General features: G+C 60.4%; 97 protein-coding genes and 2 tRNA genes (1 of these 99 cut by a window edge). 56 read left to right on the forward strand and 43 right to left on the reverse strand.

From position 1 onward, the window contains the following. The first annotated feature begins 214 nt into the window (after window positions 1-214). A complete protein-coding gene (locus tag ACW5XC_RS04470) occupies window positions 215-463 on the forward strand; it encodes a TIGR02647 family protein (protein ID WP_005334209.1) in 249 nt (82 codons plus the stop codon). Here ACW5XC_RS04470 and ACW5XC_RS04475 read toward each other — a convergent pair. The 11 genes from ACW5XC_RS04475 to ACW5XC_RS04525 form a co-directional block, all read right to left on the reverse strand. Next, entirely contained in the window at window positions 450-755 is a 306-nt protein-coding gene (locus ACW5XC_RS04475; RefSeq protein WP_042052720.1) for a hypothetical protein, read from the reverse strand. The genes ACW5XC_RS04470 and ACW5XC_RS04475 overlap by 14 nt on opposite strands. A 90-nt stretch (window positions 756-845) precedes the next feature. After that, complete coding sequence (locus ACW5XC_RS04480) at window positions 846-1,055, reverse strand: cold-shock protein (protein ID WP_005302803.1); 210 nt, start codon at window positions 1,053-1,055, stop codon at window positions 846-848. A gap of 208 nt (window positions 1,056-1,263) precedes the next feature. Then, on the reverse strand, window positions 1,264-2,364 hold the full coding sequence (locus ACW5XC_RS04485; RefSeq protein ID WP_042052719.1) for a dihydrolipoamide acetyltransferase family protein: 1,101 nt from the start codon (window positions 2,362-2,364) through the stop codon (window positions 1,264-1,266). Then, window positions 2,361-3,347, reverse strand: coding sequence for an alpha-ketoacid dehydrogenase subunit beta (locus tag ACW5XC_RS04490; RefSeq protein WP_021231077.1), 987 nt, complete (start codon window positions 3,345-3,347; stop codon window positions 2,361-2,363). Before ACW5XC_RS04490 ends, ACW5XC_RS04485 begins: the two co-directional genes overlap by 4 nt. After that, a complete protein-coding gene (gene pdhA / locus ACW5XC_RS04495; RefSeq protein WP_042052718.1) occupies window positions 3,340-4,428 on the reverse strand; it encodes a pyruvate dehydrogenase (acetyl-transferring) E1 component subunit alpha in 1,089 nt (362 codons plus the stop codon). The genes ACW5XC_RS04490 and pdhA overlap by 8 nt, the downstream gene beginning before the upstream one ends. A gap of 301 nt (window positions 4,429-4,729) precedes the next feature. Beyond that, complete coding sequence (locus ACW5XC_RS04500) at window positions 4,730-5,599, reverse strand: hypothetical protein (protein ID WP_042052717.1); 870 nt, start codon at window positions 5,597-5,599, stop codon at window positions 4,730-4,732. Further along, window positions 5,596-9,585 (reverse strand): non-ribosomal peptide synthetase, encoded by a 3,990-nt coding sequence (locus tag ACW5XC_RS04505; protein WP_042052716.1) that lies wholly within the window; start codon window positions 9,583-9,585, stop codon window positions 5,596-5,598. Before ACW5XC_RS04505 ends, ACW5XC_RS04500 begins: the two co-directional genes overlap by 4 nt. A gap of 125 nt (window positions 9,586-9,710) precedes the next feature. Beyond that, on the reverse strand, window positions 9,711-10,478 hold the full coding sequence (dhbA, locus tag ACW5XC_RS04510) for a 2,3-dihydro-2,3-dihydroxybenzoate dehydrogenase (RefSeq protein ID WP_042052715.1): 768 nt from the start codon (window positions 10,476-10,478) through the stop codon (window positions 9,711-9,713). After that, the gene (locus ACW5XC_RS04515; protein WP_042052713.1) at window positions 10,475-11,407 is read right to left on the reverse strand and encodes an isochorismatase family protein; all 933 of its coding nucleotides are present in this window, start codon (window positions 11,405-11,407) and stop codon (window positions 10,475-10,477) included. Before ACW5XC_RS04515 ends, dhbA begins: the two co-directional genes overlap by 4 nt. After that, a complete protein-coding gene (locus ACW5XC_RS04520) occupies window positions 11,404-13,050 on the reverse strand; it encodes a (2,3-dihydroxybenzoyl)adenylate synthase (protein ID WP_042052712.1) in 1,647 nt (548 codons plus the stop codon). Before ACW5XC_RS04520 ends, ACW5XC_RS04515 begins: the two co-directional genes overlap by 4 nt. Then, window positions 13,047-14,195: an isochorismate synthase gene (locus ACW5XC_RS04525; RefSeq protein WP_042052711.1), complete on the reverse strand. Its 1,149-nt coding sequence runs from the start codon at window positions 14,193-14,195 to the stop codon at window positions 13,047-13,049. The genes ACW5XC_RS04520 and ACW5XC_RS04525 overlap by 4 nt, the downstream gene beginning before the upstream one ends. 266 nt (window positions 14,196-14,461) lie before the next feature. Here ACW5XC_RS04525 and ACW5XC_RS04530 point away from each other — a divergent pair, with 266 nt between their 5' ends. Continuing rightward, window positions 14,462-16,414: a TonB-dependent receptor domain-containing protein gene (locus tag ACW5XC_RS04530; protein WP_042052709.1), complete on the forward strand. Its 1,953-nt coding sequence runs from the start codon at window positions 14,462-14,464 to the stop codon at window positions 16,412-16,414. A gap of 126 nt (window positions 16,415-16,540) precedes the next feature. Beyond that, window positions 16,541-17,605 (forward strand): 3-deoxy-7-phosphoheptulonate synthase, encoded by a 1,065-nt coding sequence (locus ACW5XC_RS04535; protein ID WP_042052708.1) that lies wholly within the window; start codon window positions 16,541-16,543, stop codon window positions 17,603-17,605. A 77-nt stretch (window positions 17,606-17,682) separates the two neighbouring features. Here the strand turns inward: ACW5XC_RS04535 and ACW5XC_RS04540 are convergent, their stop codons facing one another. The 3 genes from ACW5XC_RS04540 to ACW5XC_RS04550 form a co-directional block, all read right to left on the reverse strand. After that, complete coding sequence (locus ACW5XC_RS04540) at window positions 17,683-18,681, reverse strand: LacI family DNA-binding transcriptional regulator (protein WP_042052705.1); 999 nt, start codon at window positions 18,679-18,681, stop codon at window positions 17,683-17,685. A gap of 177 nt (window positions 18,682-18,858) precedes the next feature. Continuing rightward, window positions 18,859-20,760 (reverse strand): transglycosylase SLT domain-containing protein, encoded by a 1,902-nt coding sequence (locus tag ACW5XC_RS04545; RefSeq protein WP_040066126.1) that lies wholly within the window; start codon window positions 20,758-20,760, stop codon window positions 18,859-18,861. A 99-nt stretch (window positions 20,761-20,859) separates the two neighbouring features. Then, window positions 20,860-23,364 (reverse strand): putative bifunctional diguanylate cyclase/phosphodiesterase, encoded by a 2,505-nt coding sequence (locus ACW5XC_RS04550; RefSeq protein WP_042052703.1) that lies wholly within the window; start codon window positions 23,362-23,364, stop codon window positions 20,860-20,862. 368 nt (window positions 23,365-23,732) lie between these two features. Between ACW5XC_RS04550 and hpf the strand changes: the two genes are divergently transcribed. Further along, the gene (gene hpf, locus ACW5XC_RS04555) at window positions 23,733-24,071 is read left to right on the forward strand and encodes a ribosome hibernation-promoting factor, HPF/YfiA family (RefSeq protein ID WP_005334257.1); all 339 of its coding nucleotides are present in this window, start codon (window positions 23,733-23,735) and stop codon (window positions 24,069-24,071) included. A gap of 111 nt (window positions 24,072-24,182) precedes the next feature. Here hpf and ACW5XC_RS04560 read toward each other — a convergent pair whose 3' ends face one another. Continuing rightward, window positions 24,183-24,692 (reverse strand): VC2046/SO_2500 family protein, encoded by a 510-nt coding sequence (locus ACW5XC_RS04560; RefSeq protein ID WP_042052724.1) that lies wholly within the window; start codon window positions 24,690-24,692, stop codon window positions 24,183-24,185. 124 nt (window positions 24,693-24,816) lie between these two features. Here ACW5XC_RS04560 and ACW5XC_RS04565 point away from each other — a divergent pair. Together ACW5XC_RS04565 and ACW5XC_RS04570 are read left to right on the forward strand one after the other, a co-directional pair. Then, window positions 24,817-24,901 (forward strand) — tRNA-Tyr (locus ACW5XC_RS04565). Window positions 24,902-24,945: 44 nt separating this feature from the next. Then, window positions 24,946-25,030 (forward strand) — tRNA-Tyr (locus tag ACW5XC_RS04570). A gap of 176 nt (window positions 25,031-25,206) precedes the next feature. On the opposite strand, the gene tamB is transcribed toward ACW5XC_RS04570, so the two are convergent. Beyond that, window positions 25,207-29,007 (reverse strand): autotransporter assembly complex protein TamB, encoded by a 3,801-nt coding sequence (gene tamB, locus ACW5XC_RS04575; protein WP_042052701.1) that lies wholly within the window; start codon window positions 29,005-29,007, stop codon window positions 25,207-25,209. A 61-nt stretch (window positions 29,008-29,068) separates the two neighbouring features. Continuing rightward, window positions 29,069-30,844: an autotransporter assembly complex protein TamA gene (gene tamA, locus ACW5XC_RS04580; RefSeq protein ID WP_005334265.1), complete on the reverse strand. Its 1,776-nt coding sequence runs from the start codon at window positions 30,842-30,844 to the stop codon at window positions 29,069-29,071. Window positions 30,845-31,358: 514 nt separating this feature from the next. Between tamA and ACW5XC_RS04585 the strand changes: the two genes are divergently transcribed. The 10 genes from ACW5XC_RS04585 to mltB all read left to right on the forward strand — a co-directional run bounded on the left by ACW5XC_RS04585 (window position 31,359) and on the right by mltB (window position 41,202). Further along, a complete protein-coding gene (locus ACW5XC_RS04585) occupies window positions 31,359-31,733 on the forward strand; it encodes a hypothetical protein (RefSeq protein ID WP_042052698.1) in 375 nt (124 codons plus the stop codon). Window positions 31,734-31,866: 133 nt separating this feature from the next. Continuing rightward, entirely contained in the window at window positions 31,867-32,145 is a 279-nt protein-coding gene (locus ACW5XC_RS04590) for a peptidylprolyl isomerase (protein ID WP_040066119.1), read from the forward strand. Window positions 32,146-32,324: 179 nt separating this feature from the next. Then, on the forward strand, window positions 32,325-32,999 hold the full coding sequence (locus ACW5XC_RS04595; protein ID WP_042052697.1) for a DUF1499 domain-containing protein: 675 nt from the start codon (window positions 32,325-32,327) through the stop codon (window positions 32,997-32,999). A 25-nt stretch (window positions 33,000-33,024) separates the two neighbouring features. Continuing rightward, a complete protein-coding gene (locus tag ACW5XC_RS04600; RefSeq protein WP_042052696.1) occupies window positions 33,025-33,606 on the forward strand; it encodes a carboxymuconolactone decarboxylase family protein in 582 nt (193 codons plus the stop codon). Beyond that, complete coding sequence (locus tag ACW5XC_RS04605) at window positions 33,606-35,759, forward strand: FAD-dependent oxidoreductase (RefSeq protein ID WP_042052693.1); 2,154 nt, start codon at window positions 33,606-33,608, stop codon at window positions 35,757-35,759. The genes ACW5XC_RS04600 and ACW5XC_RS04605 overlap by 1 nt, the downstream gene beginning before the upstream one ends. 17 nt (window positions 35,760-35,776) lie before the next feature. Then, window positions 35,777-36,973, forward strand: a complete 1,197-nt coding sequence (locus tag ACW5XC_RS04610) for an ABC transporter substrate-binding protein (RefSeq protein ID WP_042052692.1) — start codon at window positions 35,777-35,779, stop codon at window positions 36,971-36,973. A 77-nt stretch (window positions 36,974-37,050) separates the two neighbouring features. Beyond that, complete coding sequence (locus ACW5XC_RS04615) at window positions 37,051-38,682, forward strand: ABC transporter permease family protein (RefSeq protein ID WP_042052691.1); 1,632 nt, start codon at window positions 37,051-37,053, stop codon at window positions 38,680-38,682. Window positions 38,683-38,705: 23 nt separating this feature from the next. Next, a complete protein-coding gene (locus tag ACW5XC_RS04620) occupies window positions 38,706-39,356 on the forward strand; it encodes an ATP-binding cassette domain-containing protein (protein ID WP_074042682.1) in 651 nt (216 codons plus the stop codon). Window positions 39,357-39,372: 16 nt separating this feature from the next. After that, window positions 39,373-40,014 (forward strand): CDP-alcohol phosphatidyltransferase family protein, encoded by a 642-nt coding sequence (locus tag ACW5XC_RS04625; RefSeq protein WP_074042681.1) that lies wholly within the window; start codon window positions 39,373-39,375, stop codon window positions 40,012-40,014. 105 nt (window positions 40,015-40,119) lie between these two features. Continuing rightward, window positions 40,120-41,202 (forward strand): lytic murein transglycosylase B, encoded by a 1,083-nt coding sequence (gene mltB / locus ACW5XC_RS04630; protein ID WP_042055587.1) that lies wholly within the window; start codon window positions 40,120-40,122, stop codon window positions 41,200-41,202. Window positions 41,203-41,304: 102 nt separating this feature from the next. Here mltB and pgm read toward each other — a convergent pair whose 3' ends face one another. Both pgm and seqA read right to left on the reverse strand, forming a co-directional pair. Next, window positions 41,305-42,954 carry a phosphoglucomutase (alpha-D-glucose-1,6-bisphosphate-dependent) gene (pgm, locus tag ACW5XC_RS04635; RefSeq protein WP_042055537.1) on the reverse strand — a complete coding sequence of 550 codons (1,650 nt, stop codon included), beginning with the start codon at window positions 42,952-42,954 and terminating at the stop codon, window positions 41,305-41,307. 58 nt (window positions 42,955-43,012) lie between these two features. Further along, on the reverse strand, window positions 43,013-43,522 hold the full coding sequence (gene seqA / locus ACW5XC_RS04640; RefSeq protein ID WP_042055540.1) for a replication initiation negative regulator SeqA: 510 nt from the start codon (window positions 43,520-43,522) through the stop codon (window positions 43,013-43,015). 292 nt (window positions 43,523-43,814) lie between these two features. Between seqA and ACW5XC_RS04645 the strand changes: the two genes are divergently transcribed. From ACW5XC_RS04645 to fldA, 4 genes are read left to right on the forward strand one after another with little or no spacing between them, the layout of a single operon-like run. Beyond that, window positions 43,815-44,579, forward strand: a complete 765-nt coding sequence (locus ACW5XC_RS04645) for an alpha/beta fold hydrolase (RefSeq protein WP_042055588.1) — start codon at window positions 43,815-43,817, stop codon at window positions 44,577-44,579. 55 nt (window positions 44,580-44,634) lie between these two features. Then, entirely contained in the window at window positions 44,635-44,856 is a 222-nt protein-coding gene (locus ACW5XC_RS04650) for a DUF2788 domain-containing protein (RefSeq protein WP_005334296.1), read from the forward strand. Between the two features lie 20 nt (window positions 44,857-44,876). After that, window positions 44,877-45,173, forward strand: coding sequence for a LexA regulated protein (gene ybfE / locus ACW5XC_RS04655; protein WP_005334297.1), 297 nt, complete (start codon window positions 44,877-44,879; stop codon window positions 45,171-45,173). A 39-nt stretch (window positions 45,174-45,212) separates the two neighbouring features. Then, window positions 45,213-45,737, forward strand: coding sequence for a flavodoxin FldA (fldA, locus tag ACW5XC_RS04660; protein WP_005334298.1), 525 nt, complete (start codon window positions 45,213-45,215; stop codon window positions 45,735-45,737). 89 nt (window positions 45,738-45,826) lie between these two features. Here the strand turns inward: fldA and ACW5XC_RS04665 are convergent, their stop codons facing one another. After that, window positions 45,827-46,300 (reverse strand): DUF4442 domain-containing protein, encoded by a 474-nt coding sequence (locus tag ACW5XC_RS04665; RefSeq protein ID WP_040066107.1) that lies wholly within the window; start codon window positions 46,298-46,300, stop codon window positions 45,827-45,829. Between the two features lie 241 nt (window positions 46,301-46,541). Between ACW5XC_RS04665 and fur the strand changes: the two genes are divergently transcribed. Further along, window positions 46,542-46,970 (forward strand): ferric iron uptake transcriptional regulator, encoded by a 429-nt coding sequence (gene fur / locus ACW5XC_RS04670; RefSeq protein ID WP_005334301.1) that lies wholly within the window; start codon window positions 46,542-46,544, stop codon window positions 46,968-46,970. Window positions 46,971-47,086: 116 nt separating this feature from the next. Here fur and glnS read toward each other — a convergent pair whose 3' ends face one another. The 3 genes from glnS to nagE all read right to left on the reverse strand — a co-directional run bounded on the left by glnS (window position 47,087) and on the right by nagE (window position 53,367). Further along, a complete protein-coding gene (glnS, locus tag ACW5XC_RS04675; RefSeq protein WP_042055542.1) occupies window positions 47,087-48,748 on the reverse strand; it encodes a glutamine--tRNA ligase in 1,662 nt (553 codons plus the stop codon). A gap of 355 nt (window positions 48,749-49,103) precedes the next feature. Further along, window positions 49,104-51,767, reverse strand: coding sequence for a beta-N-acetylhexosaminidase (locus tag ACW5XC_RS04680; RefSeq protein ID WP_042055544.1), 2,664 nt, complete (start codon window positions 51,765-51,767; stop codon window positions 49,104-49,106). A 121-nt stretch (window positions 51,768-51,888) separates the two neighbouring features. Further along, window positions 51,889-53,367 carry an N-acetylglucosamine-specific PTS transporter subunit IIBC gene (gene nagE / locus ACW5XC_RS04685; RefSeq protein ID WP_021231106.1) on the reverse strand — a complete coding sequence of 493 codons (1,479 nt, stop codon included), beginning with the start codon at window positions 53,365-53,367 and terminating at the stop codon, window positions 51,889-51,891. 273 nt (window positions 53,368-53,640) lie between these two features. Between nagE and nagB the strand changes: the two genes are divergently transcribed. From nagB to nagC, 3 genes are read left to right on the forward strand one after another with little or no spacing between them, the layout of a single operon-like run. Beyond that, window positions 53,641-54,441, forward strand: a complete 801-nt coding sequence (gene nagB, locus ACW5XC_RS04690) for a glucosamine-6-phosphate deaminase (protein ID WP_005334308.1) — start codon at window positions 53,641-53,643, stop codon at window positions 54,439-54,441. Window positions 54,442-54,450: 9 nt separating this feature from the next. Further along, window positions 54,451-55,596: an N-acetylglucosamine-6-phosphate deacetylase gene (gene nagA, locus ACW5XC_RS04695; protein ID WP_021231107.1), complete on the forward strand. Its 1,146-nt coding sequence runs from the start codon at window positions 54,451-54,453 to the stop codon at window positions 55,594-55,596. Between the two features lie 4 nt (window positions 55,597-55,600). Beyond that, window positions 55,601-56,815 (forward strand): DNA-binding transcriptional regulator NagC, encoded by a 1,215-nt coding sequence (gene nagC / locus ACW5XC_RS04700; RefSeq protein ID WP_042055547.1) that lies wholly within the window; start codon window positions 55,601-55,603, stop codon window positions 56,813-56,815. Window positions 56,816-56,886: 71 nt separating this feature from the next. Here the strand turns inward: nagC and ACW5XC_RS04705 are convergent, their stop codons facing one another. Further along, window positions 56,887-58,503, reverse strand: coding sequence for a phosphoethanolamine transferase (locus tag ACW5XC_RS04705; protein WP_042055550.1), 1,617 nt, complete (start codon window positions 58,501-58,503; stop codon window positions 56,887-56,889). Between the two features lie 230 nt (window positions 58,504-58,733). Between ACW5XC_RS04705 and ACW5XC_RS04710 the strand changes: the two genes are divergently transcribed. The 9 genes from ACW5XC_RS04710 (at window position 58,734) to ACW5XC_RS04750 (ending at window position 69,676) form a co-directional block, all read left to right on the forward strand. Continuing rightward, window positions 58,734-59,969 carry an HD-GYP domain-containing protein gene (locus tag ACW5XC_RS04710; RefSeq protein ID WP_042055553.1) on the forward strand — a complete coding sequence of 412 codons (1,236 nt, stop codon included), beginning with the start codon at window positions 58,734-58,736 and terminating at the stop codon, window positions 59,967-59,969. Between the two features lie 353 nt (window positions 59,970-60,322). Then, window positions 60,323-61,993, forward strand: a complete 1,671-nt coding sequence (locus ACW5XC_RS04715) for a sensor histidine kinase (RefSeq protein ID WP_042055555.1) — start codon at window positions 60,323-60,325, stop codon at window positions 61,991-61,993. Continuing rightward, a complete protein-coding gene (btsR, locus tag ACW5XC_RS04720) occupies window positions 61,990-62,694 on the forward strand; it encodes a two-component system response regulator BtsR (protein ID WP_005350523.1) in 705 nt (234 codons plus the stop codon). Before ACW5XC_RS04715 ends, btsR begins: the two co-directional genes overlap by 4 nt. A gap of 140 nt (window positions 62,695-62,834) precedes the next feature. Continuing rightward, complete coding sequence (locus tag ACW5XC_RS04725; protein ID WP_005350521.1) at window positions 62,835-64,256, forward strand: carbon starvation CstA family protein; 1,422 nt, start codon at window positions 62,835-62,837, stop codon at window positions 64,254-64,256. 222 nt (window positions 64,257-64,478) lie between these two features. Further along, entirely contained in the window at window positions 64,479-64,817 is a 339-nt protein-coding gene (locus ACW5XC_RS04730) for a DUF3302 domain-containing protein (RefSeq protein ID WP_005337862.1), read from the forward strand. A gap of 3 nt (window positions 64,818-64,820) precedes the next feature. Then, window positions 64,821-65,858: an HlyD family secretion protein gene (locus tag ACW5XC_RS04735; RefSeq protein WP_042055557.1), complete on the forward strand. Its 1,038-nt coding sequence runs from the start codon at window positions 64,821-64,823 to the stop codon at window positions 65,856-65,858. 114 nt (window positions 65,859-65,972) lie between these two features. After that, a complete protein-coding gene (locus ACW5XC_RS04740; RefSeq protein WP_042055590.1) occupies window positions 65,973-67,733 on the forward strand; it encodes a DEAD/DEAH box helicase in 1,761 nt (586 codons plus the stop codon). A 112-nt stretch (window positions 67,734-67,845) separates the two neighbouring features. After that, window positions 67,846-69,285 (forward strand): D-alanyl-D-alanine carboxypeptidase/D-alanyl-D-alanine endopeptidase, encoded by a 1,440-nt coding sequence (dacB, locus tag ACW5XC_RS04745; protein WP_005350510.1) that lies wholly within the window; start codon window positions 67,846-67,848, stop codon window positions 69,283-69,285. A 94-nt stretch (window positions 69,286-69,379) separates the two neighbouring features. Beyond that, complete coding sequence (locus tag ACW5XC_RS04750; protein ID WP_224970215.1) at window positions 69,380-69,676, forward strand: GrxA family glutaredoxin; 297 nt, start codon at window positions 69,380-69,382, stop codon at window positions 69,674-69,676. Window positions 69,677-69,779: 103 nt separating this feature from the next. On the opposite strand, the gene ACW5XC_RS04755 is transcribed toward ACW5XC_RS04750, so the two are convergent. Then, on the reverse strand, window positions 69,780-70,625 hold the full coding sequence (locus ACW5XC_RS04755; protein WP_042055558.1) for an endonuclease/exonuclease/phosphatase family protein: 846 nt from the start codon (window positions 70,623-70,625) through the stop codon (window positions 69,780-69,782). Between the two features lie 107 nt (window positions 70,626-70,732). Here ACW5XC_RS04755 and ACW5XC_RS04760 point away from each other — a divergent pair, with 107 nt between their 5' ends. Beyond that, entirely contained in the window at window positions 70,733-70,957 is a 225-nt protein-coding gene (locus tag ACW5XC_RS04760; RefSeq protein ID WP_005337874.1) for a hypothetical protein, read from the forward strand. Here ACW5XC_RS04760 and yciA read toward each other — a convergent pair whose 3' ends face one another. The 6 genes from yciA to ACW5XC_RS04790 all read right to left on the reverse strand — a co-directional run bounded on the left by yciA (window position 70,958) and on the right by ACW5XC_RS04790 (window position 79,554). Next, window positions 70,958-71,362 (reverse strand): acyl-CoA thioester hydrolase YciA, encoded by a 405-nt coding sequence (yciA, locus tag ACW5XC_RS04765; protein ID WP_005337875.1) that lies wholly within the window; start codon window positions 71,360-71,362, stop codon window positions 70,958-70,960. 59 nt (window positions 71,363-71,421) lie between these two features. Further along, window positions 71,422-72,240: an SDR family oxidoreductase gene (locus ACW5XC_RS04770; RefSeq protein WP_042055561.1), complete on the reverse strand. Its 819-nt coding sequence runs from the start codon at window positions 72,238-72,240 to the stop codon at window positions 71,422-71,424. 409 nt (window positions 72,241-72,649) lie between these two features. Beyond that, window positions 72,650-73,195 carry a hypothetical protein gene (locus tag ACW5XC_RS04775; RefSeq protein WP_236727590.1) on the reverse strand — a complete coding sequence of 182 codons (546 nt, stop codon included), beginning with the start codon at window positions 73,193-73,195 and terminating at the stop codon, window positions 72,650-72,652. Window positions 73,196-73,406: 211 nt separating this feature from the next. Beyond that, window positions 73,407-76,982 (reverse strand): pyruvate:ferredoxin (flavodoxin) oxidoreductase, encoded by a 3,576-nt coding sequence (nifJ, locus tag ACW5XC_RS04780; protein ID WP_074042680.1) that lies wholly within the window; start codon window positions 76,980-76,982, stop codon window positions 73,407-73,409. Next, the gene (locus ACW5XC_RS04785) at window positions 76,979-78,625 is read right to left on the reverse strand and encodes an NAD(P)-binding protein (RefSeq protein WP_042055566.1); all 1,647 of its coding nucleotides are present in this window, start codon (window positions 78,623-78,625) and stop codon (window positions 76,979-76,981) included. The genes nifJ and ACW5XC_RS04785 overlap by 4 nt, the downstream gene beginning before the upstream one ends. A 176-nt stretch (window positions 78,626-78,801) precedes the next feature. After that, entirely contained in the window at window positions 78,802-79,554 is a 753-nt protein-coding gene (locus ACW5XC_RS04790) for a substrate-binding periplasmic protein (protein WP_042055568.1), read from the reverse strand. 77 nt (window positions 79,555-79,631) lie between these two features. Between ACW5XC_RS04790 and ACW5XC_RS04795 the strand changes: the two genes are divergently transcribed. Beyond that, window positions 79,632-81,482, forward strand: coding sequence for a hybrid-cluster NAD(P)-dependent oxidoreductase (locus tag ACW5XC_RS04795; RefSeq protein ID WP_178378375.1), 1,851 nt, complete (start codon window positions 79,632-79,634; stop codon window positions 81,480-81,482). 222 nt (window positions 81,483-81,704) lie between these two features. Beyond that, window positions 81,705-83,417 (forward strand): methyl-accepting chemotaxis protein, encoded by a 1,713-nt coding sequence (locus ACW5XC_RS04800; protein WP_042055570.1) that lies wholly within the window; start codon window positions 81,705-81,707, stop codon window positions 83,415-83,417. A 77-nt stretch (window positions 83,418-83,494) separates the two neighbouring features. Here ACW5XC_RS04800 and htpX read toward each other — a convergent pair whose 3' ends face one another. The 5 genes from htpX to bioB all read right to left on the reverse strand — a co-directional run bounded on the left by htpX (window position 83,495) and on the right by bioB (window position 88,307). Beyond that, a complete protein-coding gene (gene htpX, locus ACW5XC_RS04805; protein ID WP_005337890.1) occupies window positions 83,495-84,367 on the reverse strand; it encodes a protease HtpX in 873 nt (290 codons plus the stop codon). 113 nt (window positions 84,368-84,480) lie between these two features. Beyond that, the gene (bioD, locus tag ACW5XC_RS04810) at window positions 84,481-85,158 is read right to left on the reverse strand and encodes a dethiobiotin synthase (protein WP_042055573.1); all 678 of its coding nucleotides are present in this window, start codon (window positions 85,156-85,158) and stop codon (window positions 84,481-84,483) included. Between the two features lie 59 nt (window positions 85,159-85,217). Then, window positions 85,218-86,033: a malonyl-ACP O-methyltransferase BioC gene (gene bioC, locus ACW5XC_RS04815; protein ID WP_042055576.1), complete on the reverse strand. Its 816-nt coding sequence runs from the start codon at window positions 86,031-86,033 to the stop codon at window positions 85,218-85,220. Further along, window positions 86,026-87,222 (reverse strand): 8-amino-7-oxononanoate synthase, encoded by a 1,197-nt coding sequence (bioF, locus tag ACW5XC_RS04820; RefSeq protein ID WP_042055577.1) that lies wholly within the window; start codon window positions 87,220-87,222, stop codon window positions 86,026-86,028. The genes bioC and bioF overlap by 8 nt, the downstream gene beginning before the upstream one ends. Continuing rightward, window positions 87,219-88,307, reverse strand: a complete 1,089-nt coding sequence (gene bioB, locus ACW5XC_RS04825) for a biotin synthase BioB (RefSeq protein ID WP_042055580.1) — start codon at window positions 88,305-88,307, stop codon at window positions 87,219-87,221. Before bioB ends, bioF begins: the two co-directional genes overlap by 4 nt. A gap of 193 nt (window positions 88,308-88,500) precedes the next feature. Here bioB and bioA point away from each other — a divergent pair, with 193 nt between their 5' ends. Continuing rightward, the gene (gene bioA, locus ACW5XC_RS04830; protein WP_042055582.1) at window positions 88,501-89,775 is read left to right on the forward strand and encodes an adenosylmethionine--8-amino-7-oxononanoate transaminase; all 1,275 of its coding nucleotides are present in this window, start codon (window positions 88,501-88,503) and stop codon (window positions 89,773-89,775) included. 176 nt (window positions 89,776-89,951) lie between these two features. After that, window positions 89,952-90,764, forward strand: a complete 813-nt coding sequence (locus ACW5XC_RS04835; protein ID WP_005350472.1) for a HAMP domain-containing protein — start codon at window positions 89,952-89,954, stop codon at window positions 90,762-90,764. Between the two features lie 9 nt (window positions 90,765-90,773). Here ACW5XC_RS04835 and ACW5XC_RS04840 read toward each other — a convergent pair whose 3' ends face one another. Next, window positions 90,774-91,118: a hypothetical protein gene (locus ACW5XC_RS04840; protein ID WP_005359354.1), complete on the reverse strand. Its 345-nt coding sequence runs from the start codon at window positions 91,116-91,118 to the stop codon at window positions 90,774-90,776. 200 nt (window positions 91,119-91,318) lie between these two features. Here ACW5XC_RS04840 and asnS point away from each other — a divergent pair, with 200 nt between their 5' ends. The 5 genes from asnS (at window position 91,319) to ACW5XC_RS04865 (ending at window position 97,457) form a co-directional block, all read left to right on the forward strand. Further along, window positions 91,319-92,719 (forward strand): asparagine--tRNA ligase, encoded by a 1,401-nt coding sequence (gene asnS, locus ACW5XC_RS04845; protein ID WP_042055583.1) that lies wholly within the window; start codon window positions 91,319-91,321, stop codon window positions 92,717-92,719. A 114-nt stretch (window positions 92,720-92,833) separates the two neighbouring features. Continuing rightward, window positions 92,834-94,053 (forward strand): IS3 family transposase gene (locus ACW5XC_RS04850; RefSeq protein ID WP_456516095.1). Its coding sequence is split into 2 segments (ribosomal slippage): window positions 92,834-93,182 and window positions 93,182-94,053, totalling 1,221 coding nucleotides; the frame shifts between segments, so codons are not numbered across the junction. Between the two features lie 100 nt (window positions 94,054-94,153). Beyond that, complete coding sequence (locus ACW5XC_RS04855; RefSeq protein WP_042053957.1) at window positions 94,154-94,909, forward strand: substrate-binding periplasmic protein; 756 nt, start codon at window positions 94,154-94,156, stop codon at window positions 94,907-94,909. 374 nt (window positions 94,910-95,283) lie between these two features. Continuing rightward, window positions 95,284-96,627, forward strand: a complete 1,344-nt coding sequence (locus tag ACW5XC_RS04860; protein ID WP_005337916.1) for an anaerobic C4-dicarboxylate transporter — start codon at window positions 95,284-95,286, stop codon at window positions 96,625-96,627. A 173-nt stretch (window positions 96,628-96,800) separates the two neighbouring features. Next, window positions 96,801-97,457, forward strand: coding sequence for a Dph6-related ATP pyrophosphatase (locus tag ACW5XC_RS04865; RefSeq protein WP_042053958.1), 657 nt, complete (start codon window positions 96,801-96,803; stop codon window positions 97,455-97,457). Window positions 97,458-97,595: 138 nt separating this feature from the next. Here ACW5XC_RS04865 and ACW5XC_RS04870 read toward each other — a convergent pair whose 3' ends face one another. Both ACW5XC_RS04870 and dcuC read right to left on the reverse strand, forming a co-directional pair. After that, on the reverse strand, window positions 97,596-98,735 hold the full coding sequence (locus tag ACW5XC_RS04870; RefSeq protein ID WP_042053960.1) for a M20 family metallopeptidase: 1,140 nt from the start codon (window positions 98,733-98,735) through the stop codon (window positions 97,596-97,598). A gap of 134 nt (window positions 98,736-98,869) precedes the next feature. Beyond that, window positions 98,870-100,246 carry a C4-dicarboxylate transporter DcuC gene (gene dcuC / locus ACW5XC_RS04875; protein ID WP_042053962.1) on the reverse strand — a complete coding sequence of 459 codons (1,377 nt, stop codon included), beginning with the start codon at window positions 100,244-100,246 and terminating at the stop codon, window positions 98,870-98,872. A 285-nt stretch (window positions 100,247-100,531) separates the two neighbouring features. On the opposite strand from dcuC, the gene ACW5XC_RS04880 reads away from it, so the two are divergent. The 8 genes from ACW5XC_RS04880 (at window position 100,532) to ACW5XC_RS04915 (ending at window position 107,886) form a co-directional block, all read left to right on the forward strand. Continuing rightward, window positions 100,532-100,846: a hypothetical protein gene (locus tag ACW5XC_RS04880; RefSeq protein ID WP_005337929.1), complete on the forward strand. Its 315-nt coding sequence runs from the start codon at window positions 100,532-100,534 to the stop codon at window positions 100,844-100,846. A 319-nt stretch (window positions 100,847-101,165) separates the two neighbouring features. After that, a complete protein-coding gene (locus ACW5XC_RS04885) occupies window positions 101,166-101,516 on the forward strand; it encodes an ArsC family reductase (RefSeq protein ID WP_005337930.1) in 351 nt (116 codons plus the stop codon). Window positions 101,517-101,535: 19 nt separating this feature from the next. Then, window positions 101,536-102,663 (forward strand): succinyl-diaminopimelate desuccinylase, encoded by a 1,128-nt coding sequence (gene dapE, locus ACW5XC_RS04890; protein WP_042053963.1) that lies wholly within the window; start codon window positions 101,536-101,538, stop codon window positions 102,661-102,663. Then, a complete protein-coding gene (locus tag ACW5XC_RS04895; RefSeq protein ID WP_042053964.1) occupies window positions 102,660-103,349 on the forward strand; it encodes a M15 family metallopeptidase in 690 nt (229 codons plus the stop codon). The genes dapE and ACW5XC_RS04895 overlap by 4 nt, the downstream gene beginning before the upstream one ends. After that, complete coding sequence (locus ACW5XC_RS04900; RefSeq protein ID WP_005337933.1) at window positions 103,346-103,492, forward strand: hypothetical protein; 147 nt, start codon at window positions 103,346-103,348, stop codon at window positions 103,490-103,492. The genes ACW5XC_RS04895 and ACW5XC_RS04900 overlap by 4 nt, the downstream gene beginning before the upstream one ends. Before the next feature lie 280 nt (window positions 103,493-103,772). After that, on the forward strand, window positions 103,773-105,500 hold the full coding sequence (locus ACW5XC_RS04905; protein WP_042053965.1) for a potassium/proton antiporter: 1,728 nt from the start codon (window positions 103,773-103,775) through the stop codon (window positions 105,498-105,500). 43 nt (window positions 105,501-105,543) lie between these two features. Continuing rightward, the gene (locus ACW5XC_RS04910; protein ID WP_042053967.1) at window positions 105,544-106,647 is read left to right on the forward strand and encodes a beta-N-acetylglucosaminidase domain-containing protein; all 1,104 of its coding nucleotides are present in this window, start codon (window positions 105,544-105,546) and stop codon (window positions 106,645-106,647) included. Window positions 106,648-106,677: 30 nt separating this feature from the next. Next, window positions 106,678-107,886, forward strand: a complete 1,209-nt coding sequence (locus ACW5XC_RS04915; RefSeq protein ID WP_042053968.1) for a cation:proton antiporter — start codon at window positions 106,678-106,680, stop codon at window positions 107,884-107,886. 73 nt (window positions 107,887-107,959) lie between these two features. On the opposite strand, the gene ACW5XC_RS04920 is transcribed toward ACW5XC_RS04915, so the two are convergent. Then, window positions 107,960-108,592, reverse strand: coding sequence for a LysE family translocator (locus tag ACW5XC_RS04920; RefSeq protein ID WP_042053970.1), 633 nt, complete (start codon window positions 108,590-108,592; stop codon window positions 107,960-107,962). A 232-nt stretch (window positions 108,593-108,824) separates the two neighbouring features. Here ACW5XC_RS04920 and ACW5XC_RS04925 point away from each other — a divergent pair, with 232 nt between their 5' ends. The 3 genes from ACW5XC_RS04925 to ACW5XC_RS04935 all read left to right on the forward strand — a co-directional run bounded on the left by ACW5XC_RS04925 (window position 108,825) and on the right by ACW5XC_RS04935 (window position 111,446). Next, window positions 108,825-110,447, forward strand: a complete 1,623-nt coding sequence (locus ACW5XC_RS04925; RefSeq protein ID WP_042053971.1) for a methyl-accepting chemotaxis protein — start codon at window positions 108,825-108,827, stop codon at window positions 110,445-110,447. Window positions 110,448-110,622: 175 nt separating this feature from the next. Then, the gene (locus ACW5XC_RS04930; RefSeq protein WP_042053974.1) at window positions 110,623-111,153 is read left to right on the forward strand and encodes a DUF1523 family protein; all 531 of its coding nucleotides are present in this window, start codon (window positions 110,623-110,625) and stop codon (window positions 111,151-111,153) included. After that, window positions 111,150-111,446, forward strand: coding sequence for a winged helix-turn-helix domain-containing protein (locus tag ACW5XC_RS04935; RefSeq protein ID WP_042053975.1), 297 nt, complete (start codon window positions 111,150-111,152; stop codon window positions 111,444-111,446). The genes ACW5XC_RS04930 and ACW5XC_RS04935 overlap by 4 nt, the downstream gene beginning before the upstream one ends. 85 nt (window positions 111,447-111,531) lie before the next feature. Here the strand turns inward: ACW5XC_RS04935 and ACW5XC_RS04940 are convergent, their stop codons facing one another. Then, entirely contained in the window at window positions 111,532-112,002 is a 471-nt protein-coding gene (locus ACW5XC_RS04940) for a hypothetical protein (protein WP_042053976.1), read from the reverse strand. Between the two features lie 34 nt (window positions 112,003-112,036). Continuing rightward, entirely contained in the window at window positions 112,037-112,972 is a 936-nt protein-coding gene (rihA, locus tag ACW5XC_RS04945) for a pyrimidine-specific ribonucleoside hydrolase RihA (RefSeq protein ID WP_042053978.1), read from the reverse strand. 239 nt (window positions 112,973-113,211) lie between these two features. On the opposite strand from rihA, the gene ACW5XC_RS04950 reads away from it, so the two are divergent. After that, window positions 113,212-113,907 (forward strand): RluA family pseudouridine synthase, encoded by a 696-nt coding sequence (locus tag ACW5XC_RS04950; protein WP_042053979.1) that lies wholly within the window; start codon window positions 113,212-113,214, stop codon window positions 113,905-113,907. Between the two features lie 153 nt (window positions 113,908-114,060). Here the strand turns inward: ACW5XC_RS04950 and udp are convergent, their stop codons facing one another. After that, window positions 114,061-114,816, reverse strand: a complete 756-nt coding sequence (gene udp / locus ACW5XC_RS04955) for a uridine phosphorylase (RefSeq protein ID WP_005337975.1) — start codon at window positions 114,814-114,816, stop codon at window positions 114,061-114,063. A 382-nt stretch (window positions 114,817-115,198) separates the two neighbouring features. Here udp and yiaY point away from each other — a divergent pair, with 382 nt between their 5' ends. Further along, window positions 115,199-115,343, forward strand: partial view of an L-threonine dehydrogenase gene (yiaY, locus tag ACW5XC_RS04960; protein WP_005359322.1) — the 5' portion only. Its footprint extends 1,007 nt past the window's final position; the window shows 145 of its 1,152 coding nt (coding positions 1-145); its start codon is at window positions 115,199-115,201; its stop codon lies beyond the right edge, outside the window.

A 115,343-nucleotide genomic window follows, 5' to 3' on the forward strand; every position in this document is an offset into this window, starting at 1 on the left:
CAATAGACCGTCCGATATAAAGAAGAGCCCTATCCTACCACGTTTGGTCCGGCTCGGTCCTTGGCGAAGCTGTCAGCCAACCATCTGATTACGCCGAAAAAAACAGCATTTGAAACGCAGCATCCAGTCAAAGATCAATAATTTGAGCCAGCGCCCACTAAAGTGGATCTGGGGATGCTAGTTTGCATACATCTTTAGCGTAAGGAGTAAATCCATGATTGGGATCGACCAGGTTTCTAACGAATTCGTGAACGATTTGAAAATACTGGCATGCTTTGATCCGGCCAACATGAGCCTGGGGATTAAATTACGCAGCGATATGTCTGAAGAGTTGTGCCAAGCGGCAGCCCGTCTGCATCAACAGGGGCTCATCAGCGCAGAAGATGGCGGCTATCTCACCCCGTTTGGCATGACCATGGTTGAACACCTGCAACATCTGCTGGTCGCACTCAAACCGCTTTGACCGGCTGTGGTGCCCAGAGTGAAAAGTTGAGTAGCTCCCAGCGCTCCCCTTGGTGAAGATGACAGGCAAACAGCAAAGGACCTTCGGGTCCTTTTACTTTGCCATCCACCAGCCACTCCCCCTCCCTTTCAGGCACCAGTCGCGCATTCACCTCATCAGGTTGCAGCGCAGCGCCTATTCGGACCTGGACAAATTGCTGGCAGATCACCTGCGCTTCCATCGCCGATTGAACCGGTACCGGCGCATCGGACGTCGGAGTCAAGGTGGCAGCAAGCAGGAACGATAGCAGCATGATTCAGCACATGGGAGTCAGTAGCAAAAGCCAGATAAACAAAAAGCCGTGGCACCAGAGGTACCACGGCTTTCTTAAATTCTGTAAGAATTACAGAGCGGTTACGTTCTCAGCCTGCGGGCCTTTCTGACCTTGGGTCACAGAGAACTGTACGCGCTGACCTTCAGCCAGGGTACGGAAACCGTTACCTTGAATGGCGCTGAAGTGAACGAAAACGTCCGGGCCGTTTTCTTGCTGGATGAAGCCAAAACCTTTGGTTTCGTTGAAAAACTTAACGGTACCGGTGATCATGTTAGACATATCTTTTAAACCTGTATTCAAAATAATTACTTATGCTTTTCAGCGGGTAAAGCTCAAAAAACGGGATTAACTTATGAACAACAGGACAAGATGTGAAACATCGTATTCATTGACATAACTATCGCCCTTTCAAGCTGGTTTGGATTATACGTGGCTTTGTAGATTACGCAAACAAATTTGTGCCCTGCCAATGACAGGGCACAAACCGTTATAAGGTGGCCGCTTCCAACGCTTCGACCAGCGCTCTGAGAAAACGAGCCGCCTCCCCGCCAGTACAGGCTCTGTGGTCAAATGTCATCGACAGCGGCAATGCCCTGACGGGGCGAGCCTCCCCATGGATGAACACCACTTTTTCGAACAGTTTGCCTGCCCCTATGATGGCCACCTGCGGCGGCGTGACGATGGGGCTGGCATAACGGCCTGCGATGGCGCCGAAGTTGGTGAGCGTAATGGTCGCCCCCTGCAACATCTCGCGCGGCACGGCGCGCGCCTTCACATCGGCGATCATCCGATCCAGCCCCTGCCGGATATCCGCCCCCTCCCGCTCGGCCACGTTCTCCATCACCGGCACATAGAGGCCATGTTTTGAATCCACCGCGATGGCTACATTGACCTCTTTAAACAGACGCCGTGACAGGGTGTCGCCATCGAACCAGGCGTTCATCGAGGGCTCGGCGCAGCACGCCACGCCAATGGCCTTGATAAGGCGCACCGTCACATCCTCATCAGGCCGCCAGTGACGCAAATCCACCTCGTCGGTGATGCTGACCGGCACCACAGTCTGATGAGAGAGCTCCATCGCCTTGGCCATGGCCCTCCGCGACCCTTTGAGGAATTCGTTGCCACTGCTCTGCTGGCCCTCGAATGCCTGCTGCACATCCAGCTCGGTCACCATGCCGCCGCTGCCACTCCCCTTGATCCGCTCGATATCCAGACCCAGTTTTTGTGCCAGCAGGCGCACGGCAGGCATGGCTTGCACCAGCGATCCCCCCGGGGCAATGGCCCCCACCACGAAGTGATCCTCGATATGTTGCTGATGGGCGCTCACCTTGCCCACCACGGTGCCATCATCTTCGCCCCCCTCGAACTCCACCAGCGGCGCACCGATATGGAGGATATCCCCCTCGGCGCCACAGAGACGGGCAATCACCCCGGCCACCGGAGAGGGCACATCCACCAGCGCCTTGGCCGTTTCCACCGACAAAAGCACCTGATCGACCGCAACGGTATCACCGGTACTCACCTTCCACTCGACGATCTCGGCTTCGGCCAACCCTTCACCCAGATCCGGTAATTTGAAAAATTTCATAGCCACTGGTTCTCCATCAGCTGGTGAGCGGCATCGGCGATATCCTGCTCGGTGATGAGGTAATACGCCTCGTTGCGATAGTAGGGGACGGCGGCATCCACCCCGGTCAACCGTTTGGGTGGCGCCTTGAGGCTGGGAAGTGCCTGCTCGGTCACCCGCGCCACAATTTCGGCCCCGACCCCGAAGCTGCCACACGCCTCGTGTACCACCAGTAAACGGCCGGTCTTGCGTACCGAGGTGAGGATGGTCTCCATATCCAGCGGCTTGATGGTGGCCAGATCCAGCACCTCGCACTGGATATCCTGCTCGGCCAACAGGTTCGCCGCCCGCATCACCTCCTGAATGCAGGCTCCCCAGGCCACTACCGTGATATCCCGGCCCGGGCGCAGGGTAAAGCAGACATCCAGCGGCAGGCCGACACCGTCATCCACCACCTCGGATTTCATCGAGCGATAAATGCGGTCCGGTTCGAAAAACATCACGGGATCCGGATCGCGGATGGCCGAGAGCAGCAGGCCATAGGCGCGTCTCGGGCTGGAGGGGATCACAACTCGCAGCCCTGGAATATGAGCAAACAGCGCCTCGACACTTTCGCTGTGATGCTCCGGCGAATGGATGCCCGCGCCATACGGGGAGCGATAGACAAGGGGACAGGAGAGGCGGCCACGGGTACGGTTTCGCATCCGCGCCGCCTGACAGATGATCTGCTCCATACCGGGGAAAATGAAACCCTGAAACTGGAACTCAGCCACCGGCTTGAGCCCCTGAGTGGCCATACCGACCGCCACCCCGGCGATCAGCCCCTCGGCCAGCGGCGTGTCGATCACCCGCTTAAAACCGAACTTGTCGCGCAGGCCAACGGTGGCGCGAAACACCCCGCCGTTGACCCCCACATCCTCGCCCAGTACCACCACATCCGGGTCGTGTTCCATCTCGTAGTGAAGGGCCATGTTGACCGCTTCCAGCAGACTGATCTCACTCATGGCCAACCTCCTGCTTCATCCCCTTGGCAATCACTCGCTCGCGCTGGGGCATGAGTTCGGCGGGCAGGCTGGCGTAGTGATAATCGAGCATCGCCTCCGGCGGCTGGGGCGCCATCGCCTCATAACGGGCGACCGCCTGTTCTACCTCTCGGGTAGCCTCCGCCAGCAGGCTCTGCTCCTGCTCTTCATCCCACCAGCCTTTGCTATGCATAAACTGGCGCAGCCGCTTGACCGGCTCTTTCGCCCAGGCGGCCTCGACCTCGGCCCCATCTCGATAGCGAGTGGCATCGTCGGCCGTGGTGTGATCGCCGAGGCGATAACTGACCGCTTCTATCAGGGTCGGCCCCTTGCCGCTGCGGGCCCGCTCGACGGCACTGCGGGCGGCATCGTAGACCGCAACCACATCGTTGCCATCCACCTGCAGGCTGCGCACCCCTGCACCAATCCCCTTTTGGGCCAGCGTAGGAGCGCTCGATTGCAGCTTGCGCGGCACCGAGATGGCCCACTGGTTGTTGTTGACGATGATCACCATCGGCAGGTGCCAGACACCGGCGCAGTTGAGCCCCTCCAGAAAATCCCCCTTGGAGGTGCCGCCGTCACCGATGGTGACCACGGCAACCCGCGGTTGATTACGCAGTTTGAAAGCCGAGGCAATACCGCAGGCGTGGGTGATCTGGGTGGCGATGGGAACGCAGATGGGGAGATCTTCAGAGGGAGTCCCATCGGGTTTGAGAAAATAACTGCCCCGCTCGTCACCGCCCCAATATTGCAGGTTCTTCTCCATCGGCACGCCCCGCACATAGAGGGTGGGCATGTCCCGATAGTAGGGAACGTAGACATCCTGCGGCTGCATGGCGAGCCCAATGCCAATCCCCACGGCTTCTGCGCCGAGATGGGAGGGAAAAGTACCGAGTTTGCCGGTTCGTTGCAGCGCAATCGCTTTTTTGTCATAGCTGCGCACCATCACCATATTGCGGTAGAAGGTGTGCAGTATCGCCTTGTCCAGCCAGGTCGGTAAGGTGGCGACCGGGCACCCTTCCGCATCGAGGTAACGAAGGAAAGGGATGTCGACATGGGTCATAACTGGCTCCTTGCCGTTGTGAGCGTCACCGATGCTGGTGACACCTAGATGTAAATACCTTGTTAAATAAAAAGCAAAGGGATTTACTCAGGTAAGACCAGTAGAAACTTCTTTAAAGTAACGAAGGAGCTGAATTTTCGGCGATGAGTGGCAAGGTATGCCGTAAATGGTGCAACTTTGCAGCACTGAACGCAGGATGCCAAATGTGAAAAAGGGGAGCCTTGCTCCCCCATTGAGTTACTCAAGTCAGCAGTTACTTCAGTTAGCTGTTACTTCGGTCCGCCGTTACTCCAACCAGCAGTTACGCCAGCCACTGTTGCAGCTGGCGGGCCATGCCAGCTGGCAGCAAGTGAGCGCGACTCAGCAAGCGGCTGCGCCAGGGCTCGGCCAGCAAGGTGGGGCAAATTCGCATCTCCCGCCCCCGGTCAGCCACGCGCACCAACCTGTCGATAAGAGTCTCCAGCGGCGGATGCTCTGGCCAGTGGGGATAGAGGTCGGCAGTTGTGATATCGGCCAGCTCGCACACTCGCTCCTCTTCCTCATCTCCCTTTCCATCAGCCATTGGCCAAGGGTGAAGCACCTGCAGCCAACCCGGCCGTGCGGCCTCCAGCAACTGGCCCAGCGTCGGCTGCGCAAAGTGGGGATCCCCAGCGACTTTGAGCAGATGACGCGCCCCCGCCAGCACCACCACGCCGCGGGCGGGAAGTGCAAGAAGATAGTCGGCCAGCGCCAGATCCCGCCCACTGTTGTGTTGCTGCCATAGCTCCGGGCTCATCTCCTGCCACTCGAATAAGGGCTCGCAGAGATGCACCCGCAGCCGCACATGTTCGGGGCGCGCCAGATTGCTCTGGCGCAGAGCGGAAAAGAGAGCCGGAAACTCGGGGGCCATCCAGGCGGGAAAGGCGCAGGAGTCAAGCCAGACCGGATAGAGCCGTGCCAGCGTCAGCGGCTCACCCTGCCAGCTCTCCTGCCCCGTCAGCCAGGCATCGAGCAAGCCCTGATGGCGGCGGTTGCCGCACTCCAGCACCAGATCGGTCATGACTCCCCAGAGCGCCGGATCGCACAGCCAGGCGTGCTGGCGCCGGATATAATCTGGGTGCCAATGCGGTTCCCCCAGCCCCACCAGTTTGCCCGCCAACAAAGCTTCCCGGATGGCGGCAACAGGGGTCATGCGTCCCCCTCCTGCCGGATGTGCGGTTGTTGCCCGACCCCATAGACCCGCTCACAAATAAGGGCGCCGATCTTCGCCAGCCAGTCGGGATGCACCATCTCCTGATGCAGACAGGGGAAGCGCTCATAGCGGATCTCCCCTTTTGTCAGCGACTCCCAACCGCGTCCATCCAGCCAGGGCTGGCGGGAGGCTGACGCCTCGATAAAGATCACCTCCCCGTGGTAGCAGTAGTCGACCGGCTGACGGATTAGCCGGTTGTTGTGGCCCACCAGCTCAATCATCGCGCTCACCATCTGCTCGTCGAGCATGGCCAACGCACTCCCCTCTGCCCCCAGCCGGGCCACCACCTCGTCACGAGTAAGGGAATCGAGCGCATCGTCCGCAACCGCAATGCCTCCCATCCGCAGCAGCGCATCGAGCATCCGCTGCTCGTCGGGCAACGGCTGGGTCTGCCACTGCTGACAGGGGTAGGCATCGAGCAGCAGCACCATGGCCACCTCTTGTCCCTGCTCTTGCAGCATGGCGGCCATCCGGTGCACCAGCATGCCCCCGAGGGACCAGCCGAGCAGCCAGTAGGGCCCCTCGCTCTGCTGACGGCGCAGCTCGGTCACATAGTCGAGTGCCAACTCGTCGAAGCTGGCGGGCAGCGGCGCATCCGGCTGACAGAGCACCCGCGCCTGCAGGGCATAGACGGCCATGTCGGCCGGCAGATGGGGCACCAGTGGCGCATAACACCAGCCGAGCCCCCCTGCGGGGTGGACGCAAAAGAGGGTGGGGCACGATGTGCCAGACTGCGCACCGGGCGCCCGCAAGGGCAACAGCATGGGCATGGCCTCCCGCTCGCCGCCAAGACGACGCGCCAGCTGGGCGGGGCTCGGCGCTTCGAACAGGCTAGCCAGAGTGAGACCCTGTCCTATTGATTCCTCAATACGCACCACCAACTGCGCCGCCAGCAGGGAGTGGCCGCCGAGGGCAAAGAAGTTATCGTCGGCGCCGACCCGCGCCAGCCCCAGTATCTCGGCGAAGAGGCGACAGAGCCGCTCCTCCAGCAGGTTTTTCGGCAATGTCTGACCGACCACTGACGCCATATCGGGCAGCGGCAACCCCTTGCGATCCAGCTTGCCATTGGGGGTAAGCGGCAGCTTGGCCAGGTTTACCAGGAGCCCCGGTACCATGTAGTCGGGCAACGCCGCGCCAAGGGCGGGTGCCAGCTCGGCCAGCGTCAGCTCTCTGCTATCTGCGGTCACCACATAGGCCACCAGACGGCGATCGCCGGGGGCAAATTCAGGGGCCAGCACCACCGCCTGCGCCACCCGGGGATGGCACAGCAGCACCTGCTCGATCTCCTCCAGTTCGATGCGCTGGCCACGGATCTTCACCTGAAAATCGAGGCGCCCCAGATACTCGATGGCGCCATCCTCGCGCCAGGCGGCCAGATCGCCGCTGCGATAGAGCCGTCCCGCTCCGAAGGGGTTGGCAATAAAGCGCTCGGCGGTGAGCTCGGGCTGGCCAAAGTAGCCCTCCGCCACCTGTACGCCGCCGATCCAGAGCTCCCCCGCCACACCGGGGGGCACCGGCTGCAACCAGGGGTCGAGAATGTGGATGCTGGTATTCCAGACCGGATAGCCGATGGGCACGCTGGTCACCGCCTCGTCTGCCCGACAGGGATACCAGGTGACATCCACCGCCGCCTCGGTCGGGCCATAGAGGTTGTGCAGGGGGGCTGAAAATGTTCCATACCAGCGCTGCACCAGATCCGCGGGCAGCGCCTCGCCGGAGCAAAATACCTGCCGCAGGGCGCGGCAACGCGCAGGCTCGGCCTGAGTGACAAAGATCTGCAGCATGGAGGGAACAAAGTGCAAGGTGGTGATCCCGGCCTGCTCAATCAGCTCGGCAAGGTAGGCGGGATCCTTGTGGCCGCCCGGTTTGGCGAGCACCAGCCGCGCCCCGGTCATAAAGGGCCAGAAAAACTCCCAGATGGAGACATCGAAACCGGCCGGGGTCTTTTGCAGCACCCGATCCGCCGGGCCGATGGGATACATGTGCTGCATCCAGAGCAGCCGGTTGACGATGGCACCATGGCTCACCACCACCCCTTTGGGCCGACCGGTCGAGCCGGAGGTGTAGATGATGTAGGCCGCATCTTCCGGTTTGGGGGCTGGCAGCTCACAAGGTACTGTCGTAGCCAACTCTACCGCCGCCAGCTGCTCTGCCACACCGGGAGCATCGAGGCAGACAAGTGGCGCCGCCACGTCGAGCGGCATCTGAAGCGTATGGCTGGTCAACACCAGCGCAGGATCGCTGCTGGCGAGAATGTAGCCGATCCGCTCCGCCGGGTAGTCCGGGTCAACGGGTACATAGACGGCCCCCACCGCCATGATGGCCTGCTGGGCGAGAATAAGCTCGGGAGCGCGCGGGATCACCACCGCCACCCGACAACCGGGGCCCACGCCCCTCCCCGCCAGATAGCTGGCCAACTGGCGGGTTCGCTGGCGCAGCTCGGCCACATTCCAGCGCTCGGCGCCACACTCCAGCGCGATGGCGCTCTGATCCGCCGCCGCCAACCCCTCGGCCAGCAGTGCGCTCAGGGTAGTGGTCGGCAGCGGATGGTCGGTCTGGTTCCAGCGCGCCAGCTCAGCCTGCTCGCAGGGCAGCAGCAGCGGCAAACGCACCGCCAGGGCCTCGTCACCCGCCTCACTCCAGGCCGCCAGATAGGCGACCAGCCGGGCCAGATGACGCTCGCTCTCCTGATGGCTGAAGCGCCCCTGACGGGTTTCGAGGGTCAGGGTCATAGCGCCTGCCTCCTCGGCAAAGTAGAAGGCGCACTCCTCCACCGGCCCCGCCGCCAGCACCTGCACCTCACCACGAACCTGGTTGTGTCCTTCACCAAAGCTGAGGGTGCGGGCAAAGGGCATCAAATTGACCTGAGGGCCAAACAGCGGCTGGCCCGGCTGACGCTGTTGCAACCACTCCTGACGGCAGCCCTGATGACGGCGCAAGGCGGCAAATTGCCGCTCGACCTGTGCCAGCAACTCCCCTACCCGGCTGGTGCCGCTCAGCTCGATGCGCAGGGGCACCACATTGACCTTCATGCAGGGGGTATCGGCCGCCGCTGAGCCCAGCCGCCCCATCAGCGGAATACCCAGCACCACCTCGCCAGCGCCGCTCATCCGCTGCACATAGCTGGCCACCGCCGCCAGCAGCAGGCTGTAGGGGTGACAGGCCGTGCGACTCGCTCGCTCTACCAGTGCCTGCCATTGGCGGCCAGCAAGCCGCTGCTCAAGACGATATGTGGGGCCCGGCCCTTGCACCGGACGGCGGGAGAGCGACGCCGGGTTCTCCACCCCGGCCAACTGCTGCACGAAGAAATCGCGATCCCGCGCGGCACGTGGCGAATCCTGATAGGCCGCCTCTTCAGCCAGCAACTCCTGCTGGGTCGCATAACGACAGGGGGCAGGCTGCTCGCCGGCACAGAGCGCCTCATACCAATTTGTCACCCGCTGGCAGAGCAGGCTCAGGCCAAAGCCGTCGATGGCGATATGGTGCACGGCGATAAACCAGGCCCACCGCCCCTCGCCAAGGCGATAGAGCGTAGTGGCAAACAGCGGCCCCCCGGCCAGATTGAAGGGGACGGCCAACTGCGCACGCATCTCGGCCTGCGCGGCCGCAAGCGGGTCGGCTTCGCTACGCAGATCCCGCTCTGCCAGCTGCCAGCAAGCGGGGTTGGCCACCATCTGCGGGCCATCGGCAGTAGCCACAAATGCGCAGTGCAGACCGGGGATCTCGTCGATAGTCTGGCGCACCGCGCGGGTGAAGTGATGGGGAGCCAGCGCCCCCTCCAGCAGCCAGTACTCGCCGGTATTGCAGGCGGGGCTCTGCGGATATTTTTGCTGGGCAAACCAGATGCCCGCCTGAGCGGTGGTAAGCGACCAGCGCGGCTGCTCCCCACGCTGGTGGATGGCACGCATCGCCATTGTCTGTTCCATGGGAATGTCCTTGCGCAAACATCGGGCGGGCAGCGGCTTGCCCCTGCCCGCATGGCTGAAAAGCGAGGAGGCCAGGCCTCCTCCATAAAGAGAGTGTCGTACCCACTACACCGGCAGGCCGAAGATCAGCCCCCCAAGGTGGCACCGCCATCGACCACCAGATCCTGCAGGGTGACATGGCTGGCCGCATCGGAGGCGAGAAACAGCACGCAGGCAGCCACCTCGTCGGGGGTCCCAAGTTTGCCAAGGGGGATCCCCAGCTTGAACTGCCCGGGCAGGCCGGCGATGGTGCGCAGCTCCCCTTCCCGCTGCGCCGCCTCCCCCTCCTGCCACATGCCGTACAGCATCTGGGTACGGGTTGAGCCCGGCGACACCAGATTGCAGCGCACACCGTAGGGAGCCAGCTCCAACCCCGCCGTTCGGGTGAGGCTGGTCAGCGCCGCCTTGGAGGCGCCATAGATGCCCATCCCCACTCGCGGTACTCGACCGGCATTGGAGGAAACATTGACAATGGCGCCCCTGCGCCGCCCCTTAAACCAGGGGGTCAGGGCCCGCATCAGGTAGAAGGGGGCGAAGGTGTTGATGGCGAAGGTGCGCTGCAAGAGGGCGTCATCCACCTCATCGAGCCTGCCGGTCGCCAGTACGCCGGCGACATTGACCAGCACATCGGGCCCCAACCCCTCATCCAGCAGCTGTTCGCAGCCGCGGGTCACGGCTTCGCTGTCGCTCACGTCGAGAGTCACCTCCCTCACGTTGCCGGGCAGCGCCTCGGCCAGTTGCCGATCGAACGCCACCACGCTGGCCCCCGCCTCGGCAAAGGTGCGTGCCACCGCATGGCCAATTCCCTGCGCTGCGCCGGTCACCCAGACGGTTCTGCCTTGCCACTCACTCATAGGGTGCACTCCGGTTCGCTGACGTGCTCTTCGTTGGCCTGATAAGCCGTGGCCTGACTGACGTGAAGCTGACGGGAGAGGAGCGCCCACCAGTGAGCCAGGGTCGGCGTGCGGGCCAGCTCGGCCAGCTCCACCACCAGCCCCTGCTGACGCCACTCTTCCACCAGCCCCATCACAGCCAGCGAGTCGAGACCGTAGTCGAGCAGGTTGTCATCCTCGGTGGGCTGCTCCTGCTGCATCTCGGCGGGCAGCCGCGCCAGCACCTGAGCACGCAGCGACTCCCGGGTCAGAGGGCGTTTGCTGACCGCCATCACCTCGGCCACGGTGATCACCCGACCGGCATTGCGGCTGACATAGGAGAGCGCCAGCAGATGATCCTCGCGGGAAAAGTCGGCGATGGCATCAGCCACCAGGAAGGGGCGGATATCACGCATAAAGGCATCGACCGCCGTCTGCATCACCCCGATATGACCGTAGATGCCACAGATCACCAGCTGATCCCGCCCCCATCCGGCCATCAGCTCCGCCAGCGGTGAGCGACAAAAAGCGCTGTAGCGCCACTTGGTCAGCACCGTATCCTGCGGCTCGGGTGCCAGCGCCGGAACAATCGGCTGACGCTCCGGCGCCCGGGTCAGTCCCGGCCCCCACATGTCGTTAAGTAGCGCCCGATCGGCCAGGCTCTGCTCGGCGGGCTGGGCGGTATAGACCACCGGCATGCCAAGAGCTCGCGCCTGACGGATCAGGGTGGCGATATGGTCGATGACCTGATTGATCAGCGGATTGTCCGGCCCGTAGAAATCGACGAAATAGTGCTGCATATCGTGGACCAGCAAGGCGGCGCGGCCCGGTTCGAAGGGCCAGTTCACCCGCCCGGTTGGCAGCTCCTCAGCGGTAGGCAGCGGGTAGGCGGCGAGGGATTGAATGGTCATGCACACTCCTTGGCGAGCTGCTCGCGCAGCGTCTGTTTGTCTATCTTGCCGACCGGGGTGTGGGGCAGTTGCTCCACCAGCACCAGGCGATCGGGCAGTTTGTAATCGGCCACCCCCTGCTCGCGCAGGAAACGGCGCAAGCGGGGCAGATTGAGGGGCTCGCGGCACATCAAAAAGGCGCAGCTGCGCTCCCCGAGCATGGGATCCGGCATGGCGACCAGCGCCGCCTGCCGCACTTCCGGGTGGGTCAGCAACAGCTCTTCAATCTCGAGGGCGTCGATCTTCTCTCCGCCCCGGTTGATCTGATCCTTGTTGCGTCCCACCACCATCAGATGGCCACCGGGCAAGCGGCAGACCTGATCGCCGGTGCAGTAGAAACCGTCCCGGTCGAAGGCACGCTGATTGTGGGCATCAGCCTTGAAGTAGCCGCGAAAGGTGTAGGGGCCGCGCGTCCAGAGCTCGCCGCACTCGCCATCGGGCAAGGGGCGCCCGTCGCTGTCTCGCACCTCCACCTCGTCGCCCGGGCTCATCGGACAACCCTGGGTATTGACGATGTGCCACTGGTCATCCTCGGTGCGGGTGTAGTTGACCAGCCCCTCGGCCATGCCGAACACCTGCTGCAAGCGGCAACCAAGGCGGCTCGCCACCGCCTCGGCATGAGCCGGGCTGAGGCGCGCACCTCCCACCTGCGCACACTCCAGAGAGGTCTGCGGATAGTGGCTGGCCGCCTCCAGCCAGAGCGCCAGAGCCGGTGGCACCAGCGCCGCCCAGTTGACCCGATGGCGCTGCACCAGCGGCAGACAGGTTGCTGCAGAGGGATCCTTTGCCAGCACCACGCAGCCACCGGCATAAAACACTCCGAGTGCGCCGGGGGAGCTCAGGGGAAAGTTGTGGGGCGCTGGCAGAGCGCATAGATAGATCACCCGCTCATCCCAACCGCACACCGCTACGCTCTGGCGCACGCTGTAGCCATAGTCATCGTGGGTACGGGGGATCAGTTTGGGGGTGCCGGTGCTGCCGCCGGAGAGCTGGAAAAAAGCGACTTGATCGGCCGGGGTAGGAGTTGGCGCGATAGCCGTCAGCGGCGAACCATCAGCACGGGCTATCGGGTCAGGCTGACACCATGCAAATCCTGACTGAAGATCGCCCACTTCTACCTGCTCGAACAGCAGTGTCTGGCAGGAGGGAGATACCCGCTCATCAAGGGCTGCCAGGCTCCCCGCTTCACCGGCAAAGCCGGGATGGGAGGGGCTGAGTACCAGCAAGGCGGGCTCAATCTGGCGAGCAAAGGCCACCAGCTCGCGCCGCTGATGGCTGTAGAGGGCATGCACCGCCACTACGCCGCAGCGGATCAGGGCAAACCAGCAGATATAGAACTCGGCGCAGTTGGGCAACTGCACCAGAGCAGTATCGCCATGACCCAACCCGCACGCGGCCAGCCGCGCCGCCAGCGCATCGACCTCACGCTTTAACTGGCCATAACTGAGGGTTCGCTCGCCGCAGATCAGGGCCGTGCGCTCGGGATAACGTTCGGCAGATTCATCGAGCAGGGCGGTGAGCGCTTGCCCGCGCCACCACCCTTGTGCCCGGTAGTGGGCTGCCAGCTCGGCGGGCCAGGGGGTAAAGGGCACCAGTGGCTTCATGTTGTCACCTCCGGCTCCCGGCTTTCGAGGCCGAAGGCGCGCAGCATGGTGCCGAGCTTGGCGGCGGTCTCCTGCCACTCCGCTTCCGGCGAAGAGCCCACCACCACCCCGGCGCCGGCATAGAGCCGCAGTTGCCTGCCGGCCAGCACGCCACAGCGGATGGTGACCACCCACTCGCCATTGCCGTCGGCATCCATCCAGCCGACGGCGCCGCAGTAGAAGCGGCGATCGTACCCCTCGAGCCGGGCGATGGCCTGACGCGCAGCCGAGAGCGGCGTGCCGCATACCGCCGGCGTCGGGTGCAGCGCCAGCGCCAGTGCCAGCACGGGAGAGGGTTCATGGAGCCGCCCAGCGATGCGGGTCGAGAGGTGCCACATGGTAGGAGTGGCGATCACCTGCGGCTCTAAGGGGACATCCAGCTCGCGGCAGAAGGGAGCGAGGGCCGCAGCGACCGTATCGGCCACCAGCGCATGTTCATAGCGATCCTTCTGGGCCCCCAGCAGCTCGGCACTGGCTGCCTGTTGATCAGGAAAAGCGTGGCGCGGACGGGAGCCCGCCAGTGGATTGCTCACCACCGCCATCTCGCTGCGCGATACCAGCAGCTCGGGGCTGGCGCCAAGCAGGGTCTCTCCCTCCGGCAGCGGGATCTGGAACACATAGGCGCCCGGATTCTGGGCCAGCAGAGAGCCAAAGGCGTGTGCGGGGGAGGTCTGCTCTGCGCTCCGCACGTCGATGGCGCGTGACAGCACCACCTTCTCAAGCTGGCCCTCACTGAACTGCTGCAGTGCCGCCCGCACCGCCCCCTGATAGTGGGCAGAGCCGGTCACTTCACTCACCTCGCCACGAAGCTGACAACAGCGGGCTGGCAACAGAGCATCCCTTGCGACCCACTGCGATTGCGCCGGGATCACCAGATGCCAGGGGGATTGGGTATCAAAAGGGATGGCGCCGATGGCGATGGGATTGACCATCCCCTGCTGGCGCAACTGACGCAGATGGGCGAGCAGCTTCTCCGGCGGGATGCCGGTAAAACTGTCGTGGATACCGGAGGCGACCAGTACCCTGTCACCGCTGGCAAAACAGCACACTTTATCCAGCCCGACCGCTGTGGCGGGCCACTCTCCTTCCAGTGCATGGTCACACATGACGGTGCTACTCCTTGGAATGAATCACTGCCTGATACGACTTAATGTGAGTCATTTGAATCACCAGATATCAGGGTGAACGGCATCCTAACAAGGAGCGAAAAAACGATCAACACAAATGAGAATCAATTTCATTAACTTCTTTTTAGTCAAAAGAGGGTGACGAACGAAACTGAACTTCGCCGATAAAAAAGAGTTGCGATCGGAGCAAATTCAACTTGATAATGATAACGCTTATCATTTGTATATTATGGAAGATGTAAATAATGAAATCCTCAACCTCCCGTTTTATTGCTCCCAGCCTGCTGGCCACCACCATCGTCACTCTGCTGACCCAGCAAGCCATCGCCGCCAGCAACGCGCCTCAAGCCGATGAAGTGATCACCGTCACCACCACGGCGCACAATACCCGCTCGGCACCGGCCTCTATCTCTGTCATCACGGCCGAACAGATCGCCGCCGCGCCCGTCAATGATCTTGCCGACCTGCTGCGCCACGAAGTGGGCATTCAGGCTGAAGCTGACACCAATGGCCGTAGCGATATCGGCATTCGCGGTATGTCCGGCAAGTACACGCTGGTACTGGTGGATGGCAAACGCCTCTCCTCCTCCAATGCCCTGTGGCGCGGCGGCAACTTCGACAACACCCCGGTCCCCCTTGGCATGATCCAGCGGGTCGAGGTGATCCGTGGTCCCATGTCAGCACTTTATGGCTCCGATGCCATCGGTGGTGTCATCAATATCATCACCAAACAGCCGGGCAAAACCTGGCAAGGGGCGGCTGATGCCGACTTCAAGGCCATCGAGGGCAAGGATGGCGGCGATCAGCACAGGACCAACCTGGGCTTTACCGGCCCCCTGACCGACAACCTGCTGATCCGGATGAACGGCGAGGTGTATGACCGTCAAGCCTGGACCCCCACCGAAGCTGCTGACGGCATCCCCCTTATCGAAGCCAAACAGACCCGCAACTTCGCCTCCACCCTGAGCTGGCTGGTGGATGAGCAGCAGCGCTTCGAGCTGGATTACCTCTACAACCAGGATGAGCGGCCTCTCGATATCTTCCGCAAAACCGGAAACAAGGTGCACAGCCGCCAGCAGCAAAACGATCGCAACCTGTTTGGTCTGACCCACAAGGGGAACTGGAGCTGGGGTGACACCACCGTCATGGCCAACTATGAAAGCTCCCAGATCGATGATTTCAATACCAGCTACTCGGCCCCGCAGCAGCGCGAACTGGAAGAGAACACCCTGACCCTCAAGGGCTACACCAACCTGGCGCTGGCCAACCACTACCTGACCCTGGGTGGTGAATATCTGGATCGGGAGCTGGTGGATGCGGTGAGCTACAAGGATATCGGCGGCAAGGAGAGTCACTCTCAGGAGGCGCTGTTCGCTCAGGACGAAATTGGCCTGACCGACAGCCTGACCTTCACGCTGGGCGGCCGTTACGATCACCACGAGATCTACGGCAGCCACTTCACCCCGCGCGGCTATCTGGTCTATGAGATGAACGATGTGGTGACAGTGAAAGGCGGTGTCAGCCAGGCCTTCAAGGCACCGGCGCCGCACCAGTACTCCAACGGCTATAGCATCGAGAGCTGCGGCGGCAGCTGCCGCATCTATGGCAGCGACAAGGTCAAGCCGGAAACCAGCACCAACTACGAGCTGGGCGTCATCGCAGGGCAAGGGATCTGGGAGACCAGCGCCACCCTCTTCTACTCCGATATCGACGACATGCTCACCTTCAAACAGCTGCCGAACTCCACTGACCGCACCTGGTACAACCTGGAGAAAGCCACCACCAAGGGGCTGGAGCTGACCGGCAAGCTCGACCTGACCGACAATATCAACCTCGGCGCCAACTACACCTACCTCAAGGCGGAAGGCGATCAGGGCCAAGCTCTGCCCGAGCGGCCTGAGCACAAGGCCAACGCCAAGATCACCTGGCAGGCTACCGAGCGGGTCAATGCCTTTGTCGGCACCACCTACACCGGCACCCAGTTTGCCGAGCAGACCGTCAACAAGGTTGTCGTACTGCACAAGCTGCCCAGCTATCAGACCTTCGATCTCGGCACCGGCTTCAAGGTCACCGAGAACTTTGACCTGCGACTGGGGATCAACAACCTGACCGACGTGCGCCTGCAAGAGAAAGACACCGTCTTCCAGAACGTCGAACCGGGTCGCAGCTACTACGTCAGCGGCTCAGCCCGCTTCTAAGGTAGCCAAGGCCGATATAACAGAGCGCGGGCCCATGCCCGCGCTCTGTTAACCAAGAGAATAAGGGGAAGATCCCCACTGGACAGCAAAGAGCATGCAGATTTCCATTTGTCATCAGGATCGCTCATGTTCACCTCACTTCTGAATGCTTCACCCCTTGCCACCCTGCCCACCCCTGACGAGATGTTAAAGGCAAGACCCTGTCCGGCACGGCTCGTTCGCCAGATTGCACGCAGCCGACAGCAAGCCCGCCATATTCTGCAAGGAGAGGATGATCGCCTGCTGCTGGTGATCGGCCCCTGCTCCATTCACGATCCGGCAGCCGCCCGCGACTATGGTGGCCGGCTCTCTGAACTGCAGGGCCAATACGGGGAGCAGCTGCAACTGGTGATGCGCACCTATTTCGAAAAGCCGCGCACGACGCTCGGCTGGAAAGGATTTATCTTCGATCCCGACCTCGATGGCAGCGATCAACTGGAAAAGGGACTAACCCAGGCCCGCGAGTTACTGTTGGCCCTTGGACAGGAAGGGCTCGCCTGTGCCACCGAATTTCTCGATCTCACCAGCATGCTCTATCTGGGGGATCTCATCAGCTGGGGCGCCATCGGTGCCCGCACCACCGAATCCCAGCTCCACCGCCAACTAGCCTCCGCCCTCCCCTGCCCCATCGGTTTTAAAAACGGCACCGACGGCAATATCCGGATCGCAGTCGAGGCAATCCTCGCCAGCCGGGCGGCCCACCTCTATACCCAACCTTCCGGTGATGGCCAGCTGGCACTGGTGCGCAGCCATGGCAACCCCGACTGCCACCTGATCCTGCGCGGTGGCCGCCAACCCAACTATCAGAGCAATCATGTTACAGAGGCTGGCGAGCAGCTGCTCCAGCATCATCTCTCCCCTCGCCTGATGATCGATTGCAGCCACGGCAACAGCCAGAAGCAGCATGCCCGCCAGCTGCTGGTTGCCCGTGACATTGCCGACCAGCTGGGTGCTGGTAGCCATGCCATCGCCGCCATCATGGTGGAAAGTTTTATCTGCGAAGGGCGTCAGGATATCGGCAGCAAACCGCTGCGCTACGGCCAGTCGATCACCGATAGCTGTATCGGCTGGGAACAGACAAGGCAGCTGCTCGATATGGTGGCAGAAGGGGTGGAGGTGCGCCGCCAGCAGCGGATCGCCCTGGCGGGATAAATAGCGGATTAGAGAGATAACGCAGAAAAGAGTGTGGCCCCGATGGGGCCACCTTGTTGTTCACTGTTTGACGCACGTCAGGCGACTGACTCACGCTCCACCAGCTGGGCTTCAAACTTGAGCGCCAAGCCGTCCACCGGCTTGTGATCGAGCAGACGCAGCGCCAGCTCGGCAGCGCGGCTGCCCATCTCCTCGATGGGGTAGCGCACCGTGGTGAGCTTGGGATAGATGTAGCGGGCGTAGGGGATATCGTCGAACCCCACCACCGACACCTGCTGCGGGATCTTGTAACCCCGCTCCAGCAGGCAAGAGATCGCCCCCGCCACCATACCGTCGTTAAAACCGAGCACGGCCGTGAACTCGACACCACGGGCCAGCAGTTCACTCATCGCCACATAGCCGCCATTTTCGTCGGCATAGGCGCGGCTGACGAGTGCAGGATCAAAGGCGATCCCGGCTCTGGCCAGGGTCTGGGTGTAACCGGCCATCCGCTGCTGACCATCGACAAACTCTTCATCATCGGAGGTGATAAAGGCGATATTGCGATGACCGGCATCCAGCAAGTGCTGGCACGCGGTGGTGATCCCCGCCTGGTTATCGAGCCAGACGCAGCGATCTTCCGAGCCCGGCACCTGACGGTTGATAAACACGATGGGGGTAGAGCCTGCCGCCAGCTCGCTCAGCTCCTCGTCTGGGAGCGCCTTGCTGTGGAGGATCAGCGCATCGCACTGGCGCTGCAGCAGCGCCTGAATGGCGTGACGCTCGCGCGCGATATCGTGGTTGCCAGACATGACGATGGTGAACTTGTTGGCCTGATCGACCATAGTTTCGATGCCACGCATCATCTGGGCAAAGAAGGGGCCGCCGCAGAGGTCGCCAACCAGCACGCCAATGCAGTTGGAACGCTTGCTGACCAGTGCCTGGGCAAAACTGTTGGGTCGAAAATTCAGTTCCTTCATGGCCGCCAGTACGGCCTCACGCTTTTCCGGTGCTACCTGTGCCGTGTTGTTGATAACCCGCGACACGGTGGAGATAGACACATTTGCCAGCTGAGAAACGTCTTTAATCGTTGCCACTATCCATTCCTTTATTGTGGGGGAACCTGTCGGTGCCGACGCCCGAGTATACCCTGCGGCCTGATGCAATTCCCGGAGCCAGGTCACCAGGCATGTTTCCTTTGGTAACAAAACCTTACCCGATGATACCCGGCTGCAGGGAAATTTGAAAACAGGGGCCGGCTGGCGGCCCCCGACTCAATAGGCGTGATTGAGCTCCCGCTCCGACATGAAGCGCAGCGGCTGCTGCAGCTTGTGCTGATAGATGAGATCGAACGACAACACGTTTTGCACGTAGTTGCGGGTCTCCTTGTAGGGGATGCTCTCGACCCACACGTCCATCGGCTTGTTGTCACTCTGCTCTCGCCAGCGTTTTACCCGTCCCGGCCCGGCGTTGTAGGCGGCCGCCGCCAGGATCCGGTTGCCGTCATAGACATCCAGCAAGCGCTTGAGATAGGCGCTCCCCAGACGAATATTCATCGTCGGATCAAACAGTTGCTGCTCGTTGCGATAGGGCACCCCCAGCTTGCCGGCAGTCTCTTTGGCAGTAGCAGGCATCAGCTGCATCAGACCGCGCGCCCCCACCGGCGACTGGGCCAGCGGATAGAGGGCACTCTCCTGACGGGAGATGGCATAGAGCAAACTGGTGTTCATGGTGCGCTCTTGCGCCATCTGGGAGAAGGTGCGTTTGAGCGGCAGCGGGAAGCGCAGGTCGAGGGCATCCCACGCTTCGGCGCGAATGCTGGCGAGAATGGCCAGCTCGTGCCAGCCCTGATTGAGGGCGATATGACCAAACTCGATGCGCTGGGCCACCGGATTGCGATCCATGTTGTGGATCCACTCCGAGCGGGCCGCCGCAATCTCGTTCATCGACAGCAGCTCACGCACCCGCAACAGGAAGGGCCAGCGCTGACTGGCCGTGCGCCAGTCCGGAACATGCTTGACGCTCTGGTTCTTGATGCGATAGGGCACACCGGTGCGCTGGGCGGCCATAAAGCCGTAGAAACCACGCAGGTTGGCAGTCTCCAGATAGAGATCCCGCGCCGGTTTTTGCTGCCCCTGCACCTCAAGGGAGCGCGCCATCCAGTAGCGCCAGCGATCCTCTTTCTGACGGGCCATCGGCATCATCTTCACCCAGCCGGAGAGGCCACGCCAATCCTGCTCCCAGATGGCCAGTCGCGCCCGCAGCTCGGTAATGTCGGGATCCGCCAGCTTTTTCACCGTGCTGTCGACCCAGCTGCGCTGGGCTATGGAGCGATCCAGCAGCAGGCGGCGGGCAATCGCACGCTCTACCGGTTTCACCTCGGCCTGGGTCAGGCCGAAACGGCTGCGAAACAGCGCAAGCTGACGCAGCACCGACTCCGGCTCCTGATTGGCATAGCGGGTCAAACCGAGGGAGAGCAGCTTGCGGGAATAGGGGTTGCTGCTGAAATAGGCCGGGTTCATCGCCTTGGCGGGCTGCTCGAACAGGGTCACCATCTGATCGCCATAGCTTTGCAAGCCGCTACCCAGGGTTGCGCCAAGGTGGCGGATCAGATTGGGGTTTTCCGCCTCGAACGCCAGCGTCATCCGCTGCCAGATCTTCTCCTGGGTTCGCTGACCGGATGCCTGCCACAGCTGGAACAGCGGGGAGCAGGCATCGGGGCGAGATTGACCGCTCATCCAGATCTTGCCCGCCCCCTGCAACGCCTCTTTCGGCTTGCCGGTGTAATAGAGCGCCTGATAGTGCATGCAGAGCAGATCGGTGGAGCTCGGCTTGGCCGGATAGAAGCGCAGGAACTGCGACCACTGCTGGCTCTGGGCCAGATAGGTCAGATAGCTGCGCTCCAGCCTGTTGGACTGGGGGGTATCTCCATGCTGGCGGATAAAGCGGGTCACATCGTTGTAATCGGCTGCCCCCGGACGAAAGGCGAGCTGATAGTAATCGAGGTAAGGGAGCAGGGGGTAATGGGTCAAACGGGCACGAATTTGCTGGAAACGGGCCTGATCATTGGCCCGTACGGCGTCATACGCCTGACGGTAGAGCGTCTGGTCGGCAGTCTGCGCCATCAGGGTCGGCACAAACAGCGCCGACAAAACAATTCCCCATACAGCTTTCACTGAACATCTCCATTGAAGGCAATACACCGCCCGGTGGCGGTGGGTCTACTGCCTCTCATTCTACCCGTTGCCGAGCAGCGCTACAGCGGGGAGCAGGGACTATTTTTCTGACTCGCTCAGTTGCATTTCACGCAGTTGCTCCGGTCTGGTCAGCCGCTGTACATATTTCTCCAGATAGGGCACCGGCAGCGGCTTGGAGGCGAGATAGCCCTGATAGAAACTGCACCCCTGCGCCTTGAGAAACTCCAGTTGCTGACGGGATTCCACCCCTTCCGCCGTGACGTTAAAGCCCATATGTCGCGCCATGGCGATCACCGCCTCGACGATGGCCATGTTGTCGCCATCTTTCGGGATGTCCTGAATGAAGGAGCGGTCGATCTTGAGCTCATCGGCAGGCAGCCGCTTGAGGTAGCTCAGGGAGGAGTAACCGGCGCCAAAATCGTCGATGGCAAAGCTGATGCCGAGCTCCTTGAGCTCGGTCATCTTGCTGATGGTGTCCTCGGCATGGCCCAGCACCACGGATTCGGTGATCTCCAGATTGAGGCATGCCGGATCCATGCCGGTTTGTGCCAACACATCGTGGATCCGCTCGACAAAATCGGTGGCATGGAACTGTTTGGCACTGACGTTGACCGAGATCTGCGGAATATGGATGCCGTTCTCCTCCCACAGCACATACTGGGCGCACGCCTCGTGCAGCACCCAGTTGCCGATATCGACAATCAGATCGGTCTCCTCGGCAATGGGAATAAATTCTGCCGGCGAGACCAGCGAGCGACCGGCCGGCTGCCAGCGAATGAGCGCCTCGACACCAATGATATCGCCGCCATCGACCATATGCTGGGGCTGATAGTAGAGGGTCAGCTCTTGCTGGCTGAGGGCGTTGCGCAATTCGTTGTGAATGAGCAGACGGCGATCCGCCTGCTGCTGCATCGAGGCATCGAAGAAGCGACGGGTCTTGCGGCCAGCGGACTTGGCCTGATACATGGCGGTATCCGCCTGCTTGAGCAGATCATCGACCCCCTGCTCCCGATCCGGAAACAGGGTAATGCCGACACTGGCGCCGATGTGCAGCACTTGCCCCACATAGGTATAAGGAGCGGCAATCTCGGTGATGAGCCGCTCGGCAATGATATCTGCCTGCATCTCCGCCTGGGGCGGGCTGGCCGAGAGCGATGGCAGCAGCAACACAAACTCGTCACCGCCGAGGCGGGCCAGGCAATCTCCTTGCCGCACCAACCGTTTGAGACGGGCGGCGACCTCCTCGAGCAGCCAGTCACCGGTGGCGTGGCCGAGGGAGTCGTTGATGGTCTTGAAGTGATCGAGATCGATAAAGAGCAGGGCGCCAATCAGACCGTCGCGGGTCGCCTCGTTGAAGGTCTGCACCAGAGTCTCGTGGAGCTGACGGCGATTGGGCAATCCGGTCAGCTCGTCGTAATAAGCGAGATCCTGAATACGTCGCTCAGCCGCCTTGCGCTCGGAGATATCCTCGAAGCAGATGACAAAGTGGCTGATCACCCCTTTTTCATCCTGCACCGGCGTCACTATCTCCCACTGGGGGTAGGTGTGACCATCGGCATGACGACGCAGAGTTTCTCCCTGCCAGCGGTTGAGAGGGTTGAGCTCGTAGCCCAGCCCTCCAAGATTGGGCCAGAGATCCTCTTCCAGCTGCAGACCCAGTACGGAGTGGCTGTCAAAACCGGTGATCTGGCTGAAGGCGTTGTTGACCCGCAAGATCTTGAACCCCGGATCCGTGATGATGATCCCTTCGTGGGTCTCGAATGCAACGGCAGAGAGGCGCATCTGGGCATCGGATTGCAGTCGCTCCAGCTCGGCTACCATCCGTACCGAGAAGGTATTGAGCACCGAGGTGAGGTTGCTGGTATCTGCCGGGGCCGAATAGAGCAGCGCCAGATGGCCCAGAAGTTGGCTTCTGGCATCAAATAGCGGCTGACCATAATAAGTCTGCCCGGCCGCCAGCCAGGGTTGATACTCCTGCGACTCGTCAATCACCTCGAAACAGATGGCCCCTTGCTTGTAGAGCTCCTGACAGGGGGAGCCCGCCAGCGGGTAGTCTTTAAGCGTCAGCCCGTCGGCAGCCAGCACTTTGACCCGGTCGGCACCGCACAACTCCCCCACCCAGACCGCATCCACCTTGAGGATATGGGCCAGCTGACTGACCAGGGTATTGAAGAAATCGAGCCCGGTGCGGGCAGAGAGCGCCTGCGCCAACTGGGTTAGCAGGGTGGTTTGCAGCAACGGCAAAGAGAGGTTGAGAGAGGAGACCGCACTGTTGGCGGTATCAAGAGGGGTCAGCCAGCCACAGCAGATCTGCTGGGTGGGCACAAACTGGCCGCTCCAGAGCACATGGTTGAGCTGCCCCCGATCATCTTTCAGATGACCGATGAACTGTTCAGGCAGATGTGATTCATGAAGCCGGACAAGAAAATCGGCAAAGCCTGCCTCATCTTCCGGTAACAGGCGAGCGGCCCAGGGATGATTGCCCTCCCCTTGCCACTGCTGGTAGGCCCCCTGATCAGAGAGACTCCACTGATCATGTTGCCGATCGAAAAACCACATGACTTGCGTGGCCTGCTGCTTCATTTACCACTCCAACACAACAACCAACCACGTTTGATGTCCAATCAGGCATAGCAACGCCCCCTGCATCCGCTCATCAGATCAGAGGTTGCGAGGGAAGAGTACAAACATGCGATATCAAGCAGTGGAAACCGGACATGAGGTCGACACGAAGTGCTGCCAAGAAGGGACAGAAACGATCCTATTCCCGTCATACTGCCTGCCAGTTTCATGGAGCTCAAGCTGTTTTTGGCACGAAACCGGAAAAGATCACAATTTATAAGTTGCTGAATAGCCAAGGGAAGGTTATGTGACATGAATCACATTTCAATCTTTACCAATGAGTAATCTGAAGGTGAAGACACAAGCAAGACGACCCGAAGGGGGCCAATATGAAAATCGAAATTACCAGCAAAATCATCGACATCACCCCGGCTATCCGCGAGCGCATCGAATCCCGTTTTGAAAAGCTCGAACGTCTTCAGGTGCCTCTCATCACACCCCATGTGATTGTTTCCAAAGAGCGTCTGATGTTCACTGTCGAAGCCAGTGCTGGCATCCCCAACGGCAAACTGTTTGCCCAGGCAGAGCATGAGGATCTCTACGCCGCCATCAACGAACTGGGGCAAAAACTGGAGCGCCAACTCAACCGTCACACCGAAAAGCCGATTGCCCGTCGTGCCAACGCCGCGCTCAAAGAGCAGCCGCAACCGGATGAAGCTGACGCTTGATAGCATGCCGCAAGGCTAAAAATTCTAAAGAGCATAAAGGCGGGGTTACCCGCCTTTTTGTTGCCTGTGATTTGCCGACAAGCATCGCGTTACACCAGTGAACAGGCGCCATCAACTGAGCCAGTGCAACCGGGTATCCACCCCCTCTTGCAAACGATCGAGGATCGGCAGCAATACCAGCGGATCCTCCTGGCGTGGCATATCGGCCAGCTTTCCTTGCAACCGCTCCCGCGCCAGCGGTGACAGGTTGTCGTAGACAGCCTCATCGAGCAGTGGCTGTTTGACCGCCAGCGGCGGTGTTTGCAGCGCCAGCCAGAGCCGCACATCCACCATGCTTCCCCCCTGCTGCAGCCGCTCATTGATGACACTGCAGTCACTCCCAGCCCCTTCAGCCACCAGCACCTCTGCCGGTCTCAGGTCAAAGTGCAGACGCCAGTCACGGCTCTGGGAAGTGGCCGCCGGTTTGGCATCAAACCAGGGCTGCTCCTCCACCGCGTCGGTCAGCAGGGCCAGATGCAACCGGAAATCCGCCCGATCGCCATGTTGCAGGTCACGGTTGAGGCGCTGCCCCAACTGGCCCTCATCGACGAGCAGGTGATTACGGATTGAACTGGGCAGCATGAGATAACTCTCGAAAATGGCGATTTCACTGGTTATCGGCCACAAATCCAATTCTTTTAATGGAAAAATCCTGCTTGGGGGTTCACAAAACCGGAAGATCTGTTAGTATGCGCCTCGCACTTGTGGAGGGGTTCCCGAGCGGCCAAAGGGATCAGACTGTAAATCTGACGGCTCTGCCTTCGAAGGTTCGAATCCTTCTCCCTCCACCATTTCCCTGATTGCAATAGCTGAATACAATTTGCTTTGCCCCTGTGGAGGGGTTCCCGAGCGGCCAAAGGGATCAGACTGTAAATCTGACGGCTCTGCCTTCGAAGGTTCGAATCCTTCTCCCTCCACCATCATTCAGAAAACCCGGCCTAGTGCCGGGTTTTCGCATTTTTGGCCCATCGCAATTCATTCTCCCTCTGCACTGCCAACCTTTATCACGGCTTGCCCGCGGCCGATCGAGCAATACAAAACGGGAGGCCTGCGCCTCCCGTTTAGATTCATATCAGCCCTGTTACGGGATGAAGCGTTACAGAGTAAAGCGATAGAAGATATCGACCGCCTGAGCCACCCCGCTCATCGCCTGCAGATAGAGCCGTGGCAATACCTCGTAGCGCAGCTTGAACTCGGCGATGGGGCTGAAGACCCCGACCCCGTACTGGAACTGCAGGCCCGGCAGCAGATATGCAGACAGAGTCACCTGGGTGTTGTCACCACTGCCCGCCGTATCGAGGGAGACATCGCTCATCCCCAGCGACTCGCCGATGCTCGACACCACGCCGTTGGCCTGACTCACCGCGCCGGCTACCAGCAGGCCGTTGAAACCGCCATCCTCACCGCCGGTCTGCAACCCTTTGCCGCGCAGCAGATAGGAGAGCTGTTCCGACTGCGCCATCTGCGGTTCGGAGTAGACAGTGATCTCCGGCTTGCTGGCAGGGCCAGTCACCCGCACCCCGACCGTCACCTGACCCTCGATGGTATCGGGATCCCGGTTGGCCTCGATGTTGAGGAAGGGCCGATCCAGCGGACCGGAGAAGAGGATCCGCCCCTCCTTGATGATGAGGTTCTGACCATAGGCCTTGAAGCGGCCATTGGTCAGCACCAGCTGGCCGTTGCCTGCCAGCGGTTTCTCGGGATCCTGACGGATATTGAGGCCACCGGAGACATCGGTCTTCAACCCCATGGCATCGAGCTTCACATCGTTGCCAAGGCGGATCGCCACCTTCATCGCCAGCGGCAGACTTGCCTGCTTGGGAGCCGGGGGCAGATCGTCATAGACCACGGTCACATCATCGGAGACCGCAACCGCCGAATCCGGCAAGCTCTTGACCAGAATGCGCGCCCAGGGAATATCCACCTGACCGGTAATCCGGGTCTCCTCCCCCAGCGACACCGCGATATCGGGAGAGACTCTGACCCGGCCCATGCCCGGATATTGCGCCTCCAGATCCTTGCCCTGAATGGTGAGGCTGCCGCTGACCGGCATCTTGGCCCAGCTGAGCCAGCCGCCCAACGCCAGCGGCCCCTTGCCCACCAGCATGGAGCCATCGAGCTCGGCGCGGTTGCCTTCGATCTTGAGGCGGGTCACCAGCTTGGTCAGGGTCACCATGTCGGAGTGAGTCTGCACTTCACCGTCACGCAGGTTGAGCTGGCCAAACAGCAGGGGCGCCGCCAGGGTGCCGTCGAAGCGGGCATCGGCGGAGATGATCCCTTGCAGGGAGCGCACCTCAGGGATGAGCGGCGCAAAGGTATTGAGCTTGAGATCGTCAAACTTGAGCTGACCACCTAGCAAACCGCGACCGGCAGGCTCCTTGATCAGCAGATCGGTATCGATATTGCCGATCTGCTTGGAGGCAAAATCGAGGCGAATGGCCGCCTGCTGCCGCTCGAAATCCAGGGCTAGGGCCAGCTGCTGATAATCAGTCTTGAGACCATCAGCCACAAAAGTGCCCGGCGTGGTGCGCACCACCGCATGCAGGGTCGGCTGATTGCCACGCCAGCTGGCGCGGCCATCGGCGGAGAGCATCGCCTGCCAGCGGAAGTTGTCCGGCAACCAGGGGCGCAGCCGCTTGAGATCAAACTCGCTCAGGGCAAACTCCAGAGTCCCCTGGGCAGCGGAAACCTGACTCCCCTTGACGCAGAGGCTGGCCCCCTGGGAGCCGAGGCAGAGATCCCCCATCGCCAGACGCTGACGCGGCAGATCGAGATCCAGTGCCCACGGGGAGCTCAAGTCCCAACGGCGCAGCGGGGTTTTCAGCCGCAACTCGGAGAGCGCCCCGCGCCAGTGATCCCCCCGCACGCCGCCACCCAGTTTGAGGTTGGCCGCAACAGGGTCACCCTTCATGGTCAGGGTCAACAGATGTTGACTGATATCGCCGCTGAGGTTCAGGGCAAGCTGGCTGAGCTTGGTTTCGCCCTGTTTCAACTGCGCCACCAACAACGCGAGATCACCGGCCGGTTTGGCGCCGATCGCCGCATTGCCCTTGAGGCTAATACCCTTCATGTCGGTGCCGGCATAGTAGAGCCGCTCGGAGGCGAGATCCGCATCGATTTTTGGCGTCTGCTGATTGCCACTGACCTTCACCTGTCCCTTGATATCCCCTTTCAGGCCGGGATAGATGCCCCCCAGCTGGGGAGCCAGCAGGTTGGCATCGAGCTTCCACTGGGCGCTGCTGATACTGCCCTTGGCCTGCAACTGGTTAGGGCCACTTTGCAGCGAGAGCGCCGGGATCAGCCACTCCATCTTGTCGTTGCCGCTAAGCTCCCCCTTGAGGGCCAGCGGGTACTGGTTGAGTTTGCCATCCACCTTGAGCTTGGGCAGTTTCAGCTCCCAGTGGCCCGCTTCGTTCATCACGAAACGGCTCTCCAGCTCACCGGCCAGCGTCCCTTTCAGCTCAGGCAACAGCTCGGCCGGATTGATCCCCTTGAACAGGGTGGTCCCCTGCCACTCGATCCCCTTGTTCCAGGCGAGTTTGCCATCGAGTTTGAGCTCCCCCTTGAGGGCGTTGAGCTGCAAGGCGATCTTGCTGAGCCGCTCCAGATCCCCCTTCCCGTCCAGCGCAAGCTTGAAGGGGGGGACATCGGTCCCCTTGCCGGAGGTATTGAGGGCAAACTGGTAGCCGGAGAGCTTGCCCTTGGCAGTCAGGCTCCCTTTATCCAGCAGATAGCTCGGCTCATCTTTGGCAGGCTTGTGAAGAGGCCAACCGAGGCTCTTCCAGTCGAGGGTCAAATCAAAAGGGAGATCCGGGTCGAGGGCGGCCAGAGAACCCTTGAGATTGGCTGCAATCGGCCCCTTGGCCGACAACGCCAGCCCCAGCTTGCCAACCGAACCGTTCAGCGCCAGCGTGGCCTGCTCACCCTGCAGCTCGCCATCCAGCAGCCCCTTGCGGGCCTTGGCATCCAGGGTCACCGCCAGCGGGTAGTCGTCACTGAGCTGGATATGGCCCTTAAGCGCCAGATCGGCCATGGCGTGGCGCAGCGAGAGCTCGCGCACCTCGATGCGATCGTCGGCAGCAGTGGCCGACAGCAGCAGCTTGTCGAGCCCTTCGATCAACTCGCCCTGCTTATATTGCACCCGGGTCGCGCTGACCCCTTCCAGCTGGATGGGGAAAGGAAGATGAATGGCGGGCAGGACAATGGGGGCTGCCTTTACCGTGTTCGCAGCTGGCGCCCCTTTGCCCTGTTTGGCTATCTCGGCGCTGGCCTTGTCGGTACGAGCAACCGCAGCACCGGCTTGCTTCTCGTTAGCAGTCGGCTGCTTGGCGGATTTGGCTGCGCTGGCGGGTGCCGCGTCATCCAGCGTCACTGTCAGGTTATCGAGCACCGGGCCGCGTACAATCAGCCCCTTGCGGTTGAGGGTGGCGCCGATATCGAGGGACCCCAGGGTCACGGCCACGCCGGGCACCGCCAGATCGAGATCAGCCACCTTGAGGCTATCGACCTGGATCTTGAGTGGCAGCGGGTGCCAGACAAAGGGTTCGGAAGGCTCTTCCGGCGCAGGCTCGGAGTCGGCTACCTTGACCACCGGATGGGTCACCACCAGGGATTTTATCCAGAGCTTGCCCTGCAGCAACTTGCCGAGATCCCAGTCGAGCACGGCGCGATCCACAGTGACATCCACCAGCTCATCCTGCCAACCCGCCCCTTCCAGAGTCCAGCCATAGCCAAGCTGGCCCGCCACCAGCTCCCCCTTGAGGGAGGGCAGCGCCCCTTTGGCCTGTTGCCACAGCCACTTGTTGCCCTGATGGGTAAAGCCCAGCAGGCTGACACCGATGAGCAGCAGGAACACCAGCCCCATCAGCCAGAGAAAAATGCGTTTTAGCCAGATCACAATGCAGACCCCCGCGCAAGATACAGCCGCAGCGGCCAAAGAAAAAAGCGTTTAGACAACATCATAATTCAGGCCCCAATGCGAAATGCAGCCGCAAGGGCTTGTCCTCCTCCGATACCCCGACCGCCAGATCCAGCCTGACCTGACCGATAGGGGTGACCCAGCGCACACCAACGCCGGTACCTATTTTCCAAGGCTCGCTGTAATCGGTGGTGGAGGTGCCGCCATCCACAAACATGGCCCCCAGCCACTTCTCGCTGAAGCGGTAGTTGTATTCCAGACTGGCCACGCTGGTGTAGCGGCCACCGGTCAGCTTGCCATCCGGCCCGGTGGGGGAGATGCTCTCATAACCAAAGCCGCGCACTGTCTGATCGCCACCGGTAAAGAAGCGCAAGGACGGCGGCACCAGCGAGAAGCTGTCACCTATAATGGCCCCCTGCTCGGCCCGCATCAGGAATCTGTGGTTATCGCCAAGAGTTCGCAGCCACTTGCTGCGTCCCCACACCCGCATAAAGCTGATGTCGGAGCCCCATCTGGGATCGGAGAACTCCAGCGTCAGCTGCTGGCGATCCCCCCAATCGGGCACCAGAGTGCCGCGCACCCGCAGTCGGGACCAGGAGACCCCGGGGATCAGCAGCAAGCTGTTCCCCTCGTCGGCGCCCTGGGTATAGATCTCGTTCTCCAGCCGGATAAAGACGTCCCGATCCCAGCTCTCCGGCCGTCGCGTCCAGCGGTGCACACCGATGGTAGTGAGATCGGAGCGGGTATCGTTGTTGTCCTTGTACTGGTAGCCGGTCTGGATGGAGTAGTAGTCCCGCAGCGGGTTACCCACCGGGATCTGGTAGTCGAAGCTGAGCTCTGCCTCCGGCGCCGACACCTTGGCGGTGGCAAACAGACGGTGGCCATAGCGGTTGACCCAGGGCTTCTCCCAGGTGGCACTCATCCGCGGCCCTACGTCGGTGGCGTAACCGATACCTGTCTCGATTTCGTGATCGACCCGGTTATCCAGCGTCACCGCGATGGGTACCCGATAGTTGCTCGCCTCGCTCAATACCGGCTTGATATCGACCTGACGGAACAGCTTGGTGGAGGAGACATCCTGCGACATCTCGGCCAGACGGATGGCGAGATAGGGATCGCCGCTCTTGATGTTGATAAGCGGGCGAATAAGGTGAAGCGCTTCGGGAGTGGCATCGTAGCGGATCTCGCCAAAACGGTAGCGATGGCCCGATTCGAACAGAATAAAGATCTCCGCCGTCCCCTTGTCCGGGAACACCTTGACCTGACTCTTGCTCAGCTTGGCATCAAAGTAACCACGGGCCAGCCCGAGGCTGCCCAGATCCGCCTTGATGGATTCATATTTGGCGTGATTGAGGGGCTCCCCCTCTTTGAGGGGCAACTTGTCCAGCAGGGCGCTGTAAAGCTCGTCGCTGCCCGCATCCCCCTCCAGCAGAATATCGAGGCGGGAGACGATGACCGGCTCCCCCTTGTCCACCTCAATCACCACTTTGGACGGGGTTTTCTTGTCGCGACTCAGGGTGATTTTCGGCTGGTAGTAGCCATAAACCTGCAGCGCCTTTTGCACGCTCTCGGTAATTTTTGCACGGGCCGGGCGGTATTGCCGCTCCTGATAGACCGGCAGGGCATTGAGGTAGGCTTCAACGTTATCCTTGTTCTCCCCTTTCAACCCCTTGACCTGATAGGTGAGCTTGGCGGCAAACGCGGGCGAAGCCAGCAGCGACAGCAACAGGCCCACACCCAGTACCCGCAGGCCGCGGCGAAACGCAGGGCCGGACAGTGAACGCCCTGCCAGCAGGGATGAAATGCATCCTGTCAAAGGTCAATATTCCTGAATCTGTGGTGAAGGAAACCAGCGCCCTTTCGGGCCAACCCCGAATGCGGCGCAGCACGCCATGCCGTGCATGGCCGTGACACAAAAATGCGCGCCAGAAAAATGGCGAACCTTATCCTAACATAGGCATCGGCCAGCGACAGCGCGGCGCCATTGGCAAATTCACCATATCTTTTAAGAGGTTGACCACAAATCACACATTTTGCTGACAATGACGACGCCCGCTTTCCCGATGGAAGCGAATTGACCTGCCCTGAACAAGGTTCACTTCGTCGTCAGGCACCATTTGTCGCCTCTCCCCCTCTCATTACCACCAGAAACCCACCACGACAGAGTTTGTCGGCATCACCCCACCATCACCGTTTAACAGTCCCGGCACACCCTAAAGCCCGCCGTAGCGGGTGATTAAGAATTGCTCGTTCAGCGCAATCGAATTATCCCGCTGCCTTTGCAAGCGCCCCTCCCTCACACTTGAACCATCAACTGAAGGAGACACATCATGCATGCACGTAGCGAACAGATGGCTGACTATATTGCCGATCGTCTCGAGTTCATCACCTTCCTCGCCTGTTGCAGCGCCCTGCTGGCCCTGCTGACCGGCATGAGTGGCCAGCAGGCGCTGGCCTTTACCGCCCTGAACCTGCCGTTTGGCCTCGGCATTTTGCTGGCGATGGCGCTGCTGGCCCCCCTGCCCGTCCACTTGCGGCTGCCGGGCATCACCTTGCTGCTGGCAGGTTGCGCCCTGATGACCCTGCAACTGGGGGGTGAATGGCTCAATCCGCTGGCCATCTGGAGCCTCTACGCCCTGCTCGGGCTGGAGATCATCTGGCAAGCGCGCCCCCGCGCCATGCTGGCCACCCGCGCTCGCCAATAACAGGGCTGACGAGCGCCGGTAAATGGCGGGCTGTGATGGCTGACGCCGGTGGCAAATTGGGGTACTCTTGCGCCCCGATTTGCTACCACCCTTGGCGTTAACAACCTTCGCCATCACTCCCAGGAGCGCCCCGATGAAAAAAGCCTGTGCCCAGCACATTCTGGTCAAGACCGAAAAACAGTGTCTGGAGATCAAGGAGAAGATCGAGAAAGGAGCCGACTTCGGCCAGATGGCCAAGCGCTTCTCTACCTGTCCCTCAGGCAAGCGTTTTGGCGATTTGGGAGAATTTTCCAAGGGAGATATGGTGAAAGCATTTGACGATGCCGTCTTCAAGGGTGAACTGCTCAAGGTGCTGGGGCCGGTGCGCACCAAGTTCGGCTTTCATCTGATCAAAGTGCTCTATCGCAACTAAGTCATCGCAACTGACCATCTTCTCGGTGAAGCTCACCTCAGGCGGGCTTCACCGACCTCTGCATCTCCCTCGCAAAACTGACCAAAACCACGCCAAACTCTCATCAATTTACTAACGTTATCAGGTAATTAAGTTTATCCTTCTCGGCATTGTCCACATTCGACGATGGATCCCGTGCTATGCCCCGCTCTTGCTTGTGGCCCCTGCTGGCCTGGTTACTCCCGCTCGCTGGCGCCCTCGGCAGCCGCTTTCATCTCTGGCCCTGGTGGATCGGTTTTGCGATCTGTCTCGTCGGAGCCCTTGTCTCCCTGATCTTGCTGGTGCGCCTGCCCTGGAGCCGCAACCGCTTCGCCAGCGGCCTTGGCGTCTTGCCACTGCTGCTGCCGCTGACATTTGTGGCACAGGCGCTGCGCATGCCGCTGATCAACGATGTGAGCACAGATCCCTACAATCCCCCCCAGCTACGCTGGGCGGCAGAGCTCAGAACAGCGCAGGAGCTGCCAATTAATAACGCCCCGCTGAAAGCATTTGAAAGAAATCCCGGTCCTCTCTTTACCCATACCGCCCCCGAAGAGGTGGTCATCGAGGCTGAGGAGCTGATGCAGGAGCTGGGCTGGCAGGTACGACCCAGCCCGGATGGCCTGGATGCAGTGGTCACCACCGGCTGGTTCGGCTTTCAGGATGATGTGGCGCTGCGGGTCTTTGCCGGCCCCAAAGAGACTCGCATCGATATGCGATCAGCCTCCCGTCAGGGACAAAGCGATCTGGGCACCAACCGGGAGCGGATCGAGGATTTCCTGACCCGCCTGAACGAGCGGTTGGGCCAAGCCTACAAACCCAATTTGAAACCGTAAGTGTGAAACAACAAGAAGGTAACTGATGCGCGTTGAGGTCAAACCCGACCGGGAATATGCCTGGTTTATCCGCCCCTTTTTCTGGCTGCAAAAGCGCAACTATGGTCAGGTGCTTATTCCGGGCAAGTGCTGGGGCCGTTCGCCGCGCCTCTTTGCCGCCGTCGCCACCCTCTATGGCGTCATCAACCGCAAGCGCTCCCCCATCGATCCCGTGCTGCGCTCGCTGGTGACGGTGCGGGTCTCCCAGCTCAACTGGTGTCGTTTTTGCGTCGACATCAACGCCATGACCCTGGTAAAGAGAGCAGGTTCAAGCGAGAAGGTGGAGGCGCTAGCCAAGTGGCGCGAAAGCCCCTTGTTCGACGAGCGGGAGAAAGCAGTGCTCGACTACACCGAAGCGATGACTGGCCTCGATGGGGTGAGCGATGAACAGGCAGCCCGCCTCAAGCCCTGGTTCGATGACGATGCCATGGTGGAACTGACCGGCCTTATCGCCTTCCAGAACATGTCGGCCAAGTTCAACGCCGCCCTCGATATCGCGCCGCAGGGCTTCTGCCAGCTGCCGGTGCAGCCGGAACGCCCCGCCAAGCCCGACAGCAAGGACGCCTGATGAACCGGACCCGCCTGCTGCTTGCACTGGTGATGGGGGGCCTTATCGGCGCCTTTTTTGCCCTCGATCTCGGCCGTTACCTCACTCTGGACGCCTTGCAGGCCCAGCAGGCGGCAGTGGCGCAATGGGTCGACAGCCACTTTGTCTCGGCCAGCCTGCTGTTCGTGCTTATCTATGTGCTGAGCACAGCCCTCTCCCTGCCCGGCGCCAGCTTGCTCACCCTGGGTGGCAGCGCTGTGTTCGGCGTCGCCTGGGGGCTGCTGCTGGTCTCCTTCGCCAGCACCCTAGGCGCAACCCTGGCCTTTCTCAGCGCCCGTTTTCTGCTGCGCGACTGGGTCACCGCCCGCTTTGGCGACAAGCTGGCCACCTTTCAGTCCGGCATGGCGAAGGAGGGGGCCTTCTATCTGCTGAGCCTGCGCCTCATCCCCATCTTTCCCTTCTTTCTGGTCAATCTACTGATGGGGCTCACCCCCATCAGAGTCAGCACCTACTACTGGGTCAGCCAGCTTGGCATGCTGCCTGGCACCTTCGTCTATGTGCTGGCGGGCAGCGAGCTTGGCCAGTTAACCAGCACCGGAAATATCCTCTCCCCCGGCCTGATGGTCGCGTTGACCCTGCTGGGGCTGATGCCCTGGCTGGTCAAAAAATTGACCACACACCTCGCCCAACGGCGCCTGCTCGTCCCTTACCGTAAACCCGCTCGCTATGACTACAACCTGCTGGTGATCGGTGCCGGTGCCGGTGGGCTGGTTACCAGCTATATCGCGGCAGCGGTGAAGGCCAAGGTGGCGCTCATCGAGAAGCACAAGATGGGGGGCGATTGCCTCAACAGCGGCTGCGTCCCCTCCAAGGCGCTGATCCGCAGCGCCCGCTTTGCCGCAGAGCAGCGTAAAGCCGACGAGCTGGGCTTTAGCCCAAGCCACTCCCGCGCCGATTTTGCCGCCGTGATGGAGCGGGTGGCTGAGGTTATCAAGGAGGTCGAGCCACACGACTCCATCGAACGCTATCAGGGGCTTGGAGTGGAATGCATCGAAGGGGAGGCGCGGCTGGTCTCCCCCTGGGAGGTAGAAGTGAACGGCCAGCGCCTTGCCAGCCGCCATATCGTTATCGCCACCGGCGCCCGGCCGCTGGTGCCCAAGCTGCCGGGGCTGGATCAGGTGCCTTACCTCACCTCGGATAGCCTCTGGCAGCTGCGCACCCCGCCGCGCCGCCTGCTGGTGCTGGGCGGTGGCCCCATCGGCTGCGAGCTGGCCCAGAGCTTCGCCCTGCTCGGCATTCCCGTGACCTTGGTGGAACTCTCGGAGCAACTGCTACCCCGCGAAGAGAGAGAGGTAGCCGACGCGCTGGCCGGGCAGATGAGCCGCGATGGCGTGCAGCTACTCACCGGCTGGTGCGCCGAACGAGCCGACTATCTGCCCGCAGCCGAGGGGGATCTCCCCATCCGGCTGCAACTGCGCCGAGGCGATGAGACACAAGTGGTGGAAGGGGATCAACTGCTGCTGGCACTGGGTCGGGTCGCCAACGTCAGCGGCTTCGGGCTCGAAGCGTTGGGGGTCGAGCTTGCCCCCCGCGGCACCCTAGCGGTCGATGGCTTTCTTGCCACTAACTTCCCCAGCATACTGGCGGTGGGAGACGTAGCGGGCCCTTACCAGTTCACCCACTTTGCCGCCCATCAGGCCTGGTATGCGGCAGTAAATGCCCTGTTTGGCCAGTTCAAGCGCTTTCAGGCCGACTATCGGGTCATTCCGGCGGCCACCTACACCACGCCGGAGATTGCCCGGGTCGGGCTCAATCGCAAGGAAGCCGAAGCGCAGAGGATCCCCTTCGAGGCGACCCGCTTTGAGCTGGCTGAGCTGGACAGAGCCATCGCCGATGGGGAGCGCCACGGTTTTGTCGAGGTGCTGACCGTGCCGGGCAAGGATACTATCCTTGGCGCCACCATAGTGGGCACTCACGCCGGTGAACGGATCGCCGAGTTCGTGCTCGCCATGCGTCACCGCCTCGGCCTTGGCAAGATCCTCGGCACCATTCACGCCTATCCCACCCTGATGGAGGGGAACAAATATGTGGCAGGTGAATGGAAACGGGCCCACCAGCCCACCCGGGTGCTGGCGTTGCTGGCCCGTTATCACCGCTGGCGCCGTGGCGCCTGACAATCAGGGAAACATTTATGCTCAAGTCATTCTCACAACTCAACTCACAGCTCAAACAGCGGCTAAACGCCCTGCTGTGCGCCCTGCCCCTGCTGGCCAGCGGCCCGCTGTTAGCCACTCCTGATGACAACTGGCAACGGACCCTTGAGGAGGCGAAGGGACAGACCGTCTACTTCAACGCCTGGGGCGGCAGCCCGGAGATCAACGCCTATCTGGTGTGGGCCGGGCAGGAGCTGGCGCGCGACTATCAGGTCAAACTGGTGCAGGTGAAGGTGGATGACATTGCCCAGAGCGTCAGCCAGTTGCTGGCCAACAAGCAGGCGGGCAAGCAAGCTGGCGGCCCCATCGATCTGCTCTGGGTCAACGGCGAGAACTTCAAGGCGCTCAAGGAGCAGGGGCTGCTCGGCGCTCCCTTTACCGCCGAGCTACCCAACATGGCGCTGGTAGACAGCACCCTGCCGGTGAGTGAGGACTTCACCCTGCCGGTGGAAGGGCTGGAAGCCCCCTGGGGCATCGGCCAGCTCAATCTGATGGTCGACACCGAAGAGGTCGCCAGAGCGCCCACCTCGGCAGCAGCCCTGCTGGCGTGGGCCAAGGCCCATCCCGGTCGCTTCACCTACCCCAAGCCGCCCCAGTTCCATGGCTCCAGCTTTCTCAAGCAGATCCTGCTGGAGTTGACGCCAGACCCCGCCCCCCTCTATCGGGAGGCGACCGATACCGAGTTTACCCAACTCACCGCCCCGCTCTGGGCCTGGCTCGATGAGCTGCATCCGGCACTCTGGCGCAAGGGCAAACTGTTCCCCACCAGCGCCGCCGAAACCCGCCAGTTACTCGATGATGGCGAACTGGCCATGGCCATCAGCTTCAATCCGCAGGAGGCGCAGAGCGCCGCCCAGATTGGCGCCCTGCCCCCCAGCGTGGAAGCGGTAGCCATGGAGAAAGGGGCGCTCACCAACAGCCATTTTCTCGCCATCCCCTTTAACGCCAGTGCCCGTGCGGGTGCCAAGGTGGTGGCCAACTTCCTGCTGAGCCCGGCGGCGCAGGCGCGCAAGGCCAATCCGGCCTTCTGGGGTGATCCCAGCGTGCTGCGGGCCGATGCCCTGCCTGACCCCGCCAAGGGGCAACCGGCACTGCGCTTCAAAGCGGTGGCCGAGCCTCACCCCAACTGGCAGCTCAAGCTGGAAGCGGCCTGGGCCGAGCGTTACGGTCACTGATGAGTGCCGCTGGTCACCCGCTTTCCCGCTCCCGACCGTGGCGCCAGTTGACACGCCACCCCACTATGAGTACGGGGATGGCGGTCATTTATCTGGCACTCTTCGTCATCCCATTGCTGGCGGGGCTGTGGCAACTGCTGGCGGAGGGGATGGCCGCCTCTCATCTCGCCTTGCTGCTGGCCCAGCCAGGCCTGTGGCACTCCGCTGCGCTGAGCCTGTGGATTGGCGCCGCCTCGACCCTTGGCAGCCTGCTGTTGACCTCCTTGCTGCTGGCCCACAGCGACAGCCGGGCTTTCGGGCTGCTCCGCCGCCTGCTCTCGCCCATGCTGGCCATGCCCCACGTCGCCTTTGCCATCGGTTTTGCCTTTTTGCTCGCCCCCTCCGGTTGGCTGCTGCGGCTCATCTCGCCAGCTCTGACGGGGTTTGATCTCCCCCCCGATTGGCAGACCATCCGCGACCCTTGGGGGCTCGGGCTGATTGCACTGCTCGTTTTCAAGGAGACCCCCTTTTTGCTGCTGATGGCGATGGCCGCACAACAGCCCATCTTGCTGGCACGCCAGCAGTGGCTGGGGGCAAGCCTCGGTTTCAGTGCCCCCCAGATCTGGTGGCGCCTGCTGCTGCCCGCCCTCTGGCCTGCCCTGCGCCTGCCCATCTATGCGGTGGCAGCCTATGGAGTGGCGGTGGTGGATCTCGCCCAGCTGCTCGGGCCCGATGCCCCCGCCCCGCTGGCGGTGCGGTTGTGGCTCTGGTATCAGGACCCGGACCTGCTCTGGCGCGGCGCCACCGCCAGCGGCGCCCTGCTGCTGCTCGCCATCACGGCGCTGCTGATCGCCCTGCTCAGATTACTGGAGTGGCTTCATAAAGAGGTGGGCAAAGGCTGCTGGCTCAATGGCAAACGGGCGGCGCCCCACTTCTTTGCCAACCGGCTCGCAGCAGGCTTTGCATTGACCCTGATCACCCTCAATCTGGTGGTGCTGGCGGCCCTGCTACTCTGGTCACTGGCGCGCCGATGGCCCTTTCCCGCCCTCTGGCCCAGCCAATGGAGCGGTCACTACTGGCTGGATCTGCTGCCAACCCTGCTGCCGCTGCTGACAACCAGCGCGCTGCTGGCGCTGGCGAGCGGCTTGCTGGCACTGGGAATGGCGGTGTGCAGTCTGGAGGCACAAGCCGGCCGCCGCCCCTGGCCGCTCTGGCTTATCTGCCTGCCGCTGTTGCTGCCACAGGCGAGCCTGCTGTTTGGTATACGGCTCGGGGTGGACTGGCTTGCACATGACTCGATAAGCAGCATTGGCTGGGGCTGGGTGCTCTGGAGCCAGCTGCTGTTTGTCTTTCCCTATGTCTATTTGTGCCTGCACGGCCCCTATCGCCAGTTCGATCCGCGGATCACCCAGAGCGCCCTGCTGCTGGGGGCAACGCCATGGCGAGCCTGGTGGCAAGTGAAAGCGCCGCTGCTGGCGCGCCCGCTGCTGTTTGCCTTTGCGGTGGGGGCTGCGGTGAGCCTGGCCCAATACCTGCCGACCCTGCTCTTTGGCGCAGGCCGGGTCGCCACCATCACCACCGAAGCGGTGGCCATCGGCAGCGGCCTCAACCGGCGACTGGCGGGGCTATACGGTCTGCTGCAACTGCTGCTGCCGCTCGTTATCTATCTGCTGGCGCTCTGGCTGCCGGCGCGGATCAATCCGGCGCTCAAGGGGGGCGGCTCACGATGAACTCTCATGATGGAAACAGCCATATGCTGAGCACCACGCCTCTTCGGCTTTACCTTGATGAAAATCTGCTGCTCTCGCTGCCCGCCCTGCAAGTGGCCCCCGGCGAGGTATTGACCCTGATGGGGCCAAGCGGCTGCGGTAAAAGCTCCCTGCTGGCGGGGCTGGCCGGGGTACTGCCCGGCGCGCAGACAGATAGCGGCCCGATCCGGCTTGAGGGGGAGGTAAGGCTCGGCGAGCGGCCACTCAACACCTTGCCTGCGCAAGCGCGGCGCATCGGCATGCTGTTTCAGGATGACCTGCTGTTCGACCATCTGACGGTGGCGGAGAACCTGATGTTCGGTATGCCTGCGACCATCAAGGGAAAATACGCTCGGCGGGAAAAGGCACTGACAGCGTTAACGCAGGTCGCGCTGGTGGATCAGGCTGACAAGCTGCCGCAGCTGCTGTCAGGGGGTCAGCGAGCGCGGGTCAGTCTGCTGCGGGCACTGTTGGCCGAACCCGACACCCTGCTGCTGGACGAGCCCTTCTCCCGCCTCGACAAGCCGCTGCGGGCCGCCTTTCGCGAACTGGTGTTCGCCCAGATCAAGGCGCTGGCCATCCCCGCCATCCTGGTGACCCACGATGCGGAAGACGCGCCGGGCACCATACTCAACCTCACCGAATGCCACTGTTAACCGAGGAGTGTTCACCTTGTTTGATCGCCATCTGATCCCCGTGATCCGCAGCCCTCTCACCCAGCTTGCCAAACCGCTCTGCCGTGCCGGGATCAGTGCCAATCAGGTGAGCCTCACCGGCTTTGCCATCGGCATGCTGGCGCTGCCGCTGCTGGCCTTTGGCTGTTATTCATGGGCGCTTGTGGCCATCCTGCTCAACCGGCTGCTGGACGGGCTCGATGGCGCCGTGGCGCGGGAAACCGGCATCACCGACTGCGGCGGCTTTCTCGACATCACCCTCGACTTTATTTTCTACGCCGCCGTGGTGCTGGGCTTTGCCCTCGCCGCCCCCGCCAATGCGCTGCCCGCCGCCACCCTGCTATTTGCCTTTATGGGTACCGGCTCGAGCTTCCTGGCGTTTGCCATCATGGCGGGCAAGCGGGGCATCGACAATCCGGTCTACCACCACAAGTCTCTCTACTATCTGGGCGGTCTCACCGAGGGGAGCGAGACCATCGCCCTGTTCGTGCTGATGTGCCTGTGGCCCGCCGCCTTCGCCCCGCTCGCCTACGGCTTTGCCCTGCTCTGCGCCATCACCACCCTGACCCGGCTCTGGAGCGGTTACCACACCCTGCGTCCCCCCCAGCGCGAAACAGCACAGCACTCACAGAAGGGCTAATCCATCGCACGATGAATTGGCGGCAAACAAGGCGCACGGAACACTTGCACGGGGATGACAATGTTTTACCATTGCGACACTTTTATCAGTCTCTTTGAGAACCCTATGCGTCGCCTTGCCTCTCTTCTCACTCTGTCGTTATTCCCCCTGCTCGGTGGCTGCAGCAGCGCCCCAGCGCCAAAGCCCGTGGTCGTCCCCCAGCCCAAGAGCGCCTTTATCAATCAGGCGCCATCGAGCAAACCCGTTTATACACAAGGGGTTAGCAAGGGGGACTTCGCCAATCGCCCCAACGTGGACCGGTTCGTCCAGAAGATGGTCGAGAAGCACGGTTTTGACAACGCCCAGCTGCATCAGGTGCTGGCACAGGCAGAGCGTTACGACTGGATCATCCGCCTGATGGATGCCCAGGCGCCGACCACCGCCAAGCCCACCGGCCCGACCGGTGCCTGGAACCGCTATCGCGCCAAGTTCATCACCCCCGACAACGTACAAAACGGCGTCAACTTCTGGCGTGAATACGCAAGCGAGCTGAACCGGGCGGAGCAGGTCTACGGGGTGCCGCCGGAGATCATCGTCGGCATTATCGGGGTGGAGACCCGCTGGGGCCGGGTGATGGGCAAGACCCGCATTCTGGATGCGCTGGCCACCCTGGCATTTGATTATCCGCGCCGCGCCGAATTCTTCACGAGCGAATTGGAAGCCTTCCTGGTGATGACCCGCGACGAGGGGATGGATCCCACCGAACCAAAGGGCTCCTATGCAGGCGCCATGGGCTATGGCCAGTTTATGCCCTCCAGCTTCCAGCGCTATGCGGTGGACTTTGACGGCAACGGCCACACCAACCTGTGGGATCCGGTGGATGCCATCGGCAGCGTCGCCAACTACTTCAAGGCCCATGGCTGGGAGAAAGGGCAACCGGTGGCGGTGCGTGGTCAGGGCCAACTGCCCGGCTATGAGCATGGCTTCCAGACCCGCTACCCGGTCGCCACCCTGCGCCGCGCAGGGCTGACCCCCACCAGCAGCCTGGGCAACCACAGCGAGTCGAGCCTGCTGCGCCTCGATGTGGGCACCGGCTACCAATACTGGTACGGTCTGCCCAACTTCTACACCATCACCCGCTATAACCACAGCACCCACTACGCCATGGCGGTATGGCAGTTGGGGCTGGCGGTGAAGGCGGCGCGCTGACAACTCGCTGGCATAAAACAGACAATGAAAAAGGAGCCATCATGGCTCCTTTTTTATATCCAACGTTCAACCCCATCAGGGGCTCAAGGATGACTACCTGATTTAGACGCCTGCCTTGGCCAGCGCAGCAGAGACGATCTGCTGGGCCTCCTGCTGGATGAGGTCGAGGTGCGTGTCGCCCTTGAAGCTCTCCATGTAGATCTTGTAGATAGACTCGGTGCCGGAGGGGCGCGCCGCGAACCAGCCGTTCTCGGTCACCACCTTGAGGCCGCCGATGGCGGCATCGTTGCCCGGCGCCTTGGTCAGCTTGGCGATGATGGGCTCACCGGCAAGCGTTGAGGCTTCTACCAGTGCAGGATCCAGCTTGGAGAGCACCGCTTTCTGGGCGCTGTTGGCCGGGGCGTCGATACGGCGATAGCTGGAGCGGCCAAACTTGGCTTCCAGTGCGTCGTAGTGAGCCTGCGGATCCTTGCCGGTCACCGCCAGAATTTCCGCCGCCAGCAGCGCCAGAATGAAGCCATCCTTGTCGGTGGTCCAAACGGTGCCATCTTTGCGCAGGAAGGAGGCGCCCGCACTCTCTTCGCCGCCAAAACCGAACTCGCCGCTGTAGAGGCCATCCACGAACCACTTGAAGCCGACCGGCACCTCTTTGAGGGTACGGCCAATCTCGCCGGCCACCCGGTCGATCATGGACGAGGAGACCAGCGTCTTGCCGACGGCCGCATCAGCAGCCCAGCCGGTGCGATGGGTAAACAGATACTGGATTGCCACCGCCAGATAGTGGTTCGGGTTCATCAGGCCAGACTTGGTAACGATACCGTGACGGTCGTAGTCAGGGTCGTTGCCAAGGGCGATGTCGAACTTGTCTTTGAGGGCAATCAGGCTCGCCATGGCGAACGGGCTGGAGCAGTCCATCCGGATCTTGCCATCTTTATCCAGGGTCATGAAGGAGAAGGTCGGGTCGACCTTGTAGTTCACCACTTCGATGTTCAGGCCATAGGTCTTGGCGATAACGTCCCAGTAGGCAACGCCGGAGCCACCCAGCGGATCGACACCGATCTTGATGCCCGCGTTCTTGATGGCATCCATGTCCAGCACGTTCTTCAGATCATCCACATAAGGGGTGACATAGTCGTGCTCGACCACGAACGGGCTCTTGAGCGCCTCGGCGAACGGCATCCGTTTCACGCCAGCCAGACCCGCTTCCAGAATAGCGTTGGCACGGTCTTCCACCCACTTGGTGATCTCCCCTTCAGCGGGGCCACCATGGGGCGGGTTGTACTTGAAGCCACCATCTTCCGGCGGGTTGTGAGACGGAGTGATCACCACGCCGTCGGCACGCGCGGCAGGCTTGCCCGCGTTATGGCGCAGGATGGCGTGAGAGATGACCGGGGTCGGGGTAAAGCCGAGGCCAGCCTGAATGCGGGTTTCAACACCGTTGGCGGCCAGCACTTCGACGGCGCTGGCAAAGGCGGATTCGGACAGGGCGTGGGTATCCATGCCGACAAACAGCGGGCCAGTGATACCGGCCTGCTGGCGATACTCCACCAGGGCCTGGGTCACCGCCAGAATATGGGATTCGGTAAAGGCGCTGTGCAAGGCACTGCCACGGTGGCCGGAGGTACCGAAGGCCACCCGCTGCTCGGGGCGGCTCATGTCCGGCTTGTTAAGGTAGTAGGCGCTGACCAGACGGGGAATATTGGTCAGGTCGCTTAAACGGGCCGGCTGACCGGCGTGGGAATGCTGAGCCATGGCGTTTTCCTTGCGTAATGGCGGCCTTGCCGGGCAAGGCCTGAGTCTTGAAGAATCGTTAAATTGCGCCACACACCTGCGCGATCACCTCTTCGCCATAGCCCATGCTGGCCATCAGCTGGGCCACCATGTTCTGCTTGCGGCTGGTGTTGGTGTTGGTGATCACCCAGAACGGGGTCTCCGGTACCGGCTTGGGCTTGGTGGTGCTGCCACTGGCACGCAGAGCCTCGGGATCCTGCGAGAAATAGACGCGCTTGCGCCCCTTGATTTCGGTGGCCTGGGTAAAGCCTTCCGGGTTATCCCGGTAGAGGGTACTCAGCACCTGCATAAAGCGGTTGATGGACTTCTCTTCTTTTTGCAGCTCACCGGAATCGAGCAGGGCTTGCAGCCCTTGTTGGGTGGCTACCGTACTGGGCTGCGCGACGGCAACGGGCTCGGCAACCGGCACACCTTGGTGAGCAGGCTGTTCCAGCAGACGGCGCAGGATATCGGAGGCACTTTCACCAATGTGCCGGGTCTGGCTGGCGATATAGAAGTAGAGATCGTCATCAAGCTCGATGGTTTTCATATGGATGCGCTGGACTCGTCGAAATTCGGATGCGGCGATTATACATAGGCAAACCCGACAGCCCAAGCAAGGGGCTGGCAGATGTACATGAATCTCATCGAGAATACGGCATAATAGCGGGCCAAGTGTGTGATCAGCCGCACTGATAGCCGATCCAGACGGGATTTTTTAGAAAAAAAACCACATAAAATCCCAATCCATTGGACGAAATCCTTTTCTTTCCAGTGCGTTAAATAAAACAGCGATACGCACCCACGACCGACAAGGTGTCATTTTGCAACAAAACAGCATATTGAACTTCAAGGAGCAGGGTCAGGGCCCGGCCGTTATTCTGATCCACGGCCTGTTTGGCAGCCTCGATAACCTCGGCCTGCTGGCCCGTGCCCTCTGCGAACAGTACCGGGTCATCAGCGTCGATCTGCGCAACCACGGCGCCTCCTTTCATAGCAGCGAAATGAGCTATCCGGCCCAGGCAGCCGATATCCTGGCCCTGATGGATCGGCTGGAGATTGCCGAAGCGACCCTGATTGGCCACTCGATGGGTGGCAAGGTGGCGATGCAGGTCACCAAGCTGGCGCCAGCGCGGGTAAGCCGTCTGGTCGTCGCCGACATGGCGCCGGTCGCCTATCCCCACTCCCGCCACCAGAATGTGTTCGCCGGACTCAACGCCACTCTGGCGGCACAGCCCCAGAGCCGCAGCGATGCAGAGCGCATTCTGGCCGAACATATCGAGATCGCCGGAGTGCGCCAGTTTCTGCTCAAATCCTTCGCCAGAGGCGAGCATGGCTGGGGTTGGCGCTTCAATGTGCCTGCTCTTGAGGAGAACTACGCCAACATCATGGGCTGGCCAGCGGATGAGCATCGCTTCGAGGGGCCAGTGCTCTTTATCAAGGGGGGGGATTCCGATTACATGCAGCCCCAATACAGCGAGACGGCACTGGCCCAATTCCCGGCGGCAAAGGTGCGTGTCATCGCGGGTACCGGCCACTGGTTGCACGCGGAAAAACCGGCTCTGTTCAACAAATTGGTTGTGGATTTCCTGTCGACAGGCGGTTAACAGTTTCAAATCCTTTGTGATATAGTGCGCCCGTCATAAGGAGTGTGCGCAATCCATGCTAAGTGAACATATCGACCTGATCGAAAGTTTGGGCCTCAAGTTATTCTTTGTGGCCATTTTCATATTGATTGGCCTGGCCATTCAGGACGTGCTCAAACGCGGCAACGTGCCCCGTTTCGGTCGTTTTATCGTCTGGTTGGTACTGTTTCTGGGTTGTGCGGGTTTTGTCGCCAAGGGGCTGATCGAACTGGGCTGGGAAGGCTCAGGACTCGGCTAACTTATTTTCATCTGTGATGTATGGCCAAACAGCAAACTGATCGAACAACACTGGATCTGTTCGCAAATGAGAAGCGCCCCGGCAGGCCAAAGACCAATCCACTCCCCCGCGAGACCCAGCTCAAGATCAACAAGCGTAACCAGCTTAAGCGCGATCGGGAAAATGGGCTGAAGCGGGTAGAGTTAAAGGTGGAGGCCGAGTTGCTGGAGCGCCTGAACCAACTTGCGTTACAACAGAACATCAGCCGAGCCGAGCTGATCCAATCTATCCTGAAACAACAGATTGAGTCCGCCTTTGCGGTGGACATTGCAGTCTGAGCGTTGAGCATTAACACCAAATACGGGTAACTAAACACTATGGCAAGTGTAGGTCTGTTTTTTGGCAGCGATACCGGTAACACCGAAGCTGTCGCCAAGATGATCCAGAAAGAGCTGGGCAAAAACCTGATTGAAGTCCGTGACATCGCCAAGAGCAGCAAGGCCGACATCGAGAGCTTTGATCTGCTGATGTTCGGCATCCCGACTTGGTACTACGGCGAAGCCCAGGCCGACTGGGACGACTTCTTCCCCGATCTGGGCGAAATCGACTTCACCAACAAGCTGGTCGCCATCTTCGGTTGCGGTGATCAGGAAGACTATTCCGAGTACTTCCTCGACGCCATGGGCACCCTGCGTGACATCGTCGAAGCCAAAGGCGCCATCATCATCGGTCACTGGCCGACTGCCGGCTACGAGTTCGAAGCCTCCAAGGCGCTGGTCGATGACAAGCACTTTGTCGGTCTGGGTATCGATGAAGATCGCCAGCCGGAGCTGACTGCCGAGCGCGTCAAGGGCTGGTGCAAGCAGCTGCACGAAGAGATGTGCCTGGGCGAGCTGGAGTAATCCGCGTCCTCTCATACCTCTGACAACAAGGGCCCTGACGGGCCCTTGTTGTATCTGCAAGTGGCGATGCCTGCCTTCATTCTCCCCTGCTATTCACCTCTGTGCTCCGGTTTGGCTCGCACATAGAGGGTGCGCTTGACCTGCGCCACCAGTTCGCCGCTCTTGTCCTGCACCGTCACCTCGAATTCGGGGAAGTGCTTGTTGCCACCTTCAGTCGCCGCCACGATTTCGGCCAGCTTGCCCTCGGTCAGGTTGAACTCGGCCACCAGCTTGCCCTTGCCGGGCTTGATATAGTTGATGCTGCCCGCCTTGTCCCAGACGTAGTAGCGATTCTTGAAGTAGCCCATCAGCATCAGTGGATAGATGGGGTCCGTCATGGCAAACATGCTGCCGCCAAACTGGGTGCGGTTGGCGTTCTTGTTCCACCAGCGGGATTTCAGGGTCACCCGGCAGTAGCGAAAGTCATCGCTCAGGGTCTCTATCGTGATACCGGCACCCCAGAAAGGGGGCCAGGCGTTGAGTGCGCGGCGCACCCAGGCCGCCTTGTCAAAAAGCCAATCCATGGATCTCATCCGACCAGAATATGAAAGTTACATCTTATCAACATCTGCCATGCCAGCAAGTCGGACGACACGATTGATTATTTCAATCCAACCGGCCATTTATGGCTAAACCCCTTGAATTGCTGGGTTTATTTTTAGGGAGGCTACGACCTATAATGACAGGCCAAGCGAGTTCAAGGTTGCCATTCCTGCGGCAGTCCATCAGAATAACCCCACCTTCGAGAATGCGAATAAGTAGAATATGGCAGACAACAACCAAGCGTTAAAAAAGGCCGGGCTCAAGATCACCTTGCCCCGGGTCAAAATCCTGGAAATCCTGCAACAGCCGGACTGCCAGCACACCAGCGCCGAAGATCTCTATAAACGACTGATCGACCTGGGTGAAGAGATTGGTCTCGCTACCGTCTATCGCGTTCTCAACCAGTTTGATGATGCCGGTATCGTTACCCGTCACCACTTCGAAGGTGGCAAGTCGGTATTCGAGCTGGCCACTCAGGAGCACCACGACCACCTGGTTTGCCTCGACTGCGGCAAGGTGATCGAGTTCTCCGACGAGGTGATCGAACAGCGTCAGCGCGAGATCGCCAAGAAATTCAATATCCGTCTCACCAATCACAGCCTCTACCTCTACGGTCACTGTGCTACCGGTGAGTGCAAGCACGACGAATAAGTCAGCCGCGACTTGCAGATAACGGACAATAAAAAAGCCAGCATCAGCTGGCTTTTTTATTGTCCGGCGCAGGCCTTTGGCATCGCACAGGGCAGGGTTTCCCCTGCCCCATCGGCTTAGCCTTCGACTTTGCCCCAGGAGTCGCGCAGGGCAACGGTGCGGTTGAACACCAGATGCTCCGGGCTGGAGAGCTTGTTGTCGGCGCAGAAGTAACCTTCACGCTCGAACTGGTAAGCCTGCTCCGGCTTGGCGTTCTTCAGGGAAGCCTCGACACGGGCACCCTCGATGATCACCAGGGATTCCGGGTTCAACGCGGCTTCGAAGTCATCCTCGGCGCCCGGGTTCGGCACCTTGAACAGACGGTCGTAAAGACGCACTTCCGCTGGCAGGGAGTGAGTGGCGCTGACCCAGTGGATCACCCCTTTCACCTTGCGGCCATCGGCCGGATCCTTGCCCAGAGTCTCGGGGTCGTAGGAGCAGTAGATGCAGGTGACCTTGCCATCGGCATCTTTCTCGATGCGCTCGGCCTTGATCACATAGGCATTGCGCAGACGCACTTCCTTGCCCAGCACCAGACGCTTGAACTGCTTGTTCGCCTCTTCTTTGAAGTCCGCTTCATCGATGAAGATCTCGCGGGTGAAGTTCAGCTCGCGGGTACCCATCTCGGCATTGCTCGGGTGGGCCGGGGCAGTCAGCACTTCGTCGGCAGCCAGGTTCTCGATGACCACTTTCACCGGATGCAGCACGGCCATGGCGCGCGGTGCATGCTCGTTGAGGTCTTCACGGATACAGGCTTCCAGCATGCTCATCTCGACGATGTTGTCCTGCTTGGTGACGCCGATGCGCTTGCAGAACTCGCGGATGGAGGCCGGGGTGTAACCACGACGACGCAGACCGGAGACGGTCAGCATGCGTGGGTCATCCCAACCATCGACGTGCTTCTCGGTCACCAGCAGGTTCAGCTTACGCTTGGACATGACGGTGTATTCGAGGTTCAGACGAGAGAACTCGTACTGACGCGGATGGCAGTCGATGGTGATGTTGTCCAGCACCCAGTCGTACAGACGACGGTTGTCCTGGAACTCCAGAGTACAGATGGAGTGGGTGATCCCTTCCAGCGCGTCCGAGATGCAGTGGGTGAAGTCGTACATCGGGTAGATGCACCACTTGTCACCGGTCTGGTGGTGGTGGGCAAACTTGATGCGGTAGATAACCGGATCACGCATCACCATGAAGGGGGATGCCATATCGATCTTGGCGCGCAGGCAGGCGGTGCCTTCGGCGAACTCGCCGTTCTTCATCTTGGCAAACAGCGCCAGGTTCTCTTCCACGCTGCGATCGCGGAACGGGCTGTTCTTGCCTGCTTCAGTCAGGGTGCCACGGTACTCGCGCATCTGCTCGGGCGTCAGCTCGTCCACATAGGCCAGACCCTTTTCAATCAGCTCGATGGCGTAGCCGTGCAGCTCGTCGAAATAGTCGGAGGAGTAGCAGATCTCGCCGTTCCACTGGAAGCCGAGCCACTGTACGTCCTGCTTGATGGACTCTACGTACTCGATATCTTCCTTCACCGGGTTGGTGTCATCGAAACGCAGGTTGCACTGGCCCTGATAGTCGCGGGCGATGCCGAAGTTCAGGCAGATGGATTTGGCGTGGCCGATATGGAGATAACCGTTCGGCTCGGGCGGAAAACGGGTATGCACGCTGCTGTGCTTACCGCTGGCCAGATCTTCATCAATGATCTGACGAATAAAGTTAGTTGGGCTGTTCGCCTGACTCATGGCTCACCTCAAAAAAGCGTCACTGGCGGAAGTTGTGCCGGCTGGCACCCTCATCCCCCCGCCGTCAAGCCGGGTATGATCCCTTATTACGGGCGCTGTCTCAACCTGAATTTGGCACTTCCGGGCCATTTCCCGACCATTGCACCGCTAAAAGCGGCGTGGCTTGGCACATTGCACACTAAATGCATAAAAAAGCCCCGCACTAGGCGGGGCTGAAAGTGATGAAAAACACAAAACAGACAATTACACACAACAAAGGCTCACACGCACAGTCAACCTTTCCCAAACCCGATGCGCCATCGCCCTTGGGAAAGGCGGGTCTTTCGACCCACCTCATGTTAACGGTTGACTGCTATCAGTTCAGTTCGGTGACACGGCTGGTGCGCTTGCCATCGAAGCTGGTGGTACGCAGGTAGACCTTGCCATTCACGCTCGGCTTGGCCGCGGCGTCATAGGCACTCCAGTTGGTACCGTCCAGGCTGTACTGGATGGGCAGACCCGGCAGATCCACGTTCGCTTCCAGCACACCGTTCACTACCTTGGCACCCGGTACGGAGAGACGGTATTCAACACCGGCCTGATCCAGTTTCGGCAGCACGCGCTGACCCAGTACGTTGGCAAACTGGTTCCACTCTTTGTTGAGGGTGGCCTTGTTGACGAACTTGGTCTCGCCGGAGAACTCACGGTTCTTCACGTAATCCAGCTCGAAGCCACCTTTGTGCCAGGCACGCTCGGCCACGGAGAAGATACGCGGGTAGACCATGTACTCGTACTGAGCATCGGTACGCACGGTTTCACTCCACTGCTGACCGGAGATCCCCTTGAACTTGACCGGATCCTGGTCACCCTTGGCCACGAAGGCATTGCCGTCGCGGTCAACCGAAGTCTCGGCGTTCTGCGGCAGGTTTTCCGGGGCGAAGGCGAACACCTTGCGTGTGTCGTTGAAACGGGTTGCCCAGTAGTAGCCACGCTCGGCCGGGTGTACCTCGTTCGGGAAGTCGAAGTAGAGGTAATCCGGGTTGGAGAGCACCACTTGGTAACCCTTGTGCGCCCACTTCATCGCTTCGTTGAAGCCACCCCAGTAGAGGGTTTCCCAGAAGTTGACACGGGTGTTGTCGGTGGCGAAGTCCTTGGCACCGCTGGCGTACTTCAGACCGTCTTCCCACGCCTGCAGGGTAGAGAAGCCGCGGTCTTTGACCATCTGGCCCACTTCCTTGGCGAAGTAAACCGGCAGCTCGCCCACTTCCTTGATCTTGCCTTCGTCGATCATCTTCTGGCACATCGGAGACTTGCCAAACGGCTTGTCCTGCTTGCTGGAGTCGACGTTGCCTTTCCAGGCGACCAGCTCTTCTTTCTTGGTGACGGCCGGATCCTGATAGCCACCGCCCTGCATGATGTTCTTCGCCTCATCACCACCGTAGTGCCATGCGGTCAGCGGCTGACCGGCGGCCTGGTGCATCTGGGCAACTTCATCCATGACCTTGGCCACGAAGGTGGCAGCCCCCGGCTGGCAAGGGTTGATGAAGGACATCTTGTCGTAGAACTGGACCGAGGTGACGTTGGAGGTGTCAGCCGGGTCAGTCAGACGGAACTGGTTGGCTTCCGCTTCTTTGCCTTCCGCCATCAGACGCTTGTAGCGCGCTTCCATGGAGACCACTGCAGCACGGGCGTGGGCCGGCATGTTGATCTCGGGGATCACGGTCACACCGCGGGCCTTGGCATAACGCACCAGATCCACGTAGTCAGACTTGCTGTAGAAACCGGAACCCTGGTTGTCGCTGGTCGGGCCGGAACCCAGTTGCGGCATCAGGCACTTGGTTTCGGACTCGTCGTGGCAACGCTGGCTACCGACCTGAGTCAGCTCCGGCAGACCCGGGATCTCCAGACGCCAGCCTTCATCGTTGGTCAGGCCAAGGTGCAGCACGTTGAGCTTCATGGCAGACATCTGGTCAACCAGCTTCTTCATGGTATCCAGACTGCGGAAGTGACGGGCCACGTCGGTCTGCATGCCACGGTATTCAAAGCGCGGCGCATCCTCGACGGTCATCGGGCTCACCAGCTTGTCATCAACACCCAGCAGGGAGATCAGGGATTGTGCACCCCAGAATGCCCCGTCGATGTCGCGACCCTGGATCACTGTGCCCTTCTGACCGATGGTCATGTCATAGCCTTCAGCCTGCTTGAGCTTGCTGCCGAGCTTGATGGTCACCGGGTAGCCGGTGTCGGAGAGGGTAACACCCAGCTTGGTCAGTTGAGCCTTCAGGGCCTCGGCGCGATCGCTCGGCAAGTCCAGGGCATTGAGTTTGATGGTAGAGAAGTCAACCTGCGGGCCAGCTTTGACCACCTGCTTCATCGGGGTCGGCAGGATCTGGTTGTCAATCTTGCCAGCCGGCAGCAGGGTGCTGGTCTGGTTGGCCGCGAAGCGGGTCTCGCTGTTCATCAGGATGTTCTTGTCATCCTTGGTACGCTTCCAGCCATCAGCCGGCATCGGCTTCTCGTAGGTGCTGGCATCATTGATGTTGCTCATGCTGGCCAGTACTTTAGGCTCGGCACCTTCGCTGGCGACATACCAGTTCGGCATGATGTCAGATTCGAACAGTACCCAGTATTCCACCACCAGCGGCACTTCGACCGTGGCATCCTTGGCAAAGCCCTGGAACTTCTCGGTTGGCGTCAAACGATAGAGATCGCCGGTCAGGTGAGTGATGGTGAACTGGTCATTATCCACACGCTGGATACGACGGATGGAGGAGACGTAGATGCTCCAGTCTTTGGAGGTCACGTCCGCACCGGTATTGGTCAGGTGCAGCTTGGCAACGCCACAGCTCGCCCACTCGGAACCCAGCGCCTGGCAATCGAGGCCGGCACCGGCACCGTCGTTGGTGACCACTTCATACTTGACCACCAGGTTGTTGGCGAGGGAGTCGACCACGGCCTGCTTGGCGGCATCGGCTGCCTGGACCTGGCTGACAAAAACGGTAGACATGGCAATGGCTAACAGAGAATGTTTCAAGTTCATAACTGCTGCTCTCATTTGAAGTAAAGGTTGGATTTTCTTGGCTTTTTTATATGGGGCCCCTGAGCGGGGCCCTTAGTTATGTCAACAATGGACTTAGACTTGAGGTGAGCGAGTCGCTCGATTAACGCAGGGCTTTCATCTCACCGGCGATGATTTCGGCCAATGGGCCCAGAATCACCTGCAGGTTCTGCTCACCGAGTTTGACCACACCGGCCGCACCCAGGGCTTTCAGCTTGCGCTCATCGACGATGCTGCGGTCTTTCAGAGTCAGACGCAGACGGGTGATGCAGGCATCGATGGAGACCAGGTTCTCTTGACCACCCAGCACTTCCAGGTATTGCTTGGCCAGCTCGGTACGGTTGGTAGATTGAGCGGCAGCCGGAGCAGTATCTTCGTCATCTTCACGACCCGGGGTTTTCAGGTTCAGCTTGGCAATCACTACGCGGAACACGGTGTAGTAGAGGCCGAAGAAGACCAGACCCTGAGGGATCAGCATGTACCAGTTGGTCGCCAGCGGGTTACGGCTGGAGAGCACCATATCCACCAGACCGGCACTGAAACCGAAACCGGCCATCCACTGCATGGAGGCAGCGATGAACACGGAGATACCGGTCAGTACGGCGTGGATGACATACAGTACCGGCGCCACGAACATGAAGGAGAACTCGAGCGGCTCGGTTACACCGGTGAAGAAGGAGGCAAAGGCAGCTGCGATCATGATGGAGGCAACTTTCTCTTTGTTCTCTTTCTTGGCGGAGTGGTAGATGGCCAGAGCGGCACCCGGCAGACCGAACATCATGATGGGGAAGAAGCCAGCCTGGTACATACCGACCACGCCTTTCACCTGCTCCAGGCTCTTGCCAGCGGCCAGAGCGGCATCGATGGTAGCCTGACCACCCAGGAAGTTCGGGATGTCGTTGATACCGGCCACGTTGAACCAGAACACGGAGTTCAGGGCGTGGTGCAGACCGATCGGGATCAGCAGACGGTTGAAGAAGGCGTAGATACCGGCACCGGTAGAGCCCAGGCTCACGATGGACTCACCGAAGGAGACCAGACCACCGTAGATTGCCGGCCATACGGCCATCAGGATGAAGGATACGACGATCATCACCACGGAGGTTACGATCGGTACCAGACGACGACCGGAGAAGAAGGAGAGTGCCTTGTGCAGCTCGACGCTGCTGAAGCGGTTGTACAGCTCAGCGGCGATAACACCACACAGGATACCCACGAACTGGTTGCTGATCTTGGCAAACGCGGCAGGAACCTGCTCCACCGGGATGCTCTTGATCTGGGCCACAGCGCCCGGGCTCAGCAGGGTGGTAACGACCAGGAAGCCGACCAGACCTGCCAGGGCAGCAGAACCGTCTTTATCCTTGGACATACCGTAAGCGACACCGACTGCGAACAGTACGGACATGTTATCGATAATGGCTGCGCCCGCTTTAATCAGGAAGGCAGCCAGCGCACTGTCACCACCCCAACCATTCGGGTCAATCCAGTAGCCAACCCCCATCAGGATCGCGGCGGCAGGCAATACCGCTACCGGCACCATCAGGGCACGGCCGATCTTTTGCAAATAACCGAGAATGTTCACGGTTCCTCTCCTTAGTTAATGTTTTTCTAGAAATTAAGTGCTTATCACGTTTGACGCATAAGCCATCAAGGCTTGATTGGCAGTCTAGGGCTTTTATTTCGCTGCGCAAATTAATAAACCGATAATCGTGATCGTTATCACCCAAACAAGATAAAGGTGGTGGATAGATGTGGCTTAGTTCGCAATCTTTATTTACGCTATAAAACAACTTGAATCCGTCTTAGCCAATTGCCACCGCCAAACCGGTCGCAACCCGACACAGAGGTATCCCATATGCGCCTGATCCCGTTGAAATCTGCCAGCCAAGTAGGCCTGTGGTCTGCTCGTTACATCGTTGACCGCATCAACGCGTTCAAGCCGACCAGCGATCGCCCTTTCGTACTGGGCCTGCCCACCGGTGGCACCCCGCTCAACACCTACAAGCGCCTGATCGAGTTGCACAAAGCCGGTGAAGTGAGCTTCCAGAACGTGGTCACCTTCAACATGGACGAGTACGTCGGCCTGCCGGAAGATCACCCGGAGAGCTACCACAGCTTCATGCACAACAACTTCTTCAGCCACATCGACATTCGTCCCGAAAACATCAACATCCTCAACGGCAATGCCGAGGATCTGGTGGCCGAGTGCAAGCGCTACGAAGACAAGATCAAGTCCTACGGCAAGATCCACCTGTTCATGGGTGGCGTGGGTAATGACGGCCACATCGCATTCAACGAGCCGGCTTCTTCCCTCTCCTCCCGCACCCGGGTCAAGACCCTGACCGAAGACACCCGCATCGCCAACTCCCGCTTCTTCGGTGGCGACATGGAGCAGGTGCCCAAACTGGCCCTGACCGTGGGTGTCGGCACCCTGATGGATGCGGAAGAGATCATGATCCTGGTCACCGGTCACGGCAAGGCACTGGCCCTGCAGGCCGCCGTGGAAGGCAGCGTCAACCACATGTGGACCATCTCCACCCTGCAACTGCATCCGAAGGGAATGATGGTGTGCGACGAGCCCTCCACCATGGAGCTCAAGGTCAAGACCGTTCGCTACTTCCAGCAGCTGGAAGCCGCCAACATCGGCCGTCTGTAAGGAGTCGTCATGTACGCATTGACCAACTGCACCCTCTACACCGGCAGCTGCGTGCTGACCGGCTACGGGGTGCTTATCGAGGGCGACAAGATTGTCGCCATCTCTCACCTGGCCGAACTGCCTGCGGGCATCGAGCAGATTGACCTCAAAGGCGCCAACCTGACCGCCGGTTTTATCGATGTGCAGCTCAACGGCTGTGGCGGGGTGATGTTCAACACCGACATCACGGTCGAGACCCTGGCAACCATGCAGGCGGCCAACCTCAAATCTGGTACCACCAGCTTCCTGCCGACCCTGATCACCAGTCCGGATGCGGATATGAAGCAGGCCGTTGCGGTGACCCGTGACTACATGGCGGCACACCCCAACGAGGTGCTGGGCGTCCATCTGGAAGGGCCTTACACCAACCTCAAGCGCAAGGGGATCCACCCTGCCGCGCAAATTCGCCAGCCAGCGGACGAGATGATCGACTTCTTCTGCGCCAACGCGGATGCCATCACCAAAATCACCCTGGCTCCGGAGCGCAACGAGCCGGCCCATATCCGCCGTCTGGTGGAAGCGGGCATTCTGGTCTCTGCCGGTCACACTGCCGCCAGTTACGATCAGGCCATGGCCGGGTTTGATAACGGTATTCGCTTTGCGACCCACCTCTACAACGCCATGACTCCGACCCTCAACGGTCGCGAGCCGGGTGTGGTGGGTGCCATCTATGATCGCAAGGATGTCTATGCGGGCATCATCGTCGATGGCCACCATGTGCACTGGGCCAACGTGCGTCTGGCTCACAAGGCGCTGGGGGAGCGACTGGTGCTGGTCACCGATGCCACTGCAGCAGCCGGAGCGCCGGAAGGCTTTGAGAAATTTGATTTTTGTGGCACCACCGTCTTTTTACGCGATGGTCAGTGTGTCGACGAGAATGGTACACTCGGCGGTTCCTCCCTCACCATGATTGAGGGGGTGGAAAATCTGGTCAAGCAGGTCGGATTACCGCTCGATGAAGCACTGAGAATGGCCAGCCTCTACCCCGCTCGCGCCATTGGATGGGACTCACGTCTCGGTAGTATCCAGGTCGGTAAAGTAGCCAACCTCACTGTCTTCGATCAGGACTTCACGGTCCGTGGGACCGTGGTTAACGGACACTACACACAACAGTGACATCATGACTGGCGGACAAATAGCAAACGTAGATCTTATCAAGCAGGTCAACAGTGCAGCCGTGTATCGGCTCATCGACCTGCAAGGCCCCATCTCCCGGGTCAAGATTGCCGAGTTGAGTCAGCTGGCCCCGGCCAGCGTGACCAAAATAACCCGGCAACTGATCGAGCATGGCCTGATCAAGGAGACCTCTCCGCAAGCCTCAACCGGCGGGCGGCGTGCCATCTCCCTGACCACCATCAAACATCGCTTTCAGTTTGTCTCTGCCAAGCTGGGCCGCGGCTACCTGCAACTGAGTCTCTATGACCTCGATGGCAAGGAGCTCGACCAGCACGTCATTCAGGTGACCGAGATCGACCAGCAACCCGTGGTCGACATGCTGCTGCGAGAGATTGGCGCCTTTATCGATGCCAACCGCGAACGGTGTCGCCACCTCATCAGCATCGCGCTGACCATGCCGGGTCTGGTCAACCCGGAATCCGGCATGGTCATCTACACCCCCAAGTACCAGATCCGCAATTTGGGACTGGCGAAGCTGCTTGAGAACCACTTCAACCTCCCCTGCTACGTGGGCAACGACACCCGCTCGCTGGCACTGGCCGAACACTTCTTCGGCGAGTCCCGCGACTGCATGGACTCCATTCTGGTGAGCGTCCACCAGGGGACGGGCTCCGGGATCATCACCAAGGGTCAGGTGTTCCTCGGTCAGAACCGCAACGTCGGCGAGATCGGCCATATTCAGGTCGAGCCACTCGGCAAACGCTGCCACTGCGGCAACTTCGGCTGCCTCGAGACCATCGCCTCCAACGAAGCGATAATCGACAAGGTGAAAGAGCTCATCAGCCGCGGTCACCAGAGCGCGCTGCAAGAGAAGCACATCACCATTCAGGAGGTGTGCAAGGCGGCACTGGCAGGTGATGAGCTGGCCCGCAGCGTGATCGAGAACGTGGGTGAGCATCTGGGACGAGCGGTGGCTATTACGGTCAACCTGTTCAACCCGCAGAAGGTGCTGATCGCCGGCGAAATCACCGCCGCCGAAGAGATCCTCTTCCCGGCCATCCGTCGCTGTGTCGAGCATCAATCCCTGCCGAGCTTCCACCGTGGCCTGCCCATCGTGAAAGCCCGCTTCCAGAACCAGCCGACCTATGGCGGCTTTGCGCTGGTCAAGCGCGCCCTACTGGAAGGGGATCTGCTGCAGATCATCATGGAGCAGAAGTAAGACACTGACCTTGCAAGATAACAAAACGGCAGCCAGTGGCTGCCGTTTTCTATTGTGTGCTTGCTGGCGGTTTAGCCCGCCCGACATGGCCTGAACAGATCCAGCTTGTTGTCGTAAACACTCGTCTGCACATCCATGATCCCCAGCATGGAGTGAAAGAGGTTGTCATGGGAGAAGCGCTGGCTGCTCGCCTCCGCCGCCAGGCAACCCATATCCAGCTGGCGATCGGCCTGTAACTGAGGCGAGAACCAGGTCAGCAGCGGCACCCGGGTCTGATCATCCGGCGCAAACTTGTAAGGCGTACCGTGCAGATAGAGCCCCATGGCCCCCAGGGATTCGCCGTGATCGGAGAGATAGACCAGTCCCACATCGTACTGGCTCTCCAGCGACTTGAGCTTGTCTATCAGCAATCCCACCACCTTGTCGGTATAGCGGATGGTGTTGTCATAGGTGTTGACCAGCTCTTCGTTGCTGCAGTTTTCAATGTCGCTGCGCGGGCAGTCCGGCATAAAGGCGCGCTCGCTGGCAGGATAACGACGAAAATAGGTCGGGCCATGGCTGCCCATCAGATGAAAAGCCACCAGCTTGTTGCCCTTCATGCCGGCAATCTGCTGATCCAGCCCCTCCAGCAGCACCTCGTCATAGCAAGACTCCCCCTGACAGAGCGCCGGATAGGATTTGGGAAGGATCTCGATGGTCGGCACATTGCGACACACCCCTTTGCAGCCGCCATCGTTCTCTTTCCACAATACCGAGACTCCGGCATGTTGCAGCACATCGAGCAGGCCGTCACGGGAGCTGGCAAGCTGGTCATCGTAGCCACGGCGCGTGAGGTTGGAGAACATGCAGGGCACCGAAACTGCAGTGGCTGTACCGCAGGAGCGTACATTCCTGAACGACACAACCCCCTGCTCTTTGGCCGTAAAGCTGTTGGTCGCCTTGCCATACCCGTTAAGGGAGTAGTTCTGGCTGCGCGCCGTCTCCCCCACCACCAGGAACATCAAAGTCGGCTTGCTTCCCCGGGCCACCACCCGGGCATCGGTCCCCAACTGCTGGTAAGGGATCGGCGTGGCAAACAGCACATCCCGCCCATATTTGTAGAGGCCGTGCACATAGTTGGCAGGCACAATCTCTTTGGCCAGCGACTTGTTGTTGCGCCCGACCGAGGCGTAATCCTGATAGTAAAGTGACGCGACGCCCCCGATAAACAGCAGAGAGATAGCCAATACACCTGCCCGCAACGCCAACCCCTGATACCAGCGGGCCGGATAGCGGATCCGCAGTGACCAGAGCACCAGAACAGGCAGCAGCCCGGTCAGCATAAACCAGAGCGCAACCGAGCCATTCAAATAGGCCCCCGCCTCACCACTGTTGGTCTCCACTATGTTCTGGATCATGCCGGCATCAAAGATGACTCCGTATTTGAGCATGGCGTAGCTGACGATGGAGCCAGTCAGAATGAGCACGGTAAAAAAGGGCTTGAGCACAAACCGGAACGTGAAGGGAATAAACACGGCATTGAGCGCAGCGATCAGCACCAGCGGGATCGAGATGGCAAATCCGGCTTTGACATGGGTCAGGGCGCTGAGCACCGTATAGAAATGCAAAAAGATTGGCCAGTTCAGTACCAGGGCGAAAAAGAGCACCAGCAACAGATTGGTCTGCAGTACACCGAGAGTTACACGCATAAACAACTCCTACATACCGGCCTGCAGCGCAGCGGGCCGGCCAAGCCAACAAAAACGACGGGGCCAGCGTAGGAAGTAAAACTTAAGCGCGAATTAAGAGGAGAAGCACAGCGCTCGTGCGCACCATCACAGCACGGGGTGCTCCGCAGCCCCGAAATGGATTTTTAGTTGTCTATCCATCGGATTTTGCTAGCTTGTTGAGTAGGCATTCACGAAATGCAGGTTAACCGATGGCACTGATCCAAGCCTCGATAGAGCAATTGAGAGTAGGCCACTATATCCATCTCCCCACGGGATGGACTAACCACCCGTTTATGTTCAATACCTTCAAGATCAAGGATCAGCAGCAACTCGACATTCTCCGTCATCTTGATCTCACCCTGCTGATGGTCGACCCCGACAAGAGCGATCTGCCCATCGAGCCGCTGCTGCGCGGCGATATCCCGGATGCCGGGCCTGACCTTGACGAGCTGGAAGAGCTGATTGCCTCGGGCCCGCCCCCCTTTGACGAAAAGGCCTTTCGCCGCTCCATGCGCGCCGCCGACAAAGCCTTTGGCCAATCCATGAGCGAGCTGCGCGATGCACTCGGGGCACTCAACCTCAAACCGGATGAGGGACTGGCCAATACCGCCCAGATCGTCCGCAATGCCGCCTTCACCCTCAGTCAGCATGAAGGGCCTCTCGGGCTCCACCTTATTCGCAGCCCCCACACCGATATCCTGCTGCAACACAGCCTCAATGTGGCTTTTATTGCCATGCTGATGGCCCGCGAACTCGGCATGAACCCCATCGAGATTGAGGAGACGGGACTTGCGGGACTTATCCACGACATCGGCGAACTGAAAATCCCGAGCCAGATCACCCAAAAACGGGGGGATCTCAACAAGGCCGAGCAGAACTTCCTCAATATGCATCCCCAGTACGGGCTGGAGATGCTGACCCAGCTCAACGCCTTTGAACCGAAAATCCGTCAGGTCGCCCATCTGCACCACGAGCGGCTCGACGGCAGCGGTTATCCGCTCGGGATCAAGGGCGGGGAGATCCCGCCGCTGGCGCGATTGATCGGACTGGTCGACTTCTACGACGAGCTGCTCCATCCCCGCAACAGCGGCAACCCGGCGGCGCCGAGTCAGGCCATCAGCCAGCTCTACAAGTTATCCCAGAAAAAGTTCGACCAGAATCTGGTCAAGTTGCTGGTCAAGGTGCTGGGGGTCTATCCGCCGGGTTCACTGGTGAAACTTTCCGACGAGAGCATTGCGCTGGTGCTATCCACCGAGCCCACCATGCCCCTCAAACCGAAGATCCTGCCCTATATCAAGGCCCAGCGGCCAGAAGCCGTCGCCATGATCGACCTGCGGGAAGACGAGCGTATTATTACCGGAGTATTGAAACAGGAAGAGCTCGATGAGGGACAACGGCAGTTCTTCAACCTGACCCGCCGCTTCTGCTACTACTTTGCATTCTGAGTTATCCCCAGAAGCTGGGGATAACTCATTGGACAAACCGGAATAATTGCTCAAACCCCCATCAGAAGGTTGCCAACTGACCATGTATAAAAAACGCCCAGCCAAGGGGCCGGGCGGAGCATGCCACCTCCGTGTGGCGTATCCAGCGGATACATTCATGCTCCATCCATCAATATCAACCCACTGCCGCTTACACAAATATCAATTTAACATGCTGATTTAATATGGTTTTATCCACTTGTTCTGGCAAACTGACTGCCCGTTGCGCCCAGTTGGGCCAACAGAACAAGATCCTGATCACACTTATGCACGGGCTGGCGATTATTTCACCCGACTTATGAGGAGCGTTTTTTATGCAGTTGGTCCTCTCCTTGCTGCAACAGATGAGCGTCAGCCTGGTGATCGCCTATCTCTTCTCGAAAAGCCCGCTGCTGCGCCCGCTTGCCAACTATTCAGTGAGACTACCTCACAAGATACTGATATACATCATCTTTTCCAGCTTTTGTATCCTCGGCACCTATGTGGGCCTCGATATCGACGATGCCATCGCCAACACCCGGGCGGTCGGCGCCGTCTTGGGGGGATTATTGGGGGGACCGCTGGTGGGCTTTCTGGTGGGGCTGACCGGCGGCCTGCACCGTTATACGCTGGGGGGATTTACCGATCTCGCCTGCGCCATCTCCACCACCTGCGAGGGGTTGCTCGGGGGCATAGTGCACTGGCGACTGATGCGCTCGGGGCGAACGGATGCCCTGTTTGAACCACGCATCGCCTTCTTTACCACCCTCTATGCCGAGATCATGCAGATGGTCATCATCCTGCTGGTGGCGACCCCGTTCGACAAATCCCTGCTGCTGGTGCGCACCATCGCCACCCCGATGATTCTGGCCAACTCCTGCGGCGCGGCGCTCTTTATCAGCATGATCCGCGACCAGCAGCGGATGTATGAGAAGTTCTCCCGGGTCTTCTCCGCCAAGGCGCTCAATATCGCCAACCGCACAGTGGGGATCATGAGTCAGGGCTTTACCCCGGAGGCGAGCAACAAGATTGCCCGTATCATTCAGGAGGAGACAGGCGTGGGGGCTGTCGCCATCACGGACACCGAGCAGATCCTCGCCTTTATCGGCACCGGCGAAGATCACCATCTGCCGGGTACCCCCATCGCGTCAGCCATCACCATGCAGGCCATCGCCCAGAACAAGGTGCTGTTTGCCGATGGCAACAGCCAGCCCTATCGCTGCAGCCTCTCCTCCGCATGCCAGCTGGGCTCTGTGCTGGTGATCCCGCTGCAGGGGGACAAAGGAGTGATCGGCACCATCAAGCTCTACGAGCCGAAGAAGCGGCTGTTTCTCAAGATCAACCACACCCTGGGGGAAGGGATTGCCAACCTGCTGTCACAGCAGTTGCTGGCCGGTCGGCTGGAGCAGCATCAGCGGCTGCTGGTGCAGTCCGAACTGAAGCTGATCCAGGCCCAGATCAACCCTCACTTTCTGTTCAACACCCTCAACACCATCAGTGCCATCACCCGGCGCGATCCGGACAAGGCACGAGACCTTCTGCTGCATCTTTCGCTGTTCTTTCGCAAGAACCTCAAGCGCCAGAGCGGCCTTGCGACCCTGCAAGAGGAGCAGGAGCACTGCCAATCCTATCTGGAGATCGAGCTTGCCCGCTTTGGCGATCGGCTGACGGTGATAAACGAGATCCCGCCCCATCTGGCCACACTGCACCTGCCCAGCTTCACCCTGCAACCGCTGATCGAGAATGCCATCAAGCACGGCATCTCGACCCTGCTGGAGCAAGGGCGCATTCGCCTCTATACCGATGAGCATCCCACCAGCGTCACTATCCATGTGGAAGATAATGCAGGCACCTGGCAAGCGCACCCCGCTGGCGACGGTCTGGGCATGACCATTGTCGATCGGCGACTGAAAAGCGCCTTTGGCGAGCGCTATGGCGTGACTATTGCCTGCGAGCCTGAACAATGGACCCGGGTCTCGTTCACCATCCCCAAGGAGCAACCATGATCCGCACCCTTATAGTCGATGACGAACACTATGCCCGCGAAGAGCTGAGGCAGCAGCTGGCCTGCGATCCTGCCATCGAGATCGTGGGGGAAGCGGCCAACGCCATCGAGGCGCTGCCGCTTATTCAGCGCCTCAAGCCTGATGTGGTCTTTCTCGATATCCAGATGCCCAAGCTGAGCGGCATGGAGCTGGTCGCCATGCTCGACCCCCTGCCCCGCATCGTCTTTGTCACCGCTTTTGACGAATATGCCATTCAGGCCTTTGAAGAGAACGCCTTCGACTACCTGCTCAAACCGGTGGAGCCCGCTCGGCTCGCCAAGACCCTCGCTCGCCTCAAGCAGGATATCTCCCCGCAGCCCATCGAGCGGCTGGCCCCGACTATCGAACATATTCCGGGCTATCTGCACAATCGGGTCAGGCTGCTGCCCATCGCGCAGGTGGAGTATGCCTTCTCCGATCTGGGCGGGGTCCATGTGGCCTGTCAGGGCGAGCTGTTCCACACCCAGCTCACCCTCAAATCGCTGGAAGAAAAGAGCCCGCTGCTGCGCTGCCACCGCCAGTATCTGGTCTCCCCCAACGCCATCTTCGAGATCCGGCTGCTGGATAACCAGCTGGCAGAGATTGTCACCCCGAGCGGCGCCCGGGTGCCGGTCAGTCGTCGCTATCTCAAGGAGCTCAAAGATCAGCTGGGGCTGGACTGAGCCACGGAGTGTGCGCCTGATCACAGCCGCCGACCGCTCGGCGCGCCAAAGCGCCGCTCGGGGAGTTTCACCTGCCAGACAGGCGCAACCGTTTTAGACTCGCTCTGCACACTAAAAAATAACAATGCAGGAGCGTAGCAATGATCTGGTTCTTCCTCTGTGTCGGCTTACTTGTGGCCGGCTACTTCATATACGGCAAATTCATCGAACGGATATTCAGCCCGAAACCCGAGCTGAAAACCCCCGCCATCACCATGGCTGACGGAGTGGACTATGTCCCGATGTCGGACAAGAAAGTCTATCTGGTTCAACTGCTCAACATCGCAGGCGTTGGCCCCATCTTCGGCCCCATCCTGGGTGCCCTCTACGGCCCCGTCGCCATGCTGTGGATCGTCTTTGGCTGCATCTTCGCAGGTGCGGTACATGACTACTTCTCCGGCATGCTGTCGGTACGCGCCAAGGGGGCCTCGGTACCAACCGTGGTCGGTGAGCATCTGGGCACCGCCGCCAAGCACTTCATGAACCTGTTTGCCGTGGTGCTGTTGATGCTGGTGGGCGTAGTATTCGTGCTGAGCCCGGCGGGCCTCTTGGCCAACCTCACCTCCACCGATCTGGTCTACTGGATCGTGGCAATCTTTGCCTACTACATCCTCGCGACCATAGTCCCCATCGACAAGATCATCGGTCGCTTCTACCCCATCTTCGGCGCCCTGCTGGTCTTCATGTCGGTCGGCCTCATCGTTGGCCTGATCGCCTCCGGCAAAGGCTTCTACAACACCGGGATGGACTTCTCCAACCTGCACCCGACCGAGCTGCCACTGTGGCCGCTGCTGTTCATCACTATCGCCTGTGGCGCGGTATCAGGCTTCCACGCCACCCAGTCACCGCTGATGGCGCGCTGCATGCAGAACGAAAAATCCGGCCGCTTCATCTTCTACGGCGCAATGATCGGTGAAGGGATCATCGCCCTTATCTGGTGCACCCTGGGTCTCTCCTTCTACGACAGCACTGAAGCGCTCAACGCCACCATGGCCAACGGCGGCCCGGCAGCCGTGGTACACGAAGTCTCCACCAGCCTGCTCGGCACAGTCGGCGGCATTCTGGCCATCCTCGGCGTGGTGATCCTGCCCATCACCTCCGGTGACACCGCGTTTCGCAGTGCTCGTCTGATCGTGGCGGACTTCCTGAAGATGACCCAGAAGCCGCTGGCCAAGCGTCTGCTGATCGCCATCCCCATGTTTATCCTTGGTTTTATCATCTCCAAGGCTGAATTCGGGGTGATCTGGCGCTACTTCGGCTGGGCCAACCAGACCACCGCCGTCATCATGTTGTGGGCTGCGGCTGCCTACCTCATCAAAGAGGGCAAGCTGCACTGGATCTGCACCATTCCCGCCATGTTCATGACTGCTGTGGTGATCACCTATCTGGCCAACGCCCCCATCGGGTTCGGGCTGGAGATGGGGACCTCCACCATCATCGGCCTGACTGCAACGGCGGCCATTACCGTGGCCTTCCTGATGAAGTTCCGCCAGCCGCTGGTCAGCAGTACCAGCGAAGGGTAAAAACAGCAAAAAATGCAGCGAAAGCAGCACAAAAAGGCGCCTGATGGCGCCTTTTTTAATGACAAAAAGACTAATAAGACAACTGTTGGACGGCTTCAGCTTCAATACAGCGAATAGCTTTAAGATTCCGGGCGAACTGACGATAAATGTGTGATTCTTAATTGCTTTAGTGCTTGTTGGAACCAATGATTAAGCTGTGCGTCATGCCAGTGGAGGTTATAAATGGCCCTTGATTATTTTGCACTTGGTCTACTCGTCTTTGTCGGGCTGGTCATTTTTTATGGAGTCATCGTTATCCACGATATTCCTTACGAGATTGCCAAACATCGGAATCACCCTCATCAGGATGCCATTCACGTGGCAGGTTGGGTCAGCCTGTTTACCCTGCATGTGCTGTGGCCCTTCCTCTGGATCTGGGCAACCATCTATCGTCCCGATCGCGGCTGGGGCTTTAGCCAGCGGCTGCAAAAAGATGAAGAGGAGCTGGCGGCCCTCAAGCAGGAGTTGGCGGACCTGAAGAGTCGTATCAACACTATCGAACAGAGTGAGCAACAGGGATAAACCATGGACCTGCTACTGATCCTGACCTACACGGCGCTGTGTGTCGCCATATTCAAAATTTTCCGTATCCCGCTCAACAAGTGGACCGTCCCCACCGCAGCACTGGGCGGCGTGCTGCTCATCGGCACCCTGATCATGCTGATGAACTACAACCACCCCTACTCCGAGATGGCGCGCAACTACTACGTCTCCACCCCCATAGTGCCGCTGGTCAAGGGCCGGGTGGTTGAGGTTCCGGTGCAGGCCAATCAGCCGGTGAAAAAAGGCGACGTGCTGTTTCGCCTCGATGACGAACCGTTCCGCCTGAAAGTGGAGAGCCTCACCGCACGGGTCGAATCCAACCGCGAGCACCTCAAGTCCATCGAGGCGAGACTGCGCTCCGCCAGACTGGATCGGGATCGCGCCAGCGACCTGATGCGTCGTGGCGTGGGCAAGCAGCGTGACCTCGACGTCACCCAGGCCAACGTGGATGACATCGTAGCCCAGATTGACCAGCAGAAAGCCACCCTGAACGATCTGCAAGCCCAGCTGATGGAAGCCAAGTACCAGCAGTCACAAACCGTGGTCTATGCCCCGAGCGATGGCCATGTGGTGCAGCTGGCCCTGCGCCCCGGCATGATCGCCACCCCTTTCATGTATCGTCCGGTGATGACCTTCATCCACAAGGATGACACCGCCTACGTCGGCTGGTTCTGGCAGAACAGCATGCAGCGACTGGCGGTGGGTGATGAGGCCGAAGTGGTGATCGATGGCGTACCCGGCAAAATCTTCAAAGGCAAGGTAACCGCCGTGGTTCCGGCCATTGCCGCCGGTAACGTGCAGGCCAACGCCGGTCTGCTGGATCAGACCACGGCGGTGCGTCCGGGTCGCCTGCCGGTAGTCATCTCCATTACCGACCCCGAGTGGGCCAAGTATCAGGTAATTGCAGGCTCCAGCGGGCAGGCTGCCATCTATACCCACTACTTCCACCATGTATCTGTGATGCGCAAAGTGCTGCTGCGCATGGCAAGCTGGATGAACTACATCTTCCCGTTCCATTGATCAGCACCTAGGCACCCTGCGGGCCGGCATCATGCCGGCCCGCTGTTTTTGTGGCGGCAAGCACCCTATAATGGCGCCACCCTGCGCCGTACCATGCCAAAACGCCACGCCCTCATGTTCGTTCTCAGACCCTATCAGACCGACGCCGTCAACGCCGTGATCAGCCACTTTCGCAAACACCCGGATCCCGCCGTGGTGGTGCTACCCACCGGGGCTGGCAAGAGTCTGGTGATTGCCGAACTGGCCCGCAAGGCACGCGGTCGGGTGCTGGTGCTGGCCCACGTCAAGGAGCTGGTGGAGCAAAACCACGCCAAGTACGAGGCGTGGGGGCTCAAGGCCGATATTTTCGCTGCCGGCCTGGATCGCAAGGAGGCGAGCGCCCAGGTGGTGTTCGGCTCGGTGCAGTCGGTTGCCCGCAATCTGGCGGCCTTCGACAGCGCCTTCTCGCTGCTCATCATCGACGAGTGCCATCGGGTCTCGCTCGATGACGACAGCCAGTACCATCAGGTGTTAGGCCATCTCAAGGCCGCCAATCCCGCCCTCAAGATCCTCGGCCTCACCGCCACCCCTTATCGGCTCGGGCTGGGCTGGATCTACCGGCGCCACTACCACGGCATGGTCAAGAGCCACGGCGAGCGGCTGTTCGGCGACTGCGTGTTCGAGCTGCCCCTGCGTTTTATGGTCAAAAACGGCTACCTGACCCCACCGCGCATGGTGGATGCTCCCATCGTCCACTACGACTTCAGCAAGCTGGTGGCGCGGGAGAATGGCCTCTTCAGCGAGGCAGATCTCAACGGCGAGCTCAAGCGCCAGCAGCGGGTCACCCCCCATATCCTGAGTCAGGTGCTGGAGTATGCTGCCGACCGGCAGGGGGTGATGATCTTCGCCGCCACCGTCGAGCACGCCCGCGAAATTCACGGTCTGCTTGGCGCCAGAGGCCAGCAGGCGGCCCTTATCACCGGCGAGACCCCGGGGCCGGAGCGTGATGCCCTCATCAACGCCTTCAAGGCGCGGGAGCTCAAGTTTCTGGTCAACGTGGCGGTGCTCACCACCGGCTTCGATGCCCCTCATGTCGATCTTATCGTGATGCTGCGCCCCACCGAGTCGGTCTCCCTCTATCAGCAGATTGTCGGGCGGGGCCTGCGCCTCTCGCCGGGCAAGGAGGATTGTCTGGTGCTCGACTATGCGGGCAACAACTTCAACCTGTTTGCCCCCGAAGTGGGGGAGCCTCGCCCCCACGCCGGTACCGAGCCGGTACAGGTGCCCTGCCCCGCCTGCGGTTTTGCCAACACCTTCTGGGGCAAAACCGACGAGGATGGCAAGGTGATCGAGCACTACGGTCGCCGCTGTCAGGGGCTGTTTGAAGATGACGAGGGCAACCGCGAAGAGTGTGACTACCGCTTTCGCGCCAAGATCTGCCCCGGCTGCGGCGCGGAGAACGACATCGCCGCCCGCCGCTGCCAGAGCTGCGATCAGCTGCTGGTCGACCCTGACGACAAGCTTAAAGAGGCGCTCAATCTCAAGGATTGCATGGTGATCCGCTGCGCCGGTCTCACCCTCACCGCAGGGCGCGGCAAACAGGGGGAGCGGCTGGAGGTGACCTACCACGATGAGGATGGGCTGACCCTCAGTGAATACTTCGGATTTCACTCCCCGGGCGCACGGCGCTTGTTTCAACAGCACTTTGTGCGTCATCATTGGCCCGCCCCGGGGCTGGAGCCCGAATTTGCCACCCTGGCGAGCGTGCTGGCGGCAGAAAGCCAGTTCCGTCATCCGGATTTTGTCATCGCCCGCAAATCGGGTCGTTTCTGGCAGATAAAAGAGAAGATTTTTGATTATGAAGGTCGCTATCGTACCGCCAACTCGATGACATGATGGCGACCGGCATAGATGGCATGAATTGCGTTATCCCGTCGATCCCGCATCGGCTGGTTGAATTATCAGGGTCGGCACCACTGCCGGGCCCTTCGTCACGTTAGAGGATGTTATGCAGCGGCTGTTGATTGGTTTTTGTGCTCTCTTTTCTTCTCTGGCGGCTCATGCCGCCCCGCTGACGCCCCCTCAGGGTGGCCAGTACGCCATCATGGTGCAGGGCAATAACGGCGTCGAGTTCGCCCGCCACGCCGATCAGATGATCGCCCCCGCCTCCACCATGAAGGTGCTCACCGCGCTGGCGGCCCGCCTCGAGCTGGGTGCTGATTTCCGCTTCGCCACCGATATTCAGGCCCAGCCGGGTGCCAAACAGGGTGACACCATCAACGGCGATATCTGGATCAACTTCGTCGGCGACCCCACCCTCTCCCGGATGGATCTGCTGGCCCTGTTCAAGCAGCTCGGCGTCACCAGCATCAAGGGCAATGTCTACGTCAACACCGGCGCCTACAACGGCTACGAGCGCGGCAACGGCTGGTCGTGGGGAGATCAGACCCTCTGCTTCGCAGCGCCCGTCTCCTCGGTCATCATCGACAAGAACTGCGCCTACGGCACCATCACTGCCACCCAGATTGGCAAACCGGCGGTGGGCAACGTGGCCACCGGCGTCCCCATCGGCATCGGTGCCGACAACGTGGAAGTGATGAGCTATGGCGACATGGCGCGCCAGTTCTGCGCACTGGAAGTGGACATGGCCAAGGGCAACTTCTACGAGCTCAAGGGCTGCATTACTCCGAACAAGGAGCCGCAGGGACTGCGTTTCGCCATTCACGATGTGGAGGCTTGGGGCTGGGACAACATCCGCTGGGCGATGAACCGGGCCGGTATCAAGCATGATGGCCTGCTGCGGGTCACCCACAAGGCCCCTGAAGGGGCAGAGACCCTAGGCACCCACTACTCGGTCTCCCTGCCGGTAATGCTCGCCAAGATGCTGAAGAAATCGGACAACCTCTACGCCGATACCTTCCTCAAAACCGTGGGTCGTCACTACTACAACAAGCCGGGCAGCTATCGCAGCGGCACCATGGCGGTGCGCGCCATTCTGACCAAGAACGGTATCGATCTGGGCAATGCCACCCTGGCAGACGGCTCCGGTCTCTCCGCTCACAATCTCATCAGCGCCCGTCAGATGATGTCGGTGCTGAACTTCATCCAGAAAAATGATGCCGAACTTGGCCTGATCAAGCTGCTGCCAAGCTCTCAGGTGGATGGCACCCTGGCGTGGCGCCGCAGCGTCACCGCCCCCATGATGAAGAACAAGGTCCATGCCAAGACAGGTACCATCACCGGCACCTCCAATCTGGTGGGCTTTATCGATACGGCGGGCGGCCAGCGCAAGGCGTTCGTGATGTTCCAGCGTGGCCTGTCCCAAGATCCGGCCACCCATGAGCGCTATCGTGCCAGCAAGGCGCCGTGGCCCTGGACCGTATTCGAGAAGGGGGTGCTGGAGAGCATCTATCAGCAGCAGCCGATCCAGATCGCCGATGAGAGCTGAGCCAATAGGCCCACTCGAATCAGGGTATCGATAATTTCGGCTTCAAGTCGCCACGAGGCAGGGCTATGCTGTTGCCTGCCTCATATCAACGGCCATACAAAAACGGCTTAAAAAACGGAGAGAAAATATGTTTGCAGTGATTTTTGGTCGCCCGGGTTGCCCCTACTGTGTCCGTGCCGTACAGATCGCCGAGCAGCTGACCGAACAGCGCGATGACTTCAAATTCCGCTACGTGGATATCCATGCCGAAGGCATCACCAAAGAAGATCTGGCCAAGAGCGCCGGCAAGCCGGTCAATACCGTGCCGCAGATCTTCCTGGATGAGCAGCACATCGGTGGCTGCACCGATTTCGAAGCCTACGCCAAAGCGAATCTGGGTCTCTACCAGTAATTCCTGCGGTTCATCCCGAGCTGGTTAACCGCCAGAGCGTATAAAAAATCCGGCGCCATCAGGCGCCGGATTTTTTTATGAGCGGAACTCGCACTATCCCTTGTCAGGGAGTCACAGACTGTGCGGCAAAGCGCGCAATGATGGGGTTGTGATCCGAACTGTCGGTCGCCGGTGAACTCACCTCGACCAAATCCAGATTGCGGTAGTAGAGGTGATCCAGCGGGCGACCGAAGGCGGTGCGGCGCAAATCAGGCGCCGGCACGGCCTCTTGCAGGCCCAGCTCGTCCACCAGTTTGCTTAACCAGAACTGACGCTTGTCACTCCAGGTGTTGAAATCACCGGCCAGGATCACCGGCCCCTGATGGCGGCGCACCAGCGCAGTCAGATCGTTGAGCTGCTCGCGGAAGGTAGCCATTCCCAGCTCGAAATTGACCGCATGGATATTGATGACCATGACGCCGTCAGGATCGCCCTGCAGCGGATAGAGGCTCACCAGCCCGGATTTGGGGATGCGCAGCAAAGGTTCGGGGGAGCGCACGCCACAGACGAACGCCTGCGGAGTCTTGGCCACCGTCATCACCCCGAACGACACGCCGCCCTGGGTGAAGGCTTGCAGCTGTTGCCACTGGAAATCACCGGCGCGCAGCCAGTCGAGCATCTCGGGACGGGTGGCCGACTCTTGCAGCAGCACCAGATCCTGCCCCTTGGCATAACTGTCCATCCCTTCGCGCCAGTTCTTGCGCTGGCCCTTGTAGAGATTCCACACCGTCACCCCGAATTCACGGGGCAGCGCCGTGGTCGCCAACGCTACCAGCGGCGGACGCTGGCAGTCGAGTCCCGGCACAATCCCTTGAGCTGTGACCAGATGGTTCTGATCCGGCACCTCAAAACAGCCTACCAACCCCAGGGTCAGCAGGGAGGTGCCAAGAATGCGATAACTATTTTTCATTGGCTAACAACCGCCCGCCTTTGCTTTTTGTTGCGACCATCACAAACGTCATCCACGCCGACTAAGCTGATAGTCCCTGTTCCACTCAACCAGAAGGACCTTGTCTCATGGCGAAAGAACTTCGGTACAACGTGACGTTTTATGATCAACAAGGAAATTGTCATCAAGTGGAGCTGGCCACCGTCTATCAGATAAGACGGGACCCTCAATGCGATCTCTGCCTGTTTGACACCCTGCAATATGTGGGCTCGGAAGAGATGCTGGAACGCATGATACGGCAAAAAACCGGGCTTGAGCAGGAAATATCCATCATCAATGCCCGGCTGATTTAATCAGGCACTCACCGGAACCGGGCGGGATTTGCCCTGTTCGTCGATGGCGACATAGGTGAAGATCCCCTCGGTCACACAGTAACGCTGGGCGTCGTTTTCCCGCAGTACCGGCTTGACCCACACCTCCAGCTTGAGCTTCATGGAGCTGCGGCCGATCTTCATGCAGCGGCCGTAGCAGCAGACCACATCGCCCACCTTGACCGGACTGTGAAAGGTCATGCCTTCGACGGATACGGTACAAATACGTCCTTTTGCCAGCTCCTTGGCCATAATGCCCCCACCTATATCCATCTGGGACATGATCCAGCCACCAAAGATGTCGCCATTGGGGTTGGTATCGGCTGGCATTGCCAGGGTTCTCAGCAACAACTCCCCATCGGGGTGACGTTTTGTATCTACCATCATTACCGCCTCTCTCTCATGGATGGCGGCATGATAGGGGGCGATCACCCCCTTGGCAAACCTCAATTGCCCGAGGCGGCGAGCTCGGCAAACCAGTGGGCCGGATCGGGCCAGCGATAGTTGAATCCCATCTGCTGACAAATCAGCTGACCGTCGATGGGCTGGAATTCACCGGCAGGCTCGATAAAGACCGGCACAGGCAGCCCCTGCTGGCGCGCCGCAAAGGGGTAGAACTGCTCGCGGCGCGGATGCACAGGCGCGCTCAGGTTGAACACATCCCCGTCCTTGCCCCGCTCCAGCAGCAGCATGCAAGCCGCCACCACATCGTCCAGATGGACCAGATTGACCGACTGGGCGCCGCCATCGAGGGTCTTGCCCGCGAGGAAACGGCCGGGATGACGATCCGGGCCATAAAGGCCGGAGGGGCGCACTATCATCACCGTCTCGAAACCGGCCGCCAGCACCGCCTGCTCCGCCGCCAGCATCCGCTCGCCACGGGCATGGCGGGGTTGGGGTTCTTCCCCCTCCTGTTGTCCTGCGCCCCACACCGAGGTGGCGCTGACAAACAGCACCCGCCGCGTGCCGTGCGCTTTGGCCAACGCGCAGGCCTTTGCCACCGCCTGCGGGTAGTCATCGGTCTTGCTGGGCGGTACGCAGATAACCAACGATTCGCAGGGGATGGGCCACGCATCCGACATATGGGCAGAAATCGTCAGCGGATAGGCATCGATCCCCTCCCCCTGCAGACGGGCTGCCTTCTCGGCGCTACTGACCGTGACAGCGACCTGCTTGCCTGCCGCCAGCATGGCCCGCGCCAGCGGCAGCCCGAGCCAACCCGCCCCCAGAATGCCGATCGTCCCGGCGATATGTTGTTCTGTCATCGTCCCTTCTCCTGCTTGACGCTATTTGCCCCGCAGCTTACCTGCCTTGGTAGGAAAAGGAAGCCTTACCACCAGTGAAGGCCAAGAACACTACGTGTTGATAAATGTTCTTTGAAATTCGTCAGGTTGCATCTAAATAAAAATGGCGTTTTCTATGAAATTTTGGACATAAAGAAACTGTATTTTTAATGATCTTTTAACCACCGTTAACCTAGATTTATAGGTGAGAACCTTCAAAAATTAAATTTACATTTGAACGGTCATTAAACATTTATACCCATCCCTTTATTCCTTAATAACACAGCAGCAACAGAATAGATGTGGCAGACTGACTTTTCTTACTCTACCACATAAAACAACTGATTTATTCAACCTTATAAAAATCTCTTTTGATGAACTAATAACTTTGCTAAGTGTTCTTGGCTGATTGATACTCTGACTGTCTAGATGATAATTCATTTTGAATCCAAAGCTCATCAATACCAAATTTTTGCCACACTAAAGAATTTAATTTTTCAATAGCTAGATCTGCAACCTGAAATTTAACAATTAGAGATTGCAATTCTGTTATCATCTGAATACGTCCATTATAATCTCCCATCTGGATGGCATAATCGTAAAAGAAATCATGGGCCAACCAGTTCCTTTTTTGCAAAGTATCATCAAGATGAGTTAACAACGGCTCTGATAAATCCACTCGCCTTTTTATCTGCCCCAATAGGCGCCCAAATGTCTTGGAGTTTAATTCATTATAAAGCTCCAACCATTGTTCTTGTGTGAGGGCAGACTCGTCCAATAGTTTGTATCCCATAGCAAAATTCACAAGTGCCTTTTCTGCACACTGTGCATTAAATGAAGCCAAACCATAAAATGCAAAGACTTCCTTTTCATCTCCAGATTCTATATCAGGAATAGGCTTTAGTTCTCTGATATCTATGCCAGCTACTTTCAACATCACTCCCTACCACCTTAAAAGGTGTTACAAAAAACATCAAAGTACAATTTCTAGTTTTTGAGATCGTGCCTAGCTTTGAAAAATAGATCAACAAGTTATTTTCCTCTTCAATGGCCACGAAGTTAACCATATTGGCTGTCAATAAAATATCCTCACTAAACAACAAGCGGGCCAGTGGCCCGCTTCGTTTTATGCCGAGTTAACCCCATCCTCATACCGGCGGATGGAAATGGCTGGCCTCGCGGGTGGCCATCTCCTCGTAGGTGGCCCACTTCTGCCACGCCACTTTTTGCGCCACCTGCATCAGCCGCTCGGCCTCCTCCGGATGGCTCTGGGCCAGCACCCGATAACGGGTCTCCTCCTGCCGGTATTCAGCGAGGGGGATGGAGGGGCGCAGGCTGTCGAGACTAAAGGGGTTCTGCCCCGCACTGCGCAGTACCGGGTTGTAGCGCATCAGCGGCCAGTGACCGGAGGCCACGGCCCGTTTTTGCTGGGTCAGGCCAAACTCCATATCGATACCGTGGGCGATACAGTGGCTGTAGGCGATGATAAGCGACGGGCCCGGATAGGCCTCCGCCTCACGCAAGGCTTGCAGCGCCTGCTGCGGGTTGGCACCAAAGGCGATGCGGGCAACATAGACGTTGCCGTAGGAGATGGCTTGTAACGCCACATCCTTCTTGGCCAGCGTCTTGCCTCCCGCCGCGAACTTGGCGACGGCGCCGAGCGGGGTCGATTTCGACATCTGGCCGCCGGTGTTGGAGTAGACCTCGGTATCCATCACCAGCACGTTCACATCGCGGCCGGAGGCGAGCACATGATCGAGCCCCGATGAGCCGATGTCATAGGCCCAGCCATCGCCGCCGATGATCCAGACCGAACGGCGCACCAGCTGATCGATAAGCGACAGCAGCTCGCGGGCCTTGCCGGATTTCACCTCTTCCAGCCGCTCCCGCACTTGCGCTACCCGGGTGCGCTGGGCGCGGATCTCCGACTCCAGCCGCTGCGGGGCGCTAATCAGGGTATCGACCAGCTCTGGGCCCAGCTCCCCCTTCATCGCCTCAAGGGCCGCCACCGCCTGACCGTGATGCTGATCGGCAGTGAGACGGAAGCCAAAGCCAAACTCGGCGTTGTCCTCAAACAGGGAGTTGGACCAGGCCGGCCCCTTCCCTTCGCCGTTCTTGGCCCACGGCGTGGTCGGCAGGTTGCCGCCGTAGATGGAGGAGCAGCCGGTGGCGTTGGCCACCAACATGCGGTCGCCAAACAGCTGGGTCAGCAGCTTAAGGTACGGGGTCTCGCCGCAGCCGGCGCAGGCACCGGAGAACTCGAACAGGGGTTCTAGGAACTGGGTGCCACGCACCGTGGAGAAATCCACCCGCTCGCGGGCAGGCCACGGCAGGCTCTCGAACCAGCGCAGCGCCTGTTTCTGACCAGCCAGATGGGGCGCCTTGTCCATCATGGTGATGGCGCGCTCGCCCTCGTGCTCCTCATCAGCCCCGACCCGCACCGGACAGGCCTGCACGCACTGGCCGCAGCCGGTGCAATCCTCCGGATAGAGCTGCAAGGTGTAGCGACTGTCGGGGAAACCCTTGGCGGTGACGGGCACCGACTGCGCTGCCTCGGGGGCGGTAGCCAGCCAGTCCTGATGATAGAACTTGGCCCGCAGCGCCGCGTGGGGGCAGACAAAGACGCAGTTGCCGCACTGGATGCAGATATCCGAATGCCAAATCGGGATCTCGCGGGCGATATCCCGCTTCTCGAAACGGCTGGTGGCGGTGGGGTAAGTACCGTCCACCGGCAGCATGGAGACGGGGATCAGATCGCCGCGCCCCGCCAGCATCTCGCCGGTGACGCGCTGGACAAACTCGCTGCCACCCGGTGCCAGCGGCAGCGGATAGTCGCTGCTCTGCTCCTCACCGGCCGGGATGGCCACCTGATGGAGATGAGCCAGGGTGTCATCCACCGCCGCGAAGTTGCGCTCGACCACCTCGGGTCCCTTGCGGGCATAGCTCTTCTCGATGCTCTCCTTGATCAACGCAATCGCCTCATCCCGCGGCAAGATACCAGCCAGCGCGAAGAAACAGGTCTGCATAATGGTGTTGATGCGATTGCCCATGCCGTTGCGCTCGGCCACCCGATCGCCGTCAATGCAGTAGAGGCGGATATCGAGGGCGCGGATGCGGGCGCGCAGCCGCTCGGGCAGCTCGGCCCAGACCTGCTCAGGCTCATAGGGAGCATTGAGCAGCAGGGTCGCCCCTTCGGCGGCATGCTCCAGCAGATCGACCGACTCGACAAATCCCCACTGGTGGCAACCGATAAAGCTCGCCTGCTCGATAAGCCAGGGGGCGTCGATGGGCTCGGGGCCAAAGCGCAGGTGGGAGACGGTGCGCGAGCCCGACTTCTTGGAGTCGTAGACGAAGTAGCCCTGAGCGTGGAACCCCTCCAGCTCGCCGATGATCTTGATGCTGTTCTTGTTGGCGCCCACGGTGCCGTCGGCACCAAGGCCGAAGAAGAGCGCCCGCACCCGACTGGCGGGCTCCAGATCGCCGATGGGGTGCCAGGCCAGACTTAGGCCCGACACATCATCGACAATCCCCACGGTAAAGCGCGGGCGCGGCGTATCGGATGCCAGCTCCTCGAATACCGACGCGCACATGGCGGGGGTGAACTCCTTGGAAGAGAGGCCATAGCGACCGCCACTGAGCCAGGGCAGCCGCTTGATAAGGCCGCGCTGCAAACCGTCGATCAGCGCGCTCTGCACATCCAGCAGCAGCGGCTCGCCGCCCGCCCCCGGCTCCTTGGTGCGATCCAGCACGGCGATGCGCCGCACGCCCTGCGGCAGCGCGTCGAGCAGCGCCTGTACCGGGAAGGGGCGATAGAGGCGAATGACCAGTACCCCGGTCTTGCGATCCTGCCGGTTGAGCCAATCCACGGTGGTGCGGGCGGTGGCCGCCCCCGAGCCCATCAGCACGATGACATCGGTGGCATCAGGCGCACCGTGGTACTCCACCAGCCGATAGTGGCGGCCGGTCAGCTCGCCCAAGTTGTCCATGCACTGCTGCACCCGCGCCGGTACCGCCTCGTAGAAGGGGTTGACGCTCTCGCGGGACTGGAAATAGGTATCCGGGTTCTGGGCTGTGCCGCGCATCACCGGATGATCCGGGTTGAGCGCCCGCGCACGGTGAGCCCGCACCCAGTCGTTGTCGATAAGGGCCCGAATTTCATCCCGATGCAGGGCGGTGATCTTGTTCACCTCGTGGGAGGTGCGAAAGCCGTCGAAGAAGTGGATAAAGGGCACCCGGCACTGCAAGGTGACGCTATGGGCAACCAAGGCCAGGTCCTGCGCCTCCTGCACCGAGCCGGAGGCGAGCATGGCAAAGCCGGTGCTGCGCGCTGCCATCACGTCCTGATGGTCGCCAAAGATCGACAGCCCCTGCGCCGCCAGCGAGCGGGCCGCCACATGGAACACCGCCGAGGTCAATTCACCGGCGATCTTGTACATGTTGGGCAGCATCAGCATCAGCCCCTGACTGGCGGTGAAGGTGGTGGCGAGCGCCCCCGCCTGCAGGGCGCCGTGTACCGTACCGGCTGCTCCTCCTTCGCTCTGCATCTCCACCACTGTGGGAATGTTGCCCCACAGGTTGGTCTGCCCCTCCGCCGCCCAGGCATCGGCCAATTCGGCCATGGTCGAGCTCGGGGTAATGGGGTAGATGGCACACACTTCGCTCAGCTGGTAGGCCACCCGGGCCGCGGCTTCGTTGCCGTCGACCATGATCAATTCATGTTTCATTGGGACTCCTCCGGTTGGCGCAGCTCGATGGCGTGACAGGGGCACTGGTCGTGACAGGCACCGCAGCCGGTGCAACGCTCGGCATCCACCTGATAGCCTTTGCCTGGCCCCAACTTGGCGATGGCCTGTTCGGGGCAGCTGCCATAGCAGCCGTCGCACTCGAAGCAGTTGCCGCAGGAGTAGCAGCGCGCCGCCTCGTAGCGGGCGGCCACCTCATCCAGCCCGCCGATGATCTCGCCAAAGTCATCCCGCGCCCACGCCGGTTTGACCGGCTGACTGCTGGCGGGCGCGTGAGTCTGGAACCAGAGTTGCAACTGCTCCGGCCCCACCAGCGGGTAGGAGAGCGGTTTGTGGTAGTGGCGACCGCGCAGCCAGGCATCCATATGGCGCGCCGCCTTCTTGCCGTGGCCGGTGGCGATGGTGACGGTGCGCTCGGAGGGCACCATGTCGCCACCGGCAAAGAGACCCGGCACATCCGTCATCAGGTTTTCGCCAACCTGCACTACCCCCTCCTTGTTGACCCGCACGCCGGGAATACTCTCCAGCACCGAGAGATCGACCTCCTGACCGAGCGCCAGAATAAGGGAGTCTGCTTCGAGGGTTTCAAACTTGCCGGTGGGTACTGGCTTGCCCTCGGCATCCAGCGCCATCACCTCCACCTCGATATTGGTGTTGTCGAGCTGACGGATGCTGCGCAGCCAGTTGATCTTGATCCCCTCCTCCTCGGCCTCGTCGGCTTCAAAGGCGTGAGCAGGCATATGGTCCCGGTCGCGGCGGTAGATGATCATTGCCTCTTCAACGCCCAAACGGCGGGCGGTGCGGGCCGCATCCATGGCGGTATTGCCGCCGCCGTAGATGGCCACCCGCCGTCCCAGTTTGGGGGGTGGCAAGCCCTGCTCTTCGGCTAGGCTCGCCTGTTCGAGGAAGCTCACCGCATCGAGGATCTTGCCCGCTTCCCGGGCCGGAATATCGACCCGCTTGGCCAGATGGGCGCCGATGGCCATAAAGACGGCATCAAAGCCCCCCTCGTCGCGCTCGCGCAGCACATCCTCCACCTTGTGGTTGAGGGTCAGCGTCACTCCGGCCGCCACGATACGGGCCACCTCCCGATCCAGCACGTCGCGGGGCAAGCGGTAAGCGGGAATACCAAAGCGCAGCATGCCGCCCGCCAGTGGCCCCGCTTCGCGGATCTCCACCTGATGGCCGAGCCGGTTGAGGTGCCAGGCGCAGGAGAGACCGGAGGGACCAGCGCCTATGACCAGCACCTTCTTGCCGCTGGCAGGGGCAGGTGGCGCAGGCTGCCAACCACGGGCCAGCGCCTCGTCGCCGAGGAAACGCTCGATAGCGTGGATGGAGACGGATTCATCCACCTGACCGCGGTTGCAGGCGCTCTCGCAGGGGTGATAGCAGACCCGACCATGAATGGCGGGCAAGGGGTTCTCTTCGATCAGGGTCTGCCAGGCCGCCTCAAAACGGCCGGCCTGAGCCAAAGAGAGCCAGGCCTGGATATTTTCTCCGGCCGGGCAGGCGTGATTGCAGGGTGGCAGGGCCGGCCGCCAGACGGGTAGCCGAGTACGCACCGGGCCTGTTCCCGTTTTCAGGGAAAGATCCGGCAATGGGGTCATGTCCAGTTGTTTGCTCATACATTGCTTTCTTCTTTTTGTGTGACAGGCCCCACCCGATGGCGCTTGATACCGTGTAGCCGAAGCGGACGGTGGCCGGATGGGGAAGAAGCGAAAGCGTTAGAAACTGGGAACTGAGTCGATAATGGCCGCTTTTTTGTACTGATTAGCGAATCAGGATCAAAAAATGTTGCACTTTATGGTTCATAGAGACCAGAACGTGACTCAAGTAACATCTTCTCCAGCTGACCGCTGGCTTTCAGTTTGGCGAGGCCCCGATTGAAGGTTTTGATCAGCTCGTCAGCGTTGGCACGCTTGCGGCTGATCAGCAGGTGACCTTCGACCTTCATCACGGGTTTTGAATGGGTTGCAAAGAGATCGACCGTGCTGGCCGGGTAGAACTGACGCAGGGAGTAGTAGCCGACATCTATGTTCTCCAGCGTCAGGTCGGCGCGGCCGGAGAGCAGCAGATCAAAGCTCTGGCGCAGCCGGGTGACGAACTGCACCTGCAGCGGCACCTGCGCGATGGCTGCAAAAAAATCTGCATTGTAGGTATAGCCACTGACCGCAGCCAGCTTGCGATCCGCCAGATCCTGATAGCCGTGCCATTCCAGCGGATCGGATTTGAGATAGAACCAGACATAGGTTTCGCTCAGGATGGGATCGCTGTAGAGATGGGTTTTGCGCCGCTCGCTCGACTCATACCAGTGGACAGTGCCATCCACCACCCCCTCCTCCGACAAGCGAAAGGCCCGCTTCCAGGGAAGAAACTGAAACTTGACGCTCACCCCTTCACTCTTGAATGCCTCGCTCACCACATGAGGGATAAGCCCCTGATATTTCAGCGTCTCGGAGCAGTAAGGGGGATACTCTCCCGTGGTCAGGGTCAGCTCCTGCGCCCAGAGCCCGTGGCAAAAAAGGCTCCCCGCCAGCAACCAGCTTATTTTCATCCCGATGCCCTCTTGTTCTGTTTTCCCAACTATAGACCGCCCCCTTGAAAGGATTGCCGGATCGCCGGGGAACCGTTATGTTCCCCTTTTTGCAGGCGATCGCGCCGCGTCACAAGGATATGAAGATGCCCAGGCTAGACAGCATTCACCTCTACCCCATCAAATCGACTACAGGTATGCCGCTGGCTCGCGCCCGGGTGACCGAAGAGGGACTGGCAGGGGATCGCCGCTACATGGTGGTCAAACCGGACGGCACCTTTATCACAGCCCGTACCCATCCCCAGCTGCAACAGATCGTGGCCACCCCCATCGAAGGAGGCTTGCAACTGCGCTATCCGGGCTTTGAACCGCTCACCCTGCAAGAGGTCGACTTCAGCCGCGCCCCGCAAGCTACCGGAGTCTGGAGCGACCGTTTCACCGCCCTGCACACCGACCCCAAAGCCGATGGGTGGCTGAGCCGGGTGGCCGGGGAACCAGTGCAGCTGCTCTGGCTAGGTGAAACCTCTGATCGCTTTCGCGAGAAGACCGGCACCCGGGTCAGCTTTGCCGACGGTTATCCGCTGCTGCTGATAAGCCAGGCTTCCCTTGAGGATCTCAATCTGCGCTCCGATGCGCTGCACCAGATGAGCCAGTTCCGCACCAATCTGGTGGCAAGCAATACCCAGCCCTTCGAGGAGGACAGCTGGGTGCGCATCCGCATCGGCGAAGTGGAATTTAAAGTGGTCAAGCCCTGCAGCCGCTGCATCATGACCACGGTGGAAGCGGGCACCGATCGCTTCAACGCCCTGAAAGAGCCGCTGGCCACCCTCACCCGCTACCGCCGTGGCGAGGATGGCGAGGTCTACTTCGGCCAGAACCTGATCGCCCTGAACGAGGGCTGGATTGAGGCAGGCAGCGAGATAGAAGTGCTGGAGCGCACCCGTCCGGTGGTCTATCCCGCCGCCGCTCCGAAGAAGCGGGAGCTGGTCTGCGTGGCCCGCGAACCGCTGGCGCGGGATCTGGAGACCTTCTGGTTCGAAGCCGCCGATGGCGAGCCCCTGCCCGACTACCTGCCGGGCCAGCATCTGCCCATCAGCCTCGATATCAAAAACGAGCGGATCCAGCGCCGCTATACCCTGAGCTCCACGCCGGATCACCCGGAGCGTTACAGCATCAGCGTCAAAAAGGTGGAGGGTGGCCGCATCTCCCACTGGCTGCACCAGCAGTTGCAGGTGGGTGATCGGCTGCGGGCCGCCAACCCCGCTGGCGAGTTTCACTTAGGGTCCGAGCGCAACCTCCTGTTGCTCTCCGCAGGCTCCGGCGTCACCCCCATGCTGGCGATAGCCCGCACCCTGGCGCTACGCGGGGAGCTGGAAGCGGTTCACTTTATGCACCTGTGCCGCAGCGAAGCGGACATTCCCGCCGCCAGCGAACTGCATGCCATGGCGCAGCAGGGGATGACCCTCACCATTATCCTGAGCCAGCCGGACAATCACTGGCAGGGGCTGCAAGGGCGACTCAATGATGAGCATCTGCAACGGATCAAAGGGCTGGCCGACAAAGAGGTCTTTATCTGCGGCCCCCACGGCTTTATGGCCGATGCTGCCGCAAAAGTTGCGGCCCTCGGCGTACCGGCCGCACGGATCAAACAGGAGAGTTTTGGCGGCGCCATTCTCTCGGCGGCCCGCCCCCATCAGGCGGTGCAACTGCGTATCGGCGCCCAAGCCTTTACCGGCAACAATCAGGGCACTGTGCTGGATCAGGCCAACAAGCAAGGTGTAGAGCTGCCATGGAGCTGCCGCGCCGGCATCTGCGGCAGTTGCAAACAGACGCTGATCTCGGGCGAGGTGGATCACCCCGACGCCCCCGCCATCACCGCCGCCGAGCGGGCCGAGGGCAAGATCCTTGCCTGCTGCGCCGTGCCGCTCACTGACCTTGACATCCTATGATCGGGTGATCGGGGCGCATTAACTCACGCCACCCCAGATGACCGGGGAATTGACCCCGGTCATCTTTATCCACACTTGTTCAGCTGATCCGCCCTTAATTTGTCCCCACGGCCTTCATCAGTGAGTTTCCCTTCCTATACTCTCAGAGCAAAAAGCCTTGCCAGCCATTGACTTGGCGATGCTCCATACGACACTCAGCCATAGGGAAAGGACGCCCATACCATGGAACAGAACAAGCCCGCCTTTCAGCTCAACCTGCTGCTATCCGTCATCACCCTGATCCTGCTGTCACTGGTGTTTTTCGCCTACAGCTGGGCTGGGAAACAACTGGAAGAGAGTTATCGACAACAATATGTCTCCTACCTGCTTGCCGACGAACTGCGCCAATCCTCCGATGATCTGACCCGACTCGGGCGCACCTACGTCATCACCAAGGATCCAGCCTACGAACAGCAGTACATGCGGATCCTGGCCATTCGCAACGGCGAGCAGCCGAGGCCGGATGGCTACAACCGTATCTACTGGGACTTTGTCGCCGCCAACGGCCAGAATCCCCGCCCCGACAGCAATGTTCGCCGTGGCCTGATCGACCTGATGAAGGATGCCGGTTTCACCGACGGTGAGCTCGCCAAACTGAACGAGGCCAAAAACAACTCGGATGCGCTGGTCAACACCGAGGTCGCCGCCTTCAAGCTGGTGCAGCAGAGCGATGGCGACCCGGTTGCCAACCAGCAAAAAGCCATCGCCATGATGCATGACAAGGCCTATCACCAGAACAAGGGGCGCATCATGTCCCCCATCGATGACTTCTACGTGATGATGGAGCAGCGCAACCATGAGGCGGTCGAGAGCGCCATCGCCAATACCGATATGCTGCGCTATCTCTTTATCGCCCTCGGTCTGGTGTTGATGTTCTTCCTCTGGCGCACCTATCGCTCCCTGCTCGATCTGGTGGGCACCTCGGTCGAACAGCTCAAGACCGATCTCCATATGATGGCGGAAGGGGACTTCTCGCGCCCCATCAAGGTGCCGGCAGGATCGAAAGAGAGCCTGATCGGCCTGCTCGGCGGTATGCAGACCACCCTCAAGGGGATCATCGCCAAGGTCTCTCACTCCACCGAGGAGTTGTCCCACTCTGCCGACAGCATCGCCCAAATTGCCGAGCAGACCGCCCAGTTTGCCACCGATCAGCAAACCAGCACCCAGACCATGGCCGCCGCCATTGAGGAGCTGGTAGTGAGCATCAGTCACCTCTCCGACAATGCCACCCATGCCGACGAGCTGAGCAAGGTCTCAGCCAATACCCTGGAGGAGGGGTCAGGGGTCATTAAAGAGACGCTTGGCAGCATCGAGAATATCTCCACCACAGTGGGGGATGCAGCCAGCACCATCTCCGAGCTCAACGGCCATACCCAGCAGATTTCGGAGATCATCGGGGTGATCCGCGGCATCGCCGATCAGACCAACCTGCTGGCCCTCAACGCGGCCATCGAGGCGGCGCGGGCCGGTGAACAGGGTCGCGGCTTTGCGGTGGTGGCCGACGAGGTGCGCAATCTGGCCAGTCGCTCGGCGGCCTCAACCCAACAGATCACCGGGATGATCAGCAAGATCCAGAGCGGGGCCGATGCCTCCATCCGCAGCATGGAGAACACGGTCAACAACGTCTCTCGCGGTGTCACGTTGGCCAACCAGACCGGCGAGGCGATCGCCAGCATCCAGAGCCACGCCTCCAACCTCACCGGCCTGATGGGGGAGATCAGCCACACCCTGCGCGAGCAGTCCACCGCCGCCAACGAGGTGGTCTCTACCGTCGGCAACATCACCTCTCTCTCCGAGCAATCGGGGGATGCCGCCCGCCACGTGTCCCAAGAGGCGGCCAAGCTCAAGCAGCTATCACGGGTACTGCGCCAGGAGATGGGACACTTCAAGCTTTAAAGAACGCTGAAAAGCAAAACGGCTGCCCGAAGGCAGCCGTTTTTTTATTCGGGGTGATCCCCGTCATTCAGTATCTATCAACCACGCAGGGCGGCGATACGCTGCTCGATGGGCGGGTGGCTCATGAACAGCTCGCTCATGGAGCGCTTGCCGTTGATGCCAAAGGCCATCATGGAGCCTTCCAACTGAGGCTCGGCACCGCGGGAGAGGCGCTCAAGGGCGGCAATCATCTTGTCGCGACCGGCCAGCTTGGCGGCACCGGCATCGGCACGGAACTCACGCTGACGGCTGAACCACATGACGATGATGGAGGCCAGAATACCGAACAGCATTTCCAGCACGAACACGGTGATCATGTAGGCAAAACCGCCGGTACTGCTGCTCTCTTCCTCGTTGTTGGAGCTGAAGAAGTTGCTGATCACGCCAGCCACGATCCGGGCGAAGAACATCACGAAGGTGTTCACCACCCCCTGGATCAGGGTCAGGGTCACCATGTCGCCATTGGCCACGTGGCTCACCTCGTGGGCCAGTACCGCTTCCGCCTCGTCACGGCTCATGCTGTAGAGCAGGCCGGAGGAGACCGCCACCAGCGAATCATCGCGGCGGGCACCGGTGGCAAAGGCGTTCATCTCGGGAGAGTCGTAGATCCCCACTTCCGGCATCTTGATACCCGCTTCGCGGGCCTGACGGGCCACAGTACTCACCAGCCAGTGCTCGGTCTCGTTACGGGGTTGCTCGATGACCTGGACGCCATAGCTGCGCTTGGCCATCCACTTGGACATCAGCAAGGAGATAAAGGAACCCCCAAAACCGAACACGGCACAGAACACCAACAGCCCGGAAATGCTGGACTTGTTGATCCCCAGAACCGAGAACAGGATATTGAGTACCACCCCCAGCACCAGCATGACGGCCAGGTTGGTCACCAGGAATAGCATAATTCGCTTCATATAGACTCCTTGTGAAGATAAGGGACATGACCGGGGATCACTCGGGATCCCCACCTGATCATGTTAATGTCGACATTCTAGGGAGATTCGATGAATGTTCGCTGAATATGCCGTCAAAGTAGCGGCGAGATATCAAGACGCCCCTGCAAATCGGCTTCAAGCGGATTGTTTATAAACGGAATTTCGCCGAGGAAGGGGGCAGGCAGCAAGCCCCTCAGGGTGTCCAGATTTTCCTGATAATGGCTCATGGAACCATGGAGCCGATTAATTACCCACCCCGCCACCGGCAGCTGATCGTTGCGGATGGCGGCAAAGGTGAGCAGCGCATGGTTGAGGCAACCCAACTTGGCCCCCACTACCATGATCACCGCCATGTTCTCCTGTTTCACCCAGTCCGACAGCAGATGCTTGCGATCGAGCGGCAGATACCAGCCCCCAGCCCCTTCCACTACCGCCAGTTCGGCCCCGGCCTGTTCAATCTTGCGTAGCCCCTCGCTCAACCCCTGCATGGTGATGGGCTGGCGCGCCTCGCTGGCGGCGATGTGGGGCGCAATCGGCGGCTCATAGGCGAACGGATTGACCACCTCATAGGGCAGCGGCAGGCTCGCCGCCTCCTGCAACAGAACGGCATCCAGGTTGCGCAGCCCGTCCGGAGTGCGGGCACATCCGGCCGAGACCGGCTTGTAACCCGCACACTTGATTCCCTGTGCGCTGAATTCGCGCAGCAGGGTGCGCGCCACCAGCGTCTTGCCCACATCGGTATCGGTGCCGGTGATAAAGAATGTTTTCATACGGTTCTCTCCTTGGCAGGGCCCGTTGACTACCCTGCACACAATGCGATTTCCAGCGCTCAGCAAGGCTTGCTGAGACGGCCGAGGCACACCCGATAACTGGCGACCAACCTGCCATCGGGCTGGCGAAACGCCTCATACGCCTGCGCCAGCTGCTGCAATCTGGCGCGCCCGCTCAGACCGGCCGGGGCGGCACTCCCTTGATTGTCGTTGACCTGATTGGCCCCAATCCCCTTGAGATCACGCAACAACTGCGGCAATTCAAGATAGGCGAGATCCCAGGTGATACAACGCAGCTCGGGAGCAGATACCCCGGCGCTCGCCAGTGCCTGCTCCAATTGTGGCAGGCTGAGGAAGCGATTGACATGGGCGCGACCATCAAGCTGCTGCCAGGCGGCTCGCAACTGCCAGAGCGACTCATCGAGCAGGGTCGAGAAAAAGATCTGGCCGCCCGGTTTGACCACCCGCAGCAGCTCGCTGAAAGCCTGGGCCGGACGCTCGCACCACTGCAGCGCCAGACTGGAGAACACCCAGTCGAATGTGTTATCGGCAAAAGGAAGCTGCTCCGCATCGCCGCAGAGCAGGCGAGCACCGCTGCCACGCAAAGCGGCCTGCGCCAGCATGCCGGGGGCGAGATCCAGCCCCACCAGCTGGTGACAACGGTTCGCCAGTTGGGGCAAGAAAAAGCCGGTGCCACAGCCCAGATCCAGCCCGCTCACCGTCAGTTCAGTCCCAACCAGCCTGTCTGGCATCCATTTCAGCAGCGCCTGACCCACCTCCTGTTGAAAGCGGGCATGGGCATCGTAATGACGAGCGGCGGCGCCGAAACGGCGAGCAAGCTGCGCCTTGTCAACCGTTTGAAAACGCTCAGTCATGGTGAGCCTCCCCAACCGTTATCGCTGCAGGGCAGACCCCCAAGACATCGAGCAGGCGATCCACATCCTGTTCGCGGTGAGCCGCGCTCAGGGTAATACGCAGCCGGGCCGTACCGACTGGCACCGTGGGCGGGCGGATGGCGCTCACCCAGACGCCGCGATCCCGCAGCCGTTCAGCCAGTTGCAGGGCAACACTGCTCTCCCCCACCAGCAGCGGCAGGATCGGGGTATCGCTCGCGCCAAGCTGCCAACCCTGATCCTTGGCCCCTTGCCGGAAGCGAGCGATCAGCTGGCCAAGATGGGCGCGGGACTCATCAGCCGCGCGCACCAGTTCGATGCTCTTGCTGACCGCGCAAGCCTGCGCGGCGGGCATATGGGTGCTGTAGACATAGTGGCGAGCGAAGTTGACCAGATACTCCACCAGTTCGCGACTGCCGCCGACAAAGGCACCGGCAACCCCGAGCGCCTTGCCAAAAGTGCCCATCTGGATGTGTACGCAGGCCGGGTTCACCCCTTGTGCGGCCAGCGTGCCACGCCCCTCGGGGCCCAGCACACCAAGACCGTGGGCATCATCGATCATCAACCAGTTGCCGCTCCGGGCGGCCAGGGTTGTGAGCTCAGCCCAGGGGCCTTGATCCCCGTCCATACTGAACACCCCTTCCGAGACAATCAGTCCGCGATTTGGCTCAAGCTGCCGTTCAAGGGCAGCCATATCGTTGTGACCGAAGCGTTTCATCTTGCAGGGGAGCTGGCTGCCCATTTCCTGCAAAGAGGCGTGGTTGAGTTTGTCCTGCCACAGCAGATGCTCCTTGCCGAGCAGCGCTTTGAGCACCGCCTGATTGGCAGAAAAGCCGCAGTTGAACAGCAGCACCGCCTCCACCCCGAGCCACTCGGCCAGGGTCTCCTCAAGCTGTTGGTGGGCACGGCTGTAACCGGTCACCAGCGGCGAGGCGCCGGAGCCCGTGCCATAACGCTCAATCCCCGCGTTGAAGGCGGTCTTGATAGCGGGATGATCTGCCAGCCCCAGATAGTCGTTGGCGGAAAAATTGAGGTATTCGCGCCCTGCAACCCTGAGCCGCCCGCCACTCGCCCCGTCGGTCGCGATGCGGTTGCGCAGCAGACCCACCTGCTCGCGCTCGGCCAGAGCCGCGCCCAACCCAAAGGGGCCCGTTACTGCAGGGCCGTTCATGACCGCGCAGCCCCTGCACGGGGGCGGGTGGCGTCATAAAACATCTCGGCAGGCTCGCTCTGGCGACTCACCTCGGCCAGCAGTTCCTCTTCTTGAACCTGATCCGGCTTCTGGGCCCGCTGGGCAGGGCGAATGCCGAGCCGCTTGAACAGCTGCATATCGCTGTTTTCGTCCGGGTTGGGGGTGGTCAGCAACTTGCAGCCATAGAAAATGGAGTTGGCCCCGGCCATAAAACACATGGCCTGCATCTGCTCATTCATCTTCTCCCGCCCGGCAGAGAGGCGCACATGGGAGGCGGGCATCATGATCCGCGCCACGGCGATGGTGCGGATAAATTCGAACGGATCGAGGTTCTCCTGGCTCTCCAGCGGCGTGCCCTTCACCTTGACCAGCATGTTGATGGGCACGCTCTCCGGGTGGCGCGGCAGATTGGCCAGTGCCATCAAGAGGCCCGCCCGATCTTTCGCCTGCTCACCCATGCCGACGATACCACCGGAGCAGACCTTCATGCCGGCGCTGCGCACATGCTCCAGAGTATCGAGCCTGTCCTGATAGGTGCGGGTGGAGATGATCTCGCCGTAAAACTCCGGCGAGGTGTCGAGGTTGTGGTTGTAATAATCAAGCCCCGCGGCCCCCAGACGCGCCGCCTGATCGGCGGTAAGCATCCCTAGCGTCATGCAGGTCTCCATACCGAGCCCGCGCACCTCCTCGATCATCCGGATGATGTAGGGCATGTCCTTCTCTTTGGGGTTGCGCCAGGCGGCCCCCATGCAGAAACGGGACGAGCCGTTGGCCTTGGCTTCGCGGGCCCGCTCCAGCACCTTCTCCACCTCCATCAGTCGCTCGGCCTCCAGGCCGGTGTGATAACGGGCACTCTGGGGACAGTATTTGCAATCTTCCGGGCAGGCGCCGGTCTTGATGGAGAGCAAAGTACTCACCTGCACTTCGTTCGGGTCAAAGTGGGCGCGGTGGACGGTCTGGGCCTGAAACAGCAGATCGTTGAACGGCAGGGCAAACAGGGCCTGAACCTCGGCGAGTGTCCAGTCGTGACGAAGGGCGTGACCGCCCGCGGTGAGAGCATTCATACATGGCTTCCGGTTGTTATTAGTGGGATCCTGCGCCCGCCATCTTGGGATGGACGGCCACAAAACCCGCCGCCGGGCCTGCGCGCTCAGGGTGATGCGCAGTGCCAAGTGGCTGAAATTGTTGGCTAGTGTAGAGAGCACGCGTAGACTGTCAACACCGACCAGATCAAACCAATTGACAATAGAACAACAAATGACCAACCAAGAATTCGACCTGCACCACATCTGGCACCCCTATACCTCCCTCACTCACCCCCTGCCCTGCTATGAAGTGGCCAGCGCCAAAGGGGTGAAGATCACTCTCAGCGATGGCCGCGAACTGGTGGATGGCATGAGCTCCTGGTGGGCTTGCGTGCACGGCTATCAGGTGCCGGAGTTGGACGCCGCCGCCACTGCCCAGCTCGGCAAGATGTCTCACGTGATGTTTGGCGGCCTCACCCACGCCCCGGCGGTCGAGCTCTGCCGCAAGCTGGTGGAGATCACTCCGAAGGGGCTTGATCGGGTATTTCTGGCCGATTCCGGCTCGGTGGCAGTGGAAGTGGCGCTCAAGATGGCCCAGCAGTACTGGCACGCCAAGGGGACGCCCAGAGCCAAATTTGTCGCCCTGCGCAGCGGCTATCACGGCGACACCTTTGGCGCCATGAGCGTCTGCGATCCCGATGGCGGCATGCATGAGCTCTACAAGGGATTCCTGCCGGAACACTATTTTGTCGATGCGCCCAGCTGTCGCTTCCACGCCGAGTGGGACGAGCAGTGCGTGGTGGGGCTGGCGACACTCATGGCCGATCATCACGAGGAGATCGCCGCCATCGTGCTTGAGCCCATAGTGCAAGGCGCTGGCGGCATGCGCTTCTATCACCCCCGCTACCTGCAGTGGGTGCGCGCCCTGTGCGACGAGTTCGGTGTGCTGCTGATTGCCGACGAGATTGCCACCGGCTTTGGCCGCACCGGCCAGCTGTTTGCCTGCGACTGGGCGGGGATCAGCCCCGACATCATGTGTCTGGGCAAGGCGCTTACCGGCGGCTACCTCACCCTCTCGGCGACCCTGACCACCGAGCATGTCGCCCGCATCATCTGTGACGGCAAGGCCGGCGTCTTTATGCACGGCCCCACCTTTATGGGCAACCCGCTTGCCTGCGCGGTGGCCAACGCCTCCATCGAGTTGCTGCTGACCTCACCTTGGCAGGAGCGGGTGCGCGCCATCGAGCATCAGTTGCGTACCGAGCTGGTAGAGCTGACCCTGCACCCGGCGGTCGCGGATGTGCGAGTGCTCGGCGCCATCGGGGTGGTGGAGATGAAAGAGCGGGTGGATGTAGCGCGCATCCAGCGCAAGTTTGTCGAACTGGGCGCCTGGATCCGCCCCTTTGGCAAGCTGGTCTACCTGATGCCCCCGTTCGTCATCACCCCTGAAGAGCTGCGGGTATTGACCGGCGCCATCCGTCAGGCCATCACCGAAGGCGAGTTTTAAGGCATGCAGCGGGCGGCCATCGCAGCCGCCCGTTTGACTACCAGCATTTGATATATAAAGAGGGCAACTTTATCCACTTCAGTGCAGTTTCACTTGCCGTAATGTGAGCAAAACACCAGACCTGAGGCCCCAAGAGGGGTAAACTGCTGCGGTTTTACCATCAAGAAAGACTGCTCATGCGCCTCTCCATTGCTGCCAAAATCAACTTTTTCCTGCTCTTCATCTTCTCCATGGTACTGGTCTTCTCCGCAGCCTATCAGGCGGTGCGCGAGCGCGATCTCATCCTGACCCTCATCAAGGAGCAGAGCCGCGAGCAGACCGAAGCCTATTTCGACGGCCTCAACATGCTGATGCTGACCGGCAAGATGGATGCCCGCGATACCCTGCGCGGCAAGTTTCTCGACCACGCCCATGTGGAGGATGCCCGCATCGTCCGTGGCGACGCGGTGAGCAAACAGTTCGGGCCTGGACGGGAGACAGAGCAGGTAAAAGATGAGTTTGATGAGCTGGCTCTGGCGGGCAAAGGGAGTCTGGAGGTGGTGCACAACGGCATGCACAGCCGTCTGGTAGTGACCCGACCGCTACTAGCCAAGAAGGATTTTCGCGGCACCGACTGCACCAGCTGTCATCTGGTGCCGGAGAACACTGTGCTCGGTGCGGTGCGCTTTGACTACTCCCTCGATTCGCTGTTTACCCGGGTCGAGCAGAATATCCTCACCTCGGCGCTGATCCTCACCGGCATCTTCGGGATGGGACTGCTGCTGACCCTCTGGGTCATCCGCACCTGGATCGTGCGCCCCCTCAACCAGTTGACCCGCTCCATGGAAGAGGCCACCGACTTGCACGACTTCGGCCACCGGCTGGAGGGGGATGACGGCGACGAGATTGGCCGGGTGGCGGTGGCCTACAACCAGATGCTCGACAGTGTGGAGCGCCAGCTCGGCAAGCGCACCAAGGCCAGCAGGCAGGAGCCGGATCAGCCCCGCTGAGGCGGGCGCTTAACCGACGTAGTAGAAGAGCAAGCTGGCGATCAGCACCAATAGCAGGATGGCCAGATTGACATGCCGGGAGTCATCCTGACGGCGGCTGCGCTTGCGCTCCAGCAGCAACACCGCCAGCGTCAGGGCGCAACAGCTCCAGAGCCCGTAGACCAACCAGGGGGTAAGGGCCGGGTCCCAATAATCGCGCACCTCGATCCCGCCATAGACCAGAAAACCGTAGGCAATTTCGGGCCGGGCATAGTGGTAAAGGGAGAGCAGCACGATAAAGCCGCCCCAGCAGAGCATCACCAGCCCCTGCAACACCCGTGTCAGCCAATCTGGCCCATGCCGCCGATCTTTCACCCACCTCTCCTGCGCCCGTGACACTCTTGTTGAGTGAACCATGCCGAAAACCCCACCAGAGTCCGACATTTTTGCTTGTTTATCAAACCCGCGCGGGTAAGATTGACGGCTTAGTCTGCCATGGTGGGCCATCTGTGCCCGGGCCAGACTCCCTAGTGTTGCAAATAGCGCTGCAAGAACAAGCTGGAGACAATATTTCGATGACGCACGCATCCGTAGTAGATGTGCTGGCCGGTAAGTATCCGGTCGGCACCACCCAAACTGTCAAAGGGTGGATCCGGACTCGCCGTGATTCCAAGGCGGGGATCTCATTTTTGGCCATTTCTGATGGCTCCTGTTTCCATCCGGTACAGGCAGTTGTCCCCAATACCCTGGCCAATTACGAGAATGAAGTGCTGCGTCTGACCACTGCCTGCTCCGTGGAAGTGACCGGCGTGGTTGCCGCCTCTCAGGGCAGCGGCCAGGCTTTCGAACTGCAGGCGACCGAGGTGAAGGTAGTCGGCTGGGTCGAAGATCCGGACACCTACCCGATGGCCGCCAAGCGCCACAGCATCGAATACCTGCGTGAACAGGCTCACCTGCGCCCGCGCACCAACATCGTTGGCGCCGTGACCCGCGTTCGTCACTGCCTGGCGCAAGCCATCCACCGCTTCTTCCACGAAGAGGGTTTCCTCTGGGTTGCGACCCCGCTCATCACCGCCTCTGACACCGAAGGTGCCGGCGAGATGTTCCGTGTCTCTACCCTGGATATGGAAAACCTGCCGCGCACCGACGCCGGCAAGGTGGACTACAACGAAGATTTCTTCGGCAAAGAGGCTTTCCTGACCGTATCCGGCCAGCTGAACGCCGAAACCTATGCCTGCGCCCTCTCCAAGGTCTACACCTTCGGCCCGACCTTCCGCGCTGAAAACTCCAACACCAGCCGCCACCTGGCCGAGTTCTGGATGGTTGAGCCGGAAGTGGCCTTCAACGATCTGGAAGATAACGCCGCACTGGCCGAAGCCATGCTGAAGTATGTCTTCAACGCCGTACTGACCGAGCGTCGCGACGATCTGGAGTTCTTCGCCCAGCACGTGGACAAGGATGCCATCGGCCGTCTGGAGCGTTTCGTCTCCTCCGACTTCGCCCAGATCGACTACACCGACGCCATCGAAGTGCTGCAAAACTGCGGCAAGAAGTTCGAGTTCCCGGTCTCCTGGGGTATCGATCTCTCCTCCGAGCACGAGCGCTATCTGGCGGAGGAGCACTTCAAGTCTCCGGTGGTGGTGAAGAACTACCCGAAAGATATCAAAGCCTTCTACATGCGCCTCAACGACGACGGCAAGACCGTTGCCGCGATGGACGTACTGGCACCGGGCATCGGCGAGATCATCGGTGGTTCCCAGCGTGAAGAGCGTCTGGACGTGCTGGATGCCCGTCTGGCCGAGATGGGCCTGAACAAGGAAGATTACTGGTGGTACCGCGACCTGCGCCGCTACGGTACCGTGCCGCACTCCGGCTTCGGTCTGGGCTTCGAGCGTCTGGTGGTATACGTGACCGGCATGGGCAACGTCCGCGACGTGATCCCGTTCCCGCGTACTCCGCGTACCGCAGAGTTCTGATCAGCGGCATCTTGTCACTGCATTGCAAAAGCCGACCTGTGGGTCGGCTTTTTTATTGTCACTGTCCCGTCCTGAATATGGTTTACACCATCCCCCAAATAAATGGAGAACCCGATGGGACAAGGTGTGAAACGGACACAGCGCGATTACTCGCTGACTTTTAAACTGGCGCTGGTCGAGCAGATTGAAAAAGGCGAGCTCACCTACAAACAGGCTCAGGTGCGTTATGGCATTCAGGGCCGCTCCACCGTTCTGGTATGGTTGCGTAAACATGGTCGGCAAGATTGGAGCCAGGGGGCTTCTGTACGTGCCGGCAGGAGCATCACCATGCCTGACCCCGACAACCAGACGCCCGAGCAGCGTATCAAGGAACTCGAGCAACAGCTGGCGCGGATGAGTCAGAAAGCCCAGTTCTTTGAGGCCGTCGTCGATGTACTGAAGAATGACTACGGCGTCTCCATCGTAAAAAAGCGACCCGGCAAGTCCTCTCGCAGCGGCAAGTCGAGAAGCTGACCATCGTCAGGGCTTGCCTGTTTCTGGGGATAAGCCGGCAGGCTTACTACAAGCGCAATCGGGTCGCCGACGAGCGCCATGCACAGGGATTGCAGGTGGTGCGCTTTATGCGTCAGGTTCGACTGCGACAACCTCGGGTGGGCACTCGCAAGCTGCATTATCTGCTGCAGGGGCAGGATGATGGCGGGCTCAAGGTCGGGCGGGACAGGCTGTTTCGGATATCGGCCGAGCACCGCCTGCTGGTGCTGCCCAGACGGGCGTATCACAAGACCACCCACAGTTTTCACCGTTTCTACCGTCATCCCAACTTGCTCAAGGCTGGGCCAGAGCAGGTTACGCCGGTGGCCCCGGAGCAGGTCTGGGTCGCAGATATCACCTATCTGCCAGCCAGGAGCGGGCCGCTGTACCTGAGCCTGGTGACGGATGCGTACTCACGCAAGATAGTAGGCCACCACGTACACGAAGGAATGCATGCCGAGTCGGTGGCGATGGCGTTCAAGAAAGCACTGAAGCAACGGTGTGGCAGAGGGGAGCTAATCCATCACTCAGACCGCGGCGTGCAGTATTGCTCGAGGCTGTATCAGTCATTACATGAACGGTACGGGGTGAAATGTTCGATGACGGATGGGTATGACTGTTACCAGAATGCGTTGGCGGAGCGGGTGAACGGGATTTTGAAAGGAGAGTTGTTGTTGCAAAGCCCGCAGGATTTGACGCAAGCGCGGGAAATGGTGCGTGAAGCGGTGGATATTTACAACGCGGAGCGGCCGCATCATGCGTTGAAATACAGAACCCCCGATGCAGTACATCGGGGGGTTTGAGTGGAGCAAAGCTAGCCGAAAATGTGTAAACCTACTTCAGGACTAGACACACCGTTATGGGTGATACTCAGGATCAACCGGCACAAGGAACTCGTCGCCTATGGGATATCGCCTGCTGCTCTCGCTATTGCTGTCCTGCATGCCTGTTCAACTGTGGGCCGAGCCTGTTCGGCTGACCACCCTGGAGTGGCCCCCCTACACCAGCCAGAGCCTGCCCGATGGCGGCCTCACCGGTCATATCGTCAAACGCGCCTTTGCCGAAGCGGGACTGGAGGTGACATTCGACTTCTACCCCTGGCAGCGGGCGGTGCGCCTGGCGGCCGACCCGACCCAGCCTTATAGCGGCTATTTTCCCGAGTACCTCTCCGACACCCTGCCCACTCTGTGGCGCAGCTCCCCCAGCGTAGGCGACAGCGTGCTGGGCATGGCGCAGCGCTCAGGCCCCCCCATCCCCTGGCAGCAGCTCACGGATCTCGCCTCCTACCGGATCGGCGTGGTGGAGGGGTACGTCAACACCCGTGAATTCGATGCCCTGATGGCCAGCAAGCGCCTCAACACTGCCGCCGTCGATGCAGACCTGCTCAACCTGCGCAAATTGCAGCGCGACCGGCTCGATCTGGCGGTGATCGACCGGGATGTCTTCCACTGGCTCATCAACCATGATCGCAAGCTGATAAGCGCCGGATTGCTGTTTCACCCGAAGATCCTCGAACACAAGAGCCTGCACATCATGTTTCGTCCCGATCAACAGGCGTTGCAGCAACGGGTGGCACAGGCCATTGCCAGATTGGATATTGCCAAGCTGAGCGAGGATTATCAGCGCCGCTATCTGCAGCAAGCACCTGCGGCCAAGTGAGCCAACCCGCTGAAGTCAGCCCTTGCTGGCAAAAATAGCCTGAGCGCTGGCTTTTTCACCCTCTTCTGCCGCAATCGAGCCCTTTTTATGCCCCTCCCCTGCAGCCCTGTTGCCAAACTGTGCTGCCACCATGACTACCCAATGGCTTGGCCCCGAGTGATACCACCCGGTGACAAAAATGATGTTTTTGTTAGTACGTGGTTTTTAAGTGGTTTAATCAAAAATTCATCGAGTTATTGAAGTAACTCAATTTTTTCACTTTTTCAGGGGAGCAGAATAACAACTAACCCTTTTGGGCTAAATAAAACAGACAATGACAATTCATGGTTCAGGCTACCCGCGGCAATATGGGTTGAATCACACGAGGTAACGGAATGATCTTGATGGAATTTTTGGTGGTACTCGGCTGCTTGCTGCTGGGTACCCGCTTTGGGGGTATGGGACTCGGTCTCATCAGTGGTATCGGTCTCTTCCTGCTGACCTTCGTCTTCGGCCTGGTGCCTGGCGAACCGCCTGTTCAGGTAATGCTGACCATTCTGGCGGTGATCGGCTGTGCCGCCACCCTGCAGACTGCCGGTGGCCTCAACCTGATGATGCAAGTGGCCGAGCGTCTGCTGCGCCGTCACCCGCAATACATCACTATCCTGGCGCCGCTCACGACCTGGACCCTCACCTTCCTGTGCGGTACCGGCCACGTGGTCTACACCATGTTCCCCATCATCGCTGACATCGCGCTGCAGAAGAACATCCGTCCCGAGCGCCCGATGGCTGTCGCCTCCGTTGCCTCCCAGATGGCGATCTGCGCCTCCCCGGTCTCCGTTGCCGTGGTCTCCATGGTCTCCATTCTGGCGGCCGGTCACGGTATCGGTCAGGCTTACGGCCTGCTCGACATCCTGATGATCGCCATCCCCTCCTCCCTGACCGGTGTCATCGTGGCAGCCCTGTGGAGCCTGCGTCGCGGCAAGGATCTGGACAAGGACGAAGAGTTCCAGGCCAAGATCAAAGACCCGGAGCAGCGTGCCTTCATCTACGGCGGTGGTGAAACCCTGCTCAATACCAAGTTCCCGAAAGAGGCCTACTGGTCTACCTGGATCTTCTTCGCCGCCATCGCTGCCGTGGTATTGCTCGGCGCCAACGAAGGTCTGCGTCCGGTGTTCACCATCAAGGACAAGACCGGCCCGCTCTCCATGAACCTGGTGATCCAGATGATGATGCTGATCGCCGGTGCCATCATCCTGATGCGCTGCAAGGTCAAGCCGGGCGAGATTGCCAACGGCGCCGTCTTCAAGGCAGGTATGGTCGCCATCTTCTCCGTATTCGGGGTGGCATGGATGAGTGAGACTTTCTTCCAGGCTCACATGCCCCTGCTCAAAGAGACCCTGGCCCATGTGGTACAGGCCCAGCCCTGGACCTACGCCCTGGTGCTGTTCCTTATCTCCAAGCTGGTAAACAGCCAGGCCGCAGCCCTCACCGCCATCGCCCCCATGGGTCTGGCTCTGGGTGTGGAGCCGAAACTGCTGATCGCCTTCCTGCCGGCGAGCTACGGCTACTTCGTGCTGCCGACCTACCCGAGCGATCTGGCCTGTATCGGTTTCGACCGCTCCGGCACCACCCGCATCGGCAAGTTCATCATCAACCACAGCTTCATCATTCCGGGGCTGATCGGGGTGGTGACCTCCTGCTCGCTGGGCTTTATCCTCACCAGCATCCTGCTCTAATCGCAGTCGCGTTTACCACGCGATTGCAATACAGGCCCCCGCTTCGGGGGCCTGCTTTTTTCCCGCTCTGTGACCCCAACCCTTTCCCCGCCGCCATTTCCGGACACAATGCCTTTACCTCTGCCCACGCCGCTGGGTAGCATGCCCCCTCGTTCACCATTGGAATCTCATCCATGTCTCGCGTCATCCTGCTCTGGAGCGGTGGCAAAGATGCCATGCTGGCCCTCTGTCATGCCCGCCAAGCGGGCTATCAGGTGGTGGCACTGGCCACCTTTGCCCCGCCAGAGCCCCGATTTCTCGCTCATCCTTTGCCGCTGGTGCGCCGTCAGGCGGAAGCCCTCGGGCTGCCCCATCTGCTGGTCACCATAGAGGCGCCGTTCGATCTCGGTTATGAGCGGGCACTGGCACGGCTCAAGGAGGAGTGGCAACTCGATGGCGTAGTCACCGGCGATATCGACAGCGTGGGCGGTGCGCCTAACTGGATCCGCGAACGCTGCCAGCCGCTGGGGCTCACCGTCCACACCCCGCTCTGGCAGCAATCTCGTCAAGCCTTGCTGGCGGATATGCTGGCCCGCGGCATCGTCGCCCACCTCTCCTGCGTCGATACCCGGGTGCTGGCTCCCGAGTGGACTGGGCGTACCCTCGATGCCGCCACCCTCGTGGAATTACAGCAACTGGCCGAGCGCGAGGGCTTCGATGCCTGCGGCGAGCAGGGGGAGTACCACACCATGGTGACTGACGGCCCGGGCTTTGCCGCCCCACTGCGCCTCGATGGCTGGCAGGTGGCGCGGCAGGATCATCTGGCCTATCTGACCGAGCCACAGGGGTAACGGCCTCAGGCCATCTGGCCCGCTCACTTAGCGCGCGAAAAATCGAGATAAAAAAACGGGAGGCAACAGCCTCCCGTTTGGATTTGAGCGGACCAGTTTTGAGCAGGCCATGACGACCCGAACAAGGGATAAACCAGCTTATTTCGCCAGCTTGCCCAGCACCCGTTGCAGCAGGCGGATGCGCGGCTCGATGCTATCGAGCAGCAGGAATTCCGCCTCCGAGTGGAAGCCACCGCCCATGGGGCCGAAGCCATCCAGCGACGGCACGCCCGCCGCTGCGGTAAAGTTGGCATCCGAGCCGCCACCGGCCTCCAGCCAGTTGAAGGTGATCCCCTCCTCTTTCGCAGCCGCCTCCACCAGCGCCATCACGGCCTCGGTGTCGCCACTCGGGCGCATCGCCGGCTTGAAGGTCTGGCGATCCACCTCGACCCGACAACCCGCGAGGAAGGGATTGTTGGCCATAAAGGTGAGCCGGTCGTGTACCGCTGCAGCCTCTTCGTTGCTCCAGAAGCGCAAATCCACGATCGCCTCGGCAAAATCCGGCACCACGTTGACGCCAGTGCCGCCCTGTACCACGCCGACGTTCATGGTGGTGCCCGTGGTCATGTTGACCTGTTCGTTGATGGCCAGCACCCAATGAGCGAGTTCTGTGATGGCAGAGACCCCTTCGGTGAGGGCCGAACCGGCGTGGGAGGCCTTGCCGTGGAAGGTGATGCGGTACTTGGCATTGCCCTTGCGGGCGCTGATGAGATCCCCGTTGGGACGGGCTGCCTCGGCCACCAGCACGCAGCCGCTCTGTTTGGCCTTCTCCACCAGCCAATCTTTCGACCAGGGGGAGCCAATCTCTTCGTCGCAGTTGTAGCAGACCAGCACCTTGAGCTTGGCAAGCAATGCCGGATCCATCTCTTTGAGTGCATACCAGATAGAGAGCAGGCCGCTCTTCATGTCCGAGACGCCGGGACCAAAGGCTTGATTGCCTTCGATTTTCAGCGGGCGCTTGGCCGCCGTCCCCTCGGGGAAGACGGTATCCATGTGGCCGCACAGCATCACATCGTAGTGATCGGCACCCGGCGCATTGGTGATCTCGAGGCAGGGGCCGCACTCGGCAGCAAACTGGTGGCGAGTCACCTGCCAGCCGATGGCCTCATATTTCTCGGTCATGATGTCGGCCACTTTCGCCACCCCGGCCGGGGTGCGAGTACCGCAATCGAGGTTGATGAGCGGGGCCAGATCGGCCAGATAGCTATCGAGGGAAAACGGGCTCTTTACAACTGTCATTATCTTCTCCATGCAACAATCAGCATTGATGGCCGATCGTCTATTGCAACAATGCGACACAGTGAGAAAAAGGCGGGCAGCCATGCCACCCGCCCGACCGGTAAATTCCAAACACCACTACATAACCCACATCACTACATAAACAGCAGATAGTTGAGGGTCAACGCCGTCACCAGCGCCCCCGCCATCGGCACGCAGGTGCGTTTGACCACGGTAAAGGGCGATACCTTGGCAATCCCCGCACAGGCGATCAGCACAGCCGCGATGGGGGAGACGGTACGGCCGATACTGGAAGCGAGCTGCATCGGCAGCAGCATGGTCACCGCAGGTACGCCAAACTTGGCCGCCACCGCCGGTGCCAGGGTCGAGAAGCTGAGGAACGCCGCATTGCCGGAGCCCATGATGACCGCCGCTACCATGATCAGCGCCACCATCACAAGGGTCATCAGACCGCTGCCGATACCGGCATTGCTGGCAGAGTGCAGCAGGGTGTCGATGGCACCGATGGCCTTGAGGGATTCAGCAAACAGCTCGGCACAGACGATGAGCGCCACCACGGGGCCAAACACCTTGCCCATACCGTCGAGGAAGCTCGACAGCCCGGCAAAAGCGGTACGCACCGAGCGACTACGCAGCAGCTCGCACAGCATGCCGATAAAGACCGACAGCAGCATGGCCACCTCCACGCTCATCTTGATGTCGCTCACCAGCAGCTTGGAGAAGGTCATCATCAGCACGAAGGGGATGATCGGCAGCAGGGCATACCAGGTGGGCGCCTGCACGCTCTCGGTGCCCTGTTCGTCCAGCTCGGCGTGATCGCCGCGATGGAGCGCCGGATCCCAGCCATCCTTGCGATCGCAGTGACGCTGCCAGAAGAAGTGCAGCACCATGGTCACCAGCAGCATGGGGGCCACCAGCCAGATCTGGTAGTCGACAAAATAGCTGGTCGGATCCATGCCGGATTGACCGGCGGAGAAGATGGCGTTGGTCTGGGTCGGGCCAATTTCAAACGCCTGTGAGGTGGCGATGACGCCACAGGCGGAGGCCGGGCTGATACCGAGGTTGCGCATCACTGGATACATGGTGACCATCAACAGCAGGCCAAGGCCGGTGGCGGAGGTGACGAACAGGGAGACGAATACCGCCACCAGATAACAGATGGAGAGCATCAGGTAGCTGGACTGGATGCCCGCCACCGGTTTGACCGCCACCCGCACCAGCGCCTGGGAGGCTCCGATATGAGACATATAGGTGGCAAAACCCGCCACCGCCATGATGGTGAGGCCGAGGCCCGCCGCACGGTAGGAGAAGATCCCCTTGAACACTTCGAACAGGTCGAACAGGGCGAAGCCGGTGCTCTTGTCAGCGGGGAGAATGGGGTGCAGCCCCAACCAGTAGGCCACTGCAAAAATGGCCATGCCCGCCAGCGCCAGCACCGCCTGCGGGTTGTAATCCTTGATGATGCCGTAGACCACAGCGACCAGAACGAGCAAGACGAATAAAAGTTCCAATATTCACTCCTGATAAATTTATCGAAGAGCGAAATCTAGTGATCTGACCACTGTTTGCCTTTGATCCCTATCAATAAAGGTGCCGTCACCGTGATTCATTAGCATAATATGTCGGCCATGTAACAATTTTTCGTTATTTCAACTACCGAAAAACCTTTATCACCCCATATCCGGGAATTGTGTGACGCGACTCCCCTCTTTTTTGCGTTGGATCAACATCTGACGGCGCCGAAGTGGCGAAGATGCGCTTCGACATATAGCGACCATTTCGCGCCGGAGAGAGTTATGACAAGCCAAGCCACCGCAGGTGCTTCGACCTGCGACTACAAGCTGTGGGACATCCTCGTCGAGTCTGCAAAGGAACGCACTACCATTCGTTACTCCAAACTGGCCAAGCAGGCCGGGCTGGAGCAGTGCCAGGATGAACTGCGCACCCTGCTGCAACGCATCCGCATGTACTGCACCGAAAACAACCTGCCGATCCTCTCCGCCATCGTGGTGGACGACGTGGGCAAATACACTGGCCTCTCTTCCAGCCTGCCTGATGCACCCTGGGAACGGGCCCGGGTCTTTGACCATGAGTGGACCACCCTGCACTGATTGAGGTGCTTGATGATGCCAACCAAAACGCGCCCGCTGGCGCGTTTTGGCTATCTGGCGTTTGCCCTTTCTCTTTTTCTCCTGCAATAGCGGCTCTTCTCCCGCAATACCCAACCCCATCGGGCACGCCAGCCCCACTGCTTCTGACCTTGTGCTCAAAATCGCCGTTCAGGTGTGACCAGTTCCGGTAAAACCCGCGAGCCGGACCATCGGCGTTGCCATGGGATTGCCACAATGCCAGAATCGGGCCCTTGCACTGCGTTGATTCGGATTTTCGGGACGCGGCCCACGGCCAGCGCCCACAAGAGAAGGACTCCCCATGGCCATCACCCTCTATGGCATCAAGAACTGCGACACCATCAAGAAAGCCCGCAAGTGGCTGGATGAGGCCGGTATCGACTACCGCTTTCACGACCACCGCGCCGACGGCCTGAATCCGGACGATCTGGACAGCTGGCTGGCAAAACTCGGCTGGGAAGCCCTGCTCAACAGCCGCGGCACCACCTTCCGCGCCCTGCCGGATGAGGCCAAACAGGGGCTCGATACCGCCAAGGCACGCGCCCTGCTGCTGGAACATCCGGCCATGATCAAGCGCCCGCTGCTGGATCGTGACGGCGAACTGACTCTGGGTTTCAAGGCTGATCACTACCAATCCCTCTTCTCCCGTTAAGGACAACTAAGGACAACTGATGTCGGATGTCATCGCACTGGCCAAGGATCTGATCCGTCGCCCCTCCGTTACCCCCCTCGATGAAGGGTGTCAAACCCTGATGGCGGAGCGCCTCGCCAGGATCGGGTTCGTTATCGAGCCCATGGTGTTTGAGGACACCACCAACCTCTGGGCCCGCCGTGGCAGCGAGGGGCCACTGTTCTGCTTCGCCGGCCACACCGACGTGGTGCCCGCTGGGCCGCTGGACAAATGGCACACTCCGCCGTTCGAGCCGACCATCAAGGATGGCGTGCTCTATGGGCGCGGCGCCGCCGACATGAAGGGCTCGCTGGCTGCCATGGTGGTGGCGGTCGAGCGCTTCGTGGCCGAGCATCCGGATCACACCGGGTCCATCGCCTTTCTCATCACCTCCGATGAAGAGGGGCCCTTTATCAATGGCACCACCCGGGTGATCGACACCCTGGAGGCCCGCAACGAGAAGATCCGCTGGTGCATCGTCGGTGAACCCTCCTCCACTGCCGTGGTCGGAGATGTGGTGAAGAACGGCCGCCGCGGCTCCATCACAGGTGATCTGCTGGTGCGCGGGGTGCAGGGCCATGTCGCCTATCCCCATCTGGCTGACAACCCCATTCACAAAGCCGCGCCAACGCTGGCGGAACTCGCCACCACCGTGTGGGATGAGGGCAACGCCTACTTCCCCCCCACCAGCTTCCAGATCGCCAACATCTCGGCCGGCACCGGCGCCTCCAACGTCATTCCGGGCGAGCTGCAGGTCCAGTTCAACTTCCGCTTCAGTACCGAACTGACCGACATGGATATCCGTGAGCGGGTCGAAGCGCTGCTGGATAAACATGGCCTCGATTATCAGCTGAGCTGGACCCTCTCCGGCCAGCCGTTCCTCACCGACACCGGCGCGCTGCTCGATGCCGCCGTGGCGGCCATCGAGGCGGTAAACGGTCAGCGACCGGCCCTGCTCACCACCGGCGGCACCTCCGACGGGCGCTTTATCGCCCCCACCGGCGCCGAGGTGATTGAGCTTGGCCCCGTCAATGCCACCATTCACAAGGTGAACGAGTGCGTGAAGGCGGACGATCTGGATCTGCTGGCCGACATGTATCAAGGGGTGCTGGAGCGACTGCTGGCATGACGCAGGAACAACTGCTGGGGCTCGACGAGAGCCACCTTATTCTGGTGGGACGCGGCCCCCATCGGCTGACCGCCGCTACCGCGGCGGCCTTCAACGACATGCAGGTGGCGGCCGCCTATGAGGGATTCAACCTGCAGGCGGCCTCCAGCTGGCGCAGCTTCGAGCGCCAGCTCGCCATCTGGAATGGCAAGTGGCGCGGCGAACGGCCGCTGCTCGATGCCAACAGTCAGCCCATCGATGCCCTGCAACTAAGCGAGGTGGAGCGGCTGCACGCCATCCTGCGCTGGAGCGCCCTGCCCGGCACCAGCCGTCACCACTGGGGGACCGATCTCGATATCTACGACCCGGACTGCCTGCCTGCCGACACCAAACTGGCACTGGAGCCGTGGGAGTATGAAGCCGGGGGCTGGTTTGCGGATCTCAGCGAGTGGCTCAGCGACCATATGAGCGACTTCGGCTTCTTCCTCCCTTATGCCAAGCCGGTCGGGGCAGAGAGCGGGGTCGCCTACGAGCCTTGGCATATCAGCTTCTCGCTGGAGTCCAATGAGCAGCGACTCGATCCCGCGGCACTGGCGCTTTGCCTGCAACAGGCGGATATTGAAGGCAAGTCGACCATATTGGCCAACCTTGATGAAATTTTGGCCCGTTATGTCACCACCTGTCCTGACGAAAGGAAAATCCCATGAATCTCTGGCTGTGGATAGGGTTGCCGCTGCTGTTCCTGCTCGGGCTGTTTCTCAATGCCATCAAAGACATGAAACGGCTGGAGAAGCAGTTGCCCAACTACAAGGACAAGATCCGCGAAGTGAAGGATGACGAGGACGACTGAATCCCGCCCCCATCCCGTGGGGAGCGCCCTTGTGCTCCCCTCTCCCTCTGCTGTGCCGTTTCGCTTTTCCCCGCCCTCTCCTCCCTGCGCATCCTGAAATCGACGCTCCTTTGACTCCGCTTTCGTTAACCCCGTCACTGTCAGAATATGGCGCGGCCATGCTGAAAAAAGGGATGAAAAATGTAAGAAAGTGCAAATTGATGCACAAATAAGCCACACAAGGGGGGCCTAACTGCATATAATGTGCCTACTTTGCACATTACCAGGAAGGAGTTCGCCCTTGGATGCCGCTACCATCAACAGTTTCTTTTTTGTCGCTGCCCTGTTGGTGGGAGCCAGCGTACTGTTGAGCGCCCTCTCTTCCCGCCTCGGTATTCCCATTCTGGTTATCTTCCTCGCCGTCGGCATGCTGGCCGGTGAGGATGGCCCAGGTGGTATCCACTTCGCTGACTACTCCATCGCCTATCTGGTGGGCAACCTGGCGCTCGCCATCATTCTGCTCGACGGCGGCATGCGCACCCGGGTCTCCTCGTTCCGGGTGGCGCTCTGGCCTGCCTTGTCGCTGGCGACGGTCGGGGTGGCTATCACCACCGGCCTGACGGGGCTCGCCGCTGCCTGGCTGTTTGACCTCAACCTGATGCAGGGGATGCTGATCGGCGCCATCGTCGGCTCCACCGATGCGGCGGCGGTCTTCTCCCTGCTTGGCGGGCGCAGCCTCAACGAGCGGGTGAGCGCGACGCTGGAGATAGAGTCAGGCAGCAACGACCCCATGGCGGTGTTTCTCACCGTCACCCTCATCGAGGTGCTCGCCACCGCCCAGCAAGGGCTGGATGGGGGCTTCCTGCTGCTGCAACTGGTCAAGCAGTTCGGTCTTGGCGCCGGGATCGGCCTTGGCGGCGGCTGGCTGCTGTGGCGCCTCATCAACACAGCCCGTCTGGCGCCGGGGCTCTATCCGCTGCTCACCGTCAGCGGTGGCCTGCTGATCTTCGCCCTCACCACTGCGGTCGGTGGCAGCGGCATTCTCGCCATCTATCTCACCGGTCTGTTGCTCGGCAACCTCGCCCTGCGCAGTCGCAGCACCACATTGTCGGTGCTGGATGGCCTGACCTGGCTCAGCCAGATCGGCATGTTTCTGGTGCTGGGGCTGCTCGCCTCCCCCCACAAGCTGCTGCCCATCGCCCTGCCCGCGCTGGCGCTGGCGATGTGGATGATCCTGTTTGCCCGCCCGGTGTCGGTCTGGATCGGGCTGCTGCCGTTCAAGAACTTCGCCCCCCGCGAGCGCTGGTTTATCTCCTGGGTTGGCCTGCGCGGCGCCGTGCCCATCATTCTGGCGGTCTTCCCCATGATGGCGGGACTGCCCAACGCCCAGCTCTACTTCAACGTCGCCTTCTTCGTGGTGCTGGTTTCGCTGATTTTGCAGGGCAGCTCGCTGCCGCTGGCATCAAAACTGGCGCGGGTGGAGGTACCGGCACCGCCGTCGCCCATCAACCGCTCCGGGCTCGAGATCGATCTCGACAGCCAGTGGGAGACCTTCGTCTACCAGCTGGGGGAGGAGAAGTGGTGCATCGGCTCGCCACTGCGGGATCTGCAGATGCCCGCCGGCACCCGGATCTGCGCCCTGTTTCGTGGCCGCGAGCTGCTCCACCCCTCGGGCAGTACCTGTCTGCAGGCGGACGATATCCTTTGCGTCATCGGTCACGAACGTGACCTCCCCGCCCTCGGCCAGCTGTTCAGTCAAGCGCCGGAGCAGGATCTCGGCCCCCGCTTCTTCGGTGACTTCCTGCTGGAAGCGACGGCACGGCTGGTGGATCTCGCCCCTCTCTATGGGCTGGATGTGAGCGAGGTGGCGGATCAGACACTGGGCGATTTTATTGCCAACCAGTTGGGCGATAATCTGGTGGTCGGTGACCACATCGAATGGCAGGGCCTGATCTGGACCGTGGCCGAAATGGACGAGAGCGTACCAAGCAAGATCGGGGTGCGCTTTCAGGAAGAGGACCCGGTCTGACCGACCGTCCCGTATCAAGTCCCCAGCAAGAAGGGAGAGAGTTATGCCATATCAAAGTTTGCTGTCCGGCCCCCTGCCCCCCGCTGCCAATCTGGGGGTCATTGAAGGCTTTTTTGGCAAGGGATGGAGCTGGCAGGCCCGCGCCCGCTACGCCCAGTGGCTGCCACGCCACGGTTACGGTTTCTATATCTATGCACCAAAAGAGGATGGCTATCTGCGCAAGCATTGGGCCCTCCCCTGGCCCGAGCAGCAACTGGCCGATCTCGCCGAGCTGGCGCGCCAGTGCCGCGCCAACGGGCTCGCCTTCGGGGTGGGCTTGAGCCCCATGGGGGCTCATCACGACTACGATCGCAAACGCTCGGCGCTGCTTGAGAAAGTGCGCCTCATCGACGAGATGCTCCAGCCCGATATTCTGGCGGTGCTGTTTGACGATATGAAGGGGGATACCCCGGACCTGGCCCGTCACCAGCTCACCATCGCCCACGATATCGCGGCCCACAGCAAGGCAAGCCGCCTCATCTTCTGCCCCAGCTACTACTCGACCGATCCGGTGCTGGAGAAGGTGTTTGGCGCCATGCCTCCCCGCTATCTGGAGGAGCTTGGCGAGCAGCTCGATCGCCGTTTCGAGATCTTCTGGACCGGCCCCAAGGTCTGCTCCAGCGAATATCCGGCCAGTCACCTCAAGCAGGTGAACGAACTGCTCGGCCGCAAGCCCTTCCTGTGGGACAACTACCCGGTTAACGATGGCAGCAAGGCGAGCAGCTACCTGCACCTGCGCGCCTTCGAGAACCGCCCCGCCGAGCTGGCGGAGCTGGTCTCTGGCCACGCGGTCAACCCGATGAAACAGGCGGCGCTGTCGGCCCTGCCCCTCGCTACCCTGCCGATGAGCTACCGACTCGGCAAGCAGTACGACCCCGACAAGGCGCTGCATGCCGCCCTCAACGCCACCTGCGGCCCGCAGATCTCGGCGATGATCGAGGCCGACCTGCCGCTGTTTCAGGATCTGGGGCTGGCACAGCTCACCTCCGAGCAGATTGCCGCTCTCAAGGCGCGCTATCTGCCGTTTCGCGACCAATCCTGCGTCGACGAAATCGTGCGCTGGCTGGACGGGGAGTATGTGTTCGATCCCGACTGCCTGACCGATTAAACCGCCCCTGCGGGGCAGAAAGGAGGTTGTATGGATGCACACCTGCTTTACCAGAATCTGGCGGTGATCGCCGCCTTCTTGCTGATCTACAGCCTGATCGCGGGGCGCTTCGAGTCAAAACTGGTCAACGGCCCCCTGCTCTTTCTGCTGACCGGCTGGTTGCTGGGGCCGGGAGGGCTTGAGCTGCTCTCCCTCTCTATCGACAGCGCCGGCATCAAGCTGCTGGCCGAGCTGACGCTGGTTATCGTGCTGTTCAACGATGCCGCCAACACCAACTGGCAGGTGCTGCTGGCCAACCGCCAGCTGCCCATCCGCCTGCTGCTGATTGGCCTGCCCCTCACCCTGCTTTGTGGCGCCCTGTTTGGCCACTGGATTTTCCCCGACCTACCACTGCTGGAGATGGCGATCCTCTCCACCATTCTTGCCCCCACCGATGCGGCGCTCGGCAAGGCGGTGGTCAGTAACCCCGCGGTGCCTGCACCGGTGCGTGAAGGGCTCAATCAGGAGAGCGGCCTCAACGACGGCATCTGCGTGCCTGTGCTGCTTCTGCTGCTGGCCCTTATCGCCCCCACAGAGCAGCACGCAGGCACCGCCACCCTGGCTATCACCCTGATGCTGGAGGAGATCAGCATTGGCCTGCTGGTCGCCTTCGTGCTGACCAGTCTCACCATCCGGCTGCTGAAGATCTCCTATCTCAATGGCTGGCAACTGCCACTCTGGCGTCAGCTCACCATGCCGGGGCTGGCCCTGCTCTGCTTTGCGCTGGCCCAGACGCTGGGTGGCAGCGGCTTTATCGCCGCCTTTGTCGGTGGCCTCTTTATCGGCCACCGCCTCGGCGAGCACAAGCACGCCTATATGGACAGCTGCGAAGGCTACGGCGACCTGCTCTCCGTGGTGATCTGGATGGTGTTTGGCGCGACCCTTATGCCCATTCTGCCGGAGCTGCTGCACTGGCAATACTGGCTCTATGCCATTGCCAGCCTCACCCTGCTGCGGATAGTGCCGGTTTGGCTGAGCCTCATCGGCACCGGCCTCAAGCCCGAGCTCAAGCTCTTTATCGGCTGGTTCGGGCCGCGGGGCCTTGCCAGCATCGTCTTTGCGGTGATGGTGCTGCAAAACGAGCCCTCCCTGATTGGCCAGCGCCCCATCATCGCCACCGTGCTCTGCACTATCATATTGAGCGTCATCCTGCACGGCCTCACCGCCAACCCCTGGGTCGAGCGTTTCAAGCCTCGCTGAGCCACCCGGCGCCCATAAAAAATGCCACCGATCGGTGGCATTTTTCTTTTGTGGCGAAGGTCACTGACAGCTCTTACCCGAGCGCCAGCCAGACTCCCACCCCCAGCATCAGAGTACCGGCGATGCGGTTCATCAGGGTGATGTTGCCGCTCTTGGCGAGGAAGTGGCGCAAAGTGCGGCCACCGCTGGCGTAGAGCAACAGGCAGGAGAACTCGATGACCAGGATCAGCGCCACCAGCGCGCTGATCTGCGGCGCCATCGGCTTGTCGGCAGAGATAAAGGGGGGCAGCAAGGAGATCATGAAGGCCCACCCTTTGGGGTTGGCGATAGCGGTGACGAAACCCTGCACCGCCAGACCCATGGCGCTGGTCTGTTGACCGGCCGAGAGATCCGCCGGAATGGCCATCTTCCCCTTGGCCTGCCACATCTGGATGCCGAGCCACACCAGATAGGCGCCCCCCACATATTTGAAGGCGGCGAAGATCCCCGGATAGTTGAGCATGATGGCTGCCACCCCGATCACCGACAGCACCGATACCAGCCCGACGCCGATCAGCTCCCCCCACATCATGTGCAGGGTACGGCGCACCCCCAGGCTCATCCCCAGGGTCATCGACAGGGTCATGCACATGCCGGGGGTCACCGAAACAAAGAAAAAGGTCGGGATAAACAGAGCCAGAATGGCCGGATCGATCCAGCTGGACACAACACACCTCCATATGACGAGAGCGGGAAATCACGAAAACGGGACAGGATTGACACAACCCAGCCAGTTGTACCACATATTCAGGGGATAAAGCGCTCAATCATGCCTAAATGGCTCCTTTCTCACAAGAAAAAACCTTTTCTTCAGCACATTTCAGCAATAAAAGCCTGTGACAGCTCCTGACGTGCATGTGTAATATGTCGGCTCCTCCAATTCCGGATTAGAGCCATTTATGTCATTGAATAATCTATCAATACGTGTCCAGGTCTTGATACCTTTGCTGCTGGCCAGCCTGCTGATGATGGTGATGATCACCATCAGCAAGCAGGGTCTGGATGAAGCCATCAATGACATAGATGAGACGACCCAGAGCGTGGTCCAAAACAAGGACGATATTGCCAAACTGATCCACGCCACCTACCGGCTGCGCACCAGCGCCATCTATGGCCTCTACGATGCCAAGCTGTTTGCCGCTCTGCCCGCAAACCTCAACAGCGCCGAGCAGGAGATCAACGCCATCCTCGGCCGTCTGGTGCTCCCCGGTGCCGAGCAGGATAACCGTCAGGTCGCTGCCGCCCTGCAGGCCTATCTCAGCCATACCCGCAGCAACATGCTGCCGCTGCTGGCGCAAAAACATCAGGGTGGCGGCGATCCGGTCGCCTACGAGGCGGCCCGCCTCCATTTCCGCGAGCTGGGTGAACAGCTGATCAAACAGATCGACAGCATGTCGGCCCACATCAACCAGCTGATCCAGCAAGAGCTGGCCGAAGAGCAGGCCCACTACGACGCCACCCTGCTGCGTACCCTGCTGCTCACCGCCGGTACCCTGCTGGCGGCGCTGATCTGTGGCTGGGTCCTCTCCGGGCGCATCGTCAGCCCCATCAGTCAGCTACAAGAGGTGATGCACGCCGTGGCGCAAGGGCGCTTCAACGTGCGCGCCAAAGCGGAAGGCAACAACGAGCTGACCCGTCTGGCCAAAGATATCAACCTCACTCTGGGGCAACTTGGTAGCACCATCGAGAACCTGACCGGGATCAGCAACAGCGTCGCCTCCGCCGCCACCGAGCTGGCCGCCGTGATGACCCAGTCCGAGGCCAATGCAAAGCAGCAGCACAGCGAGATCGAACAGGTCGCCTCCGCCGTGACCGAACTCTCCAGCACCGCTGACAATGTCAACCACAATGCCGCCATCGCCGACGAGCTGGCGCGGGATGCCAATGGCCGGGTCGAACAGGGGCTCGCTCTCTTTACCGAAAGCATCGCCGCCAACAGCCGGATGGCAGGCAGTCTGGAAGATGCCGCCGCCATCGTGGCTCAGCTCAAATCCCAGTCCGAGCAGATCGGCAAGGTAATTGAAGTGATTCAGGGGATCTCCGAGCAGACCAACCTGCTGGCGCTCAATGCCGCCATCGAAGCGGCCCGTGCCGGTGAAACGGGGCGTGGTTTTGCGGTGGTGGCCGACGAGGTGAGAATGCTGGCAGCCCGTACCCAGGACTCCACCAAGGAGATCCAGGCCATCATCGAGCGGCTGCAGAGCCAGTCCCAATCCGCCAACAACGGCGTACAGGAGACTCTGGAGATCCTCAGCCATAACCAGCGCTTGTCCGCTCAGGTGCAGGATCTGCTAAGCGGCATTACCGGTGCCGTGCGCCAGATCAACGACGCCAACGCCCAGGTGGCCACCGCCGCCGAGGAGCAGTCCTGCGTTACCGCCGACATCAACCGCAACATCACCAATATTCACGAGATCGTGAGCCAGAGCTCCGCCGGCATCAGCCAGAGCGCCAGTGCCAGCAACGAGCTCTCCCAGCTCGCCGAGCAGCAACGCAAGCAGCTGGCCCAATTCCAGCTGTAAGCGCACAAAGTGAACCAGACAAAAAGGCCCGCAAGGGCCTTTCTTGTTGATGGAGCAATGGCTTTGTCTCTGTTTTAAACGCCATTTTTTGGCTTGTGGCGCCATAAGGGGCTGGGCTGCCCTGTCAAATATCGGTATGGTAGAGGCACGTTACTCCCCCTCACGTGAGCACACCATGAGCCTGAGATTCAAGAAACCCGCTTTTATCGCCCTGGGGCTCATCGCCCTCATTTCCGCCGCCTGGCTCGACTACTACCTGCCGGAGCACACCATCGCCACCATCACCGGGGTCGAGGTGAAGCGTACCGACAAGGATGGCCCCATCAGCCAGAAAAACCCGGCTGACGGCCCCACCACCGACGTCTATTACATCTACACCGAGCGCCCCGGCGAGAAGATCCGGGTGTTTCGCAATGAAGATACCGAGTGGGGCTGGCCCTTCTACTTCAAGTTCAACGCCGCCGACGTGCAGGCCAAGGCCAAGTCGATGGAGTTTGAAAAGCGTCTGGCCATCATTACTTCCTACGGCTGGCGCATCAACATGTTCTCCATGTTCCCCAACGTCACCAAGATTGAGAGTACCGAGCCTGATGCTTCCACCTGGAGCTTCTTCCGCTGGTTCTGGTTCGGCCTCTGGGCACTGGTGATGGGCAAGGCAGCCATCGCAACCTGGCGCTACTTCGATCGTCTTGAGGACGAGCTATGAGCGAGCCGAGCAAGACCCGCACCAGCTTCTACCGGCGGCTCTACGTGGCCTGGCTGATCAGCCAGGGCACAGATACGGTGCCCGCCATCATGGAGGCAACCGGCATGCCGCGCCGCACCGCGCAAGATACCCTGAGCGCGCTAGCCGAACTCGATATCAGCTGCGCCTTCGAGCAGACCGAGGGGGCTCGCCACCTGCAGGGACACTACCGCATCAGAGACTGGGGTCCCATCAATCCGGCGTGGATCAAGGCTCAACTGCCGCTTATCAAAGAGACGTTGAGCTATCCCTGATCAGAGCGCTAAGCAACAATAAAAAAGAGGGGCCAGCCGACAAGGCTGGCCCCTCTTTTTTCAGGCCGATGGCATGACAGGTGCCCTACTCGGGCATGGCCGAATCCTCAAGCTCCTCGTCAGACTCGCCGCGGGTGCAGTCGATGATGGAGCGCTTGGGGTTATTGGGATCGCGCAAAAGCAGAGGGGCAGAGCCCTCGTTGTGCTTCTGCTCGTCGCTAAACTCGCTGCCGTAGGCGTTGTGGGTCAGCCGGCGGGCGTTGGCGATGGGGGTATCGACAAAGAGGGCGTGCACTTCGAAGCTGGAGGCAGGCACGATAAAACCGACCACCGGCAAGCCGTGCAGCTCCTCGTGCACCTTGTACCAGGCAAAGCCGTCGCTCACCTTGTAGGGGGTGTAGTTGTTGAGCTGCAGGTTGGCTGGCCGTCCCGTCTCACCGTCGATATAGAGATCGTTAAAATCACAGGTCGCCAGCCCCTGCCACATCCGCTCGAATGGCGTCGCGCAGCCTGTCAGTTGCAACCCGGCCAGCAGCGCCAACCCTGTCTTCCACATTCCCTGCCCCTTCTTGCAAAAAGTGAATCGGCCCTCAGCCAAAGGCCCGCAGCCGCTCGACCAGCAGATCAATAAAACCTGCCCGATCCAGCCCCAGCAACACCAGCGCATTGGCTGGTTTGCCGGAGAGACCATAGCGGTCCACCACCGTCATCCCCACGGTATGCTCACCCCGGGTCTCGATATCCACCCGGCACTCCACGCCATGGAACAGGGCGGGATTGAGCAACCAGGCAATGGTACAGGGGTCATGCAGCGGCGCGCCAGCAAATCCCCACTTGGGGTCCCGATGGTAGATCATGAAAAAATCGAGCAGACCGGCCACACACTGGGCCACCGGATTGGTGATAGCGCGTACCCGTTCGATATCCTCGTCCATTACCTGCGCCTCGTGGGTCACATCGAGGCCGCACATGGTGATGGGGATGCCCGACTTGAAGACCATATCGGCCGCTTCCGGGTCCACATAAATATTGAATTCCGCCGCTGGTGTCCAGTTGCCGGCCCCTGCGGCGCCCCCCATCAGCACGATGCGGGCGATCTTGCTCTTTAGCTCGGGGTGAGCCGCCAGCAGCAGGGCGATATTGGTGAGCGGGCCGGTCGGCACCAGAGTCACGGGCTCCAGGCTCTCGCGCAGAGATCTGGCAATCAGTTCGATCCCCGTCATCGCTTGCGGGGCAAAAGCGGGATCCGGCAGTTTGGGGCCATCGAGACCCGATTCGCCATGGACGTTGTCGGCGATGATAAGCTCGCGGGCCAGCGGTTTCGGCGCCCCGGCCGCCACCGGAATATCGTCGCGCCCCAGCAAGGTGAGGATGCGCAGGGCATTGTTGAGGGTCTTGTCCGGGGTCTGGTTGCCCGCGCTGGTGGTCACCGCCAGCACCTTCAGTTCAGGACTGGCCAGCGCCAGAATCAGGGCGATGGCGTCGTCGTGGCCGGGATCACAATCGAGAATAACGGGCAGTGCCATGGAGAGACTCCTTACAACATAAAAGGGAGCCCTACCTTAGCAAGCTCGCAGCGGCTGAACTCGGGAGGGGGTCACAAAACGGTTCCTGATTTTTTTCAATCAGTTACCTTCGCGCTGTCACAGCCGGCCAGCAGCAGGCCGCAACGAGGGGATGGTGTGGCGAGCGTATCCGCTACGCCGATTCGCGCCTTACCCGCCACTTGGGTATGATGGCCCCCCGTTTTCTGCCCGTGTGCCCTATGTCCGTTATCGTCGACACCTTTATCGCCCCGCCCTGCAAGGCCGCCATCGAGATCCTGTTCGAAGATGAGAATCTGCTGCTCATCAACAAGCCGAGCGGCCTGCTGAGCCTGTCGGGCAAGAATCCGCAAAACCTCGACTCGGTGCACTATCGCCTGGTGCAGGATTACCCCGGCTGTACCCTGGTGCATCGCCTCGACTTCGGCACTTCTGGCATCATGGTGGTGGCCAGAAACAAGGCCATCAATGCCCTGCTCTGCCAGCAATTCAGCCAGCGGGCGGTGAGCAAGGCCTACAGCGCCCTGCTCTGTGGCCATCTGATTGACGACGAAGGGCTTATCGATGCCCCCATCGCCAAGGATCCGGTCCTCTTTCCGCTGCTGAAGATCTGCGCCGCCAGCGGCAAACCCGCTCGCTCCCGCTATCAGGTAGTTGAGCGGCTGGAGCAGCAGATGCAGGGGCAGACCGTGCCTTTGACCCGGGTACGACTGCTGCCGGAGACCGGCCGCACCCATCAGCTGCGGATCCACAGCCAGCTGCTGGGCCACCCCATCCTCGGTTGCGATCTCTATGGTGGCCTGCTGCCGCCTGGCTGCGAACAGGCACCGCGGCTGATGCTGCATGCCAGCGAGCTGGATTTTGCTCATCCGGTGAGCGGCGAGCCGATGCAGATCCGCTGTGCAGCGCCTTTTTAGGGGCAATAGGTAGAGGCAGCAAGCAGAGACAACCAGCGCGAGTGCGACGGGATCAGTGAAAGGGGTGACGGAAGAGGAAAAGCGGTAAACGGCAGATAAAGATAGGGGCCGCGCTTTCGCAACGGCCCCCACCCCCCACTCTGTGTGGTGCTATCAGATCAGCTTGCGGGCAGCGCCCAGTACGATCTTGATGGCATCAGATTCGGTCTTCGCCATGGTCTCGGCGTTCGGGATCTCTTGCTGGGTACGGTTGACGATAACGCCAGCCACCATACCGGCACGCAGGCCCTGGCTGGAGCACATGGTCAGCAGGGTTGCAGATTCCATCTCATAGTTCAGCACGCCCATAGCTTGCCACTCTTTCATGGAACCCTGGAAACGGCTCACTACGCGGCCTGATACGGTGTCGTAACGCTCCTGCCCCGGGTAGAAGGTGTCAGAGGAGGCTGTCACACCGATGTGCAGCTTGGAGCCCATCTCTTTGGCGGTGTTCACCAGCGCGGTGGTGCAGTCGAAGTCGGCAACAGCCGGGAACTCCATCGGTGCAAAGTGCAGGCTGGCACCGTCGAGTCGCACGGAACCGGTGGTCACGATCACGTCACCCACGTTCAGGTGTGGCTGGATGGCACCGGTGGTGCCGATACGCAGGAAGGTGCGGATGCCCAGCTGGGCCAGCTCTTCTACCGCGATGGAGGTGGACGGGCCACCGATACCGGTAGAGCAGATGATCACGGCCTTGCCGTCCATCTCGCCGCGCCAGGTAGTGAATTCACGATGGCTGGCCAGGTGCACCGGGTTATCCAACAGCTCTGCGATACGCTTCACACGCTCGGGGTCACCGGGGACGATCGCCAGGGTGGCGCCTTGCAGATCCGCTTTCTTCAAACCCAAGTGAAATACATCAGACATAGTGGACTCCTGGTTGCCCCCTGCCAGCATGGTCAGGGCACAAGTTAAGATGATTCTTTATGATACTTTCAAGCCTTTACCCCCCTCTTCGGGGAGGCGCCAACTATGGTCGAAAGCGCTTTCCAATTCCTTGAAGCGCCTCACACTTCCACGCATTGACAGTGACAAACACTGCGCAAAACGTTTGCTAACTCAATGAAATAATTGACAAACGTTTTTCTGCAAATCGAGTCAGATGCGAGAAAGTCAAGCCTGGTTCAGCGCTTAATTAACGACTCGTGATCGACCCCGTAAAGTTGTAAACAAGATGCTTTTGTATCCCTTTCTAGATGGTAGCCTAGCTCTTAACTACCACTTAATGGCTAACTATAGGAAGTCCATCATGGCTACATTCAAGTTCTATATTCCCGCTATCAACCTGATGGGTGCCGGCTGTCTGCAAGAGGCCGCCGCCGATATCAAGGGTTACGGCTATCGCAAGGCGCTGATCGTCACCGACAAAATCCTCAACCAGATCGGTGTGGTCG

The organism is Aeromonas sp. 25-AL00135 (assembly GCF_054052385.1).

Bases quoted from the DNA above. Each gene is read 5' to 3' on its own strand.
- btsR (WP_005350523.1), top strand. From the start codon at position 61,990: ATGATCCGCACCCTTATAGTCGATGACGAACACTATGCCCGCGAAGAG.
- dapE (WP_042053963.1), top strand. From the start codon at position 101,536: ATGTCGGATGTCATCGCACTGGCCAAGGATCTGATCCGTCGCCCCTCC.
- ACW5XC_RS04715 (WP_042055555.1), top strand. From the start codon at position 60,323: ATGCAGTTGGTCCTCTCCTTGCTGCAACAGATGAGCGTCAGCCTGGTG.
- bioF (WP_042055577.1), bottom strand. From the start codon at position 87,222: ATGAACGGCCCTGCAGTAACGGGCCCCTTTGGGTTGGGCGCGGCTCTG.
- ACW5XC_RS04860 (WP_005337916.1), top strand. From the start codon at position 95,284: ATGATCTTGATGGAATTTTTGGTGGTACTCGGCTGCTTGCTGCTGGGT.
- ACW5XC_RS04785 (WP_042055566.1), bottom strand. From the start codon at position 78,625: ATGAGCAAACAACTGGACATGACCCCATTGCCGGATCTTTCCCTGAAA.
- ACW5XC_RS04470 (WP_005334209.1), top strand. From the start codon at position 215: ATGATTGGGATCGACCAGGTTTCTAACGAATTCGTGAACGATTTGAAA.
- ACW5XC_RS04910 (WP_042053967.1), top strand. From the start codon at position 105,544: ATGCCATATCAAAGTTTGCTGTCCGGCCCCCTGCCCCCCGCTGCCAAT.
- bioA (WP_042055582.1), top strand. From the start codon at position 88,501: ATGACCAACCAAGAATTCGACCTGCACCACATCTGGCACCCCTATACC.
- ACW5XC_RS04520 (WP_042052712.1), bottom strand. From the start codon at position 13,050: ATGAAGCCACTGGTGCCCTTTACCCCCTGGCCCGCCGAGCTGGCAGCC.
- ACW5XC_RS04710 (WP_042055553.1), top strand. From the start codon at position 58,734: ATGGCACTGATCCAAGCCTCGATAGAGCAATTGAGAGTAGGCCACTAT.
- dhbA (WP_042052715.1), bottom strand. From the start codon at position 10,478: ATGAGTGAGTGGCAAGGCAGAACCGTCTGGGTGACCGGCGCAGCGCAG.
- ACW5XC_RS04930 (WP_042053974.1), top strand. From the start codon at position 110,623: ATGAGCCTGAGATTCAAGAAACCCGCTTTTATCGCCCTGGGGCTCATC.
- ACW5XC_RS04600 (WP_042052696.1), top strand. From the start codon at position 33,025: ATGCGCGTTGAGGTCAAACCCGACCGGGAATATGCCTGGTTTATCCGC.
- ACW5XC_RS04940 (WP_042053976.1), bottom strand. From the start codon at position 112,002: ATGTGGAAGACAGGGTTGGCGCTGCTGGCCGGGTTGCAACTGACAGGC.
- ACW5XC_RS04950 (WP_042053979.1), top strand. From the start codon at position 113,212: ATGTCCGTTATCGTCGACACCTTTATCGCCCCGCCCTGCAAGGCCGCC.
- ACW5XC_RS04885 (WP_005337930.1), top strand. From the start codon at position 101,166: ATGGCCATCACCCTCTATGGCATCAAGAACTGCGACACCATCAAGAAA.
- ACW5XC_RS04740 (WP_042055590.1), top strand. From the start codon at position 65,973: ATGTTCGTTCTCAGACCCTATCAGACCGACGCCGTCAACGCCGTGATC.
- ACW5XC_RS04915 (WP_042053968.1), top strand. From the start codon at position 106,678: ATGGATGCACACCTGCTTTACCAGAATCTGGCGGTGATCGCCGCCTTC.
- nagB (WP_005334308.1), top strand. From the start codon at position 53,641: ATGCGCCTGATCCCGTTGAAATCTGCCAGCCAAGTAGGCCTGTGGTCT.
- htpX (WP_005337890.1), bottom strand. From the start codon at position 84,367: ATGAAGCGAATTATGCTATTCCTGGTGACCAACCTGGCCGTCATGCTG.
- yciA (WP_005337875.1), bottom strand. From the start codon at position 71,362: ATGATGGTAGATACAAAACGTCACCCCGATGGGGAGTTGTTGCTGAGA.
- ACW5XC_RS04800 (WP_042055570.1), top strand. From the start codon at position 81,705: ATGGAACAGAACAAGCCCGCCTTTCAGCTCAACCTGCTGCTATCCGTC.
- ACW5XC_RS04790 (WP_042055568.1), bottom strand. From the start codon at position 79,554: ATGAAAATAAGCTGGTTGCTGGCGGGGAGCCTTTTTTGCCACGGGCTC.
- ACW5XC_RS04775 (WP_236727590.1), bottom strand. From the start codon at position 73,195: ATGTTGAAAGTAGCTGGCATAGATATCAGAGAACTAAAGCCTATTCCT.
- ACW5XC_RS04895 (WP_042053964.1), top strand. From the start codon at position 102,660: ATGACGCAGGAACAACTGCTGGGGCTCGACGAGAGCCACCTTATTCTG.
- ACW5XC_RS04530 (WP_042052709.1), top strand. From the start codon at position 14,462: ATGAAATCCTCAACCTCCCGTTTTATTGCTCCCAGCCTGCTGGCCACC.
- ACW5XC_RS04525 (WP_042052711.1), bottom strand. From the start codon at position 14,195: ATGTGTGACCATGCACTGGAAGGAGAGTGGCCCGCCACAGCGGTCGGG.
- bioB (WP_042055580.1), bottom strand. From the start codon at position 88,307: ATGAATGCTCTCACCGCGGGCGGTCACGCCCTTCGTCACGACTGGACA.
- bioC (WP_042055576.1), bottom strand. From the start codon at position 86,033: ATGACTGAGCGTTTTCAAACGGTTGACAAGGCGCAGCTTGCTCGCCGT.
- ACW5XC_RS04620 (WP_074042682.1), top strand. From the start codon at position 38,706: ATGCTGAGCACCACGCCTCTTCGGCTTTACCTTGATGAAAATCTGCTG.
- udp (WP_005337975.1), bottom strand. From the start codon at position 114,816: ATGTCTGATGTATTTCACTTGGGTTTGAAGAAAGCGGATCTGCAAGGC.
- ACW5XC_RS04925 (WP_042053971.1), top strand. From the start codon at position 108,825: ATGTCATTGAATAATCTATCAATACGTGTCCAGGTCTTGATACCTTTG.
- ACW5XC_RS04795 (WP_178378375.1), top strand. From the start codon at position 79,632: ATGTTCCCCTTTTTGCAGGCGATCGCGCCGCGTCACAAGGATATGAAG.
- asnS (WP_042055583.1), top strand. From the start codon at position 91,319: ATGACGCACGCATCCGTAGTAGATGTGCTGGCCGGTAAGTATCCGGTC.
- glnS (WP_042055542.1), bottom strand. From the start codon at position 48,748: ATGAGTCAGGCGAACAGCCCAACTAACTTTATTCGTCAGATCATTGAT.
- pgm (WP_042055537.1), bottom strand. From the start codon at position 42,954: ATGGCTCAGCATTCCCACGCCGGTCAGCCGGCCCGTTTAAGCGACCTG.
- ACW5XC_RS04770 (WP_042055561.1), bottom strand. From the start codon at position 72,240: ATGACAGAACAACATATCGCCGGGACGATCGGCATTCTGGGGGCGGGT.
- nifJ (WP_074042680.1), bottom strand. From the start codon at position 76,982: ATGAAACATGAATTGATCATGGTCGACGGCAACGAAGCCGCGGCCCGG.
- ACW5XC_RS04735 (WP_042055557.1), top strand. From the start codon at position 64,821: ATGGACCTGCTACTGATCCTGACCTACACGGCGCTGTGTGTCGCCATA.
- ACW5XC_RS04680 (WP_042055544.1), bottom strand. From the start codon at position 51,767: ATGAACTTGAAACATTCTCTGTTAGCCATTGCCATGTCTACCGTTTTT.
- fur (WP_005334301.1), top strand. From the start codon at position 46,542: ATGGCAGACAACAACCAAGCGTTAAAAAAGGCCGGGCTCAAGATCACC.
- ACW5XC_RS04480 (WP_005302803.1), bottom strand. From the start codon at position 1,055: ATGTCTAACATGATCACCGGTACCGTTAAGTTTTTCAACGAAACCAAA.
- ACW5XC_RS04855 (WP_042053957.1), top strand. From the start codon at position 94,154: ATGGGATATCGCCTGCTGCTCTCGCTATTGCTGTCCTGCATGCCTGTT.
- ACW5XC_RS04590 (WP_040066119.1), top strand. From the start codon at position 31,867: ATGAAAAAAGCCTGTGCCCAGCACATTCTGGTCAAGACCGAAAAACAG.
- ybfE (WP_005334297.1), top strand. From the start codon at position 44,877: ATGGCCAAACAGCAAACTGATCGAACAACACTGGATCTGTTCGCAAAT.
- bioD (WP_042055573.1), bottom strand. From the start codon at position 85,158: ATGAAAACATTCTTTATCACCGGCACCGATACCGATGTGGGCAAGACG.
- fldA (WP_005334298.1), top strand. From the start codon at position 45,213: ATGGCAAGTGTAGGTCTGTTTTTTGGCAGCGATACCGGTAACACCGAA.
- ACW5XC_RS04515 (WP_042052713.1), bottom strand. From the start codon at position 11,407: ATGACCATTCAATCCCTCGCCGCCTACCCGCTGCCTACCGCTGAGGAG.
- ACW5XC_RS04605 (WP_042052693.1), top strand. From the start codon at position 33,606: ATGAACCGGACCCGCCTGCTGCTTGCACTGGTGATGGGGGGCCTTATC.
- ACW5XC_RS04900 (WP_005337933.1), top strand. From the start codon at position 103,346: ATGAATCTCTGGCTGTGGATAGGGTTGCCGCTGCTGTTCCTGCTCGGG.
- ACW5XC_RS04755 (WP_042055558.1), bottom strand. From the start codon at position 70,625: ATGAAAAATAGTTATCGCATTCTTGGCACCTCCCTGCTGACCCTGGGG.
- pdhA (WP_042052718.1), bottom strand. From the start codon at position 4,428: ATGACCCATGTCGACATCCCTTTCCTTCGTTACCTCGATGCGGAAGGG.
- ACW5XC_RS04500 (WP_042052717.1), bottom strand. From the start codon at position 5,599: ATGACCCCTGTTGCCGCCATCCGGGAAGCTTTGTTGGCGGGCAAACTG.
- ACW5XC_RS04560 (WP_042052724.1), bottom strand. From the start codon at position 24,692: ATGCTGCCCAGTTCAATCCGTAATCACCTGCTCGTCGATGAGGGCCAG.
- ACW5XC_RS04485 (WP_042052719.1), bottom strand. From the start codon at position 2,364: ATGAAATTTTTCAAATTACCGGATCTGGGTGAAGGGTTGGCCGAAGCC.
- ACW5XC_RS04725 (WP_005350521.1), top strand. From the start codon at position 62,835: ATGATCTGGTTCTTCCTCTGTGTCGGCTTACTTGTGGCCGGCTACTTC.
- ACW5XC_RS04835 (WP_005350472.1), top strand. From the start codon at position 89,952: ATGCGCCTCTCCATTGCTGCCAAAATCAACTTTTTCCTGCTCTTCATC.
- ACW5XC_RS04490 (WP_021231077.1), bottom strand. From the start codon at position 3,347: ATGAGTGAGATCAGTCTGCTGGAAGCGGTCAACATGGCCCTTCACTAC.
- ACW5XC_RS04650 (WP_005334296.1), top strand. From the start codon at position 44,635: ATGCTAAGTGAACATATCGACCTGATCGAAAGTTTGGGCCTCAAGTTA.
- ACW5XC_RS04705 (WP_042055550.1), bottom strand. From the start codon at position 58,503: ATGCGTGTAACTCTCGGTGTACTGCAGACCAATCTGTTGCTGGTGCTC.
- ACW5XC_RS04865 (WP_042053958.1), top strand. From the start codon at position 96,801: ATGTCTCGCGTCATCCTGCTCTGGAGCGGTGGCAAAGATGCCATGCTG.
- ACW5XC_RS04665 (WP_040066107.1), bottom strand. From the start codon at position 46,300: ATGGATTGGCTTTTTGACAAGGCGGCCTGGGTGCGCCGCGCACTCAAC.
- ACW5XC_RS04505 (WP_042052716.1), bottom strand. From the start codon at position 9,585: ATGGAACAGACAATGGCGATGCGTGCCATCCACCAGCGTGGGGAGCAG.
- rihA (WP_042053978.1), bottom strand. From the start codon at position 112,972: ATGGCACTGCCCGTTATTCTCGATTGTGATCCCGGCCACGACGACGCC.
- ACW5XC_RS04935 (WP_042053975.1), top strand. From the start codon at position 111,150: ATGAGCGAGCCGAGCAAGACCCGCACCAGCTTCTACCGGCGGCTCTAC.
- ACW5XC_RS04475 (WP_042052720.1), bottom strand. From the start codon at position 755: ATGCTGCTATCGTTCCTGCTTGCTGCCACCTTGACTCCGACGTCCGAT.
- ACW5XC_RS04760 (WP_005337874.1), top strand. From the start codon at position 70,733: ATGGCGAAAGAACTTCGGTACAACGTGACGTTTTATGATCAACAAGGA.
- seqA (WP_042055540.1), bottom strand. From the start codon at position 43,522: ATGAAAACCATCGAGCTTGATGACGATCTCTACTTCTATATCGCCAGC.
- ACW5XC_RS04595 (WP_042052697.1), top strand. From the start codon at position 32,325: ATGCCCCGCTCTTGCTTGTGGCCCCTGCTGGCCTGGTTACTCCCGCTC.
- ACW5XC_RS04880 (WP_005337929.1), top strand. From the start codon at position 100,532: ATGACAAGCCAAGCCACCGCAGGTGCTTCGACCTGCGACTACAAGCTG.
- nagA (WP_021231107.1), top strand. From the start codon at position 54,451: ATGTACGCATTGACCAACTGCACCCTCTACACCGGCAGCTGCGTGCTG.
- ACW5XC_RS04535 (WP_042052708.1), top strand. From the start codon at position 16,541: ATGTTCACCTCACTTCTGAATGCTTCACCCCTTGCCACCCTGCCCACC.
- ACW5XC_RS04550 (WP_042052703.1), bottom strand. From the start codon at position 23,364: ATGAAGCAGCAGGCCACGCAAGTCATGTGGTTTTTCGATCGGCAACAT.
- mltB (WP_042055587.1), top strand. From the start codon at position 40,120: ATGCGTCGCCTTGCCTCTCTTCTCACTCTGTCGTTATTCCCCCTGCTC.
- hpf (WP_005334257.1), top strand. From the start codon at position 23,733: ATGAAAATCGAAATTACCAGCAAAATCATCGACATCACCCCGGCTATC.
- ACW5XC_RS04610 (WP_042052692.1), top strand. From the start codon at position 35,777: ATGCTCAAGTCATTCTCACAACTCAACTCACAGCTCAAACAGCGGCTA.
- ACW5XC_RS04585 (WP_042052698.1), top strand. From the start codon at position 31,359: ATGCATGCACGTAGCGAACAGATGGCTGACTATATTGCCGATCGTCTC.
- ACW5XC_RS04615 (WP_042052691.1), top strand. From the start codon at position 37,051: ATGGCGGTCATTTATCTGGCACTCTTCGTCATCCCATTGCTGGCGGGG.
- nagC (WP_042055547.1), top strand. From the start codon at position 55,601: ATGACTGGCGGACAAATAGCAAACGTAGATCTTATCAAGCAGGTCAAC.
- ACW5XC_RS04870 (WP_042053960.1), bottom strand. From the start codon at position 98,735: ATGACAGTTGTAAAGAGCCCGTTTTCCCTCGATAGCTATCTGGCCGAT.
- ACW5XC_RS04730 (WP_005337862.1), top strand. From the start codon at position 64,479: ATGGCCCTTGATTATTTTGCACTTGGTCTACTCGTCTTTGTCGGGCTG.
- dacB (WP_005350510.1), top strand. From the start codon at position 67,846: ATGCAGCGGCTGTTGATTGGTTTTTGTGCTCTCTTTTCTTCTCTGGCG.